Source organism: Haemophilus parainfluenzae (assembly GCF_003252795.1).
Taxonomy (GTDB): Bacteria; Pseudomonadota; Gammaproteobacteria; order Enterobacterales; family Pasteurellaceae; genus Haemophilus_D; species Haemophilus_D parainfluenzae_K.
Window position 1 is genome coordinate 230,687 of record NZ_QEPQ01000002.1, and the last position, 115,343, is coordinate 346,029.

The following is a 115,343-nucleotide window of genomic DNA, read 5'->3' on the forward strand; positions in this document are numbered from 1 at the left end:
GAGTGCCTCGTTTAATCAGTATCTTGATTGCGGGTGCATCCTTAAGCATTTGTGGCTTAGTGATGCAGCAACTCAGTCGAAACCGATTTGTTTCTCCCACCACTGCAGGCACCATGGATAGTGCAAGATTAGGCATTTTAATGGCGATGCTGTTTTTCCCAACGGCTTCAATGTTGTTAAAAACGACCATTGCGGTGATTGTGTCTTTCCTTGGCACATTATTATTTATGACGATTCTGTCCCGTTTGAAATTCAAGGACACGATTTTTGTTCCATTAGTAGGGATTATGTTCGGTAATATCATCAGTTCGATTACCGCCTTTATTGCTTACAAAGAAGATTTATTGCAAAACTTATCCGGGTGGCTACAAGGTGATTTCTCGCTTGTGATGTCAGGCCGTTATGAATTGTTGTATTTCAGTATTCCTACACTCATCGTGGCTTATTTATTTGCGCATCGTTTTTCTATTGTCGGGATGGGGAAAGATTTTGCGGTTAATCTAGGTCTAAATTACAACCAAGTACTTTATCTCGGTCTGCTCATTGTATCGGTGGTATCTTCGATTATTATCGTGTCTGTTGGCGTGATCCCTTTTTTGGGGTTAATTATTCCGAATATCGTCACACTTTATTTGGGTGATAACTTGAAGAAAGTGTTATCTCATACCGCTTTGTTAGGTGCGGTATTTGTCTTATTCTGCGATATTTTAGGTCGAAGTGTGATTTATCCTTATGAGATTTCCATTAATGCCGTGGTTGGTGTATTTGGCAGTGGTATCTTCTTATTTTTATTATTAAAGCGGTATAGAAATGGCTAAGAAATCTTCTTCTCAACTGATTGTATTGTCGTTGTTAGCCATTGTTTCTCTTGCACTCTATTTAGGCTACAACTTACCAAACCGTTGGCAATATGCCTTGGAAAATCGTGCCTTATCATTAATTGCGATTGTGATTACAGGCGCGGCAATTGCACTTGCTACGATGATTTTCCAAACGGTCGTGAATAACCGAATTCTCACCCCGAGTATTTTAGGCTTAGACTCGCTGTATTTACTGATTCAAACGGCGATTATCTTCCTTTTCGGTTCAAGCACATTGCTTTCCATGAATTCCATTGCATTGTTTGTCTTGTGTACGGGATTAATGATGGCGTTTTCATTAGTGCTTTATCACTTCCTGTTTAAGAAAGAAAACCAAAATATTTTCTTCTTGTTGCTTGTTGGGATTATTTTCGGCACCTTCTTTGGTAGCTTAACGACCTTTATGGAAGTGTTGATTGATCCAAATGAATTTCAGATCGCACAAGATATTGGCTTCGCAAGTTTCAACCGAATCAATACTCAAATCTTGTGGGTGGCATTAGCCATTTTAGTGGCGACCATTGTTTTCAGCTTGAAATATTGGCATTGCTTTGATGTGTTGGCGTTAGGGCGAGAAAATGCCATTAACTTAGGAATCGATTATCAAAAGACTTTAAAAGTCCTCTTAATTCTCGTGGCAATTTTAACGTCAGTATCGACCGCACTTGTTGGCCCACTTACGTTCCTCGGGTTATTAGTGATGAACGTGACCTTTGAATTTGTTCGTGATTATCGCCACAAGGTACTCATTCCTGCCGCGATGTTAATTTCCATCATAACCTTGGTTTTAGGGCAATTATTAGTGACCCATATTTTTACGTTCCGCACGACATTAAGCATCATCGTTAATTTTGTCGGAGGCGTGTACTTTATTTATTTGTTATTAAGAGCAAACAAAAAATGGCAATAGAAATTCGCAATATTACTAAAAGTTACGGAAGCAAAAAGGTGGTGGATAATGTGTCCGTCACCATTCCTACGGGGAAAATTACGTCTTTTATCGGGCCGAATGGCGCGGGGAAGAGTACGGTGCTGTCTATTATGAGCCGTTTGTTGAATGCGGATAGTGGTGAGATCTATCTCAACGGTGAATTGCTCAATCGTAAGAAAAGTAGCGATATTGCGAAACAACTTGCGATTTTAAAGCAAACTAACAACATTAATTTGCGTCTAACCATTGAAGATTTAGTCGCTTTTGGGCGTTTTCCTTATTGCAAAGGAAACTTAACCCAAACTGACCGCACTTTTATTGATAATGCTATTGCCTATATGAATTTAGATGATATCCGTCATCAATATATCGATAACTTAAGTGGTGGGCAGCGACAACGCGCTTATATTGCGATGACGCTTGCACAAGATACGGATTATATTTTGTTGGATGAGCCATTAAATAATCTGGATATGAAACATTCAGTGCAGATCATGCAAGTTTTGCGAAAATTAGCGACAGAACTCAACAAAACCGTGGTGATTGTGATTCACGATATTAATTTTGCCTCTTGTTATTCAGACTACATTGTCGCCATGAAAAATGGAAAATTAGTGCATCAAGGGGAAGTTAACCACATTATGCAATCGCCCGTGCTACAAGATATTTATGATATGGCGATACCTATTCAGGATATCGACGACCATAAAATTGCCGTTTATTTTAGATAAATAAGGAAATCTTCATGAAAAAAACATTATCAACTTTAGCACTTTCACTCTTTGCATTTACCGGTGTTGCTCAAGCAGCAGATATTACCGTTGAAAATGCCGCTGGAAAGCAGGTTGTGCCACAAAATCCACAGCGAGTCATTGTGCTTGATTTTGGTGCAGCAGACACACTTTGTGCATTAGGTGTGCAAGATAAAATCGTGGGTTTCCCACAAAGCGGAAAAATTCCAAGCTATCTTTCAGAATTTGCAGACAAAAAATATAAGAATGTCGGTGATTTGAAAGAACAATCATTGGAGCAAATTAATGAACTCAATCCTGATTTGATCATCGCGTCTAAACGTCAAGAAAAAATGATCGACAAATTTAAAGAAATTGCACCAGTATTTAATGTTGAAAATGATTACAACAATTACTACCCGAGTTTTCAACAAAATGTGACCGCACTTGGTCAGATCTTTGGTAAAGAAAATGTTGCGAAAGAAAAACTTTCAGCATTAGAAAGTAAGGTTGACCAAGTCGCCAAAGATGCGAAAGGCAAAACAGCCTTATTGGTATTGGTTAATGAAAGTAAAATCAGTGCCTTTGGTGATGGTTCTCGTTATGGTATGGTGTATCAAAAATTTGGTTTTAAACCGATTGATGACAGCATCAAATCGTCTACGCATGGACAAAGCGTTGGTTTTGAATATATCTTAGAAAAAAATCCAGACTTTTTACTTGTCGTGGATCGTACCGCGGCGATTACAGAAAAAGCCAACAATGCACAAAAAGTGTTGGATAACGATATCATCAAACAAACCAAAGCGTATAAAGATGGACACATTGTGTATCTTGATGCAGCGAATTGGTATCTTGCGTTTGGTGGTTTAGAAAGCATGGAAATCATCGCACAAGAACTTGATCGTGCAGTGAAAAAATAATACAAAAAACCATCTAAAAGGGCAGTCAAGGATTGCCCTTTTTATATGTAAATTAATCTTTACACATATCAATAAACTCCCTATCATATCGGCATCATTCAATAAAATTGAGCTTATTTTATGCTGACATTTAATCCACAAGATCCTTTCTCTTGCTTTGTCACTCAAAGCTTTTCCATTAAAAGTGCGGTCGAAAATGCACAACGTTTTGCGATGTTTGATGTGCCGCTTTTAATTCAAGGTGAAACGGGCACGGGTAAAGACTTATTAGCAAAAGCTTGTCATTTTGCGAGCTTGCGCCGTGAGAAAAAATTCATTGCAGTAAACTGTGCAGGTTTGCCAGATGAAGATGCGGAAAGCGAAATGTTTGGGCGTAAAGTGGGTGACAGTGAAACCATCGGTTTTTTTGAATATGCTCACGAAGGCACGGTGTTGCTGGACGGTATTGCTGAGCTTTCATTAAGTTTACAGGCAAAATTATTACGTTTTTTAACGGATGGTTCTTTCCGTCGAGTGGGCGAAGAAAAAGAACATCATGCAAATGTTCGGGTGATTTGTACCTCACAAGAACCGATGGAAAAACTGTTAGAACAAGGGAAATTACGCAGTGATTTATTCCATCGCTTAAATGTTTTAGCGTTAAATGTGCCGCCATTACGTGAGCGAGTGGAGGATATTCAACCTTTAACGGACGGTTTTTTACAAGAAATTAGCACACAGCTTAGGATTCCAATGCCGCAATATGATGCTAATTTTTTAAATTATTTAAAAAGTCAGCCTTGGCAAGGCAATGTGCGAGAACTATACAATGTCTTGTATCGTGCCTGTTCCTTAGCAAAAAATAACCATCTTGATATTGAAAGTTTAAATTTAAAACCTATACAAAGTGCGGTCATTTCTGTGAATGATTTTGGTGAGCAAACTCTGGATGAGATCATGGGACAATATGAGGCGAGTGTATTGCGCGCGTTTTATGCTCAGTATCCAAGTACGCGAAAATTGGCACAACGATTAGGCGTATCACACACGGCGATCGCCAATAAATTAAAACAATACGGTATTAGTAAATAATTTCTGACAGTTTAGGGAATTGTTTACAAAGTTTGAGCCATTCGACTTTATCAATTTGTACATTGAGGATAAATTCACCTTCATCTGAAATTTGCTCGTGACGAATGCTATCTAATTGATAGAGCGCGTGGCGGATTTTGCCCTCTTGTGGGAGCAGCGTGAGGGTGAAAGAAAGTATCTCATTTTTCAACCGCACTTTAATGGCTTCAAACAGTAGATCTAATCCTTCACCTGAATGTGCTGAAAGGTAAACGGCAACGGGCTTATTCTCGTCATCATATTCAATATGAGGCGTCACATTTTCCAATAAATCAATTTTGTTATACACCAGCAATGCAGGCACTTTGTCTGCTTTAATTTCTTCCAACACTAAATTCACAGCTTCGATATTTTCGATCTTTCGAGCGTCTGCTGCATCAATGACATGCAATAACAAACTCGCTTCTACCGTTTCTTGCAAGGTAGATTTAAAAGCGGAAACTAAATCATGGGGAAGTTGGCGAACGAAACCAACGGTATCGGCGAGAATGGCCGTACCGACATCTTGAATTTGTAAACGTCTTAATGTGGGATCGAGGGTGGCAAAAAGCTGATCTGCCGCATAGACATTGGCTTGCGTGATGAAATTGAAGAGTGTCGATTTTCCCGCATTGGTATAACCCACTAAGGAAATGGTCGGAATATCTGCTTTTTGTCGGGTTTGACGATTTTGGTTGCGTTGTTTTTCGACTTTAGCCAAACGATTTTGCAACTGCGCAATACGAACTTTGATTAAACGGCGATCTGTTTCTAACTGCGTTTCGCCAGGGCCACGCAATCCTACCGCGCCTTTTTGCTGATCTAAGCCTGTTTTTCGGCGAACTAATCGAGTGGATAAATGCTTAAGTTGAGCTAATTCAACTTGCAATTTACCTTCGTGCGAGCGGGCTCGTTGGGCAAAGATATCTAAGATTACCCCAGTGCGATCTACTACACGACATTGGCAGATACTTTCTAAATTACGGGTTTGTGCAGGGGTTAATTGATGATTCACCAAAACTACATCAGCATCTAGAGTTTTCACTGCATCAGCAATTTCTTGTGCTTTCCCCTCACCGATAAAATATTTTGCTTGTGGCGTAGCTCGGCTCGTGGTGATGACTTGTAAAATCTCAACATTGGCAGATTCCGCTAAAAGTTGGAATTCTTGTAGATCTTCAATGTTTTTATTTTGAGAAAAGAAAACATGCACGACGACAGCTTTATCTTTTGCCGATTGGCTATTGTCGCCTGTTTTAGATGACGAAAGTGCGGTTGAAATTTCAGGTGAATTTTCAACCGCACTTAAACTGATGAAATCGTTCATTGAACAGAATTATTCTGCTTGTGTTTCTACTTCCGCTACAGCATCAGAAGTTTGTGCTGCATGATGACCGCCGTTATTATTGTGGTGAGAAACAGAACGTGCTGGAACCACAGTCGAAATTGCGTGTTTGTACACCATTTGATTAACCGTGTTTTTTAATAAAATCACGAATTGGTCGAATGATTCGATTTGACCCTGTAATTTAATCCCATTAACGAGATAAATCGAAACAGGAATACGTTCACGGCGTAACGCATTCAAATAAGGATCTTGTAATGATTGTCCTTTTGCCATTTTGCTATCCTTTGTTGTTATATGTTAATTAATGATAGAAACGAGTTGTCTCCGTCATCAAATATAGCAATAAACATTTTTCTTGTCTATGGGTTTATCTCTTTGCTTTCACGCAGTTTTTTCAGAATTGCTTTCATTTTTTCGTCTAGTTGAGCATTGAGACGTAATGTTTCACCCGTTTTAGGGTGTTCAAAGCGAATAGAAAACGCATGTAAAAACAAGCGATTAAGCCCGAGATCTTGCATATATTTATCGAATTCTTTATCACCGTATTTATCATCTAGTGCAATCGGGTGACCTGCATATTGAGTATGAACTCGGATCTGATGAGTTCGTCCGGTTACAGGCGACGCTTTTACTAAGGTCGCATTTTGATAACGTTCTTCGATAGCAAATCGCGTTTCAGAAGGCTTGCCTTGCTCACTGACTTTAACGATGCGTTCACCACTGGCGAGTTCATTTTTCAATAAAGGGGCTTGTACGACTTTTACATGAGATTGCCATTGGCCACGAACGAGAGCGAGATAATCTTTTTGTACCGTTTTAACACGAAGTTGTTCGTGTAAGTTGCGTAAGGCAGAGCGTTTCTTCGCCACCAATAAAATGCCCGATGTATCTCTGTCTAAACGGTGAACCAATTCTAAAAAACGGGCTTCAGGACGTAATGCACGTAAGGCTTCAATCACACCAAAATTTAAGCCACTCCCGCCATGAACCGCAATGCCGGAAGGTTTGTTCAATACTAATAAACAGTCATCTTCAAAAATAATATGGCTTTCAAGGGAGGCGACTTTATTCAAGTTTTTAGAAATTAGGGCTGTATTTTTTTCAGAAACACGAACAGGTGGCACACGCACCACATCTCCATTTTGCAATTTATATTCAGGTTTGATTCGCCCTTTGTTCACACGTACTTCGCCTTTACGCAGAATGCGATAAATCAAACTTTTTGGCACACCTTTTAATTTTGCCAATAAATAATTATCAATGCGTTGTCCTGCTTCATCTTCAGAAATCGTGAGCATTTTGACGGATTGATTGATGATTTTTTCTTGTTTTTCAGTCATTGAATCTGTCCTTTAAAAATTGGGCTGAATCATATCACAATATCCCTGGTGATAATAGCAAGAATGCCTTGCTAATTTAGCCTCGAATGTGGATAATAGAGCGTCTTTCTGCGCCTCAAATTTGGCATTTAGAAAGTAATTTTGTATGTTGGTCAAAACTCAATGCGGCAAATGGCATAAGACATTGATAATCAACATGTTTTTCTTGAAGATTGACGCTTCCTTGCAATGCGTAATTAACACATCGCATTGTTTTACGAAAATTGTCTTAGATAACAATTGAGTATGCTATCAATGCACCCAGCAACACACAGTCGTGAGATTGACTGTTCGCGAGAAACACGAGGTCGATGGCTAAGGTCAGTAAATCTGTAAAGTGCGGTTAATTTTCAAGGTATTTTAGATAATTCAAATGAGAAATTGACAATGAAAAGAATGTTAATCAATGCGACTCAAAAAGAAGAGTTGCGCGTTGCGTTGGTCGATGGCCAGCGTTTATTCGACTTGGATATTGAAAGTCCGGGTCATGAACAGAAAAAAGCGAATATTTACAAAGGGAAAATCACTCGCGTAGAGCCGAGTTTAGAAGCTGCCTTTGTAGATTATGGTGCAGAGCGCCATGGCTTCCTTCCTTTAAAAGAAATTGCCCGTGAGTATTTCCCTGCTGATTATGTGTTCCAAGGTCGTCCAAATATCCGTGATATTTTGACCGAAGGTCAAGAAGTGATCGTTCAGGTGAACAAGGAAGAACGCGGCAATAAAGGCGCTGCCTTAACCACTTTTGTTTCCCTTGCCGGTAGTTATTTGGTGATTATGCCAAATAATCCCCGTGCAGGTGGTATCTCTCGCCGTATTGAAGGCGATGAACGTATCGAATTAAAAGAAGCATTGAGTTCTTTAGATGTACCGGAAGGCGTTGGTCTTATCGTGCGTACAGCGGGTGTAGGTAAATCACCAGAAGAATTACAATGGGACTTAAAAGTACTTTTACATCATTGGGAAGCAATTAAACAAGCTTCACAAAGCCGTCCGGCGCCATTCTTAATCCATCAAGAAAGTGATGTGATCGTTCGTGCGATCCGTGATTACTTGCGTCGTGATATCGGTGAGATCTTAATTGATAGCCCGAAAGTATTTGAAAAAGCAAAAGCGCACATCAAATTAGTACGTCCAGATTTCATCAATCGTGTGAAACTGTATCAAGGTGAAGTGCCTTTATTTAGCCACTATCAAATTGAATCTCAAATCGAATCAGCTTTCCAACGTGAAGTACGTTTACCTTCTGGTGGTTCGATTGTGATCGATGTGACAGAAGCGTTAACGGCGATCGATATCAACTCAGCGCGTTCAACTCGTGGTGGTGATATTGAAGAAACCGCATTAAATACCAACCTTGAAGCGGCAGATGAGATTGCTCGTCAATTACGTTTACGAGACTTAGGTGGCTTAGTGGTTATCGATTTCATTGATATGACACCTGTTCGTCACCAACGTGAAGTAGAAAACCGTATCCGTGATGCGGTGCGTCAAGACCGTGCGCGTATTCAAATCAGCCGAATTTCTCGCTTCGGTTTGTTGGAAATGTCGCGTCAGCGTTTAAGTCCGTCATTAGGTGAATCTTCTCACCATGTTTGCCCACGCTGTCAAGGTACGGGTAAAGTGCGTGATAACGAAAGTTTATCACTTTCAATCTTGCGTTTAATTGAAGAAGAAGCATTAAAAGAAAATACCAAACAAGTACACACTATTGTGCCGGTACAAATTGCGTCTTACTTACTTAACGAAAAACGTAAAGCAGTAAGCAGCATCGAAAAACGCCATGATGTAGAGATTATCGTGGTGCCAAATGAAGCGATGGAAACCCCGCACTTCAGCGTATTCCGCGTGCGTGAAGGTGAAGAGCTGAACGAATTAAGCTACAACTTAGCAAAATTCCATGAAGCACAAGACGATGCATTCGTACCAGAAGAATCCCTTGTTTCACGTAATATTGAAACAGCAGCCGTGACATCTGAACAAGTGATGGAAAGTGCTGCAGTATCGCTATCGATCCCAACGGCAGCGCCAGCACCAGTTGAGCGTAAATCCGAAGGTCCTTCACTGTTTGCGAAAATTGTTGCAGCAATTAAAGGTTTATTTGCTTCTGAGCCAAAAGAAGAAGAGAAAAACCAAAACAATCGTAATAATCGTAACGGCAATCGTAATAATCGTCGTAATCAAGATCGTCGTAATAATCGTCGTTCTCGCAACGAAAATAGTGACAATGCGAAAAATACAGACGAAGAAAATGCACGTCCAACTCGTGAGCGTATGAATAATCGTCGTAATCGTCGCAACGTTAATGAAGAGGTTATTTCAGAAAGTGCGGTTAATTTAGCGAATGTTTCTGATGATAATCGTCAAGAAGAAAAAGCAGAGAAACCGGTAGCTGAGCGTCGTCAACGTCGTGATTTACGTAAACGCGTTCGCATTGATGACAATGCAAATAACGCCAATGAGAATGTGATTGAGGCGGTTGAAGTTCCTGCGATTAAAAATGAAGTGGTTGAAAACAACGCTGTTGATAATACAGAAGATAAACCACGTCAAGAACGTCAGCGCCGTACACCGCGTCATTTACGTGCATCGAATAATCAACGCCGTCGCCGTAATGAAGTGAAATCGCCAATGCCATTATTTGCTGCGGTGGCTTCACCAGAATTAGCAAGCGGCAAAGTATGCATCGATTATTCTGCGGTGAATGCACCGAAAGAAAATAATTTCTTATCGGTGGATGAGTTGCTTGAGCAAGAAAAAACGAAAAAAGGTGTGATTACGCCTGCAACAGGTATTGTTGTGGAAGAGAAATCAGTTGAAGCACAACCTGCGTTAGATTTCATTACTCAACCGGCAAATGAAGCGGTTCAACAGAAAGTGCAAGAATCATTAGAACGTTTGCATCATAAAGCAGAACCCGTTGCTCAAGTCGCAACTGCAGAAGTTGAACCACAAGAAAAAGCAAAATTTATAAGTTCTTATGTGTTCACAGGTCGTGCTGGTACGATTTCAGCCGTGCCACATACAAAAGCAGCCATGACATTAGCGAAAGCACCAGATGAAGCGTCTAAACCATTCCCAATTGTAGAATGGACGGAGTCTCGTTATTACTTTAATGGTAAAGGCGCGGCAGGCCATCATAGTGCAATTAGCCATATTTATTCTGAACCGACACAAGCGAAAGCAGAGTAATATCCTAATAATAAAAGACGGAACCAATAGGTTCCGTTTTTTATTTTGTGTATTTTTAAAACATTGTGATTTAAAAGTAGTCAGTCAGATAATTTTTTTATTTTCTTGCTTGACGGGGTGGGGGAAAAAACGTATTATTCACCTCGCTTAAATCACGGAGGAATGGTCGAGTGGTTGAAGGCACCGGTCTTGAAAACCGGCGAGGGTTTACGCCCTCCGTGAGTTCGAATCTCACTTCCTCCGCCATCAAATTTAAAAAATCCCTAAGTCGAAAGATTTAGGGATTTTTGCTTTCCAGTCTATTTCAAAAAAAATCTTATTTCTTGACCGCACTTTCTTGTGCTTCTTTGAAGGCAAGGTATTCTTCTAAGGTCTCAATGGCTTCTAAACATTTTTGACGACGCGTTAAATAAATTGCGGCTGTTTGCTTATGTACATCTCGTTGAATATCTGTTTGAGCCGTATTCGCTTGTGCTTTAGCTTCTTCGTATTTTTCCGTGAGTTGCTGTAAGGCTTCATAATATTTTTCTAGACGCTCTCTTGGCGGAAGTCGATGAATGCTGTGCTGTGATTTACTGCTTGTAACTGGTTGTTCCATTTTTTTCGGTTGAATAGCTTTTTTATGCTTGCGATTCATAGCTTCAGTCAATGCGGTGCATTGCCCTAAAAGATGTTCAGCCATAAATATAATTTGTTCTTCATTTTGATGGGGAAGGCTGCATAGCTTCGTTAAGCTTTGCTGGATTTCTTTGAGATAAAAACCGGCAGTTTCAAAATCTTCAGTAAATAAAGTGCGGTTAAATTTAGCGTTAATTTTTTTATCAGAGTCAGCTTGATAGGCTTGAGTCAGTTGCTGCACTTTTTGTTCGAGCGTATTGAGTAATGATTGAATAGACATAAAAAAATCCCCGCATAATGAATGTAGGGATTATAACGATTAAAGGGTCATGGCTGCAATCCAACCGAACGCTAATAATGGAATGTTGTAGTGAATAAAGGTTGGTACAACAGAATCCCAAATGTGGTCGTGTTTACCATCCATATTCAAACCGGATGTTGGACCAAGTGTGGAGTCAGAAGCCGGTGAACCCGCATCCCCTAATGCCGCCGCTACACCTACGATAGCCACTGTCGCAAGTGGTGAGAAACCAAAAGAGAGACAAAGTGGTACATAAATTGAGGTGATAATTGGCACGGTTGAGAAAGAAGAACCAATACCCATGGTGATTAATAACCCGACGAGTAACATTAAGAATGCCGCAACGCCTTTGCTTTGAATCACACCCGTTGAAAGTGCATCAACTAACTCCTTCACGCCACTTGTGGAATTAATGACATTAGCGAAACCCGAAGCTGCAATCATCACAAAGCCAATCATTGCCATTAAGCGTAAACCTTGTTGGAAAATATCGTTACTTTCTTTGAGTTTGAAAATACCAAAGGCACCGAAAATCACTAAACCGACTAAGCCACCAATGATAGTTGAACTTGTGAAAAGCTGGGTAGCAAACGTGGCGACAATGGCGACTACACTTGCGGTAATTTGAATCGGTTTAATGTTCGCAATGTGTTGTTCAATTTCAGTTGTTGTTGGTTCTGCCGTTGTCACAACATACTCACGCGGTTTACGATAGGTAATAAATACGGCGGTGAGCAAACCAAGAATCATACCAATAACAGGGATAAGCATAGCAAAAGAAACTTCACCAACACTGGTTTGTAAACCGAGTGGAGCGCCAGCAAGATTGATATTTTTTACTAAAACGCTTTCAATAAAGATTTTCCCGAAACCAACCGGCAAGATCATATAAGTTGCGGTTAAACCAAAGGTAATAATACAAGCCACTGCACGACGATCGATTTTTAAACGGTTAAAAATAGAAAGTAAAGGCGGTACCACAATCGGAATAAACGCAATGTGTACTGGGAGCAAGTTTTGGGATGAAATTGAGAATAAAAGCAAAATACCAAGTAGCATATATTTAAACCAAGCTAAATTTTTGCCGGTTGGTGTTTTGTTCATTCGGGTAATAATTTTATAAGCAAGCAAATCAGTGATGCCAGATTTTGAAATTGCAATGGCAAATGCACCGAGCATCGCATAGTTCATTGCCACTTCAGCACCACCACCTAAGCCGCCTGTAAAGGTTTCAATGGTTTTGCTTAAACCTAAGTCGCCGCATAAGCCGGCGGTAAGCGCGGAAATTACCAGTGCGATAACCACGTTCACGCGCAGTAGGCTTAATGCCAGTAATACGACAATTGAAATAACAACGGGATTCGATAGCATATTGTTGTTCCTTATTGATTAATTAAACGTAAAAGGTCGCATAAAAGAAAATTGATTTAAGGTTAAATGTCGCATAGTAATAAACTCCTGTAATTAATAATAAAACAAAACCCCTCGAAAGTTGCCTTCCGAGGGGTAAGATTTTTTTGATCTTTATCTTGTCAGCTCGGAAGAAATCTTCCAAGCACGCCAACAGCCTGAAAGATTATTCAGTTGAATGGCGATGATGGTGACGAAGGATAAAGTTCATTTGAAACTCTCTTATTTAGATAACTAAATTTAATTACTTTTTAAAATACGGTAAACCGAAAACGATTGCAAGTTTTTTTTCAAAAAAATTTAAAAAATTACAGTGCGGTCTGATTTTCAGCTGTTTTTTCCGTTTCATTTGTTTGAGCAACATGCGGGAAACCACCAAGCTCTTTTAAATGGTTCACCATATAGCAAAATAATTCTGCCGTACGCTCAGTATCATATAGTGCCGAGTGTGCTTGTTTACCATCAAAAGGAATTTTTGCCGCTTGGCATGCTTTGACGAGCACCGTTTGCCCAAATATAAAACCGGCAAGTGTTGCTGTATCAAACATCCCAAAAGGGTGGAATGGATTGCGTTTTACGCCTGTGCGCTCAGCCGCCGCCATCACGAAACTTTGGTCAAAAGCCGCGTTGTGTGCCACGATGATAGAACGCTGACATTCAGCATCTTTTTGTCCACGACGCACCATTTGGAACAATCCCGTGATCGCATCTAATTCAGATACAGCACCTCGCAATGGATTGTGAATATCAATCCCATTGAATTTGAGAGATTCGGGATTAATATTTGCCCCCTCAAATGGTTCAATATGAAAATGGCATTTTTGATCGGGGTGTAAATTGCCATTCCCATCCATTTTTAAGGTGATTGCCGCAAGTTCTAAAAGCGCATCTTTTTTGGCATCAAACCCAGCCGTTTCCACATCAATAATGACAGGAAAGTAGCCGCGGAAGCGATTTTTTAATTGATGGTGATAAGGAATTTCAGGTGTATCTGACACAATGTATTCCTTAATTCCCTAAAGCTGATTTTGCACTTTTGTTTTCGATAAACTCGATCTTATAACCATCTGGATCTTCAACGAATGCAATCACGGTTGTGCCACCTTTAACTGGGCCGGCTTCGCGAGTCACTTTACCGCCATTAGCACGTACCGCTTCACAAGTTGCGTAAATATCATCTACACCAATAGCAATATGCCCGTAAGCATTACCAAGATCATATTCCGTTACGCCCCAGTTGTATGTTAATTCAATTTCTGCAGCGCTTTCGCCATCTTCGTAACCTAAAAAAGCAAGCGTATATTTATACTCAGGGTTTTCACTTGTGCGTAATAAACGCATACCTAAAACATCTTGATAAAATTTAATAGAGCGGTCTAAATCACCTACTCGAAGCATCGTGTGTAAAATTTGCATCTTGTTTTCCTTCTTTAATTGGGTTCGCTAAATTATGCCATAGAATGCGATTTGGCGCGAATTAATCTTCAATATAGGGTAAATTACATCACATTTTTTAATTGATTTATTTACCTTACTATTATGCTAAGATAATACGAGTCTTTTTATAAAAAGGAAAAAATAAATGAATACAACAGGCCTTTTTAATCTTTCTTGGCAACGTTATTTAAATTTACTGTTTTTATTATTAACCGTAGGGTTTTTAACGAGTGGAGTCATCACGTTAATTGCAGCTAATTTAGATTATTTTTCTGATTTAGCCAAAATTTATGGCTTACAAACATTGCTTGTGGTGACAGTGGTATTAGGTATTTATTGCTTTATTCTAGAGAGTCGTCGACAAGCCAAAGAAAAATTAAAGTGGAAGACATATAGCCTCTTTTTTGTTGTTTCTGTCTTGATTGGCGGTTTATTTGCCTTAGTCGGTCAAACCTATCAAACGGGGGCCGATGTATGGCAGTTATTTGCTGTTTGGACACTTTGCCAACTTCCATTTTTATTATTATTTCCGAATGTGGCCTCTGCATTATTATTTGCCGCTACTGCCAATGTTGCGTTTTATTTATTTAATGAACAAAACTCGCATAACTCAATGTGTTATGCCGTGCTGATTAATGCTGGATTACTTGTGATATCGGAATTATTCAGTAAAACTTTTCATGATCAACATTGGCGCATTTTACCTAAAGTATTTTTAGTGCTGACTTTTGTTAACCTATTTGGTTTAATAGTAAAAATTCATGATATGTACGCTTATGCTTGGGATGAATTTGGCCTTTTATCACTCAGTTCTTTTCTAATTGCTATTCCTGCCTCGATCGCATTTTATGTATATCACAAATATCGCTTTGATTTTATTAATTTAATTATTTCAGTCATAGCCTTACTTGGCGCTTATTGCTTTTTGGCATCTCTTTTGATTCGTGGTGTAGAAGAGGGCGTGGTTTTAGGATTGATTGGCTTTACTTTCACGGTCATGGCAATCAAGTGGTTGGTGAAACTCTATAAACAAGAATATCCAAATAATAAGAAATCCCATTGGGCGATTTCAATATTATGGATGATAGCTTTATTGATAGCACTAGTGACGATAGGCGTTTGGTTATTTTTTTCTTTAGGTTTAGATGCGTCTAGTGCATTCATTGTTGGTATTCTTTTATTTGGTATAGCTTGGTTGATTACTTTAAATAAAGATAAAAATGAATACACTATAATTTTAGCAGGTTTATTTTTTCTAATCGCAAACAGTTTTTTAGGATTCTATTTGCTTGTTAAATTTGATGATTTTTTTCTTTTATTAGGATATGAATTTAGCGAGGATTCAAATTTCGGTATTTTTATCTCCGCACTAATTTTTACCGTCATTATTATCGTTAGCTACAAATTGATGCCGAATTCTTTAGTGAGGATTCTACTGGTTACCCAGCTTCTCGTGTATTGGCAAATTTCCTATAATCTATATTTCCATAGTTACAGCTTGAATAACGCATGGTTTAACACATGGTTTAATAAAATCCAGCTCCTGAGTTCGATTGTACTCTTTTATTGGGTCATGCGACCTAATCAATCAGCGCGAATTCATTTAAAGCCTATTGCTTGGGGAACAGTATTATTCTCTCTATGGATCTCTGTGCCGTCGTATATGGCGTTTCCTTGGGTAGATTATGGTCTTATCGATACAGATGTTTCAAGTGATGTCATGCCAGCAGACGCGATGAGTCTTGATAATATGTTGCAAGTTTTAAGTGGGCAATTTTGGTCACACTTCCAGTTTGATGTTAGCCATATCTTATATTTACTTGTCTGTGCATTACCATTAATTGTCTATGCACTAATGAAGAAGCATAGTGACTCCAAACACACAGAAGCAGTGTTAATTTTATTAGTATTAACCTTGTTTGCATTAGGCTTTGTTGGGATACCCGTCATTTTATATTTAACAGCGTTATTATTGCTTGTTTATTGGACGGACAGCCGTGCGTTCTTCGGTCTTTTGGTATTTGCCTTTGTTGTTTATTTAGGTGGGTTCTATTACCAATTGAGCATCCCATTACTCTATAAAGGGGGATTGCTAGTAAGCTTTGCCGTTATTTTTGCGATTGTTACTTTATTCTTGCATGCACGTTATAAAGCGCCTTCACAAAGTGCGGTCGAAAACCATTCTGTTTTTAAAGCACCGATTTGGCTTGTTGGCGTCTTTGTGATCGCGTTATTGGGCGCGGTGAACTATAAAGTACAGCAATTTGAAGATGTGCTGGCTACTGGTAAGCCTGTTGTCTTAAAAATCGCTCCTGTGGATCCTCGTTCATTGATGCAAGGCGATTATATGGTATTGAATTACGCTATTTTATCTGAGTTTCAGCAAAGTCAGGTTTTACCTGAATCAAATGAACCTCTTGAAAGTAATGAGCCTATTGAAACTGTTGAATCTAATGAAATCACAGGTATAGATGAATCAAGTCCTTCGGAAAAAAAAGCTTATATCCTTGTTCATCTTGATCAAAATCATGTTGCGACATTTTGTGAGGAGCAATCAGAGATACCAACAGATTTTAAACATTGCACACCAAATGTTTATTTACCAATTCGTTATAAAGGTGGTTGGCTTCCTAAATTACCAAGCCAAGATTATTTCTTTGCGGAAGGGAAAGGTGAACATTATGCGCAAGCGGAATATGCAGAATATCGCTTTAAAGACGGTATTTTATTGCTCGCTCGTTTATTAGATAAGGATTTAAAAGGGCTATAAAGCATTGGTGACAAATAAGGGCGTATTTGATACGCCCTTATTTTTTAGATTATTGATTGGATTATAATTATTTCACTGCAATCATTGAGCCAAAATTAAAACATTGGAACCATAATTCGACGTGTGAAAACCCGATGTTTTTTAACCGCTCTTTGTGGATGTTAATCGAGTCAGTACGCATTACATTTTCAAGTGCGGTGCGTTTTTGGCTCACTTCAAGTTCACTGTAACCGTTAGCACGTTTGAATTGGTGGTGCAGATCAATAAGCAACTCATTCACTTTTCCATCTTCAAAACGGAATTTTTCAGAGAGCACCAATACACCGTTTAGGTTTAAACCTTGGTAGATTTTGGTGAGCAAGGCTACACGATCTTCTGGTGGTAAAAATTGCAATGTGAAGTTGAGCACCACCATTGAGGCGTTCTTAATTTCAATTTGACGAATATCATCGCAAAGAATTTCTACAGGCACATCACTATGATAAGCCGCCACATGCTGACGACAGCGTTCAACCATCGGGAGAGAATTATCGACACCGATAATTTTTACATTAGGTTGTTTAATATTGCGTCGCATAGAAAGGGCTGCCGCACCGCGTGAACAGCCTAAATCATAGACTTGGCTGTCAGCCGTCACAAAGCGTTCCGCCAACATGCCAATTGCGGTGATAATGTTGGAGTAGCCAGGAATCGAGCGTTGGATCATATCGGGAAATACTTCCGCCACGCTTTCATCAAAAGTAAAATCGCCCAGTTTTTCAATCGGGGCGGCAAAAATCGTATCTTTCATCATGATTGAATTCTGTTGTTGTCTTGAGAGAGCATTTATTTAGATAAAATGCAAAAAACTGCGGTCATTTTAGTGAAAGTTTTTAAAGGATCAAATAAATTTCGCTTTTCAATTTAAAAGGCACGTCTTTTTCCGTATAATCAACGCGTTAATTATCCATTTTTAGAAAAATGAAAGGAATATAGAAATGATGCGTACACATTATTGCGGTGCATTAAACCGCAACCATATTGGACAAGAAGTAACATTAAGCGGTTGGGTTCACCGTCGTCGAGATTTAGGTGGTTTAATTTTTATTGATATGCGTGATCGTGATGGTGTCGTGCAAGTTTGTTTTGACCCTAAATATCAAGAGGCATTAACCGCAGCTTCAGGCTTACGTAATGAATTTTGTATTCAAATTAAAGGTGAAGTAATCGCGCGTCCTGACAATCAAATTAATAAAAATATGGCGACAGGCGAAGTGGAAGTGTTAGCAAAAGAATTACGCATCTACAATGCTTCTGATGTTTTACCGTTAGACTTCAACCAAAACAACACAGAAGAACAACGTTTAAAATACCGTTATTTAGATTTACGTCGTCCAGAAATGGCACAACGTTTGAAAACTCGTGCAAAAATCACCAGCTTTGTGCGTCGTTTTATGGATGATAATGGTTTCCTTGATATTGAGACCCCAATGCTTACCAAAGCAACGCCAGAAGGTGCGCGTGACTATTTAGTGCCAAGCCGTGTACATAAAGGCAAATTCTATGCGTTGCCGCAATCACCACAGCTTTTCAAACAGCTTTTAATGATGTCTGGTTTTGATCGTTATTATCAAATCGTGAAATGTTTCCGTGATGAAGATTTACGTGCAGATCGTCAGCCTGAATTTACCCAAATCGATGTGGAAACGTCTTTCTTAACTGCGCCAGAAGTACGTGAGATCATGGAACGCATGGTACATTGTTTATGGCAAAATATCATTGGTGTGGATTTAGGTAAATTCCCGCAAATGACCTGGCAAGAAGCGATGACTCGTTTTGGTTCAGATAAACCAGATTTGCGTAATCCGCTTGAATTAGTCGATGTGGCAGATATCGTTAAAGACGTTGAATTTAAAGTATTTAATGAGCCAGCAAACAATCCAAACGGCCGCGTGGCAGTCATTCGTGTACCAAATGGTACTGAAATCACGCGTAAACAAATTGATGAATATACACAATTTGTTGGGATTTACGGTGCAAAAGGTTTAGCTTGGGCGAAAGTAAACGATATCAATGCAGGCCTTGAAGGCGTACAAAGTCCGATTGCGAAATTCTTAAATGAAGAGGTATGGAAAGCGTTAGCAGAGCGTGTAAAAGCTCAAACTGGCGATATCTTATTCTTCGGTGCAGACAAATGGCAAACCACTACGGATGCAATGGGCGCATTGCGTTTAAAATTAGGTCGTGATCTTGGCTTAACTCGTTTAGATGAATGGCAACCACTTTGGGTGATTGATTTCCCAATGTTTGAACGTGATGAAGAGGGTAATCTCGCAGCAATGCATCACCCATTCACTTCACCAAAAGATTTTACGCCAGAACAATTAGAAGCGAATCCAACCGATGCGGTAGCAAATGCTTACGATATGGTGATCAATGGCTATGAAGTAGGTGGTGGTTCTGTTCGTATTTTCGATCCGAAAATGCAGCAAACCGTATTCCGCATTCTTGGTATCAATGAACAAGAACAACGTGAAAAATTTGGTTTCTTATTAGATGCATTAAAATTTGGTACACCACCACATGCAGGTTTAGCATTTGGTTTAGACCGTTTAACTATGCTTTTAACAGGCACTGAAAATATCCGTGATGTGATTGCATTCCCGAAAACAACAGCCGCAGCTTGTTTAATGACTGAAGCGCCAAGTTTTGCGAATCCACAGGCGTTAGGTGAGTTAAGTATTCAGGTTGTGAAAGCTGAATAAGTTTAAAATTTATAATATAGGGTGCGGTCAATTTTGACCGCACTTTCTTTTTATTGAAAAAATTTTATTCACTTAAAGATATCAGTTTTTCGGTATGAATACTTGTGAAATTTATTTGTTTTGAAGTTATATTCTGAAAAAATAAAATAATCAGATTTTTATTTTTCACTACTGCTTTTAAGTGGATTTTATTTACTTTACTCAAGGATAAAATTCTATTATAAATAAGACCTTTTTCGGTTTATGGTCAATTTATAAGAGAAAATTTTATGAGTGAAGTTTTAACTCCAGTAGAAAAATCAACATGGGCGAGTAAATTCTCAGCCTTAGGCCCTGGAATCGTGATGGCATCAGCAGCTGTTGGTGGTTCACATATTATTGCATCCACCCAAGCGGGTGCGATCTATGGTTGGGAATTAGTGAGCATTGTTATTCTTGCTAATTTATTCAAATATCCTTTCTTCCGTTTTGGTGTTCAATATACCTTAGATACGGGTAATACTTTGCTAGAGGGTTACCGTCAAAAAGGGAAATTCTATCTTTGGTTATTCCTTGCTTTAAACATTTTTGCAACTGTGATTAATACTGCAGCAGTAGGGTTATTAACAGCAGCAATTTTAACGTTCATTACGCCAATCCCACTCCCAATGCCCGTGTTAAGCTCATTAGTGATTCTTGTGACAACCGGCATTTTATTGTTGGGTAAATATCGTTTATTAGATAGCTTATCGAAAATCATCATGATTGCGTTAACGGTAACCACCGTGAGTGCAGTAGTGATTGCCTTTATGCGTAATGGTATCCATGGCGTAGCTGCACCTGATTTTGTCGCGCCTTCTCCATGGGAATTAAGTAAATTAGCGTTTTTAGTTGCTTTGATGGGCTGGATGCCAGCGCCAATTGAAATCTCTGCAATTAACTCAATGTGGGTGGTAGCAAAACGTCGTTTAACCAAAGTATCTTATGAAGACGGTTTATTTGACTTCAATGTGGGTTACATCGGCACAGCAATTTTAGCTGTCGTATTCTTAGCGCTTGGTGCATTGGTGCAATATGGTTCTCCAGAAACCGTAGAGATGGTAGGCGGAAAATATATCGCGCAACTTATCAATATGTATGCAAGTACTATCGGTGAATGGGCGCGTTTATTAATTGCCGTGATTGCGTTCATGTGCATGTTTGGAACAACAATTACGGTAATTGATGGTTATTCACGTACTAATGTTGAAGCTGTACGTATCTTGTTTGGTAAACAAGAAAGCTCAGTAAGAATTTTAAACATTGGCATGATTTTAGCCGCATTATCTGGTTTAGCGATTATTTTCTACTTCAATAATGCAGTGGGTCCAATGCTGAAATTTGCGATGATTGCTTCATTTGTTTCTGCGCCAATCTTCGCTTGGTTGAATTTATCTCTGACTAAGCACGCGAAACACAGTGTAAAAGGTGGCTTATTGTGGTTATCCCTTATTGGTTTATTCTACTTAACAGCCTTTGCAGGATTATTTATCGCCCAACAAGCTGGCTGGTTAAACTAAAATAATTGAGATAATTACCGCACTTTAGTTTTAAAGTGCGGTAATTTTTTTGAAAGTTTTTAGTAGAAAAGGTATGATGCTGCCCATTCTCAATTATGTAGATGACGAGCTTGAAATATAAAAATAATCAATCGGTTCTCGTGGTAATTTATGCGGAAAGCACGCATCGCATTCTGATGCTTCAGCGCCAAGATGATCCCAGTTTTTGGCAATCCGTTACAGGGACATTGGAAACCAACGAAACACTAAGAGAAACAGCAATTCGAGAAGTTTGGGAAGAAGTTGGATTAAAAATAGAAGAAAATTCGACCGCACTTTTTGATTGTAAAGAGAGTATAGAATTTGAAATTTTCCCGCATTTCCGCTATAAATACGCACCGAATGTGACTCACTGTCATGAACATTGGTTTTTATTGGCAGTTGAGCAGGAATTTGAACCGATATTAAGTGAGCATTTGGCGTATCAATGGGTTTCACCAGAATATGCGATCCAAATGACAAAATCGCCGAATAATGCCGAGGCCATCAAAAAATATTTGATGAACGGCTTTCCTCTATAGAAGAGGATTTCATTTAAAAACGTTTTTAAGATAAGAAGGAAAACAACATGGCAGGCCATAGTAAGTGGGCAAATATTAAACACCGTAAAGCAGCACAAGATGCGCAACGCGGTAAAATTTTTACAAAATTAATTCGTGAATTAGTCACTGCGGCAAAAATTGGTGGCGGTGATGTGGGCGCTAACCCGCGTTTACGTGCGGCAGTAGATAAAGCCTTATCGAGTAACATGACTCGTGATACCATTAACCGCGCGATTGAACGCGGTGTGGGTGGTGGCGATGACACCAATATGGAAACAAGAATTTACGAAGGTTATGGTCCGGGTGGAACTGCTGTGATGGTTGAGTGTCTAAGTGACAACGCAAACCGAACCATCTCACAGGTTCGCCCAAGTTTCACTAAATGTGGTGGAAACTTAGGGACTGAAGGTTCTGTGGGCTACTTATTCAGCAAAAAAGGCTTGATTTTAATTAGCCTAGGTGAAGAAGATGCGTTAATGGAGGCAGCAATTGAAGCCGGTGCAGATGATGTTCAACCACAAGATGATGGTTCATTCGAAATCTATACTGCGTGGGAAGATTTAGGTTCTGTGCGCGATGCAATCGAAGCAGCAGGATTTAAAATTGATAACGCAGAAGTGACAATGATTCCATCAACAACAGTTGATCTTGATCTTGAAACTGCGCCTAAATTGTTGCGTTTAATTGACATGTTAGAAGACTGTGACGATGTACAAAACGTATATCATAACGGTGAAATTAGTGATGAAGTTGCAGCTCAGCTGTAATTTTAAGGAGATTTAGAATGAAATTTGCTAAAGTATTACCAGCAATGGCCGCTCTTGTTGTTTTATCTGCGTGTGCAAGCGATGCACCAAAAATGGAAAACAAAGCGGAACAAATGACCACCCCTACTGTAACAGATAAAACAGTCGTTTATACTTGTAACAAGAAAACTGTAACTGCAGTTTATCAATTTGAAAACCAAGAGCCAACAGCAGCAATGGTGATGGTGGGCAACAAAGTTGTTGCGAAAGATTTCGCTCGTGATGCAGCTCAAAAAGACTTCACTTCATTTACTTCTGGCAAATATGTTTGGAACGTAGATAGTGGTTTAACTTTAGATAAATTTGATTCTGTTGTGCCAGTAAATCTTTTAATCAAAGGCAAAAAAGCAGACAAAATTGTTGTGAAAAACTGTGATGTAGATGCAAAAGCAACTGCAAAAGCAAACCAATAATTAACGCTAAAAACGGCCGGCATTGACCGGCCGTTTATTTTTGAGAATTTATGAGTATTATTTTAGGCATTGACCCAGGTTCTCGTGTAACGGGCTATGGTGTGATTAGGCAAAATGGTCGCCATTTAGAATATCTAGGCAGTGGCGCAATCCGCACACAAGTAGAAGACCTGCCTACACGCTTAAAACGAATTTATGCTGGCGTGACAGAAATCATCACACAATTTCAGCCCGATATGTTTGCCATTGAACAAGTGTTTATGGCTAAAAATGCGGATTCAGCTTTAAAACTCGGGCAAGCACGTGGTACGGCGATTGTGGCAGCCGTGAACCATGATTTACCTGTATTTGAATATGCGGCTCGTTTGGTGAAACAGACTGTCGTAGGGATTGGTTCTGCAGATAAAGTTCAAGTACAAGATATGGTGACACGAATTTTGAAGCTCTCAGATAAACCTCAGGCAGATGCGGCAGATGCTTTAGCTATTGCCATCACTCATGCTCATACCATTCAACATTCCTTGCATATTGCAGGCTCGGTCAAAACCACAGAAACACATGAAAAGATGACCGCACTTTTAAAAACAAGGTACAGCCGAGGTCGATTTAGATTAAAAATTTAACTGGATTAATATCCAGTTTTATTTTATTCTATGCAAAATTTTTTTACATGGAAATCTTATGATCGGTCGTTTAAAAGGCATCTTATTAGAAAAACAACCTCCTGAAATTTTGCTTGATGTTCAAGGCGTCGGTTACGAATTATTGTTACCAATGACCAGTTTTTATGACTTACCTGAAATCGGGCAAGAAACTACTTTATTTACCCATCTTGTTGTGCGTGAAGATGCTCATCTTCTTTTTGGATTCGCCCAAAAAACTGACCGTACTTTATTCCGTGAATTAATTAAAACCAATGGTGTTGGTCCTAAATTGGCACTCGCGATTTTATCAGCTATGTCAGTAGAGCAGTTTGCTTACGCTATTGAGCGAGAAGAACTGTCAAAATTAGTTAAAATTCCTGGTGTGGGCAAGAAAACGGCTGAACGTTTATTAGTAGAGTTAAAAGGGAAGTTTAAAGATGTTCGCCAAAGTGATTTCTTTGTGGAGAGCAAGCATATTCCTTCAACTTCAGAATTGCGCCAAGCTGAGAGCTCAGCAGATGAGGCGGTTGCTGCATTGGTTGCGTTAGGTTATAAACCAACCGACGCTGAAAAAATGGTGAAAAAAGTCGCTAAAGCTGACTTGAGCAGTGAGCAATTAATTCGCGAAGCCTTAAAAGCCGCATTATAAAGAATAAGCAGATATGATCGAAGCAGATAGAATTATTAGCAGTCAAGCAAAGATGGATGAAGATGTCATCGATCGTGCGATTCGTCCAAAGCTTTTAGCGGACTATGTGGGACAGCCGCAAGTGCGAGAGCAAATGGATATTTTTATTAAGGCGGCAAAATTGCGTCAAGATGCCTTAGATCATCTTTTGATCTTCGGCCCTCCAGGTTTAGGAAAAACGACGCTAGCTAATATTGTGGCAAATGAAATGGGTGTGAATATTCGCACCACATCAGGGCCTGTTCTTGAAAAAGCAGGGGATTTGGCAGCAATGCTGACAAATCTTGAACCGCATGATGTGTTATTTATTGATGAAATTCATCGCCTTTCTCCTGCGATTGAAGAAGTGCTTTATCCAGCAATGGAAGATTATCAGCTGGATATTATGATCGGTGAAGGCCCTGCTGCACGCTCAATTAAATTAGATTTACCACCTTTCACATTAATTGGTGCAACAACTCGAGCGGGTTCTTTAACTTCACCATTGCGTGATCGTTTTGGTATTGTTCAGCGTTTAGAATTTTATTCCGTTGAAGATTTAACTTCTATTGTGACAAGAAGTGCCTCTTGCTTAAACCTGGAATTAGAAGATAAAGCCGCTTTTGAAGTCGCTCGTCGTTCACGTGGCACGCCTCGCATTGCAAATCGTTTGTTGCGTCGCGTTCGAGATTTTGCTGATGTGCGTAATGATGGCATTATATCGGCAGATATTGCGAAACAAGCGCTTTCAATGTTAGATGTAGATGATGCGGGTTTTGATTACTTAGATAGAAAATTACTTACCGCAGTGATTGAACGTTTTGATGGTGGGCCAGTTGGATTAGATAACTTGGCAGCAGCAATAGGTGAAGAACGAGACACTATCGAGGATGTTTTAGAACCTTACTTGATTCAACAAGGATTTTTACAGCGCACACCCCGAGGTCGAATTGCGACTTCGTTAACTTATCGACACTTCGGACTTCAGAAGCCGTCAGAATAGGAGATAGAAAAAAGGACATATTGATACCAATATGTCCTTTCTTTTTGAAACCTGCTTAGTTAGTTCCTTCAGTATAGCTCTTCATGCTATTTAATCTTGCTAAACCCACATCACAGCTTTTTTGTTGAGTTGCTAATTCCATTTCAAGAATTTGCTGTTTGCTTTGATTCAGTTTGCTTTTGATTTTACCTACTTGAGTATGAGTGCCTGGTTGTTTTTCTGCTTGGGCAATCAAATTTTCTGTTTCTTTAAATAACTGTGTGCATTGTTGTGGAAGAGCAGCTTTGTTTTCTGTAATAGGTGCTGCAGTGGCTGATAGTGCCATCGAACCGAAAAGTGCGGTCAAAATTACACAAATTTTTTTCATTGTAAATCCCTACAAATCTTTCCAAATATTATTGGGCTAAAAAATAGCAAAATCTTGTCGCCCTGTCTAGTGGTTATTTTGTCTATTTCTTTTCAATAAAGTTTCCTTGTGATAGAGATAAATTTTTTCATTCGAGATAAATATGCAAGATTTGATGTAGATCAATTTCGCTGTAGTTACGCCAAATAGGGTATTTTGTAACTTATATCAAAAAATGTGATCAATATAACGGTTTTTTCTATTTTTTATCCTCATAAATAGTAGTAGAATAGGGCAAAATTTTGAATGTTTATATTGTAATCGGTTACTGCATTCTGTTTTGAGAATAGAAAAGGCAATTATTACGTAAATAATTCAATGTTTCTTAACGATTTTTGTTGAGTAGTTTGGGGTGATTATTTGGGATTATCCTTGGTAATCATAAAGTGAAAATCTTGTAGGTTTATACAAGGAGTTGAGATGTTAGACGTTGTTGATCTCTCACGCTTGCAGTTTGCGTTAACTGCGTTATATCACTTCATTTTTGTACCATTAACATTAGGTTTATCTTTCGTTCTTGTGATCATGGAAACCATTTATGTTAAAACGGGCAAAGAAGTATATAAAGACATGACTAAATTCTGGGGTAAGTTATTTGGTATTAACTTTGCTCTAGGGGTAACGACCGGTATTATCATGGAGTTCCAATTCGGGACAAACTGGTCTTATTATTCTCACTATGTAGGTGATATTTTCGGTGCGCCATTAGCGATCGAAGCATTACTTGCATTCTTCTTAGAATCCACTTTCGTGGGTCTATTCTTCTTCGGTTGGGATCGTTTAACTAAAGGTAAACACTTACTCGCAACTTACTGCGTAGCCTTTGGTTCAAACCTTTCTGCAATGTGGATTTTAGTGGCAAATGGTTGGATGCAACATCCAGTAGCGGCAGAATTTAACTTTGAAACCGTTCGTATGGAAATGACCAGCTTCTTAGATCTTTGGTTAAATCCAGTTGCGCAAAGTAAATTCTTACATACATTAACAGCAGGTTATTCAACTGGTGCCATGTTTGTATTAGGTATTAGTGCATTCTATTTATTAAAAGGCCGTGATATTGGTTTTGCTAAACGTTCATTCTCTGTAGCGGCAACCTTTGGCTTTATCGCGGCATCAGCAGTATTAATTATGGGTGATGAATCAGGTTACGACATCGGTAAAGCACAACCTGTGAAATTAGCTGCAATGGAAGCTGAGTTTGAAACTCATCCTGCACCAGCTCCATTCCACCCAGTGGCGATTCCAAATACTGCAGAAATGAAAAATGATTTTGCGATTGAAATCCCATATTTAGGTGGTTTAATTGCAACGCGTTCTTTAGATACTGAAATCGTTGGTTTGAAAGAAATTCAAGCAAAAAATGAAGGTCGTGTTCGTAACGGTATGGTTGCTTATGATTTATTCACACAATTAAAAGCAGAGAAAAAATCAGCAGGCCAAGTAAATCCAGAAACTAAAGCAAAATTTGATGAAGTCAAAGGTGATTTAGGTTTCGGTTTATTATTAAAACGTTACACAGATAAAGTTGTAGATGCAACGGATGAACAAATTAAACAAGCAGCACGTGATACTATTCCAAACGTAGGTCCTAACTTCTGGGCGTTCCGTGGTATGTTAGCGGCAGGTGGTTTAATTATTTTACTGACCTTTGGTGCATTTGTTCAAAATTTACGTAACAAAGTCACTTCTTCTCGCTTATTACTTAAAGCATTGCTTTGGGGTATCCCATTGCCAATCTTAGCGATTGAATTTGGTTGGTTCTTAGCTGAATTTGGTCGTCAACCGTGGGCGATTTATGAAGTATTACCGGTGGGTGTGTCTGCCTCTAACTTGAGTGTAGGTGACTTATGGTTCTCTATCGGTTTAATTTGTGTACTTTACTTCTTCTTCATCATTGCGGAAATGTATTTGATGTTTAAATATGCACGTTTAGGTCCAAGTGCATTGAAAACCGGCAAATACTATTTTGAGCAATCATCTAAATAAGCAGGAGATGGATTATGCTTGATTATGAAATTCTACGTATTATTTGGTGGGTGCTAGTTGTTGTATTGCTTATCGGTTTCTCTGTAACAGATGGATTCGATATGGGCGTGACCGCACTTTTACCCGTAGCTGGTAAGAAAGAAGTAGAAAGACGTATTATGATTAACTCTATTGCTCCACACTGGGATGGTAACCAAGTTTGGTTATTAACTGCTGGTGGTGCAATCTTCGCGGCATGGCCGATTGTTTATTCTGTGGCGTTTTCAGGCTTCTATATTGCCTTATTCCTTGTGTTAGCTGCGTTATTCTTCCGTCCAATTGGTTTTGAATATCGTGCGAAAATTGATAATCCAACATGGCGTGCCGTGTGGGATTGGGGCTTATTTGCGGGTGGTTTTGTACCTGCATTAGTATTCGGTGTAGCATTTGGTAATTTATTACAAGGTGTACCATTCGAATTAAATGAGCTTTCACAAGCAACTTACACAGGTTCTTTCTTTGCATTATTAAACCCATTCGCATTACTTTGCGGTGTGTTAAGCCTTGCAATGTTAGTGACTCACGGTGCAAACTGGTTACAAATGAAAACCACTGCTGCATTGCGTGATCGCGCAAGAGCGATAACACAAATCGGTGCATTAGTGACATTAATTACTTTTGTACTTGCAGGTGTGTGGCTTTCTTTCAAAGATGGTTATGTGGTGACTAGCACGATTGATCATTTTGCAGCGTCAGCACCAGCTTCAGGTAAGCAAGTAGCAGTTGAAGCAGGTGCATGGTTCAAAAACTTCAATGAAAATCCAGCTTTATGGGCATTCCCAGTATTAGCTGTGGTTGGTGCATTATTAAATGTGGTTGCATCTAAAGCAAATCGTTGTGGTTTTGCGTTCTTCTTCTCTGTATTAACAATGGCTGGTGTGATTATTACTGCGGCAGTATCAATGTTCCCATTTGTAATGCCTTCAAGTACTCATCCAGAACAAAGTTTGTTAATGTGGGATGCAACGTCAAGTGAATTAACATTAACCTTAATGTTCTACTTGGCATTAGTATTTGTTACCATCTCATTGCTTTACACCATTTGGTCATACTACAAAATGTTTGGTCGCTTGGATGAAAGCTTTGTTGAAGACAACAAAAACTCATTATACTAAGGAGAAACAATATGTTATACGTAATTTGGGTAGTGGGTGTGTTGGCTGCAGTTATGGTGAGTGCTAAATTAACCATTGGCAAAGAAAAGTCAGGTAAATTTGACGAGTAATGATGATTAATTCACTCTATCAATTAAGTAATAAGGGTTCCTTGCGAACCCTTTCGTTTATTTTGGCGTTATTTTTAACCGCGGCTTTCTTTTTAAATTTAAATCAATTTTCGACCGCACTTCGAACTGCACATCCAGCTTGGATTCTTGCGATTTTTTGGGGATTGATTAATTTGTGGATCCACGGTATCGGATTTGAAATTCGTCGAGCAATATGGCAGCTCGTTTTCTTGCCGTTTATTGGTTATTTCACCACAATAATTGCCATTGTTCAGCATTGGTTTTTATAAGAGCGATAGACAAATATTATTATTTGGATCTTGCACATCTAATGAACAGGTTCTAAAATAAGCGGCTTGTTATGGCTGATAATTTGAGCATTATTTTGAATAACCAATGTTTTACCTTTCCGGTTCGTGTCTATTATGAGGACACGGATGCAGGCGGAGTAGTGTATCACGCACGTTACTTACATTTCTTTGAGCGTGCGCGAACTGAATATTTAAGAACGCTTAATTTTTCCCAACAATCATTATTGCAGGAACAACAGTTAGCTTTTGTGGTCAAAACCATGTCTATTGACTATTGTATTCCGGCAAAATTGGATGATTATCTTATTGTCGAAACTGAAATAACGGCAGTGAAAGGAGCAACAATTCTCTTTGAACAGCGGTTAGTTCGTGAGACAGTGGTGTTATCGAAGGCTACTGTTAAGGTAGCCTGTGTTGATCTAGGCAAAATGAAACCTGTCGCAATTCCTGAAGAATTAAAAGCGGCATTTTTAAAGTAAATAACTTTTCGGAGTATGCAATGACTGCAGAATTGAACTTTTTAGATCTTTTTCTAAAAGCGAGTATCGTTGTTCAACTTGTAATTGTGATCTTGATTTCGTTCTCAATTATTTCTTGGGCAATCATCATTCAACGTAGCCGTATTTTGACGAGCGCGTTAAAAGAAGCGAACACTTTTGAAGATCGTTTCTGGTCTGGTGAAGATTTAAACAAACTTTATGATGGTTTATCTAATCGTCGTGAAGTATTAACGGGTAGCGAACAAATTTTCTTTGTTGGCTTTAAAGAATTCTCTCGCTTAAAACAAGTGAACGCAGATGCGCCAGAAGCAATCATTAAAGGTACGACTCGTGCAATGAACCTTGCGATGAATCGTGAAGTAGAAGCGCTTGAAAGTCGTGTACCTTTCTTAGCAACAGTGGCTTCTGTGAGTCCATATATTGGTTTATTTGGTACCGTTTGGGGGATCATGCACGCATTTATGGCGTTAAGTGGTGCGAAACAAGCAACATTACAAATGGTTGCTCCAGGTATCGCAGAAGCCTTGATCGCAACTGCAATCGGTTTGTTTGCGGCGATTCCAGCTGTAATGGCGTATAACCGTTTAAGCTTACGTGTAAATGCGATTGAACAAAATTATGGTAACTTCATTGATGAATTCACCACAATTTTACATCGTCAAGCTTTTGGTAAAGCGCCCCATTAAAAATCAATGAAAAATTGACCGCACTTGATAAATCAGACGAAAAGTGCGGTGGATTTTAGCGAAGTTTTAGAGGAAATTATGGCTCGTCGTCAGCGTAAAGACATTAAATCTGAAATTAACATCGTGCCATTTCTCGATGTTCTTTTAGTTTTAGTGTTAATTTTTATGGCAACCGCGCCGATTATCAGTCAGAGCGTTCAAGTGGAACTCCCTGATTCGGTGCAAAGTCAAAATGTATCAAATGAAGATAAAACACCGGTTATCTTAGAAGTAGCAGGTGTAGGGCAGTATTCGATTTCTATTGGTGGTCAACGCCAAGAAGGCCTTAACGAAGAAATGGTAACCCAATTATCAAAACAAGAATTTGATAAAGACAATAACACAATGTTCTTAGTGGGCGGAGCAAAAGATGTACCTTATGAAGAAGTGATTAAAGCACTGAATTTACTACATCTTGCCGGCATTAAGTCTGTGGGTTTAATGACCAACCCAATTTAAGAATAAGTAGGTAAAACCGTGCAGAATAATCGACGAAAAAAACGTGCAAATGAGTTTGTCATCTCTATTGCGATGCACCTTGCATTGTTTGGTTTGTTGATTTGGAGCTCTCTTTATCAAACCGTTGAAATAATGGGTGGTGGAGAAGGTGAAGGTGATGCCATGGGAGCTGTGATGGTCGATACTGGCAGTGCAGCGCAGGAATGGGGACGTATTCAACAACAGAAAAAAGGTCAAACTGATAAACAGAAAAAACCAGAACCTGTAGTCGAAGAGAAAAAATCAGAGCCTGAACCTGAACCAAATCAGCAAGAAATTGCGAAACAAGAAGAAATTAAGCGTCAGCAGGAAATTCAACGTCAAAAAGAACTTGAAAAACAAAAGCAGCAAGAAATTGAAAAGCAAAAACAGCAACAAGAGCTTGCTCGTCAAGAGGCGTTAGAAAAACAGAAACAAGCTGAAGAAGCGAAAGCAAAACAAGCAGCTGAAGCAGCGAAATTAAAAGCTGATGCAGAGGCAAAACGTTTAGAAGCTGCTGCTAAACAGGCAGAGGAAGAGGCAAAAGCTAAAGCGCAAGCTGAAGCTCAAAAAGCGAAAGAAAAAGCTGAAGCAGATGCTAAAGCCAAGGCTGAGGCAAAAGCGAAAGCGGATGCCGAAGCAAAAGCGAAGGCTAAGGCAGAAGCCGATGCGAAAGCCAAAGCGGAAGCCGATGCGAAGGCGAAAGCGGAAGCCGATGCGAAGGCGAAAGCAAAAGCTGAGGCTGATGCAAAAGCGAAAGCCGATGCTGAGGCGAAAGCAAAGGCGGAAGCAAAAGCTAAAGCGGATGCAGAAGCGAAAGCGAAGGCTGAAGCAAAAGCTAAGGCAGATGCAGAAGCGAAAGCAAAAGCTGATGCAGCAAAACGTAAAGCAGATCAAGCGGCTTTAGATGACTTCATGAACGGCGGTGATGTCGGTGGTGGTGGTGCATCTAAAGGTGGTAATGCAAATAAAGGTGGTACACAAGGTAGTGGTGCAGGACTTGGTGCTGGAGATGGTGGTAAAGTTGGTGACCAATATGCAGGTGTCATTAAACGTGAAATTCAACGCCGTTTCTTAAAAGATCCAAGCTTTGCCGGTAAAGTTTGTAGCATTAAAATCCAGCTCGGTCGAGATGGTACGATTTTAGGCTACCAACGCGTTTCAGGACCTGATGATATTTGTACTGCAGCATTAAGTGCGGTAGCTAGAACGAAAAAAGTTCCAGCAGCTCCATCTGATGCTATTTATGAGAAATATAAAGCGCCGACTATCGATTTTGATATCAATGCTCGATAATCGGTTTTAGGAAAGTAACAACGTTAAAATAAGGTGATTAAATGAAATTGATCAAACGTGTTATGGGGCTATTTGTAGTGATGTTTGCATTTGCAAGCACAGCAATGGCAGAAGATGAAGTTCGAATTGTGATTGATGAAGGGGTTGATGGGGCTCGTCCTATCGCAGTTGTTCCTTTCGCAGGTTCTGCACCTGAAAATATTGGTCAAATTGTTGCTGATGACTTACGTAATAGTGGTAAATTTAACCCAATTCCAGTAAGCCAAATGCCACAACAACCAACGACTGCAGCAGAAGTGAAACCAGAAGCTTGGACGGCTTTAGGTATTGATGCTGTTGTGGTAGGTCAAGTGACATCAACTGGTAGCGGTTATAACATTTCTTACCAATTGGTTGATACTGTAGGTGCATCAGGTACACCAGGTGCGGTACTTGCACAAAATAGCTATACAGTGACAAATAAATGGTTACGTTACGGTGCGCATACCGTGAGTGATGAAGTATTTGAAAAATTAACCGGTATTCGTGGTGCATTCAGAACTCGCATTGCTTATGTAGTGCAGAAAAATGGTGGTTCACAACCTTATGAAGTTCGTGTAGCAGATTATGATGGTTACAACCAATTCATTGTCAATCGTAGCTCACAACCAATTATGTCTCCAGCTTGGTCTCCAGATGGTAAACGTTTAGCGTATGTATCTTTTGAGAACAAAAAATCACAACTTGTTGTACAAGACTTAGGTTCAGGTTCTCGTAAAGTGGTTGCTTCTTTCCCAGGACATAACGGTGCGCCAGCATTCTCTCCGGACGGTTCTAAACTCGCATTTGCTTCTTCACAAGATGGTTTATTAAACATCTATGTAATGAGCTCAAATGGTGGTACACCAACTCAATTAACTCGCGGTGCGGGTAATAATACAGAGCCATCATGGTCTCCAGATGGTAGCTCAATTCTCTTTACTTCAGATAGAGGCGGTTCGCCACAAGTTTATCGCATGAGCGCAAGTGGTGGTGGTGCATCACCAGTTGGTGGTCGCGGTAGTGCGCAAATCAGTAGTGATGGTAAAACACTCGTGATGATCAACGGTAATAACAACGTGGTGAAACAAGATCTCACCAGCGGTAGTTCTGAAGTATTAAGTACATCTTTCTTAGGTGAAAGCCCAAGTATTTCTCCTAATGGTATCATGATTATTTACAGCTCTACACAAGGGCTAGGAAAGGTGTTACAATTAGTTTCTGCAGATGGTCGCTTTAAAGCGAGTCTTCCAGGAAGTAATGGCCAAGTGAAATTTCCAGCTTGGTCTCCATACTTGACTAAATAAAAAAACTCATTGAGGAGAAATCTAATGAACAAATTTGTTAAATCATTATTAGTTGCTGGTTCAGTAGCTGCATTAGCAGCATGTAGCTCATCAAACAACGATGCAGCAGGCAACGGTGCTAACAACGGTCAAACTTTCGGTGGTTACTCTGTTGAAGATCTTCAACAACGTTACAACACCGTTTACTTCGGTTTCGACAAATTCAACATCGAAGGTGAATACGTTCAAATCTTAGATGCTCACGCTGCATACTTAAATGCAACTCCAGCTTCTAAAGTTGTTGTTGAAGGTAACACTGACGAACGTGGTACTCCAGAGTACAACATCGCTTTAGGTCAACGTCGTGCTGATGCAGTTAAAGGTTTCTTAGCTGGTAAAGGTGTTGACGCTGGTAAAGTATCAACTGTTTCTTACGGTGAAGAAAAACCTGCAGTGTTAGGTCACGATGAAGCAGCATACTCTAAAAACCGTCGTGCAGTGTTAGCATACTAATTTTTAGAGAATTTTGATTCTTAGAAAAAGGGAGAGTAGAAATACTCTCCTTTTTTATTTGTTCTAAGATATTGTCAGAAATTGACGAGTATTCACGCAATTAACACAATTTCTTCAGATTTTTCTTGCGTCAGAAAATAAAATCGGTAATATACGCACCTGTTACGAAATAATGTGGGTCGTTAGCTCAGTCGGTAGAGCAGCGGACTTTTAATCCGTTGGTCGAAGGTTCGAATCCTTCACGACCCACCACTTTTATTTCGAAGAATTCCCAAATGGGTCGTTAGCTCAGTCGGTAGAGCAGCGGACTTTTAATCCGTTGGTCGAAGGTTCGAATCCTTCACGACCCACCATCTATTTTACAGATCATTATTTAACCGGTTGGGTTGTTAGCTCAGTTGGTAGAGCAGCGGACTCTTAATCCGTCGGTCGAGAGTTCGAGCCTCTCACAGCCCACCAGTCAACATCTTATTCCTCCTATTTGTTAAAAAATTTACAAAAAATTAAAATATTTTCAAAATTCTTGACTATATTTAGCGGTTATTATGGTAGAATATCCACAAATTTAAGTCGGGCATAAAATGTTACAAAATATTCGAATTGTTTTGGTTGAAACATCACATAGCGGGAACATCGGTTCTGCGGCGCGTGCGATGAAAACAATGGGATTATCCAATCTTTATTTGGTCTCACCAAAATCGGTGGATGAGCAATCTATTACATTAGCAGCAGGCGCTGATGATGTTGTACGTAATGCCCACATCGTTGATACTTTTGAACAAGCAATAGAAGATTGCTCATTAGTGATTGGTACGAGTGCAAGATTACGTCATTTACAGAGTACGCTTATTGAGCCAAGAGAGTGTGCAGAGAAAGCCAGTGCACATCAAGGGCAAGTAGCGATCGTGTTCGGTCGTGAGCGTGTTGGACTCACAAATGAAGAATTACTTAAATGTCATTATCATTTAAATATCCCTGCTAACCCTGAATATTCTTCGCTCAATTTAGCGATGGCAGTACAGTTGGTAAGTTATGAAATGCGAATGGCATTTTTAACAAAAAATAAAACGGAAAGTACACTTTCAACGATAGAAGATATCTATCCAACAGCACAAGAAATGGAGTATTTTTTTGCTCATACGGAACAGGTGTATCAATCTCTTGGTTTTATTCAAAATCAAGGGGTTATACAAAAGTTAAGACGACTTTATAACCGTTCTTCTCTAGAAAAAAATGAATTAAATATTTTGCGAGGAATGTTAAGTGCGATTGAAAAACGCCTTAATCTGCAAAAAGAGTAAAATTGACTATCATAGTCAGATAGGTAAACTACCTAGATGGCGATTTATAGGGATGCTTTATGAAACTAACATCTAAAGGACGATATGCGGTTACCGCAATTTTAGATATCGCATTACACGCAGGAACAAACCCAGTTTGTTTAGCGGATATCTCAGAACGTCAAAATATTTCACTTTCTTATCTTGAGCAATTATTTGCCAAATTGCGTCGTGGTGGATTAGTAAAAAGCGTTCGTGGCCCAGGTGGTGGCTATCGTTTAGCGTTACCAACTGATCAAATTTCTATCGGTATGGTGATTTCAGCCGTAAATGAGAACATTAATGTCACAAGATGCCTTGGTAAAGGAAATTGCAAAGGCGGAGTAGAGTGTTTAACTCATACATTATGGCAAGATTTAAGTGATCGCATTTCTGATTTTTTAGATGAGATTACGTTAGCTGAACTTGTAGAGAAAAAATCAGGGATGCATAAAGCTCACAAAGATTTTGATGACTTAATTGTAGTCAACCAATAATGGGAAAGTAGATTAAAGTGCGGTCAAATTGATAGCATTTTTAGTAGTTATTTAGGAGTGAAAATGAAATTACCAATTTATTTAGATTATGCAGCAACATGTCCAGTGGATGAACGTGTAGCTAAAAAAATGATGGAATATTTAACCATTGATGGTGTATTCGGTAATCCTGCATCTCGTTCACATAAATTTGGCTGGCAAGCTGAAGAAGCAGTTGATATTGCACGTAATCAAATTGCTGATTTAATTGGTGCAGATTCACGTGAAATTGTGTTTACTTCAGGCGCAACGGAAGCAGATAACCTCGCAATTAAAGGTGCGGCACACTTTTATCAAACAAAAGGTAAACACATTATTACTTGTAAAACTGAGCACAAGGCAGTATTGGATACTTGCCGTCAATTAGAACGTGAAGGCTTTGAAGTGACCTATTTAGATCCAGAAGAAGATGGTTTAATCGATCTTGAGAAATTCAAAGCGGCATTGCGTCCAGATACGATTCTTGTGTCAATTATGCACGTGAATAATGAGATTGGCGTGATCCAGGATATTAAAGCAATTGGTGAGCTTTGCCGTGCAAATAAAACGATTTTCCACGTAGATGCGACCCAAAGTGTCGGTAAAGTAGAAATTAATCTTGCTGAATTACCAGTTGATTTGATGTCAATGTCTAGTCATAAATTGTACGGACCAAAAGGTATCGGGGCACTATATGTTTGCCGTAAACCTCGCGTTCGTTTAGAGGCAATTATCCATGGTGGTGGTCACGAACGTGGCATGCGTTCTGGTACATTACCTGTACACCAAATTGTTGGTATGGGTGAAGCTTATCGTATTGCAAAAGAAGAAATGGCGACAGAGATTCCTCGTATAAGAGCTTTACGCGATCGCTTATATAATGGCTTGAAAGAAATTGAAGAAACCTATGTAAATGGTTCGATGGAACACCGCGTAGCAAATAACTTGAACATCAGCTTTAACTATGTTGAAGGTGAATCCTTAATGATGGCATTACGTGATGTGGCTGTTTCTTCTGGTTCAGCTTGTACTTCTGCTAGTTTAGAGCCATCTTATGTACTACGTGCACTAGGTCGTAATGATGAATTAGCACATAGCTCAATTCGTTTCACACTTGGTCGTTGGACAACGGAAGAAGAAATTGATTACACCATTAATTTAACACGTAATGCAGTAGCAAAACTTCGTGAATTATCGCCACTTTGGGATATGTTCAAAGAAGGCATTGATTTAAATACTATTGAGTGGTCAGCCCACTAATTTTAAAGGCGGCTAGTCCGCCTGATAGCAACTTATTTAGGAAAGGAACATAATATGGCGTACAGCGAAAAAGTTATTGATCATTATGAAAATCCACGCAACGTAGGTTCGATGGATAAAAAAGATAATTCAGTTGGAACAGGTATGGTTGGCGCACCGGCTTGTGGTGACGTTATGCAGTTACAAATCAAAGTAAATGATAGCGGCATTATTGAAGATGCGAAATTTAAAACTTATGGTTGTGGCTCAGCGATTGCATCAAGTTCTTTAATTACGGAATGGGTAAAAGGTAAATCGTTAGATGAAGCAGGCGCAATTAAAAACAGTCAAATTGCGGAAGAACTTGAATTACCACCGGTAAAAGTTCACTGCTCAATTTTAGCAGAAGATGCAATTAAAGCCGCTATTGCTGACTATAAAAATAAACAAGGTAAGTAATCAAAGTGCGGTTGAAAATGACCGCACTTTATCAATTTAAGGATCAGAATATGTCTATAACACTCACTGAAAAAGCGGCGCAACGAGTTCGTACTTTTCTTGAAAATCGTGGAAAAGGCATCGGTTTACGCTTAGGTGTGAAAACATCAGGTTGTTCGGGTTTAGGCTATGTGCTTGAATTCGTTGATGTGCTCAATGATGACGATCTTGTTTTTGAGCAGCATGGCGTGAAAGTGGTAGTCGATCCAAAAAGCTTGGTTTATTTAGATGGCATTGAGCTAGATTATGTCAAAGAAGGCTTGAACGAAGGCTTTAAATATAACAATCCAAATGTGAAAGAATCATGTGGATGTGGTGAAAGTTTCCATGTTTAAGGAATAAAGATGACAGATCCTTTTGCTATTTTTGATTTGCCCGTTGCTTTCAATGTTGATCAAGCCCTTTTGTCTGAACGCTATTTAGTGCTTCAAAAGAGTTTGCATCCAGATAATTTTGTTACAGCAGATGCGCAAGAACAACGCATTGCAATGCAAAAGTCGACAGAAGTTAATGATGCATTAAAAACCTTGAAAGACCCAATTTTACGTGCGGAAGCAATTATTGCGTTAAATACGGGAGAAGCACAGGATTTAGAACAAAAGAGTACACAAGATGTCACATTTTTGATGCAGCAATTAGAATGGCGAGAAGAGCTCGAAAATATTGAGCAAAGCCAGGATGAGAATGCATTAGAATCCTTTGCGAAACGCGTTAAAAAAGAAACAAAAGAAATGTTGACCGCACTTGAAGCACAGCTTAATGAGCAACAATGGTCAACTGCAGCACAATTCTGCGATAAATTACGTTTTCTAAAAAAATTGGCGGATGAAATTAGCCAAGTAGAAGAACGTCTATTTGAATTATAATCTTGAGGGCGTTTAATACGCCCTTTTCGCTATTGATAAATGGGCTGCAGCCCTCATACTAATGAAACCCGATTATGCAAACTTTAGAACAACTGACTGATGCCTCAAAATCTGCTTGGGGAACCATTTCCCAATGGATTGATCATGCTCGTAATCATTGTGAAGTGATTAAAAAAGATCAATCTAGTGCAGAACGTGAGCTTTTCACTATGCAAATGCCAACGTCTTCTCCGATGGGCGCGGTGATTTATGAAACGGGTGGCATTTTAATCCATCATGGTTGGTTGCGTATATTGGGTTCAGGCAGTTTTAAATTGCCACGTGGATTAATGGATTGGAATTTCAGCAAATCCTTTAATCAATCAGGTGATAAACCGAAATATTTGCTCGTTGCAGATGATGTCATTGGGGGATATTTTGCTTTAAATGGTGGTTCTTTAGGGGATAATCTCGGCAAAATTTACTATTTTTCGCCGAAAGACTTAACTTGGCATGATTTAAATTTTACCTATACGGATTTCTTAGCTTGGGCATTAAATAGTGACATTGAAGCATTTTACCAAAATCTGTTTTGGCAAAATTGGCAAGAAGATGTAAAACAACTCGATGGTAATCACATGATTGTTTTTACACCAGAGCTTTCGGAAGATAAGACGACTGAGATTAATCAGCGCGAGCGACGCGAAGTCAATATTGAAACGCATTACAATGCAAGTTTCACCGAACAAGATAAATTTGCGCAAGCTTATTCAGTCGCATAATCAGCTTTTAACGAATTAATTATTAGAGATAAAAAGAGATATGGCATTACTCCAAATTGCAGAGCCAGGACAAACGGCTGCACCTCATCAACATCGTCTTGCGGTAGGGATTGATTTAGGTACAACAAACTCTTTAGTTGCCGCAGTGCGTAGCGGTCAAGCCACCATTCTGAATGATGAACAAGACAGAAGCCTTGTACCTTCAGTTGTGTATTATGGTGAAAATGAAAAACTTGTGGGTACTGAAGCATTTGCCAAAGCTGCAATTGATCCTAAAAATACGATTATTTCGGTTAAACGTTTGATTGGACGTAGTCTTGGTGATGTGCAAGCTCGTTATACCAATTTACCGTATGAATTTGTGGCAAGTGAAAATGGCTTGCCATTATTGGTCACGCATCAAGGTAAAAAAAGCCCAATTGAAGTCTCTGCGGATATTTTATCTCGTTTAAATCATATTGCAGAACAGCGCCTTGCAGGTGAGCTTTCTGGCGTGGTGATTACCGTACCCGCTTATTTTGATGATGCTCAACGCCAAAGTACAAAAGATGCAGCACGTCTTGCAGGGTTAAATGTATTACGTTTATTAAATGAACCCACTGCTGCAGCAGTCGCTTATGGTTTAGATAGCGGAAAAGAGGGCGTCATCGCTGTTTATGACTTAGGTGGCGGTACCTTTGATATCTCAATTTTACGCTTATCTAAAGGCGTATTTGAAGTTTTAGCAACAGGTGGGGATACCGCTTTAGGTGGTGATGATTTTGACCATTTAATTGCCGATTGGATTGTTGAACAAGCGGGTATTCAACCACAAAATGTGAATGAACAACGTGAACTTTTGAGCTTAGCGACTCAGACTAAAATTGCTTTAACGAGTGAGCAAAGTGCGGTCATTTCTTGGCGCGGATTTGAAGGTGAGTTAAGTCGTGAGCAATTCAATGAATTAATCCACTCATTGGTAAAACGTTCTTTATTAACCTGCCGTCGAGCATTGAAAGATGCGCATGTTGAAGCTGAAGACGTGCAAGAAGTGGTTATGGTTGGAGGCTCAACTCGTGTGCCTTACGTACGTGAACAAGTGGGCGAATTTTTTGGTAGAACACCATTAACCTCGATTGACCCAGATAAAGTAGTAGCCTTAGGTGCGGCAATTCAAGCGGATATTTTAGTGGGCAACAAGAATGACAGCGATATGTTGTTACTCGATGTGGTGCCGCTTTCTTTAGGTATTGAAACCATGGGCGGTTTAGTGGAGAAAATTATTCCACGTAACACCACGATTCCAGTGGCTCGCGCGCAAGAATTTACCACCTTTAAAGATGGTCAAACTGCGATGACGGTACATGTAGTACAAGGTGAACGGGAATTAGTGGATGATTGCCGTTCTTTAGGTCGTTTTACGTTGCGTGGTATTCCGCCAATGGTAGCAGGCGCGGCCCATATTCGTGTGACTTATCAAGTGGATGCGGATGGCTTATTAAGTGTGACCGCCATGGAAAAATCCACAAAAGTCCAAGCATCGATTCAAATTAAGCCTTCTTATGGTTTAACCGATGAAGAAGTGACGGCAATGATTAAAGCTTCTTTTGATAATGCACAAGATGATATGCAAGCTCGTGAATTAGCCGAGCAGCGCGTTGAGGCTGATCGTGTGATTGAAAGCGTGATTGTGGCATTACAACAAGATGGGGCTGAATTATTAACCGAAGCTGAATTCCACCAAATTGAAAATGCATTGAAACAATTAATGGATGTAAAAGAAGGAACAGAACGTCATGCTATCGTTCAAGGAATCAAAGCCCTTGATGTCGCGACTCAAGAATTTGCGGCAAGACGAATGAATAAATCCATTAACCAAGCGCTGACAGGCAAATCTGTATCAGATATTGAGCAATAAAGTGTGGTTATAAATTAACGAGTTTTTTATATTGAGGAAAGTAATATGCCAAAAGTGATTTTTTTACCGAATGAAGAATTTTGCCCAGAGGGTATGGTGGTTGATGCTGCAGCAGGCGATAACTTATTAGAAGTGGCACATAATGCGGGTGTGGAAATTCACCACGCTTGCGATGGTTCTTGTGCTTGTACAACATGCCATGTTGTGATTCGTGAAGGGTTTGATTCATTAAATGAAGCTAGCGATCAAGAAGAAGATATGTTGGATAAAGCATGGGGCTTAGAAATGGATAGCCGCCTTTCTTGCCAATGTGTCGTGGGTGATGAAGATTTAGTGGTGGAGATCCCTAAATATAATATTAACCATGCGAATGAGGCAGCTCACTAATGAAATGGACTGATGCACAACTTATTGCAGAAGAGCTGTATGATCGTAATCCAGATTTAGATCCTAAAACGGTACGTTTCACAGATTTGCATAAGTGGATTTGTGAACTAGACGATTTTGATGATGATCCAATGAAATCTAACGAGAGTATTCTGGAAGCGATTTTGTTGAAATGGTTAGATGAATACGAGTAATTGATGAGATTAATCAAGCGAGCTGAGAGGCTCGCTTTTTTGTTTTGAGAATTTACCTCAAAATAAAACCGCACTTTATTGCTAAAGTGCGGTTATTTTCATCGTTGTTTTTAATTATTTTTTCTTCGCATATTTTAAGGAGTCGATAGCAACCGCGAGGATGATAATGCTACCTTTAATGATATATTGCCAGTAAGGGTTTACACCGATGTAAGTTAAACCGTAGTTAATAACGGTGAAGATGATAACACCCGTGATTACACCGATAACAGTACCCACACCACCAGCGAAAGATACACCACCTACCACGCAGGCAGCAATCGCATCTAATTCATACATGAAACCAAGGTTGTTGGTAGCACTACCGATACGACCTGCTTCTAACATACCACCGAATGCATAGAACATACCAGCAATCATGTAAATCACAACAAGGTTACGCGCTACGTTTACGCCAGATACTTTTGCGGCTTCAGGGTTACCACCGATAGCAAAGATATTTTTACCGAAGCGTGTTTTATTCCACATTACCCATACTAAGAATGCACAAATTGCGGCATAAATAGTGATGTAGGATAATTTGAATGAACCGAGTCTGAAGAAGCCTTGTGCGAAGTTAGAGAATGATTCGCTGAAGCCTGCGATTGGTGAGCCACCCACGCCATCATAATAAAGTGAGTTGAAACCGTAAACGATGATCATGGTACCCATGGTTGCAATGAACGGGGTTACATTGAGATAAGCGATAACTAAACCATTCACTAAGCCGATTACAGCACCTACTGCACAAACAGTCAGGATAACTACTGGAATAGGAATTTCACCTAAATCAGGGAACACGCGGTTCATGTTTTCCATTGATTGCAAGAGGGTAGCAGAAATAACCGCTGCTAAACCTACTTGGCGACCGGCAGATAAGTCGGTACCTTGAGTGATAAGCAAGCCTGCAACACCTAGGGCAATAATGAGACGGACGGATGACTGAGTTAAAATGTTACTAAAGTTGCGAACATTCAAGAATGTTGGATCTTGTGCGATGATGATGCCAAGTAAAATCAACAACACAAAATAAATCGCATTTTGTTTTAAGAAATCGAATGATTTATTTTTTGGTAAGGCACTCATAATTTGTTCCTTTATGATTTATAAATATTTTGCGGCAAGTTGCAAAATTTCTTCTTGAGACGTTTTTGCCGTTTCAACGATGCCGGCAACACGACCATTACTCATGACCAAAATTCGGTCTGTTACGCCTAATAGTTCCGGCATTTCTGATGAAATCATAATGATGCCTTTATCTTTTTTAGCGAGTTCTTGAATGAGCTGATAAATTTCAAATTTTGCCCCAATATCAATACCACGAGTTGGTTCGTCGAGCATTAAGATATCTGGTTGGGTTAAAAGCCAACGGCCGATAATGACTTTTTGTTGGTTACCACCAGAAAGCGATCCAATCGTTGTTTTGTGAGAAGGTGTTTTCACGTTCATCGCATCAATCACCCATTGTGTATCGCTCGCCATTTTTTTATTGCTGAGCAATTTCCATGGGGAGAGGTAAGATTTCATATTTGAAATCAATGAGTTGAATTCAATACTTAAGTTTGAATAAATCCCGGTTGAACGACGTTCCTCAGTCACCAAAGCAAAACCGTGGTTAATCGCCTCAAGTGCGGTATGGTTTTTCACAATTTTTCCGTTGAGCTTGATCGTCCCTTCTTTTAATTCGCGTACACCAAAAATGGCTTCCACAATATCGGTACGTTTCGCACCAACAAGACCTGCAATACCTAAAATTTCACCTTTGCGTAAATTAAAGGAAACATCTTGAATGGAAGGTTGATTCGCTGCAGTTAAATGTTCCACTTCAAGTGTGACTTCTTTTGGCACATTCGTTTTTTCTGGGAAACGTTGAGTCAATTCACGGCCAACCATCATTGAAACAATTTCTTCCATGGTGGTGCCTTTAACTTGAACGGTATTAATCCATTTACCATCACGAAGAATGGTGATTTCATCACAAATTTTGAAGATTTCATCCATTTTGTGTGAAATATAGATAATGCCACAACCGCGATCTTTTAATTTTTGAATAATTTTGAAAAGATGTTCCACTTCTTTTTCTGAAAGTGAGGATGTTGGCTCATCCATAATTACGATTTTAGCGTTATAAGAGAACGCTTTCGCAATTTCGATCATCTGCATTTGTGAAACGGAAAGTTTGGCCACTTTTTCTTTTGGATCAACATCAATATCCAATTCATCGAAAATCGCTTTGGTATCACGATACATTTTTGCGTGATCCACAAAAGGACCTTTAAGTGGGTAGCGACCTAACCATAAGTTATCCATTACACTAGTTTGACGCACCAAGTTAAGTTCTTGGTGAACCATTGAAATCCCATTTTCAAGGGCTTCTTTTGATGTTTTAAAATCAACAGGTTTGCCTAAGAATAAAATTTCACCTTCGTCTTTTGCATAAATTCCGAAGAGGCATTTTAATAATGTCGATTTACCCGCCCCGTTTTCGCCCATTAAGGCATGAACAGAGTGAGAACGAACTGTTAGATTGGCGTGATCAAGGGCTTTTACACCGGGGAAAGACTTACTGACATCCGTCATTGTCAGTAGTACATCACTGTCTTGGGTTTGAGTTGTCATATCCAACCTCATCAAAAAGGGGGAAAGGGAATTTGGGTTTCCTTTCCCCCTAAAATTAAAGAAAAGCAATAGATTTTCTTATTTTAAGAATTCACTTAGGTTATCTTTATCTACACCAACATAAGGGATACGTACCACACGGTTTTCTAATTTCCATTGTGTACCTTCTGTTGCTGCTTTACCGTTAGCAAGATTTGCAGAAAGTTGAACAACTGCTTTACCTTGGTTAACGCCATCGTTTAACACAGTACCAGCAATTTCGCCTTTCTTAATTAATTGAAGTACTTCTGGTAATGCATCTACACCAAAGATTGGTAATTTTTTACCGTGTGCTTTGGTTGCTTCTAATGCACCTAATGCCATACCGTCATTGTTTGAAATAATCATTTCAATTTCGTTAGCTTTAGAGCTAGATAACCATGCATCCACTTTATCTTTAGCCATTGCTGCATCCCACATACCGGTATCAATAAATAATTGCTCGGTTGGAATACCTTTCGCATTTAATTGCTCAATCACATATTTAGTACGTGCTTCAGCATCTGGGTGACCTGGTTCACCTTTTAATAATACATATTGGATTTTACCGTCTTTGTTTAAGTCTAAGGCTGGCATTGCTTTCCATTGTTTTGCAATTAAATCCCCTTGGATTAAACCTGATTCTTTCGGATCGGTACCCACATAGTAAGCGTGATCATAGCTACCGATTGCTTTTGCACCAGGGTCTTTATTGAAGAAAACAACAGGAATGTCATCTTGTTTCGCTTTGTTGATAACAGTTGATGCTGCAGCTGGGTCCACTAAGTTAATGGCTAGGGCTTTTACACCTTTAGAAAGCAAACCATCTACTTGGTCGTTTTGAATAGATTGTGCATTTTGAGAGTCATTCATCAATAACTCAATGCCGCCAAGGGCTTTCGCTTCTTTATCGATTTCTTTACGCATTAATGACATGAAGTTGTCATCATATTTATAAATGGTAACACCAATACGGTTATCGGCTGCGAAACCTGAAGTTGCTGAACCTAAACCGATTGCTAAAGCGACCGCACTTAATACTGCTGTTTTTTTCATAAAAACGCTCCTATTAGAGAAAGAGATTTTATTGTTGATTTTTATATACCAAATAGAGGAATGTTGCGTACATCTATTGCAACTGAATCCATCATAACGAAATCAAAATTGTTAATCTGTGATCAAACTCACATAAATGAAAACGATTACATAGCAATGTTTAAATTTGTGATCTCCATCACGGTTTCATTGAATTTTCTACAGAAAAACGTCTCACCAAGGTTGGATTAAATTGGACAACAGTCGGTGTAACAATAGACGAGTCAACTAAGCTCAAAGCCAGTTTTGCCGCATAATTTGCCATTAAATCAATTGGATAGCGAATAGTGGTAAGCTTAGGAATCAAATATCGAGCAATTGGCATATCATCAAAGCCCACAATGGAAAACTGTTTCGGCACTTTGATATTGTTTTCATTTAAAACGGAAATTGCTCCCGCAGCCATCGTATCGTTATAGGCCACTACAGCGGTTAAATTGGAGTTGTAGCTCAATAAATCAATCATGGCCTTTTCACCACCTTCAAAATCAGGTGAATTATGCACAATGGCTTGTTCTACAATGGGGAAGTTATGCGCTTCTAAGGCTTCTAAGTAGCCTTCCTTACGTTCTGTTTCATCTAAAATACCGTGATTGGAACCAATATAGGCGATGTGCTTATGGCCATAACGAATCAACATTTCAGTGGCAAGATAGGTGCCTTGACGGTTATCAAGGCTGACGCAACGATTTTCATAGCCTGCAATCACACGGTTAATCACCACCATACCGGGTACATTTTCTAAATAATGCTGTAACTCTTCGTCAGAAAGGGCTTTGGAATGAACGACCAGACAGCTACAACGCTTGCGTAGCAAGGTATCAATGGCTTCACGCTCTTTTTCTGCATGATGGTATCCAATGCCGATCAAAATCGTTTTTTGATGCTCTTCAGCAACTTTATCGACCGATTTAACCAAGATAGCAAAGAACGGATCCGTTACATCAGTAACCACCACGCCAATGGTATCAGTATTTTGTACTGCCAGAGCTTGTGCGTTTGCATTGGGTTGATAATTTAAGACTTCCATTGCACGTTGTACTGAATAACGGGTTTTTTCACTCACAGATGGGGAGTGATTAATCACCCGGGAAACAGTGGCAACCGACACGCAAGCTAATTCAGCAACATCTCGAATTGTAGGCATAACAGGGCTCTCATTCATTTTTTCATAGCAATTATCATAGTAAATTTGAATAAAATTGAAAGCGGTTACTTTCAAAAATGCTACATTCGTCACAAAAAAGTGATTGGACTAGCGCCTTATTTCCTGATTTTGTGATAATGATCACGGTTTATTTTTTTTAATTTGTTATCTTATGAAGAGAATTTTGTAATCGTTTACATTTTGGAGCAAAAATATGAGCGAAACCATATTTGAACCGACAGATCATCCGCATCGTCGTTATAATCCGTTAATTGACCAATGGGTTTTAGTCTCGCCACATCGTGCTAAACGTCCATGGCAGGGGCAACAAGAAAAAGTGAGTGAGGAACAAAAGCCAAGTCATGATCCAAATTGTTATCTCTGCCCGCGTAATAAGCGTATTACAGGTGAACCGAATCCGGATTACCATAAACCTTATGTATTCAAAAATGATTTCTCGGCTTTATTAGAAGATACACCAGCGCCAGAGCAATCAGCCGATCCGCTTTTCCAAATGAGCCAAGCTCGTGGTGAAAGCCGTGTTATTTGTTTTTCACCAGATCACAGCAAAACCTTACCATTATTGACCGCACTTGAAATTGAAGAAGTGATTAAAGTGTGGCAAGAGCAATTACGTGAACTGGGTCAAAAATATCAGTGGGTACAGATTTTTGAAAATAAAGGCGCGGCAATGGGATGCTCCAATCCCCATCCGCACGGACAAATTTGGGCAAACAGCTTTTTGCCGAATGAAGTTGCTCGCGAAGATGTTGCTCAACGAAATTATTATGAAAAGCACGGTTCGGTACTTTTAGTGGATTATGTTCAAAAAGAATTAGAGAAAAAAGAACGTATTGTGGTGGAAACCGAGCATTGGGTTGCGGTAGTGCCTTATTGGGCGGTGTGGCCATTTGAGACCTTGTTGTTGCCTAAAGTGCATGTAAAACGCTTAACAGAATTAACCGAGGCTCAAGCTAAAGATCTTGCCGTGATATTGAAAAAACTGGCAACGAAATACGATAACTTATTTGAAACCTCTTTCCCGTATTCAATGGGTTTCCATGCAGCGCCATTTAATGGCGAAGATAACGAACATTGGCAGCTTCATGCGCATTTTTATCCTCCATTATTGCGTTCAGCTACAGTACGTAAATTTATGGTGGGTTATGAGATGCTAGGTGAAAGCCAACGTGACCTCACCGCTGAGCAAGCAGCAGAAAGATTACGTGCGTTAAGCGAAGTACATTATAAAGAACGTTAAGAAATCCTTTCCCTCTTGAGTTAAGGGGGAGTGTGAAAGATAAAGGAAAATAATATGACTCCAGTCCAAAAATCCCAACACATTTTTACGCAAAAATATAACAAGCAACCGGAACTGACGGTGTATGCACCAGGTCGTGTAAATATTATCGGCGAACATACCGATTACAATGATGGTTTTGTGATGCCTTGTGCAATCAATTATGGTACAGCCATTGCGGGATCAAAACGAGCTGATCATATTTGGAATGTCTATGCGGCAGATCTTGATCTTGCGGATACCTTTTCTCTTGATGAAGATTTCTCTCAAAGTGAGCAAAAATGGGCGAATTATGTGCGTGGTGTCGTGAAATTTATTCAAGAGCGTTGCCCGCAATTTAAGCAAGGTGCTGATTTAGTCATTTCAGGAAATGTGCCACATTCTTCTGGTTTAAGCTCTTCCGCCGCTCTTGAAGTAGCTACAGGGAAATTCTGTCAACAACTCAGTGATTTACCTTTAACACATACAGAGATTGCTTTGATTGGTCAAAAAGCTGAAAACAAATTTGTAGGCGCAAATTGCGGAAACATGGATCAATTAATTTCCGCTTTAGGGCAAAAAGATCATCTCTTAATGATTGATTGCCGTAGCTTAGAAACACAGCCAACGCCTGTGCCGAAAGATGTCGCGGTTATTATTGTGAACTCTAATGTACCGCATGATTTGGTGACGGGCGAATACAACACACGCCGTTGGCAATGTGAAAAAGCCGCAGAATTCTTTGGTGTGAAAGCGTTGCGTGATGTGTCAGTAGAAGAATTCCAAAAAAGAGAAGCAGAATTGACCGCACTTAATGCTTTAGTGGCCAAACGTGCACGCCATGTGGTGACCGAAAACCAACGTGTACTTGATGCCGTTGAAGCATTAAAACATAACGATTTAACAAAATTAGGCGAATTAATGGGGCAATCTCACGAATCAATGCGTGATGATTTTGAGATTACCGTGCCGCAAATCGATTATCTTGTTGAACTCGCTCAATTAGTCATTGGTAAAACTGGTGGCGCGAGAATGACAGGTGGTGGTTTCGGTGGCTGCATTGTTGCCCTTGCTCCTCATGATAAAGTCGAAGCTGTGCGTAAAATCATTGCCGATAATTATGAAAAACAAACTGGCTTAAAAGAAGATTTCTACGTTTGCACAGCCTCACAAGGAGTGAGTCTATGCTAGAAAAAACGGTGTTCAATGCACCAGATGGACAGCCTTATCAACTTGTTCAACTCACCAATTCGAATGGCATGACCGTGCAATTTATGGATTGGGGAGCCACTTGGCTTTCTTGTAAAGTCCCTGTGAATGGTGAGTTGCGAGAAGTGTTACTCGGCTGCAAAGTGGAAGATTATCCTCATCAAACTGCTTATTTGGGTGCAAGCGTAGGACGCTATGCGAACCGTATTGCTAACGCCCAATTTGAATTAGGTGAGCGAACAATCCATCTGGTCGCTAATCAAGGCAAACATCAATTACATGGTGGCAAAGAAGGCTTTGATAAACGCCGTTGGAAAGTCGAAGAGTGCGGTCAGAATTTTGTGCGTTTTTCTCTTGTGTCTCCTGATGGAGATCAAGGTTTTGAAGGCCATGTACAAGTTAATGTGCTTTACACGCTGACCGATGAAAATAGCGTAAAAATTGAGTATGAAGCAGAAAGCGATAAAGATACTGCGCTGAACTTAACGAACCACGCTTATTTTAATTTAGAAAATACAGAGCAGGGCAGTGATGTACGAAATCATACACTACGCCTTAATGCGGATTTCTATTTACCGGTTGATGGCGAAGGCATCCCAAATTCACCACTAAAACATGTGGTGAATACTAGCTTTGATTTTCGTGTGGCAAAACCAATCGTACAAGATTTCCAACAAGGCGATCAAGTGGTAACGAAAGGTTATGATCATTCCTTTATCGTCAATAAAGCATGGCAAAAACCTTGCGTATTATTGACTTCTCCTAATGAAGATTTAAGCCTTGAAGTGCTCACATCCCAAGCAGCGTTACAGGTTTATACGGGAAACTATCTTGCAGGCACTCCAACTCGAGCAAACAGTACTTATCAAGATTTCAGTGGCATAGCCCTTGAAACTCAATGCCTTCCCGATACCCCAAACCACCCAGAATGGCAAAATTATGGCGGTATTCAAAAAGCAGGTGAACGCTATTACCAGTGGACAGAGTTTAGGTTTAAATAGGTAATCTCTGAAAGTGCGGTTAAAAACTATGGTGTTTTTAACCGCACTTTATTTTCAGCCATTTAGCTTAAGTTTTTTGCGATTTTTGTCAAAATATGCTACTTTTTACGCAGTCAATCCGACAGTAACACATTTAATTTTATGAACGAAGAACATTCGAGTAATCAAACTGAAACAACTAAAAAGTCTTTTTTCCAATCACTTATAGGGCGCTTTTTCCAAGGTGAGTTGAAAAACCGTGAAGAACTCGTGGAAGTGATTCGCGATTCAGAACAAAACGATTTAATCGATCAAAACACTCGTGAGATGATTGAAGGGGTAATGGAAATCGCAGAGCTTCGCGTGCGCGATATCATGATTCCTCGCTCGCAAATTGTATTTATTGAATCGAATCAAGATCTCGATGCCTGTTTGAATACCATTATTGAATCAGCCCACTCTCGTTTTCCTGTGATTGCAGATACGGATGACCGCGATAATATTGAAGGTATTTTGCACGCAAAAGATTTGCTTAAGTTTTTACGTGAAGATGCGGAAGAGTTCGAACTTTCCCAGTTGTTACGTCCAGTTGTGATTGTGCCAGAAAGTAAACGTGTTGATCGTATGTTAAAAGATTTTCGTTCTGAGCGTTTCCACATGGCGATTGTGGTGGATGAGTTTGGTGCGGTATCAGGTTTGGTGACCATCGAAGATATTCTCGAACAAATTGTCGGTGACATTGAAGACGAATTTGATGAGGAAGATGTCGCGGATATTCGTCAGCTTTCTCGTCACACTTATGCGGTACGTGCGTTAACGGATATTGATGATTTTAATGCGCAATTTAATACGCATTTCGATGATGAAGAAGTGGATACCATTGGCGGTTTAATCATGCAAGCCTTTGGGTATTTGCCTAAACGCGGTGAAGAAATTACCTTAGAAAATATTCAATTTAAAGTGACTTCAGCCGATAGTCGCCGTTTAATTCAAGTACGCGTAACCGTGCCAGATGAGCATTTGTCGGATATGGAAGGCGTAGAAGAGCAAGCTGAGTAAGTTATTCAGTTTGACCGTATTCTTAGCCCCCTCTTTGCTAAAGAGGGGGAATATTTTTTTGTAGTATTGATAAAATGAATAAATTAGTCGTTTATCTTATAGCCCTGATTTCTGGTGTGATTGGCGTATTTGCCTTTTCGCCGTTTGATTATTGGGGATTAGCCTATGTGTCCTTAGGCGGATTACTTTTTGTGGCAAAAAATGCAAAAAAATCAACCGCACTTTTTGCCACCTTTTTGTGGTCGATGGGCTTTTTCTGTTTTGGTGTAAGTTGGTTAAATGTCAGCATTCATCAATTTGGTGGGGCATCCCTTGGCATGAGCTATCTCTTGGTGGGCTTACTTTCGGCTTACCTTGCACTTTATCCAATGCTTTTCACTTATTTAGTGCAACGTTTTCAGGTGCAAAGTGCGGTCATTTTTGCCGCGATTTGGACATTGACTGAATTCTTGCGCGGTTGGGTATTTACTGGTTTTCCTTGGTTACAATTTGGTTATACCCAAATCGACAGTCCGTTTTACGGTATCGCGCCGATCTTTGGTGTCACGGGGATGACATTCTTTACCGTTTGGGCAAGTGCGGTCATTTTTAATTTTGTTTTTTCACTATCGAAAAAACAATTGAATTTGGTCAGTGTGAATGCATTGCTATTATTGGTTGTGGGTGGATTAAGTGCTTATGCAGGTAAGGTGAATTTTGTTCAACCCAAAGAAGGTAAAGGACTCACTGTCACGCTTGCACAAGGCAATATTGAGCAAAATTTAAAATGGGATCCTGAATACCTTTATGCCACAGTGGATATCTATCAAAAACAAATTTTGGCGCATTTAGGCAAGTCTGATTTGATTATTTTACCCGAGTCGGCATTGCCTACCCTTGAAAATGCGATTACGCCATTTTTTGAAGCTTTAGATAAAGTGGCAAAAGAGAAAAATACGGAAGTAATGATTGGTACCGTATATCGCGATGAGCAAAGTGGTAAATTATTAAATTCGATTGTGACGGCCGGGAATCCTGATTTCCCTTATGAGTTGACGACAAAAAATCGTTACAGCAAACATCATCTCGTACCATTTGGTGAATATGTGCCGTTAGAAAGTTTGTTACGTCCACTTAATTCCGTATTTAATTTGCCAATGTCTGCGTTCCAAAGTGGCGATGCGGTACAGCCATCTTTTATGGCAAAACAACATGCTTTTGCGCCAGCTATTTGTTATGAAATTATTTTTGGTGAGCAACTTCGTGAAAATCTGAAAAAAGAAACAGATTATTTGCTGACTATTTCTAATGATGCATGGTTTGGTGATAGCATTGGCCCTTGGCAGCATTTACAAATGGCTAGAATGCGCGCGCTCGAATTAGGTAAACCATTAATTCGTGCAACGAATACAGGGGTTTCAGTGTTTATTGATGCAAAAGGCAACATTGAAGCGCAAGCACCTCAATTTGAGGAAACAACGCTGACCCATAAAATGGTGCCAACAGAAGGCAAAACGCCTTATGCAGCATTAGGTAATTTACCTATTTATGTGTTGTCATTGATTTTTGTGTTATTACGTGGCTTTACGACGTTATTAAAACGCCGCTTGAACCTTTCACAAAAATAGCAGTCAAAACGACCGCACTTTTTTAACGTGAGAGAAAAATAAATTTCTTCTTATAAAACCAATGAGATTTTAATGAATAAAAATCTAATCGAAGTCAAAAACCTGACCTTTAAACGAGGTGAGCGTGTGATTTACGATAACCTGAATTTAAAAGTCCAACAGGGCAAAATTACAGCCATAATGGGGCCATCAGGGATCGGGAAAACCACGCTGCTGAAATTAATTGGTGGGCAGTTGTATCCTGAACAAGGCGAGATTTTGTTTGATGGACAAGATATTTGTCGTCTTTCAAATCGCGAGCTTTACGAAGTACGTAAACGCATGGGAATGTTATTCCAATCAGGCGCTTTATTTACGGATATTTCCACGTTTGATAACGTGGCATTTCCGATTCGCGAGCATACCTGTTTGCCGGAAAGTCTAATTCGTCAAATTGTGTTGATGAAATTAGAAGCGGTGGGCTTACGTGGTGCAGCAGATTTGATGCCTTCAGAGCTTTCTGGTGGGATGGCGCGTCGTGCCGCATTGGCTCGAGCAATTGCACTTGATCCGGATTTAATTATGTTTGATGAGCCGTTTACAGGGCAAGATCCAATCAGCATGGGCGTAATTGTGAGCTTAATTAAACGCTTAAATGAGGCATTAAACTTAACGTCTATCGTGGTTTCCCATGATGTTCAGGAAGTATTAAGCATTGCCGATTATGCCTATATTATTGCGGATAAACATGTGATTGCCGAAGGAACATCAGAGCAACTGCTCGCTAGCCAAGATCCTCAAGTGGTGCAGTTCTTAAAAGGCGAAGCGGATGGACCGGTGAGATTCCATTATCCAGCAAAAGATTATGTGGAGGAATTATTTAAATGATCGTTGATATGATTTCTTCACTTGGACGAAGCGTAATCAAATTTTTCCGTGCATTAGGCCGATCAGGCTTTATGTTGTTTGGTGCGTTAGTCGGTAAGCCACAAATTCGTAAGCATTTTCCTTTATTAGTGAAGCAGTTGTACGTATTAGGTGTACAGTCTTTATTAATTATCCTGCTTTCAGGTTTATTTATTGGGATGGTGTTAGGCTTACAAGGCTATGTAGTCTTGGTGGATTTTTCTGCTGAAACCAGCCTTGGACAACTTGTGGCACTGTCTTTATTACGTGAATTAGGCCCAGTAGTGACCGCACTTTTATTTGCGGGTCGTGCAGGTTCAGCGTTAACGGCTGAAATTGGCTTAATGAAAGCCACAGAACAACTTTCTAGCCTTGAAATGATGGCGGTTGATCCATTACGTCGAGTGATTGCACCACGTTTTTGGGCAGGGCTGATTGCGATGCCAATTCTTGCGCTTCTCTTTACCGCGATTGGTATTTGGGGCGGTGCGCTTGTCGGCGTAGATTGGAAAGGTGTTGATGCAGGTAGCTTCTGGTCAGTGATGCAAAATTCCGTCAGCTGGAGCTATGACATTCTAAACGGATTTATTAAAAGCGTATTTTTCGCCATTGCCGTGGTGTGGATTGCGTTATTCAATGGTTATGATTGTATTCCGACATCAGAAGGTATCAGTCAAGCCACAACCAGAACAGTTGTCCACGCATCACTTGTGGTTCTTGGGCTCGATTTCATCTTAACTGCCATTATGTTTGGGGCAGGCTAAAAGGGTATTTTTATGCGACAAACAATTAAATATGAATTTTGGGTAGGGTTATTTTTACTACTCGGTATCGCCGCGTTAGTGTTTTTAGGCTTACGTGTAGCGAATGTGCAAGGTTTTGGTGAAACAAAATCTTACACAGTGACTGCAACTTTTGACAATATTGGTGGACTAAAAGTCCGTGCACCACTTAAACTAGGTGGGGTAGTGATTGGTCGTGTGTCTGACATTACATTAGACGAAAAATCTTACTTGCCAAAAGTCAGTATTGCGATTAATGAAGAATATAAAGAAATTCCGGAAAACAGTTCGTTATCGATCAAAACATCGGGATTATTGGGCGAGCAATATATCGCCTTAACTATGGGTTTTGATGATGGTGAAACCGCGATGTTAAAAAACGGTAGCCAAATTCAAGACACGAAATCCGCAATGGTATTGGAAGATTTAATCGGCCAGTTCCTTTACGGTGATAAAAAAGCCGACGGTAATGCTGACAAAGCAGAACCTAAAGCCAAATAATAATCTTTATTTAGGAGATTTATGATGAAATTTACTCAGTTTAAAAAATGGTTTAGCGTAATGGCATTTGCAGTGACTGCACTTTTTGTGACTCAAACTGTACGTGCAGAAACGAGCCCTTATGTGTTGATGCAACAAGCATCAGATAAGTTATTTGCCGATATCAAAAACAATCAGGCAACAATTAAAAAGGATCCAAACTATTTACGTACTATCGTGCGTAATGATTTATTACCTTACGTGCAAGTAAACTATGCAGGTTCTTTGGTGTTAGGTTCACACTTTAAATCAACCACACCAGAACAGCGTGAAAAATTCTTTAAAGCATTCAGCGATTTTATCGAACAAGCTTACGCGCAAGTGTTAACCGCTTACACCGATCAAAATATTCAAATTGAACCGGCTAAAGAAGTAGGCGACAAAAACCTTGTAAGCATTCGTGTAAACATCGTGCAAAATGGTGGACAAGCGCCAATCAAGTTAGATTTCAAATGGCGTAAAAACAGTAAAACTGGCGAATGGCAAGCTTATGACATGGTTGCAGAAGGCGTGAGCATGGTTGTCACCAAACAAAACGAATGGAGTGGTATTTTACGTCAACAAGGTATTGATGCTTTAACAGCTCAAATTCAAAAATCTGCCGCAGCACCCGTGACATTGAGCAAATAAGCGAATGACTGCGTTAAAGTGGGATTTAATCCAAAATAATGATAAGATAGCTCTTCAATTATCGGGGGAGCTATCCCGCAACACGTTGTTACCATTATGGCAGCAACGTGCTTCTTTTTTATCAGAAAAACTAGCGAATCAAAGTTTCATTGAATTTGATTTTACGAATATTAAACGAATTGATTCGGCTGGTTTTGCATTATTGTGTGATTTTCTACATGATAGTGAGCAGTTACCAAATAAAAAAGTGCGGTTGATAAATCCGCCGGAACAGTTATTAACCCTTGCTGATTTAGTGAATTTATCTCATTGGATTGGCACTTTTATTGATCATCATTAAAACGGAAATCCTAATGGAACTGCAAGAAATTGAACGTATTTTAAAAGAAAGCCTGAATGTAGATGAGGTTTATGCTCAAGGTGAAAATGCACACTTTGGTGTGATTGTGGTGAGCGATGAGATCGCTGCACTTTCTAAATTAAAACAGCAACAAACTATTTACGCGCCATTAATGCCTTACTTTCAAACTGGCGAAATTCACGCTTTAACTATTAAAACCTATACCACTGCAAAGTGGAAAATGGATCGTCTATTACATCAAGCTAGCTAGGATTTTCTATGGAAAAATTTCGTGTTTATGGCGGGCAATCTCGCTTAAGTGGTACTGTAACCATCTCTGGTGCAAAAAATGCTGCACTTCCTATTCTTTTTGCCGCCATTTTGGCGACTGAACCGGTTAAATTAACAAACGTACCAGAACTAAAAGATATTGATACCACTTTAAAAATCTTACGCAAACTTGGTGTTGTGGTAGAGCGTGATGCTGAAGGTGCAGTATTATTAGATTGTTCTAAAATTGATCACTTCGTTGCGCCATATGAATTAGTAAAAACCATGCGTGCCTCTATTTGGGCATTAGCACCGTTGGTGGCTCGTTTTCATCAAGGTCAAGTTTCTTTACCTGGTGGTTGTTCAATTGGTGCACGTCCAGTTGATCTTCATATTAGTGGCTTAGAAAAACTCGGTGCAACGATTGAGCTGGATGAAGGTTACGTAAAAGCGGTTGTTGCTGATCGTCTTGTAGGTACACGTATTGTGATGGAAAAAGTGAGTGTTGGCGCGACTTTATCCATCATGATGGCTGCAACACTTGCAAAAGGTACAACAACCATTGAGAATGCCGCACGTGAGCCAGAAATTGTCGATACAGCTGATTTCCTCAACAAAATGGGTGCAAAAATTACAGGTGCTGGTACGGATCACATTGTCGTTGAAGGTGTTGAGCGTTTAACTGGCTGCGAGCACAGCATTGTGCCAGATCGTATTGAAACCGGTACATTCTTAATTGCAGGTGCTATTTCAGGTGGTCGCGTGGTATGTAAAAATACCAAAGCGGATACCATGGATGCCGTGATTGATAAACTTCGTGAAGCGGGTGCAGAAGTTGAAGTCACAGAAGATAGCATTACCTTGGATATGCATGGCAATCGTCCAAAAGCTGTTAATATTCGTACTGCACCACACCCAGGTTTCCCAACGGATATGCAAGCTCAGTTCACCTTGTTAAATATGGTAGCAGAAGGCACAAGTATCATCACTGAAACCATCTTTGAAAACCGCTTTATGCATATTCCAGAATTAATTCGTATGGGTGGTAAAGCGGAAATTGAAGGTAATACTGCAGTGTGTCATGGTGTTGAGCATCTTTCTGGTGCAGAAGTGATGGCAACAGATTTACGTGCATCAATCAGCCTTGTATTAGCAGGCTGTATCGCAAGTGGTGAAACCATCGTAGATCGTATTTATCACATCGATCGTGGTTATGAACACGTTGAAGATAAACTTCGTTGCTTAGGTGCGAAGATTGAACGTTTCTCTGAAAAGAGCGAAGAAGTTTAATGAAATCTAGATAAAAAAGAGCGGTCAATATTGACCGCTTTTTTATTTTCTATCCATTATTTTTTCGAATAATCTCTCGCACCAAAAATGGCCGTACCGATACGCACCATGGTTGAACCGCATTTAATGGCACTTTGCATATCATCGGTCATTCCCATCGAAAGGGTATCAATTTGTTGATGAGGGAAAGCGGCTTTAAGTTGCTCAAATAATTGTTCCATTTGGCTAAAAGCTGCTTCTTGTTTAGCAATATTATCTGTCGGAGCAGGGATTGCCATTAATCCACGTAAACGTAAGTGCGGTAGATTTTCAATGTGTTTTGCAAGCTCAATCATTTCACCCGGTTGAATACCTGATTTACTCGCTTCGTCACTGATATTAATTTGAATTAAAACATTCAGTGGGGCTTTATTGACAGGTCGTTGTTCATTTAAACGATCAGCAATTTTTGAACGTTCTAGCGTTTGCATCCAATCGAAATGTTCGGCCACAAGACGCGTTTTATTGGATTGCAATGGGCCAATAAAATGCCATTCAAGCTGAATATTCTGTGCTTCAAAATACTGAATTTTATCTACACCTTCTTGAACGTAGTTCTCCCCAAATGCTTTTTGTCCTGCATGATAGGCTTCTAAAATCGCTTCATTGGGTTTAGTTTTAGAAACCGCTAATAAAGTGACCGCATTTTCAGGGCGATGAGCGAGTTGTGTGGCGTCTTGGATTTTTTGATGGATGGTTTCGAGTGCTTGTTGAATTGTCATAATTCCCTTCCTGACCAATGTGAAACTCTCTTCATTCTACACCAAAGCGATGATTTTTAGAAAAAATCTTCATTTTTTTGATTTTGTGTTTGACAAGCCTGCGCTTTTTCGGTATTTCTAAACACATCTTTTTTCAAGGTTAAAACACAATGAAAAATAACCGCACTTTCATGATTACCACCATTATTATGACCATTACGACAATTAATGGGGCGGGTTAGTGCGTAACAAACAGGATCAAGAAAACCCGCATTCAGTCTAGTGCGGGTTTTTTAGTATTTAAAAATCACAACATCTGAGGATATTATCATGCGCGTATTAAAATTTGGTGGCACTTCATTAGCCAATCCTGAGCGTTTCTCGCAAGCGGCTCAATTAATCGAAAAAGCTCATTTGGAAGAGCAGGCTGCCGGTGTGTTATCCGCTCCTGCTAAAATTACTAATCATCTTGTTGCCCTCTCTGAAAAAGCCGCATTAAACCAACCTACTGATACCCACTTTAACGAAGCCATTGAGATTTTCTATAACATCATTAATGGTTTACACGCTGAAAATAATAAATTTGATCTTGCTGGCACCAAAGCCCTCATTGATGCAGAATTTGCCCAAATTAAAGGTTTATTAGAAGAAATCCGCCAAGCTGGAAAAGTAGAAGATAAAGTTAAAGCAACCATTGACTGCCGTGGTGAAAAATTATCGATTGCCATGATGAAAGCGTGGTTTGAAGCACGCGGATACAGTGTTCACATTGTTGATCCAGTTAAGCAATTATTAGCACAGGGCGGTTACTTAGAATCTTCAGTTGATATTGACGAATCAACAAAACGCGTTGATGCGAAAAGTATCGGAAAAGATAAAGTGGTTCTAATGGCTGGTTTTACCGCATGTAATGATAAAGGTGAATTAGTGTTATTAGGCCGTAATGGTTCTGATTATTCAGCAGCCTGTTTAGCAGCTTGTTTAGATGCGTCTGTTTGTGAAATTTGGACTGATGTGGATGGCGTTTATACTTGTGATCCTCGTTTAGTGCCAGATGCTCGTTTATTACCAAGCCTTTCTTATCGTGAAGCGATGGAGCTTTCTTATTTTGGCGCGAAAGTGATCCATCCACGTACAATTGGTCCATTATTGCCAAAACAAATCCCTTGTGTGATCAAAAACACCGGTAATTCATCTGCACCTGGTTCAATAATCGATGGTCATGTAAAATCTGAAGGGTTACAAGTGAAAGGGATTACTAACCTTGACAACGTGGCAATGTTTAATGTTTCAGGCCCTGGTATGCAAGGCATGGTAGGGATGGCTGCGCGTGTCTTCTCAGCCATGTCAAAAGCCGGTATTTCAGTTATTTTAATCACTCAATCTTCTTCTGAATACAGCATTAGTTTCTGTGTGCCAGTTAAATCAGCGGATGCAGCGAAAGCGATTTTAGAACAAGAGTTTGCGACAGAATTAAAAGCGCATGACTTAGAGCCAATTGAAGTCGCAAAAGATCTATCTATCATCTCAGTTGTAGGTGATGGTATGAAACAAGCTAAAGGTATTGCGGCTCGTTTCTTCTCTGCCTTAGCACAAGCGAATATCAGCTTAGTCGCAATTGCACAAGGTTCTTCTGAGCGTTCAATTTCCGCAGTTGTCGCGCAAAATAAAGCGATTGAAGCTGTGAAAGCGACTCACCAAGCCCTTTTTAATAACAAGAAAGTTGTCGATATGTTTCTAGTCGGCGTTGGTGGCGTTGGTGGTGAGTTAATTGAACAAATTAAACATCAAAAAGAATACCTCGCAAAGAAGGACATTGAAATCCGTGTTTGTGCCTTAGCGAATTCAACAAAAATGCTTTTGGATGAAAACGGATTGAATTTAGATAATTGGAAAGCAGATCTTGAAAATGCAACCCAACCTTCTGATTTCGATGTGTTGTTATCTTTCATTAAATTACACCACGTAGTGAACCCAGTCTTCGTAGATTGTACAACAGCTGAATCGGTTGCAGGACTTTATGCTCGTGCGTTAAAAGAAGGCTTCCATGTGGTCACTCCAAATAAAAAAGCGAATACCCGTGAATTAGCTTATTACCACGAATTACGTCGCAATGCACAAGCGAGCCAACATAAATTCCTATACGAAACCAACGTAGGCGCTGGTTTACCGGTTATCGAAAACTTACAGAATTTATTGGCAGCAGGGGATGAGCTTGAGTATTTTGAAGGTATTTTATCGGGCTCACTTTCTTTCATTTTTGGTAAATTAGAAGAGGGACTTTCTCTTTCAGAAGTGACCGCACTTGCACGTGAAAAAGGGTTTACAGAACCAGATCCTCGTGATGATTTATCAGGACAAGATGTGGCACGTAAATTGCTTATTTTAGCGCGTGAAGCAGGGTTAGAACTTGAGCTTTCCGATGTGGAAGTGGAAGGCGTGTTACCGAAAGGCTTCTCTGAAGGCAAATCAGCCGATGAATTTATGGCGATGTTGCCACAATTAGATGCGGAATTTAAAGCACGCGTTGAAGCTGCGAAAGCAGAAGGCAAAGTATTGCGTTACGTAGGACAAATTAAAGATGGTCACTGCAAGGTATCAATCATCGCTGTGGATCAAAATAATCCATTGTATAAGGTGAAAGACGGTGAAAATGCCCTTGCATTCTACACGCGTTATTATCAACCAATTCCGTTGTTATTGCGTGGTTATGGCGCAGGTAACGCAGTGACTGCAGCCGGCATCTTTGCAGATATTTTAAGAACATTACACCACTAAAAAGGACTTAGCATGTTAAGAATTTATGCTCCGGCATCGAGTGCAAATATTAGTGTAGGGTTTGACACATTAGGCGCAGCCATTTCACCGATTGATGGTTCATTATTAGGTGATGTTGTACAGATTGAGTCTATTCCAAGTGGTTTTGAACTCGAAAGTGCGGGTTATTTTGTGCGTAAATTGCCAAAAGAACCGCAAAAAAATATCGTGTATCAGGCCTATGTGCTGTTTAGTGAGCAATTAAAATTACGCAATGTGAGAGTGAAACCATTGCGTTTGACCCTTGAGAAAAATATGCCGATTGGTTCGGGATTGGGGTCAAGTGCGTGCTCTATCGTAGCAGCATTAGTGGCATTAAATAAATTCCACGATGAACCATTCTCAAAAATGGAATTGTTAGAAATGATGGGGGAGCTAGAAGGTCGTATTTCAGGTTCTATCCATTATGATAATGTGGCACCTTGTTACTTAGGCGGTGTGCAATTTATGGTACAATCCCTCGGTAACATTTGCCAAAAACTGCCATTTTTTGATAATTGGTATTGGGTTTTAGCTTACCCAGGCATTGAGGTTTCAACCGCTGAAGCGCGTGCAATTTTACCGAAAAGCTACACGCGTCAAGATGTGATTTCTCATGGTCGTCATTTAGGTGGCTTTGTGCACGCATGTCACACGCATCAAGAAAACCTTGCTGCGATGATGATGAAAGATGTGATTGCAGAACCTTACCGTGAGGCTTTATTACCAAATTTCGCAGAAGTGAAACAAGCTACGCGTGATTTAGGCGCGTTAGCAACGGGGATTTCAGGCTCTGGTCCAACGATTTTCTCCATTGCACCCGATTTACAAACGGCAACAAAACTGGCGACTTATTTAGAAAATCATTATTTACAAAACAATGAAGGCTTTGTTCATGTTTGTAAGGTCGATAATGACGGCGCGAGAGAGCTCGGTTAAACAATAAATCGCTTTTATCCCCTCTTTTATAAGAGGGGAATAACATTTTATTAAAACTCTATAATTAACGGATATACAATGAATTTGTACAATATCAAACACCCTGAAGAACAAGTGAATTTTGCGCAAGCAGTACGTCAAGGACTTGGCAAAGATCAAGGTTTGTTCTTTCCCGAAACGATCCCTGCTTTAACCAATATTGACGAGTTATTAGCCTTACCATTGGTGGAACGTAGCCAAAAAATTCTTGGCGCATTAATCGGTGAAGAATTACCGAAAGCCACTTTAGATGCGATGGTGAAAAATGCATTTACTTTTCCTGCACCGTTAGAAAAAGTAGAAGACAATATTTATGCCCTTGAATTATTCCACGGTCCAACTTTAGCATTTAAAGACTTTGGTGGTCGTTTTATGGCGCAGGCGCTCGCTGCTGTGCGTGGTGATGGCAAAATTACTATTTTAACGGCAACATCCGGTGATACCGGTGCGGCAGTTGCCCACGCATTTTATGGGCTAGAAAACATCAATGTGGTGATTTTATACCCGAAAGGCAAAATCAGCCCATTACAAGAGAAACTATTCTGTACTTTAGGTGGTAATATTCGCACTGTGGCGATTAATGGTGATTTCGATGCATGCCAAGCGTTAGTCAAACAAGCCTTTGATGATGCAGAACTGCGTCAAGCGATTGGTTTAAACTCAGCAAATTCCATCAACATTAGTCGTTTATTAGCGCAAGTTTGTTATTACTTTGAAGCGGTAGCGCAATTACCAAAAGAAAAACGTGATAATGTCGTGGTTTCTGTACCAAGTGGCAACTTCGGTAACTTAACCGCAGGGTTAATCGCAAAAACATTAGGTTTACCAATTAAACGCTTTATTGCAGCAACCAATGCGAACGATACCGTACCGCGTTATTTAGAATCAGGTAACTGGGCACCTAAAGCGACCGTAGCGACGCTTTCTAATGCGATGGATGTGAGTCGCCCGAACAACTGGCCTCGTGTCGAAGAGTTATTTAAACGTAATGGCTGGAATTTAAGTGATTTAGGTTCAGGTATGTTGAGTGATGGCGAAACAGAAGAAACCTTAAAAGCGATGTATGCAAAAGGTTATTTATGTGAACCACACGGTGCAATCGCCTATCAAGTATTGAAAGATCAACTTAAAGCGGATGAAACCGGTATTTTCTTATGTACGGCACATCCTGCAAAATTTAAAGAGTCTGTGGAGCGTATTCTTTCGCTTGATCTTCCATTGCCAGAAGCGTTAGATAAACACAATAAATTGCCATTACTTTCTGATGAAATGGATGACGACTTTGCACAATTACGTGCATATTTGTTGAAATAATCAAAAAGTGCGGTTGATTTTAACCGTACTTTTATTTTGATTCAAAAGGGCGTGATAAGCGCCCTTTCTTTTTGGGTTCCATTGGCGTGCGGTGGATTTCCTTTTATAATGCAAGAAAACTTGCGTGTTTATTCATTATTTTATGACAACTTTTATTGCTTACGCCAATATTCAACAACCTTTTCCTTTCGATGAAATCCCTAGGGAACTAGTCCCTGAGAATTTGCATATGGAACTGCAGGGAAATTCTCGGATAACGCAACGTCATCAATGTCGTCGATTGGCGCATTTTTTACTTTGGCAGTTGTTAAAAACAGCGGGAAAATCAACCGCACTTTTAGGACAAATTTATCGTACACAAAGTGGCAGACCACAATTTCCCGTCGAGAATATCGATTTTAATATTAGTCATTCAGGTGATTGGGTTGCCGTATTGCTGCATATTAATAACTCAGAAAAAAGTGCGGTCGGTATTGATCTTGAATTTCCTAAAAAACGAAATTTTTCTGCACTCATGGCTCATTTTGCGCTACAAACAGAGCAAGAATGGTTTGCTAAACAACTTGATAAGGAGCAGGCTTTTTATCGCTGTTGGTGTTTGCGTGAAGCAGTGTTGAAATCACAAGGCGTAGGAATAGTGAAGTTATCAAGTGTGACGCATTTGCCAGAACAACTGCAGATCTTTTCAGATTATTGTCCGAAAGGTGCGTTGATCTTTACGGATGAATTGCCTTTTTACTTTGCGGCATTTATAAATCAGTCAAAAATTCAACCGCACTTTTATCAATGGGATGGAAAAAGTTTAGTAGAAAAAAATATACAAAAATCCTTGATTTACCAAGTAAATGAATAAAAGAAAATCCTTGAAAATATTCAAGGATTTTTTATTTTATAATAATTTGCATTGCCACTTGTATTTTCATAGACTAACCCCATTTATTTCGTTAAACTCATTAAAAATTTTAGACAAATGGAGAACGTAATGTCGCAAAACGGTCCAGATCAAGATCCTTGGGGTAAACCGGGACAGAGCAGTGGTCCAAAACAGTCAGATAATTCATCAGATAAGCAAAATGAAAATGGCTGGGGCGCTCGAGACAATAAAAATCAGGAACAATCACCTCCAGATATTGAAGAAGTATTTAATAATCTGTTGAAAAAATTAGGTGGTGGCAATAAGAAGAGCGGATCAAATAATACTTCGCCGAATATACCTGCATTTAATTTAGGTAAGATTTTACCGATCGCTGCAGTAATCGGAGGGATTATTTGGGGTGCAAGCGGTTTTTATACTATTAAAGAAGCAGAACGTGGCGTAACGTTACGTTTTGGCGAGTTTCATTCTATCGTTCAACCAGGTTTAAACTGGAAACCAACCTTTATTGATAAAGTGATTCCAGTGAATGTAGAACAAGTTCGTGAGCTTAAAACGCAAGGTGCGATGTTAACCAAAGATGAAAACATGGTTAAAGTGGAAATGACTGTGCAATATCGCGTGCAAAATCCTGAAAAATACCTGTTTAGCGTAAGCAATGCGGACAATAGTCTTGGACAAGCGACTGACAGTGCACTTCGTTATGTGATTGGTCATATGACTATGAATGATGTGCTGACAACCGGTCGTGCCGTGGTACGTGAAGATACATGGAAAGCCTTGAACGATATTATCAAACCTTATGATATGGGACTTGAAGTGATTGACGTGAACTTCCAATCTGCACGTCCACCAGAAGAAGTGAAAGATGCTTTCGATGATGCGATTAAAGCACAGGAAGACGAACAACGTTACATTCGTGAAGCGGAAGCTTATGCTCGCGAGAAAGAGCCAATCGCTCGTGGTGATGCACAGCGTATCGTTGAAGAAGCAACGGCTTATAAAGATCGTGTTGTGCTAGATGCGCAAGGGGAAGTGGAACGTTTACAACGTCTGCTACCTGAATTTAAAGCGGCCCCTGATTTGTTAAAAGAGCGTCTTTATATTCAAACCATGGAAAAAGTCATGGCAAATACACCTAAAGTGATGCTAGATAGCAATAATGGTAACAATTTAACTGTATTGCCATTGGAGCAATTAATGGGTAAAAAGACGGTTAAGCCAGTGGCCACTACTTCTGAAAGTGCGGTCAGTTCTGCGCCTGTTTCAACACAGGAACGTCGTGTAGAAACACAAGCGGTTCAACCAGTTCAATCAAATGAAGGCATTCGCCAAGGGAGATTTAACTAATGCGTAAATTTTTACTTCCGATTATTGTGGTGATTGCTGCGGTGTTATATTCCAGCGTCGTGGTTGTAACTGAGGGCACTCGTGGCATCATGTTGCGTTTTAACAAAGTACAACGTGATGCAGAAAATAAAGTGGTCGTCTATGAACCAGGTTTGCATTTTAAATTGCCTTTAATTGATAGCATTAAAGTGCTTGATGCGCGTATTCGTACCCTTGATGGCTCAGCTACTCGTTTTGTGACAGTCGAGAAAAAAGACTTGTTGGTGGATTCCTATGTGAAATGGAGAATCAGCGATTTCGGTCGTTTCTATACTGCAACGGGTGGTGGTGATTATAACCAAGCTTCAAGCTTATTAAGCCGTAAAGTGAATGACCGTCTGCGTTCAGAAATTGGTACTCGTACAATTAAAGATATCGTTTCAGGTACGCGTGGTGAATTAATGGCGGGGGCGAAAAAAGCGCTAAATTCAGGGCAGGATAGTACCTCTGAATTAGGGATTGAAGTCGTTGATGTTCGCGTAAAACAAATCAATTTACCGGATGAAGTCTCTTCTTCCATTTACCAACGTATGCGTGCAGAACGTGATGCGGTTGCTCGTGAACATCGTTCGCAAGGTAAAGAAAAAGCGGCGTTCATTCAAGCGGATGTGGATCGTAAAGTCACCTTGATCTTAGCGAATGCAAATAAAACAGCACAAGAATTACGAGGTAATGGTGATGCGGCAGCGGCAAAACTATATTCTCAAGCTTTTGCCCAAGAACCACAGTTTTATAGCTTTATTCGTAGCTTAAAAGCCTATGAAAGCAGCTTTGAAGGTTCAGATAATATGATGATTTTGAAACCTGATAGTGATTTCTTCCGCTTTATGCAAGCGCCAAAGAAATAAACAAGAGATAATAAAAGCAAAGTGCGGTTAGAAATAACCGCATTTTTTATTGCTTAATTTTAGGGGAATTCTCACTTATAAGATAAAAAGGCCTTTAATGCAATCAATCGAATCCATAGCCAAAGTTAATTAAATCCATACAAAATATAAGCCAATTTTTTGGCATAATCACCTTACTTTAAGCTTTACGTTTCTTTTTATGTTTATTGATCGTTTGGAGGATTATTAGATGAAAAAACTGATTATTGGCGGAGCCGCCATTGCTATCTTAGGTTATTTGGGCGTTGTGGGGTATCTACACCAATTTGATAAAGAGAATGCGACCCAACTTTTAATGGAAAATCGCTATACAGGCGAACAAGAAAAAGTGGCAAAAGCGTTGTTTGATAACAGCTGCCAATATTGCCATAGTCCAAGCACTCCTCTTCCATTTTATTCAAAATTCCCGATTGTGGGTGATGAAATGCAATCGGATATTCAAAGTGGGCTTCGTGCTTCCGCCTAGATCGTTTACTTGAAGGCTTAAAAGATCCGAGCAAATTATCTCAAGCAGATTTAGCAAAACTACAGCGTGTGCTTGAAAATAATGAAATGCCAATTGCTAAATTCAGACATCTCCACTGGGGAAGTAAACCAGATGAGCAAGAAAAAGTAGCATTGCTTAACTGGATTCGTGAAGCTCGTAAAATGTCTTTACCAAAAGAAACTCCCAATGTTGATGCAGATCGTTTAGTGCAACCTATTCCAGACAGTATTGCGACTGATGAAGCAAAAGTCGCGTTAGGCCATGATCTTTTCTTTGATGGTCGTTTATCTGGCGATGGTTCTATTCAATGTCACACTTGTCACCAATTAGATAAAGGTGGTGTGGATAGACTTGATACTTCAACAGGGATTGAAGGTAAAAAAGGTCCAATTAACGCACCAACCGTATTCAATGCTGCATTTAACTTTGTGCAATTCTGGGATGGCCGTGCAGCAGATTTAGCGGATCAGGCGAAAGGTCCTCCAACAAATCCAGTAGAAATGGGCTCGCACTCGTGGGATGCCATCGTGGCACGTTTTGAAATGGATGAAGAATTTAAAAAAGAATTCTTAAAAGAATATCCACAAGTGACGAAAGAAACCTTAACTCACGCAATTGGTGAATATGAAAAAACATTAATTACGCCAAATAGTGATTTTGACCGTTATCTGAAAGGGGATAAAACAGCTTTAACCGAGCAACAAGTTCACGGTTATGAGTTATTCAAACAGCATAAATGTGATACTTGTCATACTGGTCTAGCAATGGGCGGACAATCTTATGAGTACATGGGACTCTACGGCGATTACTTTAAAGATCGTGGTACGCCATTAACTGATGCCGATGAAGGTCGCTTTGCTCAAACTAAAGATCCGTTTGATATGCATCGTTTCAAAGTGCCAACCTTGCGCAATGTCGCGCTTACTGCACCATATTTCCATGATGCCTCAGCAAAAGAATTAAAAGATGCTGTGAGTGCAATGTTGAAATACCAAAGTAACGTGAAACAGCCTGCTCAAAAAGATGTGGAGGACATAACCTCTTTCTTAGAAAGTTTAACAGGTGAATTTAAAGGTGAAAAATTAAAATAATCCTTTAAACAATAAATAGAGACGACCGCAAGTGTGGTCGTTTTTTGTGGTTTTTAGTTAGATACCAAGTCATAAATGACTTAGTCAAAAAACAGAAAAGCTAAATTTTAGGTATAAAAAAAGCCGCTTACGCGACAATCTTCTTTTTATATTTAAAATGGTGCCCGAAGCCAGACTTGAACTGGCACGCCTCGAAAGGCGAGGGATTTTAAATCCCTTGTGTCTACCGATTCCACCACTCGGGCATTGAGTGATTAACTAACTGCGTGGTTATGGAGGCGTGTCCCGGAGTCGAACCGAGCTACATGGATTTGCAATCCAGTGCATAACCGCTTTGCTAACACGCCGTTAGTTTGGAGCGGGAAACGAGGCTCGAACTCGCGACCCCGACCTTGGCAAGGTCGTGCTCTACCAACTGAGCTATTCCCGCATACGCTGTTAGTGCGGTGAATTTTACGGAAATTTTAAATTCTGTCAATCGAAGATCTGAAAAAAAAATTCAAATGTTGAAAAAATCTTCGTTTCGGTTGAAATTACAGCAAAATTTGACACAAGAATATAATTTTAGCTTAGTTTTCAATTTCTACTTTTATCGTGATTGGGTTTGTGACAAAATTGAGGCGTTTTGTTCGCCATTAAATCAAGAAAAGCGCGGTCAAATTTTTGCATGTTTTAGAGGTAAATTATGACACAACAATATTCTATCGATACATTATTAGCTCAAGCGGGAAATCGCAGTGATGAGCGCACTGGTGCAGTTTCTACGCCAATTTATCTTTCAACAGCTTATGGCCACCATGGGATTGGTGAAAGTACCGGGTTTGATTATACGCGTACGAAAAACCCAACGCGTAGTGTTTTGGAAGATACCGTAGCAAAATTAGAAAATGGTGATCGTGGTTTTGCCTTTTCCTCCGGCATGGCGGCAATTCAAGTGCTGATGAATTTATTTAAAGGCCCAGATGAATGGATTGTGTCAAGTGATGTATATGGTGGAACCTATCGCTTATTGGATTTTGCCTATAAAAATAACAACAGCGTAAAACCTGTTTATGTGAATACTGCTTCTTTAGCTGAAATTGAAGCTGCGATTACAGCAAATACAAAAGCGATTTTTATTGAAACTCCATCTAATCCATTAATGGAAGAATGTGATGTGGCAGAAATTTCAAAATTAGCGAAAAAACACAACTTGTTAATGATTGTAGACAATACTTTCTTAACTCCTGTGCTATCTCGTCCATTAGATTTAGGCGCAGATATTGTAATCCACAGTGGCACAAAATATATTGCAGGTCACAATGATAGTTTAGTTGGCTTGATTATTGCAAAAGGACAAGCGCTTTGTGATCGTATCGCCTATATTCAAAATGGTGCAGGTGCCGTACTTTCACCGTTTGATTCTTGGTTAACCGTGCGTGGAATGAAAACCCTTTCATTACGTATGAAACGCCATCAAGATAATGCGAAGGCGATTGCAGAATTTTTACGCGAACAGCCACAAATTGATAGCGTGTTATATCCAAACAAAGGCGGAATGCTATCTTTCCGTTTGAAAGATGAAAATTGGGTCAATACGTTCTTAAAATCAATCAAGTTGATTACCTTTGCGGAAAGCTTAGGCGGTACAGAAAGTTTTATTACCTATCCTGCAACCCAAACTCATATGGATATTCCTGAAGCAGAACGTGTCGCCCGTGGTATTACAAACACATTGTTGCGTTTTTCTGTTGGTTTAGAAGATGTGGAAGACATCAAGGCCGATTTATTACAGGCATTTGCACAACTTAAATAATTAGTTTTTATCAATCGGACTAATCTGTGCAATTCAATATGCCTTGTGCTATTATGCACAACATCAATTAACGTTAGGTGTTGATTCGTCAACGTCTTATTAGATAAGGAAACAAAAATGAGCGAAGTATTACATATTAATGATGCAGATTTTGAAACTACTGTTGTGCAATCTGATATTCCAGTATTAGTGGATTTCTGGGCGCCATGGTGTGGCCCTTGCAAAATGATTGCGCCAATTTTAGATGAAATCGCACCTGAATTCGCAGGTAAAGCAAAAATCGTTAAAATCAACGTAGATGACAACCAGTTAGTTGCAGGTCAATTTGGTGTACGTAGTATCCCAACTTTACTACTTTTCAAAAATGGCCAACTTGTTGCCACACAAGTGGGTGCATTACCAAAAAATCAATTAGCGGCGTTTATTAATCAACACCTATAATTGAGTTATTAAACATAAAGAGCGGTCAAAAATAGTGATGTTTTTGACCGCTCTTATTTTTTCTCTCGCCAATAAGTGGCAAAACGAGGTTTTCCAGAATTAGTTAATCCACGATATTTGTAGGTAATCGTGCTACCAATAGGCGGTGGATTTTCGCGCTCACTCAGATTAAATCCTGAACCGATTTTAAATTTTCCCCGATGATTTTCACAGGTGAGCGATCCGAGTATATTCTCAAATTGGCCTTTCCCTTTGTGATGTGCTATCACGGTACATTCTTCATCATAAGTGCTTTTTAACTTTAAAATTTGTGTACTGCGTTTTCTTTCGTAAGGCGCATGAGGATTACGTAATACAATCCCTTCACCTTTTTTCCTTTCAATTTCATGCAAATACTCGAATAAATGTGTTTTATCTCGTATCGGAATTTGCGGAATAATCTTGATATAAGGCGTAGGGTGATCTTTCAAATAATCTTCTAAGATTTTGAGACGTTCAAAGAGATTGCCTGATGCATTAGGCACATCAAAAACATAAAGTGTTAATTTTGCCCAATTATCACCTTTAAAGGATTTCGTGATAGAAGCAATTTCTTCAAATTGATTACGTTCACTAAAGAGTTCACCATCAATGGCAAAAGGCGGAAATTGAGCAATAAAATAGGTCGGCGCAGGCAAGGGCAGTCCTTGACGACTTAATAATGTTTTGCCATCCCAATAACCTCGTACCCCATCTAATTTTTCAGACATCACCCAACCTTGAATATCTTGGTTTTCATAAGTGCCTAATAGCATTAAATCACGCTCATTTGCCCAGGTTATTTGACTGAATAGAAGGCAAAGTAATAAATAAACTACTCGCATAATCTCTCCTTTTTTAATTTATTGAGTTTAAAAAGTGCGGTCATTTTTTACAGCGTTTTTAATTGAATCTGTGATTAGTATCGCAAAATAATGAGAACTAAGCAGGAAAATAGAGAGGTAAGAAAGATCGCTAGATTATTTAAAATGAACGCTATACAATGCCAACGCTATCTCGAATTTTAATTTTTAAGGAGAATAAAATGTATTTTGATCAAATTAAAGCTGAGCTTGTGGAAGCACAAGACGTATTAAATAAGTTTGTTTCAGATGATAACAACATCAAACTCATTGAGAAAGCGGCTAAATTGTTAGCGGAAAGCTTTAAAAATGGCGGTAAAGTATTATCTTGCGGTAATGGTGGTTCTCACTGTGACGCCATGCATTTTGCTGAAGAACTCACAGGTCGTTATCGTGAAAATCGTCCAGGTTATCCTGCAATTGCGATTTCTGATGTAAGTCATTTAAGCTGTGTAAGTAATGACTTTGGTTATGAATATGTATTCTCTCGCTTTGTTGAAGCCGTCGGTAAAGAAGGCGATGTTTTATTCGGATTATCAACATCAGGCAATTCTAAAAATATCTTAAATGCGATTGAAGCGGCTAAAGCAAAAGGCATGAAAGTGATTGCGATGACAGGTAAAGATGGCGGTAAAATGGCGGGCTTAGCGGATGTTGAAATTCGTGTGCCACACTTTGGTTATGCAGATCGTATTCAAGAAATCCATATCAAAGTGATTCATATTCTAATGATGCTAGTTGAATTTGAGATGGCAAAATAGGCCTAATTCGCGATAAGTGCGGTTTAAAATTCAATGAGTTAAAGATCCCAAAAAGTTTTTTGGGATTTTTTTATAAAAACACTTGCATAATTAGTCATTAAAAAGTAATATTTATTCATTCTTAAAAATCAAGAGAGGATGGCAGTAAACTTAGTATGGCGATTAGTGTTAAAAATTTGAATTTCTTTTATGGTTCATCACAGGCATTGTTTGATATCAATCTTGATGCACAAGAAGGCGATACCGTGGTGTTACTTGGACCAAGTGGAGCAGGAAAAAGTACGTTAATCCGTACATTAAATTTATTAGAAGTGCCGACCTCTGGCGAATTGCATATTGCGAATAATCATTTTGATTTGTCTCAAGCGAATAATAATCCGAAAGCCATTCGTCAACTTCGTCAAGATGTCGGCATGGTATTTCAACAATACAATCTTTGGCCGCATTTAACGGTGATTGAAAACTTGATTGAAGCGCCCCAAAAAGTATTAGGCATTAGCGAAGAAGAAGCGAAAAAAGATGCATTAGAACTTTTAAAACGTTTACGTTTGGAAGAGCATGCCGATCGTTTTCCTCTTCACTTATCAGGCGGTCAGCAACAACGTGTTGCTATTGCTCGAGCATTAATGATGAAACCACAAGTGTTGTTGTTTGATGAACCAACGGCAGCACTGGATCCTGAAATTACGGCTCAAGTTGTTGATATTATTAAAGAACTTCAACAAACAGGCATTACTCAGGTGATTGTGACCCACGAAGTGAACGTGGCACAAAAAGTGGCGACCAAGGTCGTCTATATGGAACAAGGTAAGATTATTGAAATGGGCAGTGCAGATTGCTTTGATAATCCAAAAACCGAACAATTTAAACAATATCTTTCACACTCAGAATAAGGAAACACAACATGAAAAAATTACTTTTAAGCGTAATGTTAATGGGCTCAGCTTTTGCTGCAAATGCACAAGAAATCACTTTCGCGATGGAGCCGAGCTACCCGCCATTTGAAACAACAAATGAAAAAGGTGAAATTATCGGTTTTGATGTGGATGTAGCGAATGCAATTTGTAAAGAAATCCAAGCGACTTGTCATTTCAAAAGCCAATCTTTTGATGCATTAATTCCAAGCTTGAAAGCAAAACGTTTTGATGCAGCGATTTCTGCAATGGATATTACTGAAGCGCGTGCAAAACAAGTTTCATTTTCTAATGCGTATTATGACAGCACAGCAAGTTATGTCGCTTTAAAAGGCAAAGCAGATTTAGCTTCAGCAAAAACAATTGGTGTTCAAAACGGAACAACATTCCAACAATATACCGCAGCAGAAACCAAGCAATATAATGCAAAATCTTATGCAAGCTTACAAGATGCGATCTTAGACTTAAAAAATGGTCGTATTGATATCATCTTCGGTGATACAGCCGTATTGTCTGATATGATTTCTAAAGAGCCTGAAATTCAATTTGTTGGCGAGAAAGTGACTAACAAAAAATATTTCGGTAATGGTTTAGGTATTGCGGTGAATAAATCAAGCAAAGAATTGCTAGAAAGCTTAAATAAAGGTTTAGAAACCGTGAAAGCAAATGGTGAATACCAAAAAATCTATGACAAATGGATGACAAAATAATCTATGTTTTATGATTATCTTACATTAATTGGACATGCAGCCCTAATGACCTTAGGGCTTGCTATTTGCTCGTTAATTGTCGGTTTATTGCTCAGTATTATTTTTACGGCTTTAGAAGCGAATAAATATGTCTTTATTGCGAAACCAGCTTCTGTTGTGATCGCTTTATTGCGTGGTTTACCGGAAATCTTGGTGGTTCTACTGATTTATTTTGGTTCAACCCAAGTTGTGGAAATGCTGACGGGTGAGTATATCGAATTCAGCGCCTTTGGTTGTGGTGTATTTGCATTGTCTTTGATTTTTGCCTCTTATGCTTCACAAACCTTACGTGGTGCGATCCAAGCTATTCCAAAAGGACAGTGGGAATCAGGTGCAGCATTAGGATTAAGTCGACCTTATACCTTCATCCATTTGATTATGCCGCAAGTATGGCGACACGCTTTACCGGGCTTAAGCAATCAATGGTTAGTATTATTAAAAGATACAGCGTTGGTGTCGTTAATTGGTGTCGATGATTTAATGCGTCAGGCTGGGTATATCAATACTAACACCCATGAGCCTTTCACTTGGTATGGTATTGCTGCGTTAATTTATTTGGTGATTACGTTGATCAGCCAAGTAGGTATTCGCAAATTAGAATTACGTTTCACTCGATTTGAACGGGGAGTCGAATAATGTTTCAAGAGTATTTAGCAGTCATTGCTCAAGGTATTCCGACTAGCCTGTTACTTACGGTTGTCGCATTGTTTATTGCCTTTTTCCTCGCATTGGGCTTAACCTTTTTGCTTTCTATTGGCAATAAATTAGTCAAAAGTGCGGTCAATTTATTCCTTGTTTTATTTACAGGCACCCCACTTTTAGTGCAATTTTTCTTAATTTATGCAGGTCCAGGACAATTCCAATGGTTGGTGGATAGCCCATTATGGGGATTATTCTCCAACGCATGGTTCTGTGCAGCATTAGCTTTAGCATTGAATAGTGCGGCTTATTCAACCCAGTTATTCCATGGCGCAGTAAAAGCGATCTCTAAAGGCCAATGGGAAAGCTGTGCGGCACTAGGGTTAAGTCGTCTGCAGACTTTAAAAATCTTAATTCCTTATGCGTTAAAACGTGCGCTCCCGTCTTATACTAATGAAATTATCTTGGTATTTAAAGGTACAGCGTTGGCTTCTACCATTACGATTATGGATATCATGGGATATGCACGCCAACTTTACGGTACTGAATATGATGCGCTCACTATCTACGGTATTGCTGGTGGTATTTATCTCATCATTACCGGTATTGCTACTTTATTACTCCGTCAGTTAGAAAATAAAGTGTTAGCATTTGAACGTATTGATACCGCCAAGGCATAAAGTGCGGTCAAAAATAGAAACAAATCGGGCAGTTTTAAAATTGCCCGATTTTTTATTATAAATTCGAAGTGAATCTGTTTTTCAGGCTTATAATATAAAGTGCTGAGGAGGATATTATGAAACCTATTTGTGTCGTATTAACAGGCGCAGGAATTAGTGCCGAAAGTGGTATTCCCACATTTAGAGCGGAAGATGGTTTATGGGCCGAGCATAAAGTCGAAGAAGTTTGCACACCTGAAGCTTTGCTGAAGAATAGAGCGAAAGTGCTCGATTTTTATAATCAACGCCGTAAAAATGCCGCGGTGGCTAAGCCAAACGCAGCGCATCTCGCCTTAGTTGAATTAGAAAAAGCCTATGATGTCAGAATTATCACGCAAAATGTGGATGATTTACATGAACGCGCAGGAAGCTCAAACGTTTTACATTTACATGGCGAACTAAATAAAGCTCGCAGTAGCTTTGATGAAAGTTATATCGTAGATTGTTTTGGCGATCAGAAATTGGAAGATAAAGATCCAAATGGGCATCCAATGCGTCCATATATTGTTTTTTTTGGTGAAATGGTGCCGATGTTAGAGCGAGCAATTGATATTGTAGCGCAAGCAGATGTCGTGTTAGTGATTGGTACTTCTTTGCAAGTGTATCCAGCTAATGGCTTAGTTAATGAAGCGCCAAGCAAAGCGCCAATTTACTTGATCGATCCAAATCCCAATACAGGATTTGTTCGTAAGCAAGTTATCGCAATAAAAGAAAAAGCAGGGAAGGGCGTACCGGAAGTAGTGAGCGTATTGTTAGATAAAATAAAAGATTAATCTGTAGCTAAGCAATAAAGATAAAGTGCGGTCAAAATTCTCATTGTTTTTTGACCGCACTTTTTATTCCCCAGTTAGCCAACTTGCAAGCAAAATAACAATAGTAAAAATAGCCAACCAAATAAGATGGAGCTTAGTGCTTTTTCGATTAATTTCGGTGTTTTGTTGGCGTCTTTGTTCAAGTTTTTGTTTGTAAATTTCAAGATCTTCTTCTTTAAAGGAAAACCCACAATTTGGACAAAATTGCGCGGATTCGCTGATTTTTTTGCGACATTCTGGGCAGCGGGTGAGAGCCATTGATGATCCTTTATTAATTATTTTAATTTATATGCCTATTGTAAGTGAAAAAAACGGAATGATAAACGTGACATGGATCACAAAATTGAAACAATGTAAAAATTAAAATTTTGATTTTGATGATTTTCACTTAGAATACCGCCGACGAAGTCTAGTATATGACTAAATTTCGGTATTCATTTATTCCTGAGGAGTATTTTTTATGTTGTGGTTTTTCTTCTGCGTGGCGTTATTGCTTGCAGGTTATTTCTTTTATAGTCGTGTAATTGAGCGCATTTTTGTGATCAATCCAAACCGTAAAACGCCAGCTTATACAATGAATGATGGCGTTGACTATATGCCAATGTCTAAAACTAAGATTTGGTTAATTCAATTATTAAACATTGCAGGTACAGGTCCAATCTTTGGTCCAATTCTTGGTGCATTATACGGACCAGTTGCAATGCTTTGGATTGTAGTGGGTTGTATCTTTGCTGGTGCGGTACACGATTATTTCTGCGGGATGTTAAGTGTGCGTAATGGCGGGGCATCTATGCCTAATCTTGCAGGTAAATACTTAGGTCGTCCAGTTAAAGCATTCATTAACGTATTAGCGGTAGTGCTTTTATTATTAGTGGGTGTGGTATTCGTGGCAAGTCCAGCTCAATTAATGGGTACGATTACAATGGATGTGTTCGGTGCCGCATCAGGTAGCATTTCTATTAGCAATGCGGAAGAAATCCATCAAGTAGCTGAAGCAGGTGGTATTACCGTTTGGGGTATGGATAAAGCGACAGTTATCAGTGTTTGGACTGGTATCATCTTCATTTACTATATTCTTGCAACATTACTTCCAGTTGATAAAATCATCGGTCGTATCTACCCATTCTTCGGTGCATTATTACTCTTTATGTCTGTAGGTATGGTATATGGTTTAGTAACTGCAGATCTTAGCTCAGCAGATCCAATTTCTTTCTATCGTTCTGTGGACGGTATGTCTTTTGAGAAATTCTTCCAAAACTTTGAAACCCGTGCAGATTTACCATTATGGCCACTCTTGTTCTTAACTATCTCTTGTGGTGCATTATCTGGTTTCCACGCAACACAAAGTCCGTTAATGGCACGTTGTACTGAAAACGAAAAAGAAGGGCGTTTCATTTTCTACGGTGCGATGATCGGTGAAGGTGTGATTGCATTAGTATGGTGTGCAGTTGGTTTAAGTTTCTATGATTCTTTACCAGATTTGTTAGCTGCGATTAAAGCGGGTTCGCCTTCTAAAGTGGTTTATGATTCTTCAATCCATTTCTTAGGTCTTGTTGGTGGTATTTTTGCAGTATTAGGTGTGGTTGTTCTTCCAATTACATCAGGCGATACAGCATTCCGTGCAGCACGCCTTGTTATTGCAGAATTTTTCCATTTAGAACAAAAAACCTTAGCTAAACGTTTAATTATTGCTGTGCCATTATTCGTGGTTGGTTATATCGTATCAAAAGTGGATTTCTCTATCTTATGGCGTTACTTCACTTGGGCGAACCAAACTACTGCGATGGTTATGTTATGGACTGCAGCAGCGTACTTATACCGTTATAATAAATTCCACTGGGTATGTACAATCCCTGCGGCATTTATCAGTACTGTATGTTTTACTTATCTTGCATACAACAAAATCGGTTTCGGTTTAGACTATCAATTATCTGTTTATATCGGCTTAGGCTTAACTGTTCTTTGCTTGGTATTATTCTTCACACAGCTTAAACCATTAGGTGATCGTGATGAAGAAGCGTATGTAAATAACTAATTAAATCGAGTTAAAAATTGAAAAACCGTTTGAGGGAAACCTTAGACGGTTTTTTTGTTTATTTTATTGCCAAAATTTACCAATCTTTACGTTTTAATTGCTTGCAAGTTAAGGCTACAACCGATAAACTTACGCAAAGTGGTGAAAAGTGGAATTTTGTGGAAAATTCTGCCAAATTTTTCTAAAAATAAACGTTTAAAGGTAGAGAAATGTTTCGTGGTGCAGCAGCGGTAAATTTAGATGCGAAGGGTCGTGTAGCGATTCCTACTCGCTATCGTGCTGAAATCATGGAAAAGAACCAAGGCCAAATGGTTTGTACCGTTGATATTCGTCAGCCTTGTTTATTACTTTATCCTTTAGATGAATGGGAAAAAATCGAACAAAAACTACTTTCACTCTCCAACTTTGACCCAAATCAACGCCGTTTACAACGTGTTATGCTCGGTTATGCCACTGAATGTGAAATGGATGCGCAAGGTCGTATCTTATTAAGTGGTCCATTACGTCAACATGCAAAATTAGAAAAAGGCTTAATGTTGGTAGGGCAGTTGAATAAATTTGAAATTTGGAGTGATACCGAATGGTATGCACAAATTGATGAAGATATCGAAATTGGCTCAAGCGCTGAGTTCGGAGCTTCTGAAGAACTAAAAATGCTGTCATTATAGAACAGCAGCACTAGCAGGATAAGCGGTGCTTGCGCCGCTCTATCTTCTCTTTATCGATTTTGATTTAACTTTTACTTTTTACTTATGACTACGCAAAATTCCTTTTCTGCACCTGAACATATCACGGTTTTGCTTCACGAAGCGGTGAATGGTTTGGCGTTGAAAGAAAACGGAATTTATATCGATGGTACCTTTGGTCGTGGTGGTCATTCTCGTCTAATTCTCTCCCAACTTTCTGAAAATGGTCGTTTAATTGCTATTGATCGCGACCCGCGTGCGATTGCTGAAGCTGAAAAAATTCAAGACCCTCGTTTTCATATTGAACATAATAGCTTTTCACACATTCCAGATATCTGTCAAAAACTCGATTTAGTTGGTAAAATTGACGGCATTTTGCTGGATTTAGGCGTATCATCTCCACAGCTTGATGAAGCTGAACGAGGTTTCAGTTTTATGAAAGATGGCCCATTAGATATGCGTATGGATACTACTCAAGGTTTATCTGCGGCAGAGTGGCTAAAACAAGTATCTGTTGATGATTTAACTTGGGTGTTAAAAACCTTCGGTGAAGAGCGTTTTGCAAAACGAATTGCGACTGCTATCGTTGAATTCAATAAAAGTGCGGTCAAAAATGGCACTAAATGTTTAAGTCGTACTTCTCAGCTCGCTGAATTGATTGCTCAAGCTGTACCGTTTAAAGATAAACATAAGCATCCAGCGACACGTAGTTTCCAAGCCATTCGAATTTATATTAATGCGGAATTAGATGAGTTAGAAAGTGTATTAAATTCTGCGTTGGATATGTTGGCACCAGAAGGACGTTTATCGATTATCAGTTTCCATTCACTTGAAGACAGAATGGTAAAACATTTCATGCGTAAACAAAGTAAAGGTGAGGATATTCCGAGAGGCTTACCATTACGTGAAGATCAAATCCAACGTAATCAAAAATTAAAAATCATTGGTAAAGCAATTCAGCCAAGTGAGGCAGAAATTTCAGCGAATCCACGTTCAAGAAGCGCGGTATTACGTATTGCGGAAAGGGTGAAATAAGATGTTAGAAAATAGCGAACGTTATCCTTTACAACATATTCTCGTTGAAGATATTTTTTCTTCTAATAAATTGATTGTCGTCCTACTTTTATTAATTTTAGCTTCTGCAATGGGCACAATTTGGATGACCCATCAAACACGAGGCTTGATTTCTGAAAACGGGCAGTTGGTATTACAACACCAAGCCCTTGAAAACGAATATCGCAATTTGCAATTACAAGAAGCAACCGAAAGTGATAATACAAGAGTTGAATCCATTGCAATCGGTACATTAAAAATGCAACGTGTTCAAAGTGAACAAGAAGTGGTTATTTTTGAATAGGGATTTTGAATAAAATGGTTAGATTTAATTCCTCTAAGAAACCAGGAAAGCCAAAGAAAACAATTAGAAAATTGGCTCAACCTGCGTCAGTAAAACCAAACAAACCGAAGATGGTGTTTGAGAAATGCTTCCTTCGTGGTCGTTATCTTATTGCGACAAGTTTTATTTTCTTAGGATTAGGCGCATTAGTGGCTCGTGCTGCTTATGTGCAATCAGTTAATTCTGAAACCCTTTCTGGTGAAGCGGACAAACGTTCATTACGGAAAGATGACGTCCTTTCTGTTCGTGGTTCAATTTTAGATCGTAACGGCCAATTGTTATCGGTGAGTGTACCGATGAGTGCAATTGTGGCTGAACCTCGTTTAATGTTAAAAGAAAATGCATTAGATGATAAAGAACGTATTAAAGCTCTCGCAAATGAATTAAATATGACGCCAGCAGAGTTGGTGAAAAAAGTTGAGAAAAATGCAAAATCAGGTTTCTTGTATTTAGCGCGCCAAGTAGAAGCGAGCAAAGCGAATTATATTCGTGATCTCAAAATTAAAGGTATTTCATTAGAAACTGAACCACGTCGTTTTTATCCTCGTGTAGAAGAGGCGGCCCAATTAATCGGTTTTACTAACATCGATGGTAAAGGGATTGAAGGGGTTGAGGCAAGCTTTAACTCAATGTTAGTGGGCAAAGACGGTGCTCGTGTTGTTCGTAAAGACAAACGTGGTAACGTGGTTGAACATATTGCCGATGAGAAAAAATACGATGCACAAGATGTCACCTTAAGTATTGATGAAAAATTACAATCCATGGTGTATCGTGAAATCAAAAAAGCGGTAACTGAGAACAAAGCAGAATCAGGCACAGCCGTATTGGTGGATGTTCGTACGGGGGAAGTGTTAGCAATGGCAACTGCACCTTCTTACAATCCAAATAATTTGGCTAATGTCAAAGATGAGTTAAAACGTAACCGTGCCATTACCGATACATTTGAACCGGGTTCAACCGTAAAACCTTTCGTTGTGTTGACCGCACTTCAACGTGGTGCAGTGAGACGTGATGAGGTAATTAATACCGGTTCATTTACCGTAAGTGGTAAAGAAATTGTGGACGTGGCACCTCGCCCACAACAAACCTTAGATGAAATTTTGATTAACTCAAGTAACCGTGGTGTGAGCCGCCTTGCGTTACGTATGCCACCTTCAGCATTAATGGAAACTTACCAAAATGCAGGATTGGGTAAAGATACAGAGTTAGGCTTAATTGGTGAGCAACGCGGTGTATTAAATGCAAACCGTAAACGTTGGGCAGATATCGAACGTGCAACTGTGGCTTATGGTTATGGTATTACTTCAACACCATTACAAATTGCGCGTGCCTATGCTACTTTAGGTAGCTTTGGGATTTATCGCCCACTTTCTATTACTAAAGTAGATCCGCCGGTTATTGGTCAACGTGTTTTCTCTGAAAAAATCACGAAAGACGTCGTGGGTATGTTGGAGAAAGTGGCAATCAAAAATAAACGTGCGATGGTTGAAGGTTATCGTGTTGGTGTGAAAACAGGTACAGCGCGTAAAATTGAAAATGGTCACTATGTTAATAAATATGTGGCATTTACAGCGGGTATTGCACCAATTAGCGATCCACGTTATGCATTAGTTATTTTGATTAACGATCCGAAAGCTGGACAGTACTATGGTGGTGCGGTATCTGCGCCAGTATTCTCAAGCATAATGGGCTATGCATTACGCGCAAATGGTATTGCGCCAGATGCAGAACCAACAGAAAAAACAGCAAGACGTACCGTTCGCTTAAGCGATCAAAAACTTGAAAAAATGAATTAAAAAAAGGCAAAACAATGAAAAAATTGACCGCACTTTTTGATCTTCCGGTGCTTTCAGACATTAATGTGAAGGCGATGGTGTTAGATAGCCGCAAAGTGACTCAAGGAGATCTATTTGTGGCAGTCAAAGGGCATCGTTTTGATGCGAGTCAATTTGTTCCTCAAGCTATTTCTTCTGGTGCAAGTGCGGTCGTTTTAGAGACAGATTTAGAAAACGAGCATTTAAACATCCAATGGCAAAATAATGTGCCAGTGATTCATTATTATCATTTATCTGCCAATCTTTCTGCATTGGCAGGTAAATTCTATGAACATCCTTCCGAAAAACTGACGTTAGTTGGTGTAACAGGAACAAACGGTAAAACTACGGTTTCTCAATTATTAGCTCAATGGGCAACCTTATTAGGTCATAAAGCCGCGGTCATGGGCACTATTGGCAATGGTTTATTAGGTCAAGTCAAGGAAGCAAAAAATACCACTGGTTCAGCCGTTGAAGTTCAAGAAAATCTCGCTGATTTTGTAAAGAAGGGCGCAGATTTTGCTTCTATCGAAGTGTCTTCACATGGGTTGGTTCAACATCGCGTTGAAGCACTCAAATTTAAAGTTGCTATTTTTACCAATTTAAGTCGCGATCATTTGGATTATCACGAGACAATGGAAAAGTATGCTGAAGCTAAAAAACGCTTTTTCGTTGATTTAGCACCGGAATTACAAATTCTTAATGCTGACGATCCAATTGGAGCTGCGTGGTTAAGCGAATTACCAAATGGTATTGCAGTTAGCTGCCGCTCAGATTTCCATCCAACTTCTAAACAATGGCTTTATGCAACACAGATTCGTTTTACTCACGAAGGTGCGGTGATTGATGTTGCTTCAAGTTGGGGTAATGGCACATTACATAGCCCATTAATTGGTGCTTTTAACGTGAGTAATCTGCTGTTAGCCACGACTGTTTTATTGGCTTTAGGTTATTCTTTCGACGATCTTATCCGTACGGTTTCACAGCTAAAAGGGGTAAATGGAAGAATGGAATTGATTAAAAAAGCAGGAAAACCAACAGTTATTGTTGATTATGCCCATACTCCGGATGCATTAGAAAAGGCATTAAATGCTGCGCGTGAACACTGCAAAGGTAAACTTTGGTGTATCTTTGGATGTGGCGGTGATCGTGATGCGGGCAAGCGTCCACTGATGGCAAAAGCGGCTGAGCAGTTTGCAGATTTAGTGATCGTAACCCAAGATAATCCGCGCACAGAAGACCCAAATAAAATTGAAGCAGATATCCTTACGGGGTTTAGTCGCATGGAAGACGTTGGTGTGATTCCGGATCGCGAAGAAGCTATCAAATTTACCATTGAGAATGCCGTTGAAAACGATGTGATTGTGATTGCTGGTAAAGGTCATGAAAACTATCAGATCATTGGGGATAAAACATTTCATTTCTCTGATCAAGAAGTGGCTGAAATCTATTTAACGAAAAAATAAACATAATGATTAAACTTACTACCCAACAACTTGCCCAAATTTTAAATGCTGATCTTATTGGCGATGAGCAGGTCGTTGTTGAAAATATCAATACGGATACGCGTAAAGCGGTATCCAACTCGCTTTTCTTTGCATTAAAAGGTGAGCATTTTGATGCACATCAATACTTAGATAAAGCCGTTGAGCAAGGTGCGACAGCCTTAGTTGTACAAAAAGCTAACACTAACATTTCAACACCACAATTAGTTGTTTCAGATACGCGTTTAGCCCTTGGTCAATTAGCAAAATGGTTACGTGAAAAAATTAATCCTCGTACCGTAGCGATGACTGGTTCATCAGGTAAAACCACAGTGAAAGAGATGACTGCATCGATTTTGCAACAAACAGCAGGCAACCCTGAAGCCGTGTTATTCACGAATGGTAATTTCAACAACGATATTGGCGTGCCATTAACGTTATTACGCTTAACCGAACAACATAAATTTGCTGTTATTGAATTAGGTGCAAATCATCAAGGTGAAATTGATTACACTACGCATCTTGCTCAGCCTGAAGCCGCATTAGTGAATAATGTCGCGGCTGCACATTTAGAAGGGTTTGGTTCAATTGAGGGCGTAGCACGTGCGAAAGGTGAAATCTATCGCGGTTTAACCCCAAATGGTGTAGCCATTATTAATTGCGAACATAATTATATTGAATTGTGGCAAAAAGAAATTGGTTCACATGCTATTCAATATTTTAATGGTGGCGATTACAAAGCTGAAAATGTAAAACATTCATCAAATGGTTCAACGTTTACGTTAGTTTCACCAAAAGGCAGCATTGAAATGAATTTACCTTATTTAGGTGAGCATAATGTAAAAAATGCCTTGGCAGCGACCGCACTTGCTATGAATGTCGGCGCAAGTCTTGCTGATGTTAAAGCAGGGCTTGAACACCGTTCTCAAGTAAAAGGGCGTTTATTCCCTATTCAAGTGAATGAAAATTTGTTGTTATTAGATGATACTTACAATGCAAATGTGGATTCTTTACAAGCGGCAATTGATGTTTTAAAAGGTTACGATGCTTTCCGTATTCTACTTGTGGGCGATATGAAAGAATTAGGCGAGGATAGTCTAAAATGTCATCAACAAGTGGGCGAGCATGCAAAACAAGCTAAATTAGATTTAGTGCTTTCTTATGGAACAGAAAGCGCGGTCATTTCTGAGGCTGTTTTGGGAAAACATTTTAAAGATAAAGCTGAATTAACAGCTTATGCGTTAGATATTATTAAACAGAAATTACAAGAAAACCAAAAAGTCGTCGTATTAGCGAAAGGCTCGCGCTCAATGAAAATGGAAGAGACGATTTATTCATTAAAGGATAGCTTATGTTAGTTTGGCTTGCTGAATATTTAGTTCGCTATGAAACGGCATTCAATGCCATTTCCTATATTACCGTACGTGCGATTTTGGCATTATTGACCGCACTTTTCATTTCTTTATGGATTGGTCCGAAAGTGATCAAACGCCTTCAAATCTTAAAATTTGGTCAAGAAGTGCGTAATGACGGTCCTGAAAGTCACTTTGCGAAAAAAGGTACGCCAACCATGGGCGGTGTGATGATTTTATTCTCCATCGGTGTAAGTACGTTATTATGGGCTAACTTAACGAATCCTTATGTTTGGATTTGTTTATTTGTGTTATTTGGCTATGGTGCAATTGGCTTTGTGGATGATTTCCGTAAAATCACGCGTAAAAATACAGACGGTTTAATTGCGCGTTGGAAATATTTCTGGATGTCTGTTGTGGCATTAGTGGCGATCATTTGGTTGTATTGGTTAGGTCATGATACCGATGCAACTCGTTTAGTCATTCCATTCTTTAAAGATATCATGCCACAATTAGGTTTATTCTATATTGTGTTGTCTTACTTTGTGATTGTGGGCACAGGGAATGCGGTAAACTTAACCGACGGTTTAGATGGTCTTGCAATTATGCCAACAGCGTTAGTGGCTGGTGCATTTGCTTTAATCGCATGGGCGACCGGTAACGTTAATTTCGCAGAATACTTACATATCCCTTATATCAAATATAGTTCTGAAGTGGTGGTGTTCTGTACCGCAATCGTAGGCGCAGGCTTAGGATTCTTATGGTTTAATACTTATCCAGCTCAAGTCTTTATGGGCGATGTCGGCTCTCTTGCACTAGGTGGCGCACTTGGTGTCGTTGCTATCCTTGTTCGTCAAGAGTTCTTATTAGTGATTATGGGCGGTGTATTTGTTGTTGAAGCCTTGTCCGTGATTTTACAAGTGGGTTCTTATAAATTAAGAAAACAACGTATTTTTAGAATGGCGCCGATTCATCATCACTTTGAATTAAAAGGTTGGCCAGAACCAAGAGTGATTATTCGGTTTTGGATTATTTCCTTGATGTTGGTGTTGATGGGGCTTGTAACGCTCAAACTAAGATAATTTTTGTAGGGTGCACTTGTTGCACCCTGCGTGATCCCAGAATACGAGAGAAGAAAAACAACATGACAACTCTATATCAAAATAAAACTATCACCATTATAGGCCTTGGGAAAACAGGCCTTTCTTGCGTTGAATATCTTCAATCTCAACAAGCTAACATTCGTGTAATTGATACTCGCCAACATCCAGCAGGTGCGGATAAATTACCTAAAAATGTTCCCTTACATACAGGTAGCCTAAATCAACAATGGTTACTTGAAAGTGATATTATTGTTATTAGCCCAGGGCTCGCAGTAAAAACACCTGAAATTCAGACCGCACTTTCAGCGGGTGTGGAAGTGATTGGGGATATTGAGTTATTCTGTCGAGCTGCCACCAAGCCAATTGTCGGGATTACAGGCTCTAACGGTAAAAGCACTGTAACAACATTAGTCTATGAAATGGCGAAAGCTGCGGGAATAAAAGTGGGCATGGGTGGAAACATTGGCATCCCTGCGTTGTCATTATTAAATGAAGATTGCGATCTTTATGTATTAGAGCTTTCCAGTTTCCAACTTGAAACTACTTACAGTTTGAAAGCTGCTGCAGCGACTGTGCTTAATGTGACAGAAGATCACATGGATCGCTATGTAGATTTAGAAGATTATCGCCAAGCCAAATTACGTATTTACCATAATGCGGAAACAGCGGTAGTGAATTTAGAAGATAAACTCACTTTTGGCGAAGGTGAAAATCAGGCTAAGAAGGTGGTGTCTTTTGCTGAAAATCAAGCGGATTACTGGTTGAAAACCGAAAATGGTAAACAGTACTTAATGGCAAAAGAGGAAGTCATTTTACCTTGTGATGAAGCAACCTTGGTTGGTCGTCATAATTACATGAATATTTTAGCTGCTACAGCATTAGCACAAGCAGTAGGGATAAATTTAGAGGCAACTCGTACCGCACTTCGTCAATTTAAAGGCTTAGATCATCGTTTCCAATTAGCACACCAAGCGAATGGTATTCGTTGGATTAATGACTCCAAAGCAACCAATGTGGGCAGTACAGTTGCGGCATTGGCTGGTTTATATGTTGAAGGAACATTACATCTTTTATTAGGTGGTGATGGCAAAGGTGCTGATTTTTCTGAACTCACTGATTTAATCAATCAACCTCATATTTCAACATATTGCTTTGGTCGTGATGGCAAACAACTAGCTGCACTTTCAAGTCAAAGCCATTTGTTTGAAACTATGGAACAAGCGATTGCATTTTTACGTCCACATTTAAAATCAGGCGATATGGTGTTATTATCTCCTGCTTGTGCAAGTTTAGATCAGTTTGCCTCTTTTGAGAAACGAGGCGAAGAGTTTACTCGTTTAGCAAAATTAGCTTAAAGAATTAGGGTAGTAATGGAATTTATCAATAAAATTAAACAAAATTATGAACAATGGGCGAGAGTGACGCCGCAAGGGTTACTTTACGATCGCGCATTGTTTTGGCTTTTTGTCGTGCTATTGCTGATTGGTTTAGTAGCGGTAACTTCTGCCTCTATGCCTTACAGTGCACGTGTATTTAATGATACATTCTATTTTGCTAAACGTGATGCCGTTTATGTCTTGCTTTCTTTAGCAACCTGCTATTTAACTCTCCAAATTTCTTCTTCTCAATGGGAAAAGTGGCACGCAAAAGTCTTCTTGTTAGCTATTGTTTTATTAATACTGGTTCTTGGTATCGGGACTTCTGTTAATGGGGCTAAACGTTGGATTTCTTTAGGAATTTTAAATTTCCAGCCTGCGGAATTTGCGAAGTTAGCTTTAACTTGTTTCCTGGCGAGCTATTTTACGCGTCGTTATGATGAAGTACGTGGTAAAAAATTCAGTGCGGCTAAGCCTTTCATTGTGATGGGCGTATTAGGGATATTCTTACTAGCTCAGCCTGACTTAGGGAGTACCGTTGTACTTTTCGTTATTACCTTTGGCATGCTTTTTATTGTCGGTGCGAATTTTTGGCAATTTATTTTGCTAATTGGTACAGGCATACTTCTCTTTGTATGGCTGGTTCTCTCTGCCTCTTATCGTTTAAAACGTTTTACCGGTTTCTTAGAGCCATTTAAAGATCCATACGGAACAGGATTCCAGCTGACTAACTCTTTGATGGCCTTTGGTCGTGGTGAAATTAGCGGAGAAGGGCTCGGTAACTCCATTCAAAAACTCGATTATCTTCCTGAGGCTCATACTGACTTTATCATGGCGATTATTGGTGAAGAGTTCGGTTTTATTGGTATTTTAGTAGTTGTGATTCTCTTAGGGTTACTGATTTTCCGAGCGATGAAAATCGGACGAGAATCACTCATGTTAGAACAACGTTTCCGTGGCTTTTTTGCTTTAGGTATTAGTTTCTGGATTTTCTTCCAAGGTTTTGTCAATCTAGGCATGGCCTTAGGGATGTTACCAACAAAAGGTTTAACTTTCCCATTAGTGAGTTACGGTGGTTCAAGTATCATTATTATGTCGGCAACCGTAGGGATTTTATTGCGTATTGACCATGAAAATAGATTACAACGTGGCGGCCAAGCGCGTTTGAGAGATGATTAGGAATATTTATGAGTAAAAAATTATTAGTTATGGCGGGTGGTACTGGTGGACATGTTTTCCCCGCCATCGCGGTTGCTCAAGCCTTACAAAAAGAAGGTTGGGAAATTTGCTGGTTAGGCACAAAAGATCGAATGGAAGCACAGCTTGTACCAAAACATGGTATTCCGATTCGTTTCATTCAAATTTCAGGGTTACGTGGTAAAGGCATTAAAGCATTACTTAGTGCCCCTTTTGCTATTTTAAGAGCAGTATTGCAAGCTCGTAAAATTATCAAAGAATATCAACCTAATGCGGTATTAGGTATGGGCGGTTATGTATCTGGCCCAGGTGGCATCGCTGCAAAACTTTGTGGCGTGCCGGTTATTTTACATGAACAAAATGCCGTAGCGGGCTTAACCAATGAATGGTTAGCAAAAATTGCGACACGTGTATTACAAGCTTTTCCAACTGCATTCAAAGATGCCGAAGTGGTAGGAAACCCGGTTCGCCAAGATTTATTTGAAATGCCATCACCACAAGCACGTTTTTCAGAAAGAAGTGGAAAACTGAGAGTGCTTGTCGTGGGGGGGAGCCAAGGTGCTCGCGTACTCAATCAAACGATTCCACAAGTGGTTGCGCGTTTAGCCGATAAATTAGAAGTGCGTCATCAAGTGGGTAAAGGTTCTGTTGGAAGTGTGACCGCACTTTATGGTGAACATGCCGATTCGGTCAAAATTACAGAATTTATTGATGATATGGCGGAAGCCTACGCATGGGCTGATGTGGTGATTTGTCGTTCTGGTGCTTTAACAGTATGTGAATTAGCTGCAGTGGGGACTCCAGCAATTTTTGTGCCATTCCAGCATAAAGATCAACAACAATATTTAAATGCGAAATACCTTGCCGATGTCGGTGCAGCAAAAATCGTTCAGCAAAATGAATTAAATGCGGATGTGTTAGTCGATTTCTTAGAAAAAACAGATCGTGAAACTTTGCTTGCGATGGCTATTAAGGCAAAAGAAATGTCAGCACCATTAGCGGCTAAACGTGTAGCTGATGTTATCGTAGAGAATGCGAAATAATAATAGATAGGTTGAGAGGGGGGGAATACACTCACAACCTAAAAGTGCGGTTAAAAATAAAGGTGAAATAATATGAAACATATTTCGGACGAGATTAGAAAAATTATTCCTGAGATGCGTCGGGTTCAACAAATTCATTTCATTGGTATCGGCGGTGCCGGTATGAGTGGGATTGCCGAAATTTTATTAAATGAAGGTTATGATATCTCTGGTTCCGATATTGCTGATGGTGTCGTGACTCAACGTCTTGCTCAAGCTGGCGCAAAAATTTTCATTGGTCACCAAGCGGAAAATGTGAAAGGGGCAAGTGTCGTTGTTGTATCAAGCGCGATCCATGAAGATAACCCAGAATTAATTGCCGCTAAACAAAATCGTATTCCAGTGATTCAGCGAGCACAAATGTTGGCTGAAATTATGCGTTTCCGTCATGGTATTGCGGTAGCAGGTACCCATGGTAAAACCACTACTACAGCTATGATTTCGATGATTTATACTCAAGCGAAACTGGATCCAACTTTTGTTAATGGTGGTTTAGTTAAATCAGCCGGTAAAAATGCGCATTTAGGTGCAAGCCGTTATTTAATCGCTGAAGCAGATGAAAGTGATGCTTCTTTCTTACACTTACAGCCAATGGTTTCTGTGGTGACCAATATTGAACCGGATCATATGGATACCTATGAAGGTGACTTTGAGAAAATGAAAGCCACCTATGTAAAATTCTTACATAACTTGCCGTTCTATGGCTTAGCTGTGATGTGTGCCGATGATGCCGTGTTAATGGAACTAGTTCCTCAAGTTGGACGTCAAGTATTAACCTATGGTTTCAGTGAACATGCTGATTATCGTATAGAAGATTATGAACAAACGGGTTTCCAAGGTCATTACACCGTAGTTTGTCCAAGTGGTGAGCGTATTAATGTATTATTAAATGTACCGGGTAAACACAATGCGTTAAATGCAACCGCAGCACTTGCAGTCGCAAAAGAAGAAGGCATTGGCAATGAAGCGATTTTAGAAGCGCTTGCTGATTTCCAAGGTGCGGGCAGACGTTTTGACCAATTAGGCGAGTTTATTCGTCCAAATGGTAAAGTACGCTTAGTGGATGATTATGGTCATCACCCAACAGAAGTTGGCGTGACAATCAAAGCAGCACGTGAAGGCTGGGGAGATAAACGTATTGTGATGATTTTCCAACCTCACCGTTATTCACGTACTCGCGATTTATTTGATGATTTCGTGCAAGTTTTATCCCAAGTGGATGCCTTGATTATGTTAGATGTATATGCGGCAGGCGAAACGCCAATCGTAGGTGCAGATAGTAAAGCACTTTGTCGTTCTATTCGTAACCTAGGAAAAGTCGATCCAATTTTAGTTTCTGATACGGAACAACTTGGTGATGTGTTAGATCAAATTATTCAAGATGGTGATTTAATTCTTGCCCAAGGTGCGGGAAGTGTAAGCAAAATTTCTCGTGGTTTAGCAGAGCGTTGGAAAGCATAAATACATCGAAAAAATAACCGCACTTTTCAATGAAGAATAAAAGGAAAACAGGATAAAACAATGAATTTAAAACAAGAAAAAATTGCCGTGTTGTTAGGCGGCACATCAGCTGAACGTGAAGTCTCTCTTAATTCTGGTGCAGCTGTGTTAAATGCATTAGTGAGTCAAGGCTATAATGCGCACGGTATCGATCCTAAAGAATATAATGTCGCGAATTTAAAAGCGGATGGTTTTGATCGCGTCTTTAACATTTTACATGGTCGCGGTGGTGAAGATGGCACCATGCAAGGTTTATTAGAACAAATTGGTTTGCCTTACACTGGTTGTGGCGTAATGGCTTCAGCATTAACTATGGATAAAATGCGTACCAAAATGTTGTGGAAAGCTTTTGGTTTACCTGTTGCCGATATGGAGATCGTGACGAAAGAAAACGCTCACGAACTAAACCCACAAGCTGTGGTCGAAAAATTAGGTTTACCTTTGATGGTTAAGCCATCTCTTGAAGGTTCAAGTGTTGGTTTAACGAAAGTAAAAGCAGTCGAAGAATTAAAAAGTGCGGTCGATTATGCACTCAAATTTGATAACACCATTTTGATTGAAGAGTGGTTAGCGGGTGATGAATTAACTGTGCCTGTTTTAGGTGGCGAAGTATTGCCTGCTGTTCGCATTGTGCCAGAAGGTGAGTTTTATGATTACGATGCGAAATATATTTCAGATAACACTCAATATTTTTGCCCTGCGGGCCTTTCAGCTGAACGTGAGCAAGAATTAGCAAAATTAGTTAAACGTGCTTATGACGTTGTGGGTTGTCGTGGCTGGAGCCGTATTGATGTAATGACCGATGCACAAGGCAATTTCCGTTTAGTCGAAGTCAATACAAACCCTGGCATGACAAGTCACAGTTTGTTCCCTAAATCTGCGTCAACAGTCGGTATTTCATTTGAACAACTCGTCGTGAAAATTTTGGAGTTGAGTGCGTAATGAATGTAATTAAGCGCAAAAATACACCGCCAACGCAATTTGGTCGCTCATCTAACGGAGAAGGTAAATTCCGTTTTATGTTGCAGATTAAACTTGCTTTGGTGTTACTTTGTGCGGGGCTAGGGTATTTCGTTTATTCAAACTGGCAAAGTTGGCTCGAAAGCTTAGACGGTGATAGAAAAATTACTGCCTATGCATTAGTGGGCCAAAATGAATTTACCACTTATCCGGATGTGCAAGACGTATTGCTCAAAATGGGTTCACTCAAGGGGTTTTGGGGGCAAGACGTTAAGCAAATTCAAGAGCAGCTTGAAACGATTCCTTGGGTAAAAGGTGCGGTGGTTCGTAAAATTTGGCCAAATCGTTTAAGTATCTGGTTATCAGAATATCAGCCAGTCGCCATTTGGAACAAAACAGAGTTTGTTACAAAAGATGGAACAGTTTTCCAATTGCCGATGGATAAGTTAAAAGAAAAGGCTTTACCTTATTTAGGTGGTCCGGATTATCAAAGCTTGAAAGTATTAGAGGCTTGGAATCAAATTTTTGCTGATTTTAAAGCGAAAAATTTGGTGGTTAAAGGTGTGACAATTGATGATCGTGGTGCGTGGCAAGTTACGCTAGATAATGATATAGTATTGAAACTTGGGCGCGGAGATTGGAAACCAAAATTAGATCGATTTGTAACGATTTATCCACAAATTGAAGTGCCTGAAGGTAAACGAATTGATTATGTAGATTTGCGCTATGCATCTGCATCAGCGGCGGTTGGATTGACAGAGAAATAAAAATAATTTATTGGGTGTAATAAGAAAATGGCAAAAGAGTTGGAACCGAAAGTAATTGTAGGTCTTGAAGTTGGTACATCAAAAGTTGTTGCTGTCGTTGGGGAAGTGCTTCCTGATGGCGTAGTAAATGTACTTGGCGTGGGCAGTTGTCCATCAAAAGGGATTGATCGTGGCAGTATTACTGATTTAGATGCCGTTGTTAATTCTATCCAACGTGCCATTGAAGCAGCTGAATCAATGGCTGATTGCCAAATTATGAGCGTGACACTTGCGATTACAGGTGAACATATTCAAAGCCTGAATGAGAGCGGCTTTGTTGCTATTTCTGAAAATGAAGTAACTCAAGATGAAATTGATGATGCTTTACATACAGCGAGCTCAGTGAAATTACCTGAGGGTCTTTCTTTATTACACATCATTCCACAAGAATATGCCGTAGATAAACAAGTTAATATTAAAAATCCATTAGGTTTACAAGGTGTTCGTTTAAAAGCAAATGTACACTTAATTGCGTGTCACCAAGACTGGCAGAATAACTTGAAAAAAGCAGTTGAGCGTTGTGGATTACAAGTTGATAAAGTTGTGTTCTCCGGCTTTGCAGCAACACATTCTGTTTTAACTGAAGATGAAAAAGATCTTGGTGTTTGCTTAGTTGATTTCGGTGCAGGCACCATGAATATGATGGTTTACACCAATGGCTCATTGCGTTTCAGCAAGGTTATTCCTTACGCAGGAAATATTGTAACGAACGATATTGCTCATGCATGTACCGTTTCTCGTGCAGAGGCGGAGCGCATTAAAGTGAATTATGCGAGTGCATTATATCCGGCACGTTTACATGGTGATAAGAAAATTGAAGTGGCAAGTATTGGTGGTCGAGCACCACGCGCTTTAACAAAAAGTGATTTATCTTTAATCACTTCAGCAAGATATATTGAACTATTAGGCGTTGTTAAGGACGAATTAGATAAGCTCAAAGCAGATTTAGAAACCAAACATATTAAATTTGAATTAATTGCGGGTGTTGTTATCACCGGTGGTGGTGCACAGATTGAAGATTTAAAAGATTGTGCATCAAGTGTGTTTGGTTGCCAGGTACGTATTGGTAGTCCATTAAATATTACGGGTTTAACAGATTATGTGAATCGCCCACAATATTCAACTGTAGTGGGATTATTACAATACCATCATCAAAATAGTGATAATGATCCTGTGGATAGTAACTATGGTGATGAAGCATTAGGCAAAAAATTCTGGAAAGGCCTTAAAAATATTTTCAATAAAGTGAAATCAGAATTTTGATCATTTTGGCTTTTTCATTTACAATAGAAAAAATTTAACTTTTATTAATGTGCTAGCAGAGTATTAGCAGTAACGGAGAACAGCAAATGTTATACCCAGAGTATGGTGATTTTGAAGAGCAAACAGGTGCACTGATTAAGGTTGTCGGTGTCGGTGGAGGCGGCGGTAACGCAGTTAACCACATGGTTGCTAACATGGTGCAACAGGAATTCAATGGTAATTTCTTGGGCGAAAGTGCAATTGATAGCGAAGAGCACGGTAAAATCGTATTCTATGCGGTGAATACCGATGCGCAAGCATTACGCAAAAGCCAAGTTCAACAAACTGTACAAATCGGTGGGGCAACAACGAAAGGTCTTGGAGCGGGGGCTAACCCAAATGTAGGTCGTAAAGCGGCTGAAGATGACCAAGAAGAAATCCGTAAAATGCTTGAAGGTGCAGACATGGTCTTTATCGCTGCCGGTATGGGCGGTGGTACAGGTACTGGTGCCGCACCAATCGTCGCTAAAGTTGCAAAAGAATTAGGCATTTTAACTGTTGCTGTTGTTACTAAGCCATTTAGCTTTGAAGGCAAAAAACGTATGCAATTTGCTGAATTAGGGATTAAAGATCTTTCACAATACGTGGATTCAATGATCATTATTCCTAACCAACAAATCCAAAAAGTTCTCCCGAAAAATGCAACGTTAATTGATGCTTTTGCTGCTGCAAATGACGTATTACGTAACTCTGTTATGGGTATCTCCGATATGATTACGTCTCCAGGTTTAATCAACGTGGACTTTGCAGACGTAAGAACCGTTATGTCGGAAATGGGCCAAGCAATGATTGGTTTCGGTTCAGCTCAAAGTGAACCAGGTGCAGGTCGTGCAGAAGAAGCAGCGCGTCTTGCGATTAAAAATGATTTATTAGAGAAAGTCGATCTTTCTAATGCTAAAGGTATTCTTGTTAATATTACCTCAGGTATGGATCTCGGCTTTGACGAATTTAACGTGGTAGGTGATACAGTAGGTAGCTTTGCATCAGAAGACGCGACTATCGTTGTTGGTACCAGTTTAGTCCCTGAAATGAGCAATGAAATTCGTGTCACGATCGTTGCAACAGGTTTAGGTGATGTTGTTGCGGCTGAGCCGGTAGTGATTGCTCGCCCTCAAGCTGCGGTACAACAAGCGCCGGTTCAACAACCTGTAGCACAAGAAACGATTCAGCCACAACCGCCAGTTGGTTTACATGGTTTAGATGCATTAAGACATAATCCACAACCAGAACCAGCACAGGAACAAAATCCGCAATACGGTAACTTAAATAAACCGCTTGATCCAAGCCGTTTAGAACAGTTAAGAAATAATCCTAATTTCTTTAATCCGGCATCATTTGGTCGTGATGAGAAATAAGAGTAGAAGTAATCTTGTTGTGAAGCAATAAGGTAAAAGAGATGATTAAACAAAGAACATTAAAACAAAGCATTAAAGTCACAGGTGTAGGCTTACATAGCGGTAAAAAAGTAACCTTAACGTTGCGCCCAGCTATGCCGAATACTGGCGTGATTTACTGCCGTACCGATCTTAATCCGCCGGTGACTTTCCCTGCGAATGCGGATTCAGTGCGTGATACAATGCTTTGTACTGCACTTGTGAATGAGCAAGGTGTGCGTGTTTCAACCGTAGAACACTTAAACGCAGCATTAGCCGGTTTGGGTATCGATAATATTATTATTGAAGTTGATGCACCTGAAATTCCAATCATGGACGGTAGTGCAAGCCCATTCATTTACTTGCTCTTAGACGCAGGTATTGAAGAACAAAATGCACCGAAAAAATTTATTCGTATTAAGAAAAATGTACGAGTAGAAGACGGTGATAAATGGGCAGAATTTAAACCTTACAATGGTTTCCGTTTAGATTTCACAATCGACTTTAATCATCCAGCGATTAGTAAAAATGTACGTAATTATGTGATGGATTTCTCTGCACAAGCGTTCGTACATCAAATCAGTCGTGCAAGAACCTTTGGTTTCATGAAAGATATTGAGTATCTTCAATCTCAAGGTCTTGCCTTGGGTGGTAGCCTAGATAATGCTATCGTATTAGATGATTACCGTATCTTAAATGAAGACGGATTACGTTTCAGAGATGAATTAGTTCGTCATAAGATGCTTGATGCAATTGGTGATCTTTATATGTGTGGCTATAATATCATCGGTGATTTCAAAGCTTATAAATCTGGTCACGGTTTAAATAATAAGTTACTCCGTGCTGTACTTGCCGATCAGGAAGCGTGGGAGTTTGTTACCTTTGAAGATAAGAAACAAGTTCCACAAGGTTATATTGCACCTGCGCAGGTACTCATCTAACAATGTTTTGTTGAAAAGCTATACTTCTTTCGGGAGTATAGCTTTTTTATTTCCCATCTTGCTCTGTTATTTTTGTTTTATGCGAAGGTAAAGAGCGGTCAAAAATAGAGGTATTTTTATTATGAAAAAATTATTTACCGTGCTTCCTCTTGTGCTGGTAACTTCTGCTGCAATGGCATATGAACAGGACAAAACCTATCAATTTACCATATTGCACACTAATGATACGCACGGACATTTTTGGCCGAATGCAAAAGGTGAATATGGCTTTCCTGCTCACAAAACAATTGTTAATCGCGTGAAAGCTGAAGTTGAGCAAAAAGGTGGTTCACTCATTTTATTAAATGCAGGTGATTTTAATACTGGTGTACCTGAGTCAGATATGCAAACCGCAGAACCTGATATTAAAGCAATGAACGCAATGGGCTATGAGGCAACTGTATTAGGTAACCACGAGTTTGATAATCCACTACAAATTCTTGATATGCAAGAAAAATGGGCAAACTTCCCATTCTTATCTGCAAACGTGATTAATACGAAAACAGGTAAAACCTTAGTTAAGCCTTATACGATTTTAAATAAACAAGATCTTAAAATTGCCGTGGTTGGTTTAACCACAGAAGATACTGCAAAATTAGGTAACCCAGAATACCTTCACAATGTGAAGTTTGAAGATCCAACAACAGTAGCAAAAGCTACATTAAAAGAGCTAAATGAAAAAGTTAAGCCAGATGTAAAAATTGCTTTAACACATATGGGCTATTACTATGATGCGAAACATGGTTCAAATGCGCCAGGTGATGTAAGTCTTGCACGTAATTTAGATAAAGGTGCATTCGATATGATTATCGGTGGCCACAGCCATGATCCGATTTGTGTGGATGATAAAGGCGTATGGATTAAAGATTATCAACCAACTCAGCCATGTAAACCAGATTTCCAAAATGGTACTTGGATTATGCAGGCCTTTGAATGGGGTAAATATGTTGGTCGTGCAGACTTTGAGTTCAAAAATGGCGAATTAAAATTAGTGAATTATCAATTAATTCCAGTGAACTTGAAGAAAAAAGTGAAAAAAGAAGACGGTAAAACAGAATATGTGAACTATGCCGAAGAGATTCCACAAGATCCAGAAATGGAAAAACTTTTAAAAACTTACCAAGATAAAGGCGATGCGTTATTAAGCCAAAAAGTGGGTAAACTAAAAGGTAAGTTAGAAGGCGATCGTACTATCATCCGCTTTGAACAAACTAACCTTGGTCACTTAATTGCAGAAGCACAACGTCAAAAAACAAAAGCAGATATTGGTATCATGAACTCTGGTGGTATTCGTGATTCTATCCAAGAAGGTGATGTAACTTATAAAGATATTTTAAAAATTCATCCATTTGGTAATATTGTGAGCTATTTTGAATTAACCGGTAAAGAATTACTGGATTATTTAAATGTAGTCGCATTGAAAGAAGTGGATTCTGGTGCCTATGCACAATACTCAGGTATCAGCATGACAGTAAATCGTGCAGAGAAGAAAGTTGAAAATGTGAAAATTCAAGGTAAACCATTAGATTTAAATAAAACTTACCGTATTTCTTTACCAAGTTATAATGCGGCGGGTGGAGATGGTTATCCAGTTATGACAAAAAATCCAACTTTCGTAAACACTGGTTTTATTGATGCGGATGTTTTAAAAGAATTTTTTGAGAAAAATTCACCTATTAATGCTGAGAAATACATCCCTCATAATGAAGTAACCTTTAAATAAGGAATGAAATGGCATTAGATTTATCAGAAATTCGTCAGCAAATTACGCAAATTGATCGCAGCTTGTTAAAGCTGCTTTCAGAGCGTCACCGCCTGGCATATGATGTAGTAAGAAGTAAAGAAGTGACGCAAAAAGCGTTGCGTGATTTAGAGCGGGAGCAACAACTCTTACAAGAGCTTGTGCAGTTTGCTGAAAGTCAAAATTATCAGCTTGAACCACAGTATATTACGTCAGTCTTCCAAAAAATCATTGAAGATTCTGTATTAACACAACAAGTGTACTTGCAGAAAAAACTCAATGAGCAACGAGAAGAAACGTTACATATTGCTTTCTTAGGCAAGCGTGGTTCTTACTCTAATTTGGCTGCGCGTAATTATGCGGCTCGTTATAATCAGCAGTTTGCTGAAATCAGTTGTGACTCCTTTGCTCAAATTTTTGAAAAGGTTGAAAGTGGAGAAGCTGATTATGGTGTACTGCCTTTAGAAAACACTACGTCAGGTGCAATTAATGAAGTTTATGATTTGCTTCAACATACCACTTTATCTTTGGTGGGCGAGTTGGCTTATCCTATCAAGCACTGTGTTTTAGTGAATGAGCAAGATGATTTAAGCAAAATTGATACGCTTTATAGCCATCCACAGGTAATCCAGCAGTGTAGTCAATTTATTCAAAGCCTTGAGCGTGTTCATATTGAGTTTTGCGAAAGTAGCTCTCATGCAATGCAGCTTGTATCAAGCTTGAATAAACCGAATATTGCGGCACTGGGCAATGAAGATGGCGGCAAGCTTTACGGCTTACATGTGTTAAAACATAATATTGCGAATCAAGAGAACAATATTACTCGTTTTATTGTAGTGGCAAAACAAGCTCGAGAAGTTTCACCGCAAATTCACACGAAAACTTTATTGTTGATGACAACATCGCAACAAGCGGGTTCTTTGGTGGATGCTTTACTTGTGTTTAAAAAGCACGGTATTAATATGACCAAGCTTGAATCTCGTCCTATTTATGGCAAGCCTTGGGAGGAAATGTTTTATTTGGAGATTGAAGGAAATATTCATCATCCAGATACCCAAATTGCCTTGGAAGAGCTTAAGCAATTCAGTAATTATCTGAAAGTGCTTGGTTGTTATCCAAGTGAAATAGTGAAGCCTGCGAAGGTATAACGAAAATAAAAAAAGAGCGGTCGATTTAAAACAACGTTAAAATCGACCGCTCTTTTTATTGAGAATTCTTAAGCTTTTTTCAAGAACTCTGATTTCAACATGATTTTGCCACAATCGACATTGTGATCTCCGTTAACTAAACGGATATTTTTGAATTTCGTGCCTTTCTTCAACACTTCAGATGAACCTTTTAATTTCAAATCTTTAATCAAAAGTACATCATCACCATCGGCTAATAAATTACCGTTGCTGTCTTTAACAATCAGTTGATCTTCATCGGCTTCAACTGCTTCGTTACCATTCCATTCATTACCGCAATCAGGGCAAACAAAATTCACAGAATCGTGATAAACATATTCACCTTTACATTTTGGGCAAGCTGGCATTTGATCCATTTCTTTTTCCTTCTTTATCTGATTTAAGCAAAGTATAATGCGCACGGAGTATAACAAAAAAGTGACTATTCGCCAAAAAATGGGCATTTCACGGAATTTATGAGGTATTTATGAAAAAAATCATGCTTTTGAGCGCTGTGATGGGGAGTTTAATCTCAGCCAATACATTCGCTCACAATATTCAACCTAATCAACTTTTAGCCAATGTAACGGTTTCGGATAAAGGCGAAATCACTTTAAATGGCAATGATGTAGCGTATAAATCGTGGAGCTCAACGGCATTACCTGGCAAAGTCCGTGTGATTCAGCATATTGCAGGCAGAAGTGCGGCAAAAGAGAAAAATCAAGCGATGATCGAAGCCATCAAAGCAGCTCATTTTAACCAAGCCAAATATCAAACCACGACCATTATTAATGCTGATGATGCCGTTGTGGGCACGGGTATGTTTGTGAAAAGTAGCGCAGAAAAAGGCAAAAAAGAAAATGCCCATAGCCAAGTGATTTTAGATGATAAAAGTGCGGTTAAAAATGCGTGGGGATTACGTGAAAAAGACAGCGTGATTATTTTGCTTGATAAAACCGGCAAGGTGCAATTTGTGAAAGAAGGTAAATTGACGGATGATGAAGTCAAAGAAGTGATTTCACGTGCAACAGCATTAATGGCGAAGTAATAGAGTAATAAGCGGAAGTTCTCTTCCGCTTTTTTATCCTTTGAAATCCTTCATTAATTTTCTCAATGTGCCACAATTTCGTTGAAATTTACGGCAATGTGTACAGATGGCAAGATGCAAATTGAGCCCAATTTTTTCTTTAGTCATTAATGAGCGTTCTTGCGCATCTGAAATGAGTCGAGTCGCTTGGCGACATTTCATAAAATCACTCCTTAAAGTTTATGAGATAAGCAGTTTTGAAGTTGTAAGCGAGCACGATAGAGTGTCGTGTGCAAGTTACTTATGCTTAGTTGATTTTCTTGGCAAATTTCTTCGGAAGATAATTCCAAAAACTCTCTCATCATAAAAATCTTGGCTTGTTTGGCTGGCAGGCAAGTTAAGCAAGTTTCAAAAATCAGCCAGAATTCTTCAGAATAGACCGCACTTTCGCTCAGTTCGAGATCGAGTGGAGAATGTTCAGCTTTCCAGTGGCCCCCTTCATCAAAGAAATGATTAGTTTGTTCTTCATCTTCAATTTCGGTTTCTAGCACTAATTTGCCTTTCTGGCGAAGAAAATCAATGATTTTATTTTTTAAGATAGCAAAGACCCAGGTCTTAAATGCCGCTTGTCGTTTAAATTGCTCAAGATGGTTAAATGCACTTAAAAAACTCTCTTGCACCAAATCTTCAGCTAATACAGAATCGCCCACCTGTAATGTGGCAAATTTCAGCATTTGCTCTCTAATTTGAGCCAAGTCTTTATTGGAAATTCCAGTTTCCATATTTTTTCCTTGAAAAAAGTGTAAGAAATAGATTTCTCATTCGTCTAATGATAATGAAAGGGGAAACCTTTCCATCCAATGCTAATTATTCACAAATTAAGGAAGATTCAAAATGAAAAATATTACTTCAAAAACAACCTTTACTGCTATTGCTGCACTTTTCTTCGCAACCAGTCTTTATGCGACCGATATGAAATCTAATGAAATGTCGATGGCAAAAGATTCCATGCCGATGACAAAAGATTCCATGCCGATGACAAAAGACGCTATGCCAATGCAAAATGACAAAATGGCATCTGATGGGATGATGAAATCTCATGATATGAAATCTCACGACATGAAAATGGATAATATGAAATCAGAAGGAATGAAATCTGATGATATGAAAACAAAAGAAATGAAAGCAAAAGAAATGAAGAAAAAAGCAAAAACAATGGAAAAACCGAAAATGTAATGCTTTCTTCTTAAAAGAAAAACTGCGGTCAATTTGACCGCAGTTTTTGTATCAAAGTGAGATTATTGTTTACGCCACGTCGTGCCGTTAGGGCCGTCTTCTAACACAATTCCCATTGCAGTGAGTTCATTACGAGCCGCATCTGCAGCAGCCCAATCTTTAGCAGCACGCGCTTCGTTGCGTTGTTTGATGAGCGCTTCAATTTTTGCGACTTCATCATCGTTAGAGCCTGCTTGTAAGAATTTTTCTGGATCTTGTTGAAGTAAACCTAAGATACCCGCTAATTCACGTAAACGCGCAGCAAGGCCATTGGCTTTTTCTGCATCTTCAGTTTTCAATTTATTGATTTCACGCGCCATTTCAAATAAGACAGAAAGGGCATTCGGCGTATTGAAATCATCGTCCATTGCTTCACGGAAGGCTTCCACAAAATTTTCACCGCCTGAAGCGACCGCACTTTGATTGGTGCCACGTAAAGCCGTGTACAAACGTTCTAATGCACCTTGTGCTAAGTTCAGGTTTTCTTCACTGTAGTTAAGCTGGCTGCGATAGTGTGCCGTTAATAAGAAATAACGCACCGCTTCTGCATTGTAGTGGTTTAATACATCACGAATAGTGAAGAAGTTGCCGAGAGATTTCGACATTTTTTCTTTATCTACCATGATCATGCCGGAATGGATCCAATAATTCACATATTGGCCGCCATGAGCACAGCAAGATTGCGCAATTTCATTTTCGTGATGCGGGAACATTAGGTCAGAACCGCCACCGTGAATATCAAAATGCTCACCAAGTTGTTTACAGTTCATTGCCGAACATTCAATGTGCCAACCTGGACGACCTGCGCCCCATGGTGATGGCCAGCTTGGTTCGTTTTCTTTTGACATTTTCCAAAGCACGAAATCCATTGGATTTTTCTTGATTTCATTAATTTCAATACGTGCACCCGCTTGTAACTGGTCGAGATCTTGGCGCGATAATTTGCCGTATTCTTTAAAGCTTTCCACATCAAACATCACGTCGCCATTGTCTGCAACATAAGCATGACCACGAGCAATCAATTTTTCCACAATTTCAATAATTTCAGGGATATGGTGTGTTGCACGAGGCTCAAAATCAGGGCGTAATACGTTTAATGCATCAAAATCTTTATACATTTCTTGCACCATACGATCCACAAGTTGATCGCAGGTTTCTTTGTTTTCTAATGCACGTTTAATGATTTTATCGTCTACATCCGTGATATTACGCACATAAGTCAAATCGTAGCCTAAAGAGCGTAAGTAGCGAGCAATCACATCAAAACACACAAAGGTACGGCCGTGGCCAATATGGCATAAATCGTAAACGGTCACGCCGCACACATACATACCCACTTTTCCTTCATGGATAGGTTTGAACACTTCTTTTTCTCGAGTGAGGGTATTAAAGATCTTTAACATATTTTTTCTCTTAGAACTGGTTGGAAAACGACCGCACTTTTTCTGCTCATGGTGGCACTTTCTCGCCATTTGTGGAATAATGAATGCCTTAATTTTCAAGAGGAAAACAACATGGTTACATTACACACAAATTTTGGCGATATTAAAATTAAACTTGATTTTGATAAAGCGCCAATCACCGCAGAAAACTTTTTAAATTATTGTAAAAACGGTTTCTATAATAACACAATTTTCCACCGTGTTATTGATGGATTTATGATCCAAGGCGGTGGTATGGAAAGCGGAATGCGTGAAAAAGCAACAAATGCACCGATCCAAAATGAAGCAAACAATCGTTTAAGCAATAAACGTGGCACAATCGCCATGGCGCGTACCTCTGATCCACATTCTGCAACGGCACAATTCTTCATTAACGTGGCAGATAATGACTTCTTAAACTACCGTTCAAAAGAGATGTTTGGTCGTGAAGTGGTACAAGAATGGGGCTATGCCGTATTCGGTGAAGTGGTTGAAGGCATGGATGTGGTTGATAAAATCAAAAAAGTAAAAACTGGTAATAAAGGTTTCCACCAAGACGTTCCAACAGAAGATGTCGTAATTACATCGGTGTCTGTAGAATAATTAACTCGGTGTGTGGATGCGTAATCTACACACCTTTTTTCTTAAGTGAAATAACACTATGCCTTTCTTCGATACTCATACCCACCTCGATTATCTTCATCATGACACGGGAGATCCATTAGCTCTGCTCGTGAAGAATGCTAAACAAGCTGATGTACAGAAAATCTTAATTGTGGCGGTAAAAGAGTCGGATTTTAAAACGATCCAAAATATGACCGCACTTTTCCCTGAGCATCTTTATTGTGGACTTGGGTTGCATCCTCTTTATATCAAAGAACACCAAGAGCATGATTTAGAAATTTTGGATACGGCGTTATCTGTACGTGATCAAAATTGTACAGCCGTAGCAGAAATAGGCTTAGAATGTGCGATTCCTGATTTATTGACAGATGAATTATGGCAAAAGCAACAGCACTTTTTGGAAAGTCAGCTTTATTTAGCGAAGAAATACAATCTGTCGGTCAATTTACATAGTCGAAAATCCCATGAGCAATTATTCCGCTTTTTAAAACAGGCCAATTTGTCAAAATGTGGTGTGGTGCATGGTTTTTCTGGAAGTTATGATCAAGCAAAACGATTTGTGGATTTAGGCTATAAAATTGGCGTAGGCGGCACGATTACTTATGAACGAGCGAATAAAACGCGCCAAGCGATTGCGAAGTTACCATTAGAGGCGTTGGTGTTAGAAACGGATACACCAGATATGCCGGTGTTTGGCTTTCAAGGACAACCTAATCGACCAGAACGGATTGTTCACACCTTTGAGGCGTTATGCCGTTTAAGAAGTGAAAATGCTGAAGTGATTAAAGAAACGGCTTGGCAGAATAGCTTAACCTTATTCGGTTAAACCTTAAAACGATAAATCACTTGATTGGCTGAACCACGCCAAACCAAGCTTGGGTCAGCCTGTTCTTGTATAAATTTTCCATCAATGAGCACGTCAATATAAGGTAACATTTGACGTTGATAATCATCAAGTTCATCCAGTTTATAACCCGTCCACACCCAAATATCCTTATCTGGACATTCTTTTTTTACACGTTGAACAAAAGGAAGTAAGGCTTCAACATTACGAGGATGCATCGGATCCCCACCAGAAAGTGTGAGCCCTTGACGTTTAATGCGCGTATCTTTTAAATCATTGATGATTTGTTGTTCCATCGCTTCATCAAATAATACGCCATTATCAAAAGACCAGCTCTTTTGATTGTAGCAACCACGGCAACCATGCGTACAACCGCTAACGAAAAGGGTACAACGTGTGCCTTCGCCATTTACAACATCAGTAGGGTAGTATTGGAGATAGTTCATGGTTTTTGCCTTAAAAGTGCGGTTGATTTTCTCGTCAAATTCACCGAATTGATAAATTAACCTTTGCAATACAGGACCAATTCTTGCATAATAGCCCACCTAATCGCATTGCGATATCAATGGAAATCTTCTCGGTCTCTCGCAACGGTGTCCGGTTTACTCGGTCAGGTTCGGAAGAAAGCAGCCAAAGTCGGAATTTCTGTGTGCCGAGAATAAGCTGGGAAGATTTCCACCCAACTTATCCTTTCTTATTTTACACTCGCTCCATTAATTGTTTGAAGAACCCTCTTTCTAATTGCAATAATTCTGCATAAGTGCCTTTTTCAATTAGCTTCGCTTCATCAATCACACAAAGTTCATCAAATTGCTCGATCGCCGTTAAGCGGTGAGTCACCATAATTAAAGTTTTATTTTCAGCATGGGCAAGAATTAAACGCAGAATTTGGCGCTCAGTTTCGCGGTCTAAACCTTCAGTTGGCTCATCTAATAATAAAATTGGCGCATCATTAAGCAGAATACGAGCTAAGCCCAAACGACGTTGTTCTCCACCAGAAAGTGGACGGCCTCCATCCCCTAGCCAAATATCTAAACCTTGTTCTTGTTCCAACAATTTGCCTAAACCAACCTGATTTAACACCTCGATCATTTTTTCATCTGAAATATTGACTGCTCTTGCGAATTGCAGATTTTGACGAAGTGTATCGCTAAATACATGAACACGTTGTGTTAAAAAGCAGAATTGGCTGCGTAATGTGTCTTCTGCATAATCGGTAATCGGTTTTCCAGCAAGGAATAATTCTCCTTGATTGGCATCATAATTACGCACTAAAAGCTGTAATAACGTGGATTTTCCGCTACCTGTTTTACCTAAAATTGCGACTTTTCTACCTTTTTGAATGGTTAAATTCAGGTTTTCTAAAGCACGATTTTGACGTTCAGGATAAGTGAAAGAAAGATCTTTCGCTTCAATTAATGTTGTGGTGTTTTGATCGAACTCTGCTTTGCCATTAAAAGTCACTAATGGTTGCTGTTCGATAATATCTGTCACGCGTTCAGCTGACGCAATTACTTGTCCGATATGTAAGAACGCCGAACCTAAGGGCATTAAGATTTCAAATGATGCAAGGGCGGCAAAAGTGAAAAGCGCAATAAACGCCATACGATATTCATCGTTGCCAAATTCCGCTTGTGAGCTAAACCACAACATTGCGGCAATAATTAAACCATTTAAGAAGAGTGAAAGTGCGGTTGAAAATCCGCTTAAATTGGCTTCTTTTTGTTGATCTGCTTGCCAATTTGCTTCGGTTTTAGCCATGTTATCTTTCAATTTATCTTCAGCATTAAAGAGCAATAATTCAGCTTGTGCTTGGATAAATTCTAAGAATTGTGTGCGATAAAGCGCACGTGAATGCACAAGTTTATCGCCAAATTTTTTACCCAGTTGGTAGAAAACGGTTGGAATGACGAATACTAATAAAAGCAGGCTCGCACCTAGACCTAAGGCTAAAGGTGCATTGACAAAACTTAGACCAATACACATAGCTAGAATCACAAAAATAGCCGTAATAAATGGCGCAATTAAGCGAAGATAGAGACTATCCAGCGTATCCACATCAGACACTAAGCGGTTTAGCAAATCGCTGTTACGGTAGCGATTTAACACACCAGGGCTTAATGGAATAATTTTCTCAAAAACTTGTACCCGTAATTTAGCCAAAATGCGGAAAGTCGCATCGTGTGTCACCAACTTTTCAAAATAACGGAAAAGGGTACGGCCAATGGCAAGCCCACGCACAGAGGCAGAAGGATAGAAGAAATTAAATAACGTGCCAAGACCCGCAATGGCCGTTGCCGCTAAAAACCAACCCGATATGGTCAGCAAGCCAATACTAGATGCTAAGCCTGTGATCATTAAAACCAAGCCTAAAAATAAAGGCAACTTGGCAAATTTAAATAAACGTAAAAAGGGAAGTAAAGCACGCATTATTGAATATCCTCTTTTCGTTGAGCCAATAATTCGGCAAAGAAGCCTTGATCTTTTAATTGGTTGAAATGCCCTTGTTGAACAATTTCACCTTCTTGCATCACAAAAATATTGTCACATTGTTTTAGATCTTCAATACGGTGTGTGATCATTAAGGTCGTTTGGTTATGGCTCATTTCTGCAAGGGCAGCAAGTACCAGATTTTCAGACTGAGCATCAAGGCTAGCCGTTGGCTCATCGAGTAATAATAAATTGCCTTTGCGTAGTAAAGCACGAGCGATCGCTAAGCGTTGAGCTTGGCCTACAGATACACCCATGCCACCATCTTTAATTTCGCTATCCAAACCTAATTTATCGGTAAACTCTTTCGCTTGAGCAGAAATCAAGGCTTGTTCGATTTGTGCATCGGTGGCTTGAATATCACCCAAAAGTAGATTTTCTTTGATGCTACCTTGTAGTAGTAATGGGTTTTGTCCGACCCAAGCAATTTGTTTGCGCCAGTCGCTTAAACGGCTTTGATTAAGTTCCACACCGTTAATTTTTAAGCTACCTTCATAAGGCAAGAAACCGAGTAATACATTGATTAAAGAGGTTTTTCCTGCACCACTTTGACCCACAAGGGCAATATGGCTTTCTTTCGGAATATGGAATGAAAGTGGCTTAGTTAATGGTTGACCTTGTGGAGAAAGTGCCACTAAATTTTCAGCCTGAATTTCGACCGCACTTTGCGCTGGAATTTGTTCATTGCTTTGATGTGCAATTAAATAATCTGCCTCTAAGAAATCGACAATGGCATCAGCAGCACCAATACCTGCTGCACGATCGTGGTAGTAAGTCCCAAGATCACGCAATGGTTGATAAAACTCTGGTGCCAGAATTAAGCAGAAAAAGCCGGTAAATAAGGTCAGCGTGGTGCCATAAGTACCAAATTCGACTTGGCCTAAATAGCTAAAACCAAAGTACACCGCCATTAAAGCAATGGAAATGGAGGTGAAAAACTCTAATACAGCAGAAGAGAGAAACGCCATTTTAAGTACGGTCATGGTCGTTTCACGGAAGTCTTCCGTTGTACTTTCAATATGTTGTGTTTGTTCTGAAGTGCGGTTGAAAAGACGCAAGGTTTCTAAACCGCGTAAGCGATCCAAGAATTGTGCACTTAAGCGAGAAAGGGTAGCCATATTTTTTTGGCTGCTGTCTGCTGCCGCAATCCCTACCAGAATCATAAAAACTGGTACAAGTGGTGCAGTGACCATCAAAATCAGTCCAGCCGCCCAGTTAAGCGGGAATACAGCAATTAAAATCACCATTGGTACAATGGTAGACAAACTTTGTTGTGGTAAGAAGCGCGCATAGAAGTTATGCAGATTTTCCACTTGTTCAAGCATGATACTTGCCCAGCTACCGGCTGGTTTATTATTGATGGTGGCCGGTCCAACTTGATGGATTTTATCTAAGATCTTTTGGCGCATATGGTTGCGTAGTAATCGACCTGCTTTAAAGCCAATTTTTTCGCGTAGCCATAAAATGACCGCACGCAAAGCAAAAGTAATGATTAATGCAATAAAATATGGAACCAGTTCAGTGCGATCGACATTTTGCATAATCAGCTTGTCAAGCAATGTCGCAAGAAAATAGGTTTGAGCCACCAGAATTAAGGAGGACAGTGTGGCAAGGGCAATATTGGTACGCATTAATTTTTTAACAGGTTGTTGCTGCGCACGAAGCCATTTTTGTAAATATTTTTGGCGAAGTTTATCCATTGTTTTTATTTATCCTAGGATAGGATGAGTTGGATGGAGGATTAAAAAATCTACCTTTGAAAAATAATAGGTGCGTGAAACCTTGTTTTACGCACCTTACATGAGAATTTAGCGCACTTATTCTTGTGCATCTAAATAACGTTCAGCATCTAATGCAGCCATACAGCCTGTACCTGCTGAAGTAATGGCCTGGCGATAGTTATGATCCATCACATCACCCGCAGCAAATACGCCTTCCACAGAAGTCGCTGTTGCATTGCCTTCAAGACCTGATTTGACAACAATATAACCGTTGTTAAGTTCAAGCTGGCCTTGGAAGATTTCAGTATTTGGTGCATGGCCGATAGCAATAAATAAACCGTCTAATTTCACGTCTTCTTTTTCGCCAGTTTTCACGTTTTCTAAACGTACACCTGTTACGCCCATGTTATCGCCTAACACTTCATTCAAAGTGCGGTCAGTATGAAGCACGATTTTGCCTTCTTCGACTTTTTTGTATAAGCGATCGATTAAGATCTTTTCTGCTCGGAAACTATCGCGACGGTGGATTAAGTGCACTTCAGAAGCAATATTAGCTAAATAAAGCGCTTCTTCAACCGCGGTATTTCCGCCACCGACAACGGCAACCGGTTTATTGCGATAGAAGAAACCATCACAGGTTGCGCAAGCTGAAACGCCACGGCCTTTATAAGCGGTTTCAGATTCTAATCCGATATAACGTGCTGATGCGCCTGTTGCGATGATTAATGCATCACATGTGAAGGTTTGCATATCGCCATAAAGTTTGAATGGGCGAGAAGATAAATCGACTTTATTAATGTGATCAAACACGATTTCCGTTTCAAATTTTTCAGCGTGTTGCAACATACGTTGCATTAAACCTGGGCCAGTTGTCATTTCAAAATCACCCGGCCAGTTTTCAATTTCATCCGTGGTAGTAAGTTGCCCGCCTTGTTGAAGACCGGTCACTAAAACAGGTTTTAAGTTTGCACGTGCGGCATAAATAGCGGCGGTATAACCTGCGGGGCCTGAACCTAAAATTAATAATTTGCTGTGTTTAACGTCTGACATAAAGAATCCTTTGTTTATAAAATAAAGCATGAGGCTTTTGGAATCTGTCCATTATAAAGCCTTCATGCATAAAAAAATAGTTGATCGTATTAGTAAAGCAATGAATACAGCAATCGGCGATATTTATTGGTGATAGGATCTGCGTTACCAATGGCTGATAAAATAGATAAAAACTGTTGTTTCACTTCACCATTTTCCGCAGAAAGATCTTGTTTAAGAATGCTAAATAATAAATCCAATGCTTCTTCGTTTCGATTGGCTTGATGTAGCTGAACTGCCAATTTCAACGCAATTTCAGGCGTTGGATTTTTCGCATAATCTGCTTGTAATTGCTGAATTTCTGGCGTATCAGCCGCTTTAATTAAAAGCTCAATCTGCGCTTGTAATCCATGCCAACGGCTGTCGCGATCCTGAATAGGGATTTGCGCTAAAATATCTGCCGCCGGCTCCGTTTTCTTCATCGCAATATAGGTTTCCGCATAAAGTAATGCCACATCGCTGTTTTTCTTATCTGAAAGCTCCCAAGCCTCTTTCAGTAATGGAAGGGCGGAGTTGTAATCTTCCACTTGTAAAAAATCTAAAGCTTTTTGGAATTTTAAATCTTCTTCTTTTGGCAAAATCGTACTCAAACGTTGCAATAAGCTGGCTTCATCTAATGCACCAGGGAACGCATCTATTGCTTGAGCTTCTTTGAAAAGATAGGTCGTAGGCAATGCTTGAATACGAAATTGAGCAGCAATCATTTGCTCTGTTTCACAATTGACTAAGCCGAGGATAAATTGTCCTTGATGTTGTTCTGCAACACGTTGTAGGACTGTTGCAAAATCAGCTGATTCTTTATGGCTTGGCGCATAAAAGTTAATGACAAGTGGCGTTTCAACAGAACGTTGCAACGTTTCAGTAAGATTTTGTTCGTTGAGCTCAACTAAGAAAGGTAAATCTGCCATTTTTATTCCTTGATAAATGGAAAATGATGCCTGATTTTAACAAAGTGCGGTCCGTTTTAGAAATGTTTTACAGGAAAAGAAAAGGGCAGTGTTAATCTGCCCTTATTCGCTATCTATTTTAATTCTTTTGTTTCTTCCACTTTATCTTCTGGAAGGACAAGATTAAGAATTAAGGCAAGTAATGAGCCTACGGTAATGCCTGAACCGAGCACTTCTTTGAAGAAGTGCGGTAATTTATCAAGCAATTCTGGACGAGTCGTCACCGCTAAGCCACAGCCAATGGAAATGGCAATAATTAAACCATTACGTTTGCTACGCGCCACTTTATCTAACATTTGGATACCCGCGGCGATAATCATCGCGAACATCATTAAGCCTGCACCACCTAATACTGGTAATGGAATTGATACAATTAATGCACCGAATACAGGGAATAAACCGGCTAAAGCGAGAAGCACACCGGTTAGCGCAACCACGTGACGGCTTGCCACGCCAGTTAGAGAAATGACACCAATGTTTTGTGAGAATGATGAGAATGGCGTGGTGGACATAATGGCGGCTAAGGCTGATCCTAAACCATCGGCTAAAACCCCGCCGCGTAAATGTCTGCCAGTAATTTCGGTTTTGGTGGCATTACCTAGTGCTAAGAAGTTACCGCTTGATTCAACGATTGTCACTAAATAGGCAATGGACATGCCGATAATACCTGAAATTGGGAAAGCTAAGCCAAAGTGCAGTGGTTGCGGAATCGCGAAAGTTTGTGCTTGTTTTACACCTTCAAAGCTTACCCATCCCATGGCTAAACACACAAGATAGCCTGTCATCATCCCAATAACGATCGCGGCTGCAGAGAAAATGCCTTTACCCCATTGCACGAGAGCGACCACGATCACTAAGACAAAGCTCGCCATCATTAAATTTTCTGGCGTCGCATAATTCGCATCACCACGTTGACCACCTGCAAACCAGTCAACGGCAACTGGAATCAGGCTTAAGCCGATCATCATAACGACAGTTCCCGTCACAAGTGGTGGGAATAATTTACGAATATACGGCATGAAAAAGCTGCCGATAATCATCACTAAGGAACCAATGAGAGAAGAACCTAATATACCAGCGATGCCATATTCACTGAAACCAATGGCAAGTGCAGCAGCAACGAAAGTAAAACTGGTCCCCATCACACTTGGTAAACGAATACCAATAGGCCCCAAGCCTTTACATTGGATAACGGTTACTACACCAGAAATTAAAAGTGCTGCATTAACTAATGTAATGGTATCTTCAGTCGGTAATTTTAAGACGTTACCAATGACCAATGGTACAGCAATAATTCCTCCTAGTGCGGCAAGTAAATGCTGTGCGGCAAGGAGTAAACTCAATCCGAAAGGTGGTTTGTCTTCCACTGTATAAAGCAGGTTGTTATTCATTTGGTTTCCCTAAGTAAAAAAATTGTGCGAATTATACGTTAATTTTGATTCAAGGCAAACGTTTGCGTAAATAAGATAAAAAAAGTGCGGTTAAAAATCATCTTGTTTTTAACCGCACTTATTCGGTTTTAAAGGTTACATCCAGAAGATATAAGCAATTGTCCCGATAATTAGCATACAGGTTAAATCAATAAATTTACCCACGCGGATCATTTCTGATTGTTTAACAAAACCTGTCGAGTACACAATCGCATTTGGTGGGGTACCAACTGGCATCATAAAGGCACAAGATGCACCTAGACCGATAATCATCGCAAAACCAAGCGGTGGCATATTCAGTGCTTGTGCGATAGAAATAAAAATAGGGACAAGTAAAGCCGCACTTGCAGTGTTTGACGTAAATTCAGTCAAGCAGACAATAAAGGCTGCAACAATTAATGCCATCACATAGTAGTGACCGCCTTCAATGATGAAGACAATACCATCAGCCATGATTTTACTTGCACCAGACTGAGTCAATACCGAGCTTAAGGTTAAACCGCCACCGAAGAGGAACAGCACGCCCCATTCTGTATTTTCTTGTACTTGTTTCCAACTTGCGATCCCAGTTACACAAATGACAATTGCTGCGGAGAGTGCAACCATACTGTCAAAACTGCCAATTGGTTTTGGTAAGCCTAATAATTGAGAAATAATAGGGTTAAGGTATCCACCAAAAATCCAAAGAATCGCTACGGTGATAAAAATGACCAACGTTAAAATACGTTGTTTGGTCATGTGAATTTTTTCAAATTCAGCAGCAAAATGAAGGCCTAATTTGGGTTTAAATACAATATATAACCAACCAATAATAAGCGGGAATAAAATTAACATCACTGGCGTGCCATACATTAACCAGTCAGCAAAGTCTAAATGGAGCTGTGAAGCGGCAATGGCATTAGGCGGGCTTCCCACAAGCGTTCCCATTCCACCGATGGTCGCACTATAAGCGATCCCTAAAAGCACAAATACATAAGTATTATGTTCTTCTTTTTGATCTAATTGACTCAGAATGGTCATTGAAAGCGGAATCATCATCGCGGCAGTTGCTGTATTACTCATCCACATAGATAAAAATGCTGTAGCTAAGAAAAGGTAAAGCACCGCAACAAAGAGACGACCTTTTGCTAATTGCATGATTTTATTAGAAATCATTTTGTCGATCTTTTGCACATTTAATGCGGTAGCAATCGCAAAACCACCAAAGAATAAGAAAATGGTAGGATCAGCAAAGGCAACAAGCGCCTCACGACTATTTACCAATCCGAGTAATACCGACAAAATAGGAACAAATAGCGCCGTGATAGTCACGTTTACCGCTTCTGTTAACCATAAAATAGCCACGAATGCCAATAATGCTAAGCCTTTATTGGCAGAAGGCTCAAAAGGAAGAATGTTTAATAAAACAAAAAAGAGAATCACATCAGCAAGGAATACCACTGCATTTTTATTCCAAGCTTTAGATTGCGAGTCCGTAATGGGAGTTTGTTGCATATATTTTTTCCTATATATTTTTTTCTATATATTTTAAGAAGTTGGCGATTCTAGCATAAGTGTATTTAATCAGAAAATAGGGAGGTACTAAAAATTGATTAGTATTAAAGCAAAGAGCGGTCAAAATCAGATATTTTTGACCGCTCTTTATTCGTGGAATATTTGTTTAACGGGATAAAATCGCTTTCACTTGTTTTTGTAATGTTGGTACTATTTCTTGTTCAAACCACGGATTCTTCTTGAGCCAAATTTGGTTGCGTGGAGAAGGATGAACGAGCGGAAGAAACTGAGGGAGAAAATCACGGAAATGGTGAACCGTCTCAGTGACATTAAGGTTATTTTCTGGCAAATAATATTTTTGTGCATATTGTCCAATGAGAATCGTCAGCTCAATATTGGGTAGATTAGCGAGAATTGCTGGATGCCATTTTTCCGCAAAACCTTTGCGCGGTGGTAAATCACCCGATTTTCCTTTTCCAGGGTAATAAAAATCCATTGGAATGACAGCAAACATACCTGAATGATAAAAGGTATCGCGATCCACACCTAGCCATTCACGTAGGCGATCACCGCTTTTATCATTCCAATATAAACGACTTTCTTGCGCTTTAATTCCGGGAGCTTGTCCGACTATATTAATACGAGCCGTGGTTGGTGCGGCAAAAAGCGGTTCAATGCCTTGTGAAGTAAAAGATTGATTGTCGGGATCTTGCATAATGGATTGCGTGATTTGTGTAAGTGTTGGCATGGGACTTCCTTATTTATTGAAATAAAAATAGCTCACTTTTGATGAGCTATTTTATCATAATCAATGTTGCGACATTATAGGTGTTTCACTCGACGTTTTACTTCTTCCTGTTTGCCCGCATTGAATGGACGAGCATCAGGACTGCCGAGATAACCACAAACCCGTCGGGTTACGGAGACTTTTGCACTGTCATGATTACCGCATTTCGGACAGACAAAGCCTTTACTTGTGCAATTAAACTCTCCTGTAAAACCACATTCATAACATTCATCAATTGGCGTATTGGTGCCGTAATAAGGCACACGATCGTAGCTATAATCCCATACGTCTTCGAGTGCTTTCAGGTTATGTTGAATGTTAGGGTATTCGCCATAACAGATAAAGCCGCCACTCGCTAATTCAGGATAAGGCATTTCAAAGTCTAATTTATCGTATGGATTCACTTTTTTCTCTACATCTAAGTGATAGCTATTAGTGTAGTAGCCTTTATCGGTAACGCCGTCAATGACACCAAATTGTTTGGTATCTAAACGGCAGAAACGATCACACAAGTTTTCACTTGGTGTGGAATAAAGGCTAAATGCATAACCCGTTTCTTTCTGCCATTGTTTTACCGCTTCATTTAAACGACGCACAATCGCGATCCCTTTTTCACGCAGTTGTTCATCGTCAAAAATATGCCCTTGTTTGTACAGTGCATTGATGGTTTCGTGAATACCAATATAGCCTAAAGAAATTGATGCTCGTCCATTTTTGAAAATATCCGCAACATTATCATCGGCTTTCAAGCGAACGCCACAAGCACCTTCCATATAGAGAATTGGCGCGACACGAGCTTTAGTATTTTCTAAGCGAGCAATACGGGTAAGCAAGGCTTTCTTCGCGAGGGCTAAGCGTTCATCTAAAGTGCGGTAGAATTTTTCTTCGTTTCCTTGTGCTTCAAGGGCAATACGAGGCAGATTCAAACTCACCACGCCTAAATTA

General features: G+C 39.5%; 113 protein-coding genes, 7 tRNA genes, 1 other RNA gene, 2 pseudogenes and 2 other annotated features (2 of these 125 running past the window's edge). Of the genes and pseudogenes, 91 read left to right on the forward strand and 32 right to left on the reverse strand.

The genetic code is table 11. The features are described 5' to 3' along the window. The 5 genes from DPV81_RS03620 to DPV81_RS03640 all read left to right on the forward strand — a co-directional run. Window positions 1–818, forward strand: the 3' portion of a protein-coding gene (locus tag DPV81_RS03620) for an ABC transporter permease (protein WP_111386811.1). 136 nt of this gene lie to the left of the window's left edge; only the last 818 of its 954 coding nucleotides appear in the window; its start codon lies beyond the left edge, outside the window; the stop codon is at window positions 816–818. After that, on the forward strand, window positions 811–1,770 hold the full coding sequence (locus DPV81_RS03625; protein WP_049380439.1) for an iron chelate uptake ABC transporter family permease subunit: 960 nt from the start codon (window positions 811–813) through the stop codon (window positions 1,768–1,770). Before DPV81_RS03620 ends, DPV81_RS03625 begins: the two co-directional genes overlap by 8 nt. Then, on the forward strand, window positions 1,761–2,522 hold the full coding sequence (locus DPV81_RS03630) for an iron ABC transporter ATP-binding protein (protein WP_070591526.1): 762 nt from the start codon (window positions 1,761–1,763) through the stop codon (window positions 2,520–2,522). The genes DPV81_RS03625 and DPV81_RS03630 overlap by 10 nt, the downstream gene beginning before the upstream one ends. A gap of 14 nt (window positions 2,523–2,536) precedes the next feature. Next, window positions 2,537–3,445, forward strand: coding sequence for a siderophore ABC transporter substrate-binding protein (locus DPV81_RS03635; protein WP_111386813.1), 909 nt, complete (start codon window positions 2,537–2,539; stop codon window positions 3,443–3,445). 120 nt (window positions 3,446–3,565) lie between these two features. Beyond that, window positions 3,566–4,516 carry a sigma 54-interacting transcriptional regulator gene (locus tag DPV81_RS03640; protein WP_111386814.1) on the forward strand — a complete coding sequence of 317 codons (951 nt, stop codon included), beginning with the start codon at window positions 3,566–3,568 and terminating at the stop codon, window positions 4,514–4,516. On the opposite strand, the gene hflX is transcribed toward DPV81_RS03640, so the two are convergent. From hflX to rluC, 3 genes are all read right to left on the reverse strand, one after another. Continuing rightward, entirely contained in the window at window positions 4,506–5,861 is a 1,356-nt protein-coding gene (hflX, locus tag DPV81_RS03645; protein ID WP_111386816.1) for a ribosome rescue GTPase HflX, read from the reverse strand. The genes DPV81_RS03640 and hflX overlap by 11 nt on opposite strands. Before the next feature lie 9 nt (window positions 5,862–5,870). Then, a complete protein-coding gene (hfq, locus tag DPV81_RS03650; protein WP_005697164.1) occupies window positions 5,871–6,155 on the reverse strand; it encodes an RNA chaperone Hfq in 285 nt (94 codons plus the stop codon). Between the two features lie 86 nt (window positions 6,156–6,241). Further along, complete coding sequence (rluC, locus tag DPV81_RS03655; protein ID WP_111386817.1) at window positions 6,242–7,222, reverse strand: 23S rRNA pseudouridine(955/2504/2580) synthase RluC; 981 nt, start codon at window positions 7,220–7,222, stop codon at window positions 6,242–6,244. Window positions 7,223–7,648: 426 nt separating this feature from the next. Here rluC and rne point away from each other — a divergent pair. The 3 genes and pseudogenes from rne to DPV81_RS03665 all read left to right on the forward strand — a co-directional run. Beyond that, window positions 7,649–10,162 (forward strand): annotated as a pseudogene (gene rne, locus DPV81_RS03660) (ribonuclease E); the annotation flags it as partial. Window positions 10,163–10,294: 132 nt separating this feature from the next. Further along, window positions 10,295–10,450 (forward strand): hypothetical protein, encoded by a 156-nt coding sequence (locus DPV81_RS09545; protein WP_432206728.1) that lies wholly within the window; start codon window positions 10,295–10,297, stop codon window positions 10,448–10,450. 156 nt (window positions 10,451–10,606) lie between these two features. Beyond that, window positions 10,607–10,696 (forward strand) — tRNA-Ser (locus DPV81_RS03665). Between the two features lie 70 nt (window positions 10,697–10,766). Here the strand turns inward: DPV81_RS03665 and priC are convergent. The 4 genes from priC to gloA form a co-directional block, all read right to left on the reverse strand. After that, window positions 10,767–11,348: a primosomal replication protein PriC gene (gene priC, locus DPV81_RS03670; protein ID WP_111386820.1), complete on the reverse strand. Its 582-nt coding sequence runs from the start codon at window positions 11,346–11,348 to the stop codon at window positions 10,767–10,769. 39 nt (window positions 11,349–11,387) lie between these two features. After that, the gene (locus DPV81_RS03675) at window positions 11,388–12,740 is read right to left on the reverse strand and encodes a Na+/H+ antiporter family protein (protein WP_111386822.1); all 1,353 of its coding nucleotides are present in this window, start codon (window positions 12,738–12,740) and stop codon (window positions 11,388–11,390) included. A gap of 102 nt (window positions 12,741–12,842) precedes the next feature. Then, window positions 12,843–12,970: a sequence feature (His leader region), on the reverse strand. Between the two features lie 117 nt (window positions 12,971–13,087). Beyond that, window positions 13,088–13,777 (reverse strand): ribonuclease T, encoded by a 690-nt coding sequence (gene rnt, locus DPV81_RS03680; protein ID WP_111386823.1) that lies wholly within the window; start codon window positions 13,775–13,777, stop codon window positions 13,088–13,090. Window positions 13,778–13,787: 10 nt separating this feature from the next. Continuing rightward, the gene (gloA, locus tag DPV81_RS03685) at window positions 13,788–14,195 is read right to left on the reverse strand and encodes a lactoylglutathione lyase (protein ID WP_111386825.1); all 408 of its coding nucleotides are present in this window, start codon (window positions 14,193–14,195) and stop codon (window positions 13,788–13,790) included. Window positions 14,196–14,361: 166 nt separating this feature from the next. On the opposite strand from gloA, the gene DPV81_RS03690 reads away from it, so the two are divergent. Continuing rightward, window positions 14,362–16,986: a GDYXXLXY domain-containing protein gene (locus DPV81_RS03690; RefSeq protein WP_111386827.1), complete on the forward strand. Its 2,625-nt coding sequence runs from the start codon at window positions 14,362–14,364 to the stop codon at window positions 16,984–16,986. Window positions 16,987–17,053: 67 nt separating this feature from the next. On the opposite strand, the gene cmoA is transcribed toward DPV81_RS03690, so the two are convergent. Further along, window positions 17,054–17,779, reverse strand: coding sequence for a carboxy-S-adenosyl-L-methionine synthase CmoA (gene cmoA / locus DPV81_RS03695; RefSeq protein WP_111386828.1), 726 nt, complete (start codon window positions 17,777–17,779; stop codon window positions 17,054–17,056). Window positions 17,780–17,963: 184 nt separating this feature from the next. Here cmoA and aspS point away from each other — a divergent pair, with 184 nt between their 5' ends. The 8 genes from aspS (at window position 17,964) to ruvB (ending at window position 25,382) form a co-directional block, all read left to right on the forward strand. Then, the gene (aspS, locus tag DPV81_RS03700; RefSeq protein ID WP_111386830.1) at window positions 17,964–19,730 is read left to right on the forward strand and encodes an aspartate--tRNA ligase; all 1,767 of its coding nucleotides are present in this window, start codon (window positions 17,964–17,966) and stop codon (window positions 19,728–19,730) included. 269 nt (window positions 19,731–19,999) lie between these two features. After that, window positions 20,000–21,268, forward strand: a complete 1,269-nt coding sequence (locus tag DPV81_RS03705) for an NRAMP family divalent metal transporter (protein ID WP_111386831.1) — start codon at window positions 20,000–20,002, stop codon at window positions 21,266–21,268. A gap of 101 nt (window positions 21,269–21,369) precedes the next feature. Then, window positions 21,370–21,828, forward strand: a complete 459-nt coding sequence (gene nudB / locus DPV81_RS03710; RefSeq protein WP_111386833.1) for a dihydroneopterin triphosphate diphosphatase — start codon at window positions 21,370–21,372, stop codon at window positions 21,826–21,828. Between the two features lie 47 nt (window positions 21,829–21,875). Beyond that, complete coding sequence (locus DPV81_RS03715; protein ID WP_111386834.1) at window positions 21,876–22,616, forward strand: YebC/PmpR family DNA-binding transcriptional regulator; 741 nt, start codon at window positions 21,876–21,878, stop codon at window positions 22,614–22,616. A gap of 17 nt (window positions 22,617–22,633) precedes the next feature. Beyond that, window positions 22,634–23,068 carry an ACP-like domain-containing protein gene (locus tag DPV81_RS03720; RefSeq protein ID WP_111386836.1) on the forward strand — a complete coding sequence of 145 codons (435 nt, stop codon included), beginning with the start codon at window positions 22,634–22,636 and terminating at the stop codon, window positions 23,066–23,068. A gap of 50 nt (window positions 23,069–23,118) precedes the next feature. After that, complete coding sequence (gene ruvC, locus DPV81_RS03725) at window positions 23,119–23,691, forward strand: crossover junction endodeoxyribonuclease RuvC (RefSeq protein WP_005697069.1); 573 nt, start codon at window positions 23,119–23,121, stop codon at window positions 23,689–23,691. A gap of 58 nt (window positions 23,692–23,749) precedes the next feature. Beyond that, window positions 23,750–24,361 carry a Holliday junction branch migration protein RuvA gene (gene ruvA, locus DPV81_RS03730; protein WP_049380421.1) on the forward strand — a complete coding sequence of 204 codons (612 nt, stop codon included), beginning with the start codon at window positions 23,750–23,752 and terminating at the stop codon, window positions 24,359–24,361. A gap of 13 nt (window positions 24,362–24,374) precedes the next feature. After that, on the forward strand, window positions 24,375–25,382 hold the full coding sequence (gene ruvB, locus DPV81_RS03735; RefSeq protein WP_041918230.1) for a Holliday junction branch migration DNA helicase RuvB: 1,008 nt from the start codon (window positions 24,375–24,377) through the stop codon (window positions 25,380–25,382). Between the two features lie 55 nt (window positions 25,383–25,437). Here ruvB and DPV81_RS03740 read toward each other — a convergent pair whose 3' ends face one another. Then, on the reverse strand, window positions 25,438–25,749 hold the full coding sequence (locus DPV81_RS03740) for a DUF5339 domain-containing protein (RefSeq protein WP_070868772.1): 312 nt from the start codon (window positions 25,747–25,749) through the stop codon (window positions 25,438–25,440). 459 nt (window positions 25,750–26,208) lie between these two features. Here DPV81_RS03740 and DPV81_RS03745 point away from each other — a divergent pair, with 459 nt between their 5' ends. The 23 genes from DPV81_RS03745 to iscX all read left to right on the forward strand — a co-directional run bounded on the left by DPV81_RS03745 (window position 26,209) and on the right by iscX (window position 41,840). Next, on the forward strand, window positions 26,209–27,774 hold the full coding sequence (locus tag DPV81_RS03745; RefSeq protein ID WP_014064908.1) for a cytochrome ubiquinol oxidase subunit I: 1,566 nt from the start codon (window positions 26,209–26,211) through the stop codon (window positions 27,772–27,774). 14 nt (window positions 27,775–27,788) lie between these two features. Further along, window positions 27,789–28,928, forward strand: a complete 1,140-nt coding sequence (gene cydB, locus DPV81_RS03750; protein WP_014064909.1) for a cytochrome d ubiquinol oxidase subunit II — start codon at window positions 27,789–27,791, stop codon at window positions 28,926–28,928. Window positions 28,929–28,939: 11 nt separating this feature from the next. Further along, complete coding sequence (locus DPV81_RS03755) at window positions 28,940–29,038, forward strand: cytochrome bd oxidase small subunit, CydX/CbdX family (RefSeq protein WP_101494276.1); 99 nt, start codon at window positions 28,940–28,942, stop codon at window positions 29,036–29,038. A 2-nt stretch (window positions 29,039–29,040) separates the two neighbouring features. Further along, the gene (gene ybgE, locus DPV81_RS03760) at window positions 29,041–29,328 is read left to right on the forward strand and encodes a cyd operon protein YbgE (protein WP_049372929.1); all 288 of its coding nucleotides are present in this window, start codon (window positions 29,041–29,043) and stop codon (window positions 29,326–29,328) included. Window positions 29,329–29,399: 71 nt separating this feature from the next. Continuing rightward, the gene (ybgC, locus tag DPV81_RS03765) at window positions 29,400–29,828 is read left to right on the forward strand and encodes a tol-pal system-associated acyl-CoA thioesterase (RefSeq protein ID WP_005696676.1); all 429 of its coding nucleotides are present in this window, start codon (window positions 29,400–29,402) and stop codon (window positions 29,826–29,828) included. A 20-nt stretch (window positions 29,829–29,848) separates the two neighbouring features. Then, complete coding sequence (gene tolQ, locus DPV81_RS03770) at window positions 29,849–30,535, forward strand: protein TolQ (protein ID WP_005696675.1); 687 nt, start codon at window positions 29,849–29,851, stop codon at window positions 30,533–30,535. 78 nt (window positions 30,536–30,613) lie between these two features. After that, window positions 30,614–31,033 carry a colicin uptake protein TolR gene (tolR, locus tag DPV81_RS03775; RefSeq protein WP_032803822.1) on the forward strand — a complete coding sequence of 140 codons (420 nt, stop codon included), beginning with the start codon at window positions 30,614–30,616 and terminating at the stop codon, window positions 31,031–31,033. Window positions 31,034–31,051: 18 nt separating this feature from the next. After that, window positions 31,052–32,347: a cell envelope integrity protein TolA gene (gene tolA, locus DPV81_RS03780; RefSeq protein WP_111386837.1), complete on the forward strand. Its 1,296-nt coding sequence runs from the start codon at window positions 31,052–31,054 to the stop codon at window positions 32,345–32,347. Between the two features lie 41 nt (window positions 32,348–32,388). Next, entirely contained in the window at window positions 32,389–33,672 is a 1,284-nt protein-coding gene (tolB, locus tag DPV81_RS03785) for a Tol-Pal system beta propeller repeat protein TolB (RefSeq protein ID WP_049366381.1), read from the forward strand. A gap of 24 nt (window positions 33,673–33,696) precedes the next feature. After that, entirely contained in the window at window positions 33,697–34,164 is a 468-nt protein-coding gene (pal, locus tag DPV81_RS03790; protein ID WP_005696669.1) for a peptidoglycan-associated lipoprotein Pal, read from the forward strand. Between the two features lie 176 nt (window positions 34,165–34,340). Further along, window positions 34,341–34,416 (forward strand) — tRNA-Lys (locus tag DPV81_RS03795). Between the two features lie 25 nt (window positions 34,417–34,441). Next, window positions 34,442–34,517, forward strand: a tRNA-Lys gene (locus DPV81_RS03800). Window positions 34,518–34,547: 30 nt separating this feature from the next. After that, window positions 34,548–34,623: transfer RNA gene (locus DPV81_RS03805), tRNA-Lys, on the forward strand. A 122-nt stretch (window positions 34,624–34,745) separates the two neighbouring features. After that, entirely contained in the window at window positions 34,746–35,465 is a 720-nt protein-coding gene (trmJ, locus tag DPV81_RS03810) for a tRNA (cytosine(32)/uridine(32)-2'-O)-methyltransferase TrmJ (RefSeq protein ID WP_111386838.1), read from the forward strand. Between the two features lie 59 nt (window positions 35,466–35,524). After that, complete coding sequence (iscR, locus tag DPV81_RS03815; protein WP_111386840.1) at window positions 35,525–35,980, forward strand: Fe-S cluster assembly transcriptional regulator IscR; 456 nt, start codon at window positions 35,525–35,527, stop codon at window positions 35,978–35,980. 63 nt (window positions 35,981–36,043) lie between these two features. Then, window positions 36,044–37,258 carry an IscS subfamily cysteine desulfurase gene (locus tag DPV81_RS03820; protein ID WP_049369200.1) on the forward strand — a complete coding sequence of 405 codons (1,215 nt, stop codon included), beginning with the start codon at window positions 36,044–36,046 and terminating at the stop codon, window positions 37,256–37,258. A gap of 54 nt (window positions 37,259–37,312) precedes the next feature. After that, entirely contained in the window at window positions 37,313–37,696 is a 384-nt protein-coding gene (gene iscU, locus DPV81_RS03825) for a Fe-S cluster assembly scaffold IscU (protein WP_005696665.1), read from the forward strand. Window positions 37,697–37,746: 50 nt separating this feature from the next. Continuing rightward, window positions 37,747–38,070, forward strand: a complete 324-nt coding sequence (gene iscA / locus DPV81_RS03830) for an iron-sulfur cluster assembly protein IscA (protein WP_032822628.1) — start codon at window positions 37,747–37,749, stop codon at window positions 38,068–38,070. A 9-nt stretch (window positions 38,071–38,079) separates the two neighbouring features. Next, complete coding sequence (hscB, locus tag DPV81_RS03835; RefSeq protein WP_049366375.1) at window positions 38,080–38,601, forward strand: Fe-S protein assembly co-chaperone HscB; 522 nt, start codon at window positions 38,080–38,082, stop codon at window positions 38,599–38,601. Window positions 38,602–38,675: 74 nt separating this feature from the next. Next, window positions 38,676–39,362 carry a DUF2625 domain-containing protein gene (locus tag DPV81_RS03840; RefSeq protein WP_111386842.1) on the forward strand — a complete coding sequence of 229 codons (687 nt, stop codon included), beginning with the start codon at window positions 38,676–38,678 and terminating at the stop codon, window positions 39,360–39,362. Window positions 39,363–39,402: 40 nt separating this feature from the next. Continuing rightward, window positions 39,403–41,259, forward strand: a complete 1,857-nt coding sequence (gene hscA / locus DPV81_RS03845) for a Fe-S protein assembly chaperone HscA (RefSeq protein ID WP_111386844.1) — start codon at window positions 39,403–39,405, stop codon at window positions 41,257–41,259. 45 nt (window positions 41,260–41,304) lie between these two features. Further along, window positions 41,305–41,646 (forward strand): ISC system 2Fe-2S type ferredoxin, encoded by a 342-nt coding sequence (gene fdx, locus DPV81_RS03850; RefSeq protein WP_005696659.1) that lies wholly within the window; start codon window positions 41,305–41,307, stop codon window positions 41,644–41,646. Further along, window positions 41,646–41,840: a Fe-S cluster assembly protein IscX gene (iscX, locus tag DPV81_RS03855; RefSeq protein WP_014064926.1), complete on the forward strand. Its 195-nt coding sequence runs from the start codon at window positions 41,646–41,648 to the stop codon at window positions 41,838–41,840. Before fdx ends, iscX begins: the two co-directional genes overlap by 1 nt. A gap of 114 nt (window positions 41,841–41,954) precedes the next feature. On the opposite strand, the gene mglC is transcribed toward iscX, so the two are convergent. The 4 genes from mglC to DPV81_RS03875 all read right to left on the reverse strand — a co-directional run bounded on the left by mglC (window position 41,955) and on the right by DPV81_RS03875 (window position 46,758). After that, entirely contained in the window at window positions 41,955–42,965 is a 1,011-nt protein-coding gene (mglC, locus tag DPV81_RS03860) for a galactose/methyl galactoside ABC transporter permease MglC (protein WP_049373959.1), read from the reverse strand. Between the two features lie 18 nt (window positions 42,966–42,983). Further along, window positions 42,984–44,498, reverse strand: coding sequence for a galactose/methyl galactoside ABC transporter ATP-binding protein MglA (gene mglA, locus DPV81_RS03865; protein ID WP_165818956.1), 1,515 nt, complete (start codon window positions 44,496–44,498; stop codon window positions 42,984–42,986). Between the two features lie 78 nt (window positions 44,499–44,576). Beyond that, window positions 44,577–45,572 (reverse strand): galactose/glucose ABC transporter substrate-binding protein MglB, encoded by a 996-nt coding sequence (gene mglB / locus DPV81_RS03870; protein WP_049373957.1) that lies wholly within the window; start codon window positions 45,570–45,572, stop codon window positions 44,577–44,579. A 178-nt stretch (window positions 45,573–45,750) separates the two neighbouring features. Next, on the reverse strand, window positions 45,751–46,758 hold the full coding sequence (locus tag DPV81_RS03875; RefSeq protein WP_111387034.1) for a substrate-binding domain-containing protein: 1,008 nt from the start codon (window positions 46,756–46,758) through the stop codon (window positions 45,751–45,753). A 214-nt stretch (window positions 46,759–46,972) separates the two neighbouring features. Between DPV81_RS03875 and galT the strand changes: the two genes are divergently transcribed. The 12 genes from galT (at window position 46,973) to murA (ending at window position 57,629) form a co-directional block, all read left to right on the forward strand. Beyond that, the gene (gene galT, locus DPV81_RS03880; RefSeq protein WP_111386847.1) at window positions 46,973–48,019 is read left to right on the forward strand and encodes a galactose-1-phosphate uridylyltransferase; all 1,047 of its coding nucleotides are present in this window, start codon (window positions 46,973–46,975) and stop codon (window positions 48,017–48,019) included. A gap of 54 nt (window positions 48,020–48,073) precedes the next feature. Next, entirely contained in the window at window positions 48,074–49,228 is a 1,155-nt protein-coding gene (gene galK, locus DPV81_RS03885) for a galactokinase (protein WP_111386849.1), read from the forward strand. After that, window positions 49,222–50,247 (forward strand): galactose-1-epimerase, encoded by a 1,026-nt coding sequence (galM, locus tag DPV81_RS03890; RefSeq protein WP_111386850.1) that lies wholly within the window; start codon window positions 49,222–49,224, stop codon window positions 50,245–50,247. The genes galK and galM overlap by 7 nt, the downstream gene beginning before the upstream one ends. 141 nt (window positions 50,248–50,388) lie before the next feature. Beyond that, window positions 50,389–51,285: a CNNM family magnesium/cobalt transport protein CorC gene (gene corC, locus DPV81_RS03895; RefSeq protein ID WP_111386852.1), complete on the forward strand. Its 897-nt coding sequence runs from the start codon at window positions 50,389–50,391 to the stop codon at window positions 51,283–51,285. Window positions 51,286–51,359: 74 nt separating this feature from the next. Then, window positions 51,360–52,892, forward strand: a complete 1,533-nt coding sequence (gene lnt, locus DPV81_RS03900; RefSeq protein ID WP_111386853.1) for an apolipoprotein N-acyltransferase — start codon at window positions 51,360–51,362, stop codon at window positions 52,890–52,892. Between the two features lie 72 nt (window positions 52,893–52,964). Continuing rightward, a complete protein-coding gene (gene mlaF / locus DPV81_RS03905) occupies window positions 52,965–53,759 on the forward strand; it encodes a phospholipid ABC transporter ATP-binding protein MlaF (RefSeq protein ID WP_111386855.1) in 795 nt (264 codons plus the stop codon). Continuing rightward, window positions 53,756–54,541, forward strand: a complete 786-nt coding sequence (gene mlaE, locus DPV81_RS03910; protein WP_111386857.1) for a lipid asymmetry maintenance ABC transporter permease subunit MlaE — start codon at window positions 53,756–53,758, stop codon at window positions 54,539–54,541. Before mlaF ends, mlaE begins: the two co-directional genes overlap by 4 nt. 12 nt (window positions 54,542–54,553) lie before the next feature. Next, window positions 54,554–55,060 (forward strand): outer membrane lipid asymmetry maintenance protein MlaD, encoded by a 507-nt coding sequence (mlaD, locus tag DPV81_RS03915; RefSeq protein ID WP_111386859.1) that lies wholly within the window; start codon window positions 54,554–54,556, stop codon window positions 55,058–55,060. A gap of 21 nt (window positions 55,061–55,081) precedes the next feature. Then, on the forward strand, window positions 55,082–55,729 hold the full coding sequence (mlaC, locus tag DPV81_RS03920) for a phospholipid-binding protein MlaC (protein ID WP_070868785.1): 648 nt from the start codon (window positions 55,082–55,084) through the stop codon (window positions 55,727–55,729). Window positions 55,730–55,733: 4 nt separating this feature from the next. After that, on the forward strand, window positions 55,734–56,069 hold the full coding sequence (locus DPV81_RS03925) for an STAS domain-containing protein (protein ID WP_111386860.1): 336 nt from the start codon (window positions 55,734–55,736) through the stop codon (window positions 56,067–56,069). 13 nt (window positions 56,070–56,082) lie between these two features. Further along, window positions 56,083–56,340: a BolA family protein gene (locus DPV81_RS03930; RefSeq protein WP_049380103.1), complete on the forward strand. Its 258-nt coding sequence runs from the start codon at window positions 56,083–56,085 to the stop codon at window positions 56,338–56,340. Between the two features lie 8 nt (window positions 56,341–56,348). After that, the gene (murA, locus tag DPV81_RS03935) at window positions 56,349–57,629 is read left to right on the forward strand and encodes a UDP-N-acetylglucosamine 1-carboxyvinyltransferase (protein WP_111386862.1); all 1,281 of its coding nucleotides are present in this window, start codon (window positions 56,349–56,351) and stop codon (window positions 57,627–57,629) included. A gap of 56 nt (window positions 57,630–57,685) precedes the next feature. Here murA and DPV81_RS03940 read toward each other — a convergent pair whose 3' ends face one another. Further along, the gene (locus DPV81_RS03940; RefSeq protein ID WP_111386864.1) at window positions 57,686–58,390 is read right to left on the reverse strand and encodes a YggS family pyridoxal phosphate-dependent enzyme; all 705 of its coding nucleotides are present in this window, start codon (window positions 58,388–58,390) and stop codon (window positions 57,686–57,688) included. Window positions 58,391–58,552: 162 nt separating this feature from the next. Continuing rightward, window positions 58,553–58,668 (forward strand) — a sequence feature (Thr leader region). Window positions 58,669–58,699: 31 nt separating this feature from the next. Here DPV81_RS03940 and thrA point away from each other — a divergent pair. The 7 genes and pseudogenes from thrA to DPV81_RS03975 all read left to right on the forward strand — a co-directional run bounded on the left by thrA (window position 58,700) and on the right by DPV81_RS03975 (window position 68,185). Beyond that, window positions 58,700–61,147: a bifunctional aspartate kinase/homoserine dehydrogenase I gene (gene thrA / locus DPV81_RS03945; RefSeq protein ID WP_049373944.1), complete on the forward strand. Its 2,448-nt coding sequence runs from the start codon at window positions 58,700–58,702 to the stop codon at window positions 61,145–61,147. Between the two features lie 12 nt (window positions 61,148–61,159). Then, window positions 61,160–62,104 carry a homoserine kinase gene (gene thrB, locus DPV81_RS03950; RefSeq protein ID WP_005697139.1) on the forward strand — a complete coding sequence of 315 codons (945 nt, stop codon included), beginning with the start codon at window positions 61,160–61,162 and terminating at the stop codon, window positions 62,102–62,104. Between the two features lie 78 nt (window positions 62,105–62,182). Continuing rightward, a complete protein-coding gene (gene thrC, locus DPV81_RS03955) occupies window positions 62,183–63,457 on the forward strand; it encodes a threonine synthase (protein ID WP_111386866.1) in 1,275 nt (424 codons plus the stop codon). 142 nt (window positions 63,458–63,599) lie between these two features. After that, the gene (locus DPV81_RS03960; protein WP_111387036.1) at window positions 63,600–64,310 is read left to right on the forward strand and encodes a 4'-phosphopantetheinyl transferase family protein; all 711 of its coding nucleotides are present in this window, start codon (window positions 63,600–63,602) and stop codon (window positions 64,308–64,310) included. Between the two features lie 129 nt (window positions 64,311–64,439). Then, entirely contained in the window at window positions 64,440–65,681 is a 1,242-nt protein-coding gene (gene hflK, locus DPV81_RS03965; protein ID WP_165818957.1) for an FtsH protease activity modulator HflK, read from the forward strand. Next, complete coding sequence (hflC, locus tag DPV81_RS03970; RefSeq protein WP_111386869.1) at window positions 65,681–66,568, forward strand: protease modulator HflC; 888 nt, start codon at window positions 65,681–65,683, stop codon at window positions 66,566–66,568. The genes hflK and hflC overlap by 1 nt, the downstream gene beginning before the upstream one ends. 229 nt (window positions 66,569–66,797) lie before the next feature. After that, window positions 66,798–68,185: pseudogene (locus tag DPV81_RS03975) on the forward strand (cytochrome-c peroxidase). A gap of 158 nt (window positions 68,186–68,343) precedes the next feature. Here the strand turns inward: DPV81_RS03975 and DPV81_RS03980 are convergent. From DPV81_RS03980 to DPV81_RS03990, 3 genes are all read right to left on the reverse strand, one after another. Then, window positions 68,344–68,430 (reverse strand) — tRNA-Leu (locus DPV81_RS03980). Window positions 68,431–68,458: 28 nt separating this feature from the next. Continuing rightward, window positions 68,459–68,532 (reverse strand) — tRNA-Cys (locus DPV81_RS03985). Window positions 68,533–68,539: 7 nt separating this feature from the next. Then, window positions 68,540–68,615: transfer RNA gene (locus DPV81_RS03990), tRNA-Gly, on the reverse strand. A gap of 255 nt (window positions 68,616–68,870) precedes the next feature. On the opposite strand from DPV81_RS03990, the gene DPV81_RS04000 reads away from it, so the two are divergent. After that, entirely contained in the window at window positions 68,871–69,980 is a 1,110-nt protein-coding gene (locus DPV81_RS04000) for a methionine biosynthesis PLP-dependent protein (protein ID WP_111386872.1), read from the forward strand. A 117-nt stretch (window positions 69,981–70,097) separates the two neighbouring features. Beyond that, entirely contained in the window at window positions 70,098–70,421 is a 324-nt protein-coding gene (gene trxA, locus DPV81_RS04005) for a thioredoxin (RefSeq protein WP_005696559.1), read from the forward strand. Window positions 70,422–70,474: 53 nt separating this feature from the next. Here trxA and DPV81_RS04010 read toward each other — a convergent pair whose 3' ends face one another. Further along, a complete protein-coding gene (locus DPV81_RS04010; protein ID WP_049373937.1) occupies window positions 70,475–71,284 on the reverse strand; it encodes a DNA ligase in 810 nt (269 codons plus the stop codon). Window positions 71,285–71,484: 200 nt separating this feature from the next. On the opposite strand from DPV81_RS04010, the gene lpcA reads away from it, so the two are divergent. From lpcA to DPV81_RS04040, 6 genes are all read left to right on the forward strand, one after another. Further along, window positions 71,485–72,063 (forward strand): D-sedoheptulose 7-phosphate isomerase, encoded by a 579-nt coding sequence (gene lpcA, locus DPV81_RS04015; protein WP_049373936.1) that lies wholly within the window; start codon window positions 71,485–71,487, stop codon window positions 72,061–72,063. A gap of 155 nt (window positions 72,064–72,218) precedes the next feature. Further along, a complete protein-coding gene (gene artP, locus DPV81_RS04020) occupies window positions 72,219–72,956 on the forward strand; it encodes an arginine ABC transporter ATP-binding protein ArtP (RefSeq protein ID WP_049370083.1) in 738 nt (245 codons plus the stop codon). Window positions 72,957–72,967: 11 nt separating this feature from the next. Further along, complete coding sequence (locus DPV81_RS04025; RefSeq protein ID WP_049373935.1) at window positions 72,968–73,687, forward strand: arginine ABC transporter substrate-binding protein; 720 nt, start codon at window positions 72,968–72,970, stop codon at window positions 73,685–73,687. Between the two features lie 3 nt (window positions 73,688–73,690). Next, window positions 73,691–74,362: an arginine ABC transporter permease ArtQ gene (artQ, locus tag DPV81_RS04030; protein ID WP_049373934.1), complete on the forward strand. Its 672-nt coding sequence runs from the start codon at window positions 73,691–73,693 to the stop codon at window positions 74,360–74,362. Next, entirely contained in the window at window positions 74,362–75,045 is a 684-nt protein-coding gene (gene artM, locus DPV81_RS04035) for an arginine ABC transporter permease ArtM (RefSeq protein WP_049373933.1), read from the forward strand. The genes artQ and artM overlap by 1 nt, the downstream gene beginning before the upstream one ends. Before the next feature lie 116 nt (window positions 75,046–75,161). Next, window positions 75,162–75,857: an SIR2 family NAD-dependent protein deacylase gene (locus DPV81_RS04040; protein ID WP_049373932.1), complete on the forward strand. Its 696-nt coding sequence runs from the start codon at window positions 75,162–75,164 to the stop codon at window positions 75,855–75,857. 63 nt (window positions 75,858–75,920) lie between these two features. On the opposite strand, the gene DPV81_RS04045 is transcribed toward DPV81_RS04040, so the two are convergent. Further along, window positions 75,921–76,154 carry a zinc ribbon domain-containing protein gene (locus DPV81_RS04045; protein ID WP_049373931.1) on the reverse strand — a complete coding sequence of 78 codons (234 nt, stop codon included), beginning with the start codon at window positions 76,152–76,154 and terminating at the stop codon, window positions 75,921–75,923. Window positions 76,155–76,356: 202 nt separating this feature from the next. On the opposite strand from DPV81_RS04045, the gene DPV81_RS04050 reads away from it, so the two are divergent. The 19 genes from DPV81_RS04050 (at window position 76,357) to pheA (ending at window position 99,231) form a co-directional block, all read left to right on the forward strand. Then, the gene (locus DPV81_RS04050; protein ID WP_111386874.1) at window positions 76,357–77,931 is read left to right on the forward strand and encodes a carbon starvation CstA family protein; all 1,575 of its coding nucleotides are present in this window, start codon (window positions 76,357–76,359) and stop codon (window positions 77,929–77,931) included. A gap of 209 nt (window positions 77,932–78,140) precedes the next feature. Next, on the forward strand, window positions 78,141–78,599 hold the full coding sequence (gene mraZ / locus DPV81_RS04055) for a division/cell wall cluster transcriptional repressor MraZ (protein WP_005696540.1): 459 nt from the start codon (window positions 78,141–78,143) through the stop codon (window positions 78,597–78,599). 84 nt (window positions 78,600–78,683) lie between these two features. Further along, entirely contained in the window at window positions 78,684–79,652 is a 969-nt protein-coding gene (gene rsmH / locus DPV81_RS04060) for a 16S rRNA (cytosine(1402)-N(4))-methyltransferase RsmH (protein ID WP_111386876.1), read from the forward strand. Between the two features lies 1 nt (window position 79,653). Continuing rightward, window positions 79,654–79,974 (forward strand): cell division protein FtsL, encoded by a 321-nt coding sequence (gene ftsL / locus DPV81_RS04065; protein ID WP_005696538.1) that lies wholly within the window; start codon window positions 79,654–79,656, stop codon window positions 79,972–79,974. A gap of 14 nt (window positions 79,975–79,988) precedes the next feature. Further along, the gene (locus DPV81_RS04070; protein WP_111386877.1) at window positions 79,989–81,809 is read left to right on the forward strand and encodes a penicillin-binding transpeptidase domain-containing protein; all 1,821 of its coding nucleotides are present in this window, start codon (window positions 79,989–79,991) and stop codon (window positions 81,807–81,809) included. A 14-nt stretch (window positions 81,810–81,823) separates the two neighbouring features. Next, complete coding sequence (gene murE, locus DPV81_RS04075) at window positions 81,824–83,293, forward strand: UDP-N-acetylmuramoyl-L-alanyl-D-glutamate--2,6-diaminopimelate ligase (protein ID WP_111386879.1); 1,470 nt, start codon at window positions 81,824–81,826, stop codon at window positions 83,291–83,293. 5 nt (window positions 83,294–83,298) lie between these two features. Next, window positions 83,299–84,669: a UDP-N-acetylmuramoyl-tripeptide--D-alanyl-D-alanine ligase gene (murF, locus tag DPV81_RS04080; RefSeq protein ID WP_049373925.1), complete on the forward strand. Its 1,371-nt coding sequence runs from the start codon at window positions 83,299–83,301 to the stop codon at window positions 84,667–84,669. After that, window positions 84,663–85,745 (forward strand): phospho-N-acetylmuramoyl-pentapeptide-transferase, encoded by a 1,083-nt coding sequence (gene mraY / locus DPV81_RS04085; RefSeq protein WP_005696533.1) that lies wholly within the window; start codon window positions 84,663–84,665, stop codon window positions 85,743–85,745. Before murF ends, mraY begins: the two co-directional genes overlap by 7 nt. Window positions 85,746–85,807: 62 nt before the next feature. Next, window positions 85,808–87,121: a UDP-N-acetylmuramoyl-L-alanine--D-glutamate ligase gene (murD, locus tag DPV81_RS04090; protein ID WP_111386881.1), complete on the forward strand. Its 1,314-nt coding sequence runs from the start codon at window positions 85,808–85,810 to the stop codon at window positions 87,119–87,121. Between the two features lie 15 nt (window positions 87,122–87,136). Further along, window positions 87,137–88,321, forward strand: a complete 1,185-nt coding sequence (ftsW, locus tag DPV81_RS04095) for a putative lipid II flippase FtsW (RefSeq protein ID WP_049366214.1) — start codon at window positions 87,137–87,139, stop codon at window positions 88,319–88,321. A gap of 8 nt (window positions 88,322–88,329) precedes the next feature. Beyond that, window positions 88,330–89,382 carry an undecaprenyldiphospho-muramoylpentapeptide beta-N-acetylglucosaminyltransferase gene (gene murG / locus DPV81_RS04100; RefSeq protein WP_111386882.1) on the forward strand — a complete coding sequence of 351 codons (1,053 nt, stop codon included), beginning with the start codon at window positions 88,330–88,332 and terminating at the stop codon, window positions 89,380–89,382. Between the two features lie 72 nt (window positions 89,383–89,454). Further along, entirely contained in the window at window positions 89,455–90,882 is a 1,428-nt protein-coding gene (murC, locus tag DPV81_RS04105) for a UDP-N-acetylmuramate--L-alanine ligase (RefSeq protein ID WP_111386884.1), read from the forward strand. 60 nt (window positions 90,883–90,942) lie between these two features. Further along, window positions 90,943–91,863, forward strand: a complete 921-nt coding sequence (locus tag DPV81_RS04110; protein ID WP_032822683.1) for a D-alanine--D-alanine ligase — start codon at window positions 90,943–90,945, stop codon at window positions 91,861–91,863. Next, on the forward strand, window positions 91,863–92,648 hold the full coding sequence (locus DPV81_RS04115; protein WP_111386885.1) for a cell division protein FtsQ/DivIB: 786 nt from the start codon (window positions 91,863–91,865) through the stop codon (window positions 92,646–92,648). The genes DPV81_RS04110 and DPV81_RS04115 overlap by 1 nt, the downstream gene beginning before the upstream one ends. A 27-nt stretch (window positions 92,649–92,675) precedes the next feature. Continuing rightward, on the forward strand, window positions 92,676–93,950 hold the full coding sequence (gene ftsA / locus DPV81_RS04120; protein WP_005697680.1) for a cell division protein FtsA: 1,275 nt from the start codon (window positions 92,676–92,678) through the stop codon (window positions 93,948–93,950). Between the two features lie 86 nt (window positions 93,951–94,036). Then, window positions 94,037–95,344: a cell division protein FtsZ gene (ftsZ, locus tag DPV81_RS04125; RefSeq protein WP_005696524.1), complete on the forward strand. Its 1,308-nt coding sequence runs from the start codon at window positions 94,037–94,039 to the stop codon at window positions 95,342–95,344. Between the two features lie 41 nt (window positions 95,345–95,385). Beyond that, window positions 95,386–96,303: a UDP-3-O-acyl-N-acetylglucosamine deacetylase gene (gene lpxC, locus DPV81_RS04130; protein ID WP_049373919.1), complete on the forward strand. Its 918-nt coding sequence runs from the start codon at window positions 95,386–95,388 to the stop codon at window positions 96,301–96,303. A 121-nt stretch (window positions 96,304–96,424) separates the two neighbouring features. Beyond that, window positions 96,425–98,065, forward strand: coding sequence for a bifunctional UDP-sugar hydrolase/5'-nucleotidase UshA (gene ushA, locus DPV81_RS04135; protein WP_111386887.1), 1,641 nt, complete (start codon window positions 96,425–96,427; stop codon window positions 98,063–98,065). 8 nt (window positions 98,066–98,073) lie between these two features. Further along, window positions 98,074–99,231 (forward strand): prephenate dehydratase, encoded by a 1,158-nt coding sequence (gene pheA / locus DPV81_RS04140; protein WP_070868835.1) that lies wholly within the window; start codon window positions 98,074–98,076, stop codon window positions 99,229–99,231. A 68-nt stretch (window positions 99,232–99,299) separates the two neighbouring features. Here the strand turns inward: pheA and DPV81_RS04145 are convergent, their stop codons facing one another. After that, the gene (locus DPV81_RS04145) at window positions 99,300–99,626 is read right to left on the reverse strand and encodes a zinc ribbon domain-containing protein YjdM (RefSeq protein WP_049371882.1); all 327 of its coding nucleotides are present in this window, start codon (window positions 99,624–99,626) and stop codon (window positions 99,300–99,302) included. Between the two features lie 110 nt (window positions 99,627–99,736). Between DPV81_RS04145 and DPV81_RS04150 the strand changes: the two genes are divergently transcribed. After that, window positions 99,737–100,297 carry a YtfJ family protein gene (locus DPV81_RS04150; protein ID WP_049366223.1) on the forward strand — a complete coding sequence of 187 codons (561 nt, stop codon included), beginning with the start codon at window positions 99,737–99,739 and terminating at the stop codon, window positions 100,295–100,297. 33 nt (window positions 100,298–100,330) lie between these two features. Here DPV81_RS04150 and DPV81_RS04155 read toward each other — a convergent pair whose 3' ends face one another. Both DPV81_RS04155 and DPV81_RS04160 read right to left on the reverse strand, forming a co-directional pair. After that, window positions 100,331–100,498, reverse strand: coding sequence for a zf-HC2 domain-containing protein (locus DPV81_RS04155; protein ID WP_049366225.1), 168 nt, complete (start codon window positions 100,496–100,498; stop codon window positions 100,331–100,333). 11 nt (window positions 100,499–100,509) lie between these two features. Then, window positions 100,510–101,058 (reverse strand): sigma-70 family RNA polymerase sigma factor, encoded by a 549-nt coding sequence (locus DPV81_RS04160; RefSeq protein WP_049366227.1) that lies wholly within the window; start codon window positions 101,056–101,058, stop codon window positions 100,510–100,512. Between the two features lie 112 nt (window positions 101,059–101,170). Between DPV81_RS04160 and DPV81_RS04165 the strand changes: the two genes are divergently transcribed. Continuing rightward, on the forward strand, window positions 101,171–101,512 hold the full coding sequence (locus DPV81_RS04165; protein ID WP_049370109.1) for a hypothetical protein: 342 nt from the start codon (window positions 101,171–101,173) through the stop codon (window positions 101,510–101,512). Between the two features lie 62 nt (window positions 101,513–101,574). On the opposite strand, the gene cysS is transcribed toward DPV81_RS04165, so the two are convergent. Continuing rightward, a complete protein-coding gene (gene cysS / locus DPV81_RS04170; protein WP_111386889.1) occupies window positions 101,575–102,954 on the reverse strand; it encodes a cysteine--tRNA ligase in 1,380 nt (459 codons plus the stop codon). A 111-nt stretch (window positions 102,955–103,065) separates the two neighbouring features. Here cysS and DPV81_RS04175 point away from each other — a divergent pair, with 111 nt between their 5' ends. Beyond that, window positions 103,066–103,575: a peptidylprolyl isomerase gene (locus tag DPV81_RS04175; RefSeq protein WP_005699853.1), complete on the forward strand. Its 510-nt coding sequence runs from the start codon at window positions 103,066–103,068 to the stop codon at window positions 103,573–103,575. Between the two features lie 58 nt (window positions 103,576–103,633). Next, on the forward strand, window positions 103,634–104,422 hold the full coding sequence (locus DPV81_RS04180; RefSeq protein WP_111386890.1) for a TatD family hydrolase: 789 nt from the start codon (window positions 103,634–103,636) through the stop codon (window positions 104,420–104,422). Here the strand turns inward: DPV81_RS04180 and nrdG are convergent. Beyond that, the gene (gene nrdG, locus DPV81_RS04185; RefSeq protein ID WP_005696501.1) at window positions 104,419–104,886 is read right to left on the reverse strand and encodes an anaerobic ribonucleoside-triphosphate reductase-activating protein; all 468 of its coding nucleotides are present in this window, start codon (window positions 104,884–104,886) and stop codon (window positions 104,419–104,421) included. The two genes, DPV81_RS04180 and nrdG, sit on opposite strands and share 4 nt — an antisense overlap. Before the next feature lie 128 nt (window positions 104,887–105,014). On the opposite strand from nrdG, the gene ffs reads away from it, so the two are divergent. Continuing rightward, an RNA gene (gene ffs / locus DPV81_RS04190) (signal recognition particle sRNA small type) lies at window positions 105,015–105,113 on the forward strand. A gap of 26 nt (window positions 105,114–105,139) precedes the next feature. Here the strand turns inward: ffs and cydC are convergent. The 8 genes from cydC to nrdD form a co-directional block, all read right to left on the reverse strand. After that, complete coding sequence (gene cydC / locus DPV81_RS04195; protein WP_111386892.1) at window positions 105,140–106,870, reverse strand: heme ABC transporter ATP-binding protein/permease CydC; 1,731 nt, start codon at window positions 106,868–106,870, stop codon at window positions 105,140–105,142. Beyond that, window positions 106,870–108,630 (reverse strand): heme ABC transporter permease/ATP-binding protein CydD, encoded by a 1,761-nt coding sequence (gene cydD / locus DPV81_RS04200; RefSeq protein WP_111386893.1) that lies wholly within the window; start codon window positions 108,628–108,630, stop codon window positions 106,870–106,872. Before cydD ends, cydC begins: the two co-directional genes overlap by 1 nt. Window positions 108,631–108,747: 117 nt before the next feature. Continuing rightward, window positions 108,748–109,701, reverse strand: a complete 954-nt coding sequence (gene trxB, locus DPV81_RS04205; RefSeq protein ID WP_005699879.1) for a thioredoxin-disulfide reductase — start codon at window positions 109,699–109,701, stop codon at window positions 108,748–108,750. Between the two features lie 89 nt (window positions 109,702–109,790). Further along, window positions 109,791–110,648, reverse strand: coding sequence for a co-chaperone YbbN (locus tag DPV81_RS04210; protein WP_111386895.1), 858 nt, complete (start codon window positions 110,646–110,648; stop codon window positions 109,791–109,793). A 113-nt stretch (window positions 110,649–110,761) separates the two neighbouring features. Next, on the reverse strand, window positions 110,762–112,078 hold the full coding sequence (locus DPV81_RS04215) for a nucleobase:cation symporter-2 family protein (protein WP_049370115.1): 1,317 nt from the start codon (window positions 112,076–112,078) through the stop codon (window positions 110,762–110,764). 135 nt (window positions 112,079–112,213) lie between these two features. After that, window positions 112,214–113,611: a DASS family sodium-coupled anion symporter gene (locus DPV81_RS04220; protein ID WP_165818958.1), complete on the reverse strand. Its 1,398-nt coding sequence runs from the start codon at window positions 113,609–113,611 to the stop codon at window positions 112,214–112,216. Window positions 113,612–113,777: 166 nt separating this feature from the next. Further along, window positions 113,778–114,359, reverse strand: a complete 582-nt coding sequence (locus DPV81_RS04225; protein WP_111386897.1) for a uracil-DNA glycosylase family protein — start codon at window positions 114,357–114,359, stop codon at window positions 113,778–113,780. Between the two features lie 74 nt (window positions 114,360–114,433). Further along, window positions 114,434–115,343: the 3' end of an anaerobic ribonucleoside-triphosphate reductase gene (nrdD, locus tag DPV81_RS04230; protein WP_111386899.1), read on the reverse strand. It continues 1,217 nt past the right edge of the window; 910 of the gene's 2,127 nt are visible here — the last part of the coding sequence; the start codon falls outside the window, past its right edge; it ends in the stop codon at window positions 114,434–114,436.

Bases quoted from the DNA above. Each gene is read 5' to 3' on its own strand.
- DPV81_RS03745 (WP_014064908.1), top strand. From the start codon at position 26,209: ATGTTAGACGTTGTTGATCTCTCACGCTTGCAGTTTGCGTTAACTGCG.
- ftsA (WP_005697680.1), top strand. From the start codon at position 92,676: ATGGCAAAAGAGTTGGAACCGAAAGTAATTGTAGGTCTTGAAGTTGGT.
- artQ (WP_049373934.1), top strand. From the start codon at position 73,691: ATGTTTTATGATTATCTTACATTAATTGGACATGCAGCCCTAATGACC.
- DPV81_RS03720 (WP_111386836.1), top strand. From the start codon at position 22,634: ATGAAATTTGCTAAAGTATTACCAGCAATGGCCGCTCTTGTTGTTTTA.
- lpcA (WP_049373936.1), top strand. From the start codon at position 71,485: ATGTATTTTGATCAAATTAAAGCTGAGCTTGTGGAAGCACAAGACGTA.
- DPV81_RS03705 (WP_111386831.1), top strand. From the start codon at position 20,000: ATGAGTGAAGTTTTAACTCCAGTAGAAAAATCAACATGGGCGAGTAAA.
- DPV81_RS04210 (WP_111386895.1), bottom strand. From the start codon at position 110,648: ATGGCAGATTTACCTTTCTTAGTTGAGCTCAACGAACAAAATCTTACT.
- murA (WP_111386862.1), top strand. From the start codon at position 56,349: ATGGAAAAATTTCGTGTTTATGGCGGGCAATCTCGCTTAAGTGGTACT.
- DPV81_RS03740 (WP_070868772.1), bottom strand. From the start codon at position 25,749: ATGAAAAAAATTTGTGTAATTTTGACCGCACTTTTCGGTTCGATGGCA.
- artP (WP_049370083.1), top strand. From the start codon at position 72,219: ATGGCGATTAGTGTTAAAAATTTGAATTTCTTTTATGGTTCATCACAG.
- gloA (WP_111386825.1), bottom strand. From the start codon at position 14,195: ATGCAAATTTTACACACGATGCTTCGAGTAGGTGATTTAGACCGCTCT.
- tolB (WP_049366381.1), top strand. From the start codon at position 32,389: ATGAAATTGATCAAACGTGTTATGGGGCTATTTGTAGTGATGTTTGCA.
- murF (WP_049373925.1), top strand. From the start codon at position 83,299: ATGATTAAACTTACTACCCAACAACTTGCCCAAATTTTAAATGCTGAT.
- trxA (WP_005696559.1), top strand. From the start codon at position 70,098: ATGAGCGAAGTATTACATATTAATGATGCAGATTTTGAAACTACTGTT.
- DPV81_RS03940 (WP_111386864.1), bottom strand. From the start codon at position 58,390: ATGACAATTCAACAAGCACTCGAAACCATCCATCAAAAAATCCAAGAC.
- mglB (WP_049373957.1), bottom strand. From the start codon at position 45,572: ATGAAAAAAACAGCAGTATTAAGTGCGGTCGCTTTAGCAATCGGTTTA.
- DPV81_RS04115 (WP_111386885.1), top strand. From the start codon at position 91,863: ATGAATGTAATTAAGCGCAAAAATACACCGCCAACGCAATTTGGTCGC.
- nrdG (WP_005696501.1), bottom strand. From the start codon at position 104,886: ATGAACTATCTCCAATACTACCCTACTGATGTTGTAAATGGCGAAGGC.
- ruvB (WP_041918230.1), top strand. From the start codon at position 24,375: ATGATCGAAGCAGATAGAATTATTAGCAGTCAAGCAAAGATGGATGAA.
- fdx (WP_005696659.1), top strand. From the start codon at position 41,305: ATGCCAAAAGTGATTTTTTTACCGAATGAAGAATTTTGCCCAGAGGGT.
- nudB (WP_111386833.1), top strand. From the start codon at position 21,370: ATGACGAGCTTGAAATATAAAAATAATCAATCGGTTCTCGTGGTAATT.
- DPV81_RS03755 (WP_101494276.1), top strand. From the start codon at position 28,940: ATGTTATACGTAATTTGGGTAGTGGGTGTGTTGGCTGCAGTTATGGTG.
- cydB (WP_014064909.1), top strand. From the start codon at position 27,789: ATGCTTGATTATGAAATTCTACGTATTATTTGGTGGGTGCTAGTTGTT.
- mglA (WP_165818956.1), bottom strand. From the start codon at position 44,498: ATGACAACTCAAACCCAAGACAGTGATGTACTACTGACAATGACGGAT.
- ruvA (WP_049380421.1), top strand. From the start codon at position 23,750: ATGATCGGTCGTTTAAAAGGCATCTTATTAGAAAAACAACCTCCTGAA.
- DPV81_RS03690 (WP_111386827.1), top strand. From the start codon at position 14,362: ATGAATACAACAGGCCTTTTTAATCTTTCTTGGCAACGTTATTTAAAT.
- mraZ (WP_005696540.1), top strand. From the start codon at position 78,141: ATGTTTCGTGGTGCAGCAGCGGTAAATTTAGATGCGAAGGGTCGTGTA.
- artM (WP_049373933.1), top strand. From the start codon at position 74,362: ATGTTTCAAGAGTATTTAGCAGTCATTGCTCAAGGTATTCCGACTAGC.
- hflK (WP_165818957.1), top strand. From the start codon at position 64,440: ATGTCGCAAAACGGTCCAGATCAAGATCCTTGGGGTAAACCGGGACAG.
- rluC (WP_111386817.1), bottom strand. From the start codon at position 7,222: ATGACTGAAAAACAAGAAAAAATCATCAATCAATCCGTCAAAATGCTC.
- DPV81_RS04110 (WP_032822683.1), top strand. From the start codon at position 90,943: ATGAATTTAAAACAAGAAAAAATTGCCGTGTTGTTAGGCGGCACATCA.
- lnt (WP_111386853.1), top strand. From the start codon at position 51,360: ATGAATAAATTAGTCGTTTATCTTATAGCCCTGATTTCTGGTGTGATT.
- DPV81_RS03715 (WP_111386834.1), top strand. From the start codon at position 21,876: ATGGCAGGCCATAGTAAGTGGGCAAATATTAAACACCGTAAAGCAGCA.
- tolQ (WP_005696675.1), top strand. From the start codon at position 29,849: ATGACTGCAGAATTGAACTTTTTAGATCTTTTTCTAAAAGCGAGTATC.
- murE (WP_111386879.1), top strand. From the start codon at position 81,824: ATGAAAAAATTGACCGCACTTTTTGATCTTCCGGTGCTTTCAGACATT.
- mlaF (WP_111386855.1), top strand. From the start codon at position 52,965: ATGAATAAAAATCTAATCGAAGTCAAAAACCTGACCTTTAAACGAGGT.
- DPV81_RS04160 (WP_049366227.1), bottom strand. From the start codon at position 101,058: ATGGAAACTGGAATTTCCAATAAAGACTTGGCTCAAATTAGAGAGCAA.
- galT (WP_111386847.1), top strand. From the start codon at position 46,973: ATGAGCGAAACCATATTTGAACCGACAGATCATCCGCATCGTCGTTAT.
- DPV81_RS04010 (WP_049373937.1), bottom strand. From the start codon at position 71,284: ATGCGAGTAGTTTATTTATTACTTTGCCTTCTATTCAGTCAAATAACC.
- ftsL (WP_005696538.1), top strand. From the start codon at position 79,654: ATGTTAGAAAATAGCGAACGTTATCCTTTACAACATATTCTCGTTGAA.
- hfq (WP_005697164.1), bottom strand. From the start codon at position 6,155: ATGGCAAAAGGACAATCATTACAAGATCCTTATTTGAATGCGTTACGC.
- rsmH (WP_111386876.1), top strand. From the start codon at position 78,684: ATGACTACGCAAAATTCCTTTTCTGCACCTGAACATATCACGGTTTTG.
- trmJ (WP_111386838.1), top strand. From the start codon at position 34,746: ATGTTACAAAATATTCGAATTGTTTTGGTTGAAACATCACATAGCGGG.
- DPV81_RS03925 (WP_111386860.1), top strand. From the start codon at position 55,734: ATGACTGCGTTAAAGTGGGATTTAATCCAAAATAATGATAAGATAGCT.
- cydD (WP_111386893.1), bottom strand. From the start codon at position 108,630: ATGGATAAACTTCGCCAAAAATATTTACAAAAATGGCTTCGTGCGCAG.
- mlaD (WP_111386859.1), top strand. From the start codon at position 54,554: ATGCGACAAACAATTAAATATGAATTTTGGGTAGGGTTATTTTTACTA.
- ruvC (WP_005697069.1), top strand. From the start codon at position 23,119: ATGAGTATTATTTTAGGCATTGACCCAGGTTCTCGTGTAACGGGCTAT.
- thrC (WP_111386866.1), top strand. From the start codon at position 62,183: ATGAATTTGTACAATATCAAACACCCTGAAGAACAAGTGAATTTTGCG.
- galK (WP_111386849.1), top strand. From the start codon at position 48,074: ATGACTCCAGTCCAAAAATCCCAACACATTTTTACGCAAAAATATAAC.
- DPV81_RS04000 (WP_111386872.1), top strand. From the start codon at position 68,871: ATGACACAACAATATTCTATCGATACATTATTAGCTCAAGCGGGAAAT.
- pal (WP_005696669.1), top strand. From the start codon at position 33,697: ATGAACAAATTTGTTAAATCATTATTAGTTGCTGGTTCAGTAGCTGCA.
- ftsZ (WP_005696524.1), top strand. From the start codon at position 94,037: ATGTTATACCCAGAGTATGGTGATTTTGAAGAGCAAACAGGTGCACTG.
- corC (WP_111386852.1), top strand. From the start codon at position 50,389: ATGAACGAAGAACATTCGAGTAATCAAACTGAAACAACTAAAAAGTCT.
- lpxC (WP_049373919.1), top strand. From the start codon at position 95,386: ATGATTAAACAAAGAACATTAAAACAAAGCATTAAAGTCACAGGTGTA.
- iscR (WP_111386840.1), top strand. From the start codon at position 35,525: ATGAAACTAACATCTAAAGGACGATATGCGGTTACCGCAATTTTAGAT.
- aspS (WP_111386830.1), top strand. From the start codon at position 17,964: ATGATGCGTACACATTATTGCGGTGCATTAAACCGCAACCATATTGGA.
- DPV81_RS04180 (WP_111386890.1), top strand. From the start codon at position 103,634: ATGCCTTTCTTCGATACTCATACCCACCTCGATTATCTTCATCATGAC.
- iscU (WP_005696665.1), top strand. From the start codon at position 37,313: ATGGCGTACAGCGAAAAAGTTATTGATCATTATGAAAATCCACGCAAC.
- DPV81_RS03875 (WP_111387034.1), bottom strand. From the start codon at position 46,758: ATGCCTACAATTCGAGATGTTGCTGAATTAGCTTGCGTGTCGGTTGCC.
- pheA (WP_070868835.1), top strand. From the start codon at position 98,074: ATGGCATTAGATTTATCAGAAATTCGTCAGCAAATTACGCAAATTGAT.
- DPV81_RS03820 (WP_049369200.1), top strand. From the start codon at position 36,044: ATGAAATTACCAATTTATTTAGATTATGCAGCAACATGTCCAGTGGAT.
- DPV81_RS04025 (WP_049373935.1), top strand. From the start codon at position 72,968: ATGAAAAAATTACTTTTAAGCGTAATGTTAATGGGCTCAGCTTTTGCT.
- iscX (WP_014064926.1), top strand. From the start codon at position 41,646: ATGAAATGGACTGATGCACAACTTATTGCAGAAGAGCTGTATGATCGT.
- DPV81_RS04150 (WP_049366223.1), top strand. From the start codon at position 99,737: ATGAAAAAAATCATGCTTTTGAGCGCTGTGATGGGGAGTTTAATCTCA.
- cmoA (WP_111386828.1), bottom strand. From the start codon at position 17,779: ATGATGAAAGATACGATTTTTGCCGCCCCGATTGAAAAACTGGGCGAT.
- priC (WP_111386820.1), bottom strand. From the start codon at position 11,348: ATGTCTATTCAATCATTACTCAATACGCTCGAACAAAAAGTGCAGCAA.
- thrB (WP_005697139.1), top strand. From the start codon at position 61,160: ATGTTAAGAATTTATGCTCCGGCATCGAGTGCAAATATTAGTGTAGGG.
- DPV81_RS03675 (WP_111386822.1), bottom strand. From the start codon at position 12,740: ATGCTATCGAATCCCGTTGTTATTTCAATTGTCGTATTACTGGCATTA.
- murG (WP_111386882.1), top strand. From the start codon at position 88,330: ATGAGTAAAAAATTATTAGTTATGGCGGGTGGTACTGGTGGACATGTT.
- hscA (WP_111386844.1), top strand. From the start codon at position 39,403: ATGGCATTACTCCAAATTGCAGAGCCAGGACAAACGGCTGCACCTCAT.
- DPV81_RS03630 (WP_070591526.1), top strand. From the start codon at position 1,761: ATGGCAATAGAAATTCGCAATATTACTAAAAGTTACGGAAGCAAAAAG.
- galM (WP_111386850.1), top strand. From the start codon at position 49,222: ATGCTAGAAAAAACGGTGTTCAATGCACCAGATGGACAGCCTTATCAA.
- mlaE (WP_111386857.1), top strand. From the start codon at position 53,756: ATGATCGTTGATATGATTTCTTCACTTGGACGAAGCGTAATCAAATTT.
- DPV81_RS03625 (WP_049380439.1), top strand. From the start codon at position 811: ATGGCTAAGAAATCTTCTTCTCAACTGATTGTATTGTCGTTGTTAGCC.
- DPV81_RS04070 (WP_111386877.1), top strand. From the start codon at position 79,989: ATGGTTAGATTTAATTCCTCTAAGAAACCAGGAAAGCCAAAGAAAACA.
- ftsW (WP_049366214.1), top strand. From the start codon at position 87,137: ATGGAATTTATCAATAAAATTAAACAAAATTATGAACAATGGGCGAGA.
- thrA (WP_049373944.1), top strand. From the start codon at position 58,700: ATGCGCGTATTAAAATTTGGTGGCACTTCATTAGCCAATCCTGAGCGT.
- DPV81_RS04165 (WP_049370109.1), top strand. From the start codon at position 101,171: ATGAAAAATATTACTTCAAAAACAACCTTTACTGCTATTGCTGCACTT.
- murD (WP_111386881.1), top strand. From the start codon at position 85,808: ATGACAACTCTATATCAAAATAAAACTATCACCATTATAGGCCTTGGG.
- ushA (WP_111386887.1), top strand. From the start codon at position 96,425: ATGAAAAAATTATTTACCGTGCTTCCTCTTGTGCTGGTAACTTCTGCT.
- cydC (WP_111386892.1), bottom strand. From the start codon at position 106,870: ATGCGTGCTTTACTTCCCTTTTTACGTTTATTTAAATTTGCCAAGTTG.
- mraY (WP_005696533.1), top strand. From the start codon at position 84,663: ATGTTAGTTTGGCTTGCTGAATATTTAGTTCGCTATGAAACGGCATTC.
- DPV81_RS03640 (WP_111386814.1), top strand. From the start codon at position 3,566: ATGCTGACATTTAATCCACAAGATCCTTTCTCTTGCTTTGTCACTCAA.
- DPV81_RS04040 (WP_049373932.1), top strand. From the start codon at position 75,162: ATGAAACCTATTTGTGTCGTATTAACAGGCGCAGGAATTAGTGCCGAA.
- DPV81_RS03840 (WP_111386842.1), top strand. From the start codon at position 38,676: ATGCAAACTTTAGAACAACTGACTGATGCCTCAAAATCTGCTTGGGGA.
- DPV81_RS04145 (WP_049371882.1), bottom strand. From the start codon at position 99,626: ATGGATCAAATGCCAGCTTGCCCAAAATGTAAAGGTGAATATGTTTAT.
- DPV81_RS04045 (WP_049373931.1), bottom strand. From the start codon at position 76,154: ATGGCTCTCACCCGCTGCCCAGAATGTCGCAAAAAAATCAGCGAATCC.
- DPV81_RS04220 (WP_165818958.1), bottom strand. From the start codon at position 113,611: ATGCAACAAACTCCCATTACGGACTCGCAATCTAAAGCTTGGAATAAA.
- mglC (WP_049373959.1), bottom strand. From the start codon at position 42,965: ATGAGTGCCTTACCAAAAAATAAATCATTCGATTTCTTAAAACAAAAT.
- DPV81_RS04225 (WP_111386897.1), bottom strand. From the start codon at position 114,359: ATGCCAACACTTACACAAATCACGCAATCCATTATGCAAGATCCCGAC.
- murC (WP_111386884.1), top strand. From the start codon at position 89,455: ATGAAACATATTTCGGACGAGATTAGAAAAATTATTCCTGAGATGCGT.
- ybgE (WP_049372929.1), top strand. From the start codon at position 29,041: ATGATTAATTCACTCTATCAATTAAGTAATAAGGGTTCCTTGCGAACC.
- ybgC (WP_005696676.1), top strand. From the start codon at position 29,400: ATGGCTGATAATTTGAGCATTATTTTGAATAACCAATGTTTTACCTTT.
- hflC (WP_111386869.1), top strand. From the start codon at position 65,681: ATGCGTAAATTTTTACTTCCGATTATTGTGGTGATTGCTGCGGTGTTA.
- DPV81_RS04050 (WP_111386874.1), top strand. From the start codon at position 76,357: ATGTTGTGGTTTTTCTTCTGCGTGGCGTTATTGCTTGCAGGTTATTTC.
- hflX (WP_111386816.1), bottom strand. From the start codon at position 5,861: ATGAACGATTTCATCAGTTTAAGTGCGGTTGAAAATTCACCTGAAATT.
- DPV81_RS04215 (WP_049370115.1), bottom strand. From the start codon at position 112,078: ATGAATAACAACCTGCTTTATACAGTGGAAGACAAACCACCTTTCGGA.
- tolR (WP_032803822.1), top strand. From the start codon at position 30,614: ATGGCTCGTCGTCAGCGTAAAGACATTAAATCTGAAATTAACATCGTG.
- DPV81_RS03635 (WP_111386813.1), top strand. From the start codon at position 2,537: ATGAAAAAAACATTATCAACTTTAGCACTTTCACTCTTTGCATTTACC.
- DPV81_RS03960 (WP_111387036.1), top strand. From the start codon at position 63,600: ATGACAACTTTTATTGCTTACGCCAATATTCAACAACCTTTTCCTTTC.
- DPV81_RS04155 (WP_049366225.1), bottom strand. From the start codon at position 100,498: ATGAAATGTCGCCAAGCGACTCGACTCATTTCAGATGCGCAAGAACGC.
- cysS (WP_111386889.1), bottom strand. From the start codon at position 102,954: ATGTTAAAGATCTTTAATACCCTCACTCGAGAAAAAGAAGTGTTCAAA.
- DPV81_RS04175 (WP_005699853.1), top strand. From the start codon at position 103,066: ATGGTTACATTACACACAAATTTTGGCGATATTAAAATTAAACTTGAT.
- trxB (WP_005699879.1), bottom strand. From the start codon at position 109,701: ATGTCAGACGTTAAACACAGCAAATTATTAATTTTAGGTTCAGGCCCC.
- hscB (WP_049366375.1), top strand. From the start codon at position 38,080: ATGACAGATCCTTTTGCTATTTTTGATTTGCCCGTTGCTTTCAATGTT.
- DPV81_RS09545 (WP_432206728.1), top strand. From the start codon at position 10,295: ATGACATTAGCGAAAGCACCAGATGAAGCGTCTAAACCATTCCCAATT.
- mlaC (WP_070868785.1), top strand. From the start codon at position 55,082: ATGATGAAATTTACTCAGTTTAAAAAATGGTTTAGCGTAATGGCATTT.
- DPV81_RS03930 (WP_049380103.1), top strand. From the start codon at position 56,083: ATGGAACTGCAAGAAATTGAACGTATTTTAAAAGAAAGCCTGAATGTA.
- iscA (WP_032822628.1), top strand. From the start codon at position 37,747: ATGTCTATAACACTCACTGAAAAAGCGGCGCAACGAGTTCGTACTTTT.